This is a genomic window from Bacteroides sp. 519 (assembly GCF_010500955.1).
In the GTDB taxonomy this organism is placed as follows: Bacteria; Bacteroidota; Bacteroidia; order Bacteroidales; family Bacteroidaceae; genus Bacteroides.
This window is the reverse complement of record NZ_QVMJ01000018.1, coordinates 1-102,954: the sequence shown is the minus strand read 5'-3', so window position 1 is coordinate 102,954 and position 102,954 is coordinate 1. Positions and strand designations below refer to the sequence as shown.

Genomic DNA, 102,954 nt, shown 5'->3' with positions numbered 1-102,954 from the left:
TCAACGGCCTACGCAATGATGTTACATGAAAATGCGAGGCTGTAGGCCTCGAAGCGTATTTGTATGCAAGCTCCGAGGCTTACAGCCTCGCATTCCATGCGGTATTCTTCATCGTAGGCCGTTGACCTACGCTAGAAGCTATTAGGCCGTTGGCCTATTTTTGAGTTATTGTATGACAAAAGCGAAGCCTCCGTGTTCAGCACAAGGAAAAGCTCCGTGTTTCTGTGTCTCCGTGTTTTTATTAATGCAGGTATCATTTGGGCAACATTTCCTTTTGATGCTGCAATCTAAAAAAAGCCTTTTGACGTTCAATTTCGTTTCGAAGTTCCTCTTCTGATGGCATATAAAGCATATATTTTGATGCATAAAGTTGCTTATTTTCGTTCAGAATGGAATATCGCGCAATGTCTTCATCGGTTTCCGAGCAAAGAATAATGCCAATTGTGGGGTTGTCGTCTTTATCGCGTACTCGTTCGTCATACATTCTCACATACATATCCATTTGCCCTACATCCTGATGAGAGATTTTTGTTGTTTTAAGGTCAAGAAGAACAAAGCATTTTAAGCGATAATTATAGAACACAAGGTCAACAAAATAATCTCTTTTTTCGGTACGAATAAGTTGTTGGCGACTGACAAAGGAGAAACCTTTGCCTAGTTCGAGTAAAAATTTTTGCAGATTGCCAATGATAGCCATTTCGAGTTCGGACTCAGTGAAATCGGTATTCGGAGCAAGTCCGATAAACTCGGCCACAGTGGGATTTTTAATAAACTCTAGCTTGTCTTGCTCAAACGCTTTGGTTAAGGATTTCATCTCAGCCGCAACATTGTTTTTGTTTTGAGAAAGCAATAAGCGCTCATAATATTGGGAACTGATATTCCGGTCGAGGGTTCGGTAACTCCACATTTGCTCGGCAGCTTCTTTCAAATACCAGGCACGGGCTTCGGAGTTGGAGACTGTTAGTAAACGCTTATAATGTGACCAAGTCAATATTCTCCACGGTGTAGAGAATATTTCAGAAAAGGTTAAATAGAATAAGCGAAAATTATACAAACTGGGAACAGAAAACCCTTTTCCAAACTCCTTAGTTAACTCTTTCGACAATTCTTTGAGCAATTGTGTGCCATAGTCGGCTCGTTCTTTTCCCTGTTGTTCTTCATCAACAATTCGTTTTCCCATCTGCCAATAGGCTTCGACCATAGCAGAATTTATGGCCGAATATGCTTTTTGGCGTGCCTGAGTTACTATCTCCTTGATTTCGTGGATGAAATTGGAACTATGCATCAAAATATCAGTCTTTTTTTGTGGAGGGTTCATACTTATAAAAACTTTGTGTCAAAGATACTTATTTATTAAAACCTTGGCAACCCATAAATCAATTCTTTATCTACCTCACTCTGATTTTTCAGTATTTCAACAGCATCAGGGTATGGAAAAGGGTCGCCGGTTATTTCGTCTTTCCTTTCTGCCTGAATATTTTTCCAAGCATTAACTGCATCTATAATCCGGCTTACTACCCACTCTCCTTTGCATCCTTTTAAAATTTCCCACCCATATTGCTTTACAAAAATAAAGTTTTCTTCCTCGCTGTAATCTTCTTCCTCATAATCTTCTTCATAATCTTCTTCGTAGTCCTCTTTTTCGGAGATGCAATAAAGTTCTACATCTGCTGCAATCTTTTCCTGATGCTGTGGAGGGGTGTACGACAATAATTCCGAAAGTATTGGCAATGTATAGGGGGTATATTCAATGAAATTATGATAGGGTTTTATTAAACAAAAATATTCGGACGATAGTTTTCCTTGGCGTGCCAATGTGAGCAGAGCAATGGCGGTTAGCTCTATATTTTTAATAGTTCCTTTGGCTTGGTCGGTTTTAATTTGCCGACAAAGGAATGTAATTGCAACATCGCTCTTGCTGTATAATGCATCAGCAAAAAGAGAAATTAGTTTGTCTGTTTTTCTTTCTTTAATACCATCGCCAAAAGAACTGTGAAGGGATAAAGTGCAACGATGGTCAGAAAATACTTCCTGAGCCAGCGCCCAAGTATCGACAAGAGAAATGGCTCTGACAACAGCTTGCCTGCTGAAATATATTTCATTCTCAAGCCAGCACTCTATTTTATACCACAATGGGGCTCCGGTTAATTCGTCGTAATTGGTAGATACTTTTTTGCACAGCAACTCGTCACTTTGGTTTAAGAGACGTTTCAACGCAAATGTATTATCCGGAAGATGGTATTGCCGAAATGGGTATAATTCAATATTTTTCTCCATGCATTGACGCAAAATACGGATTTGCAATGGACTTAATTCTTCGTATTGGTAAGGAATTTGCCGATCGACGGGGAATTCATTCTGAATGGCACGAGTCAACTTAATGTTTGCTCCCAAAATCTTTCCACTCTGATTTTTGAGCTGTATCAAATCTTCTATTGAGGTTACCTGAGGTGCAGGAGGAGCTTCGGTGTCGGGTTGACTGAGCAAGGTTTCTGTATCGACAGCATACAGCCAAGCTTCGGCTGCCATATCCTGAATCTGATTCCACGAGAAAGCTATATAAGGATACTTCTGTTCGGCCAGATAGTAAAGCAATTGTAAAACATCGGCATCGGTTTCGTTAGAGAATGCCAAACAGATAGCCGAAGCACCTCTAACTAACAATGAGGGACTTTCGTACATCATTTTTTTTACTACCTCGATGTGTTCTGTCAATCTACGTTCGGCTGCAATAAATCCTTGGGCTATGATGGCAGCGGCTTGCCTTGTTGGGTTGCTGTATTCAAGATTTAGATAATCGGGCAATACACCTTTATACAAACAAAGCAGTCGTTCTACCTCTTCGTTTTCGGTTTCCAGGTAAAAGGTTTTCAGCTTATCGGCGTATTTTAGGATTTCGTAATGATACTCTCGTTGGCGAGTCATTACTAAATCGTTGGGTGTATTTATAAAATGACTTTCGCCCAAAGCTATTCTCGCTAAGAAATAAGATGCAGCTATGGGTTGTGTGTGTTCTACATTTATAATCATGTCGACCAGAAAAGGTATAGCCATACCCGAGGCTTCATATACCGACCCTTGATGCGTTGTGGCTGCATAAAGACCATAAGAAGCAAATTGATTGTCACCTTCGTTATCACTGGCAAGTCCCTCTATATAATAAGGAGTAAGTGTGGCAGGTCCATAGGCATCTTGTGCTTTTTCCCATGATTGGTTGTACAATCCGGGTGGTATATAGGGAGATTTGCCTACCAGAGGAGGACGCTCAACATTATCGTTGATTATTTCTTCTTCTAGTTCTTGCTCAATATCCCATTGGGGAAGGAGGTTTAAATTCATTGTATTAATTTTAGCTGTTATTGTGTTTATTCCTATTCATAAAAACAAAGATATAAGTTTGCAGCGTAAAACTATGCATCCAGATAACTAAAAAAAGTATGATTGAAAAATGTTTCCAATAGCCCGCTTCTTGTTTAGCTATTTTACAACTCCAAAAAACAACAAATTAGGAAAATCTTCCAACTTCACCCTCGTTATACGTGCTACAGAGCCGTTTTTATGGTGCATTTTCAAAATGCTGCATTTTGCACTTACGAAATGCTGCATTTCGTCGGATCAAAATGCTGCATTTCGAAAGTGTGAAATGCTGCATTTCGAAATCACGGTTTGCAGCATAACAAAATAGTAACTATTTACGAATGGATAAAAGTAAACAAAATGTGTTTAAGAACGGAGTTTATAGCAGTTGGCAATTATATTTTATTTAAGTTTGCAGGCAGAACATCTATAAATAAGGATACAATGGATAGGAAAGAACAGAACAATAAACTACTCTCATACAGTCTTATACGATTTGTTTCGCTACCTGCGGCAGTGATTACTACAGTTATTTTATTAATAATTTCACTATATTTAAGTGTACTCAGGGAAGATACAGCTTTTTGGATACTCTTGATTTTGACAGGCATAGAAACCATTGCTTGGCTAATATGGGGAGCAGGAACACTATGGAAAAGTAATAAACAGCAACGGCCACGGTTGATAATGATTAATGTATTGATAGTTGCATTATACATGGGATTCCTTAGTATGGGATATGAACTCATATTCGGATATAAACTTGATATGACGGAAAAGAGTCCCTGTGGTAACTATACGATAGAGGTTTATATTCCCAAAGTTCGTTTTACTATGCCCGGAGACGGTGGTCTCTACAGCAATCCTATAAGAGTAAAACTTAAAAACAATTGGGGATGGACAATAGATCAGACCCCAAGAGGACGTGAACCTATTTACAGGGATGCTGAGTTTAGATGGGATTATACTCAAAGGCTCTTTTGGTATACGAAGGTGGACTGTCTGGAGTTTTGAAGATTCCCTTATAGACAATTCAATATTTCATTAATCGTTTTTAGTTGAATAAAATTCTCATGTTCTCCAACATGTTCCTGCTGTTCGTGAGTCCAGGTAACATGATAGGGAATATAAGCTCCATTGCCTCCCAGCTCCAGAACAGGTATAATATCGGATTTCATGGAATTGCCCAACATTAAAAAGTTTTCGGGTCGACAGTCTAAATGTTTAAGCAATTTTTGATAGTCGTTTACCTTTTTGTCGCTCATAATCTCTATATGATGAAAATAGGGTTCCAATCTCGAATTCTTAAGCTTTCTTTCTTGGTCTAACAAATCTCCTTTGGTTGCTACAATAAGTTTATAATCTTTTAGTTGATTGAGCGTTTCTTCAACGCCAGGTAGTAATTCGATTGGCTTTTGTAATAACTCGCGACCCATCCGAATAATTTTATCAATAACATCGGCCGATACGGTTTTGTTGGAAATTCTGTTTGCAGTTTCAATCATGCACAACACAAATCCTTTAACTCCATATCCATAGAGAGGCAGATTCTTCATTTCAGTCTCAAAAAGTTCTTGCGAAACTGTATGTTGAGGATGATAGTTTTTGAGTAAGATACAAAACTGTTCTTCGGCTTCCTGAAAGTAAGGTTCGTTTACCCACAAAGTATCATCGGCATCAAATGCTATGGTTGTTATATTCTTATTCATTTTATTATATCTAATGAAAACTCGTCTGGTCGTATTTCACCACAGAGTTCACAGAGTTTTAAACTTCCATGCGGCATCGTATTTAGAACTCTGTGTAACTCTGTGAACTCTGTGGTGAAATCGTACAATTCCTTCATGAATAATTCAGGCTAGTACCTTCCATGCCCCAACTTCTCCAATGGGGCACGCCCGATATATTCGGGCGACATTGGGTAAGTGCCAGCAATTCATTATAAAGCTCCAACAGTTTCTTTAGGTTCTTGATGGGCTTTTGGGGCAGTTGTTGCATGAGGGCTTCGAGCATAACTACCAACGACTGGTTGTGCTTATGGCTTACACCAATCATATAAGTCGACATACAATCTGCAAGGCGTTTGAGAGGAAAGGCTTCCATGGCTTCTATTTTTCCTAAAGCGGTACCTAAACGAATGGGGTCGAGCCTGTTTGCTGCCATGTTTTCCGACCAGATGGCAAAGCCGTAATCTTGTACTGCTTTCACCTTGGCAAACAGGAAGCAAGCCAACGCCATGTAATGCATTTCGTGGAAGGGTCTTTTCAATTCGTGTACCAGACGGGCGGTGAGCAATGCCAAGGTTTGTTCGGGCACTTCGCACATATCGCAGTTGGCAAAGCAGAAGGTGATTCTACCCAGAAATAGGTCCGCATTGTTGGGACAGGCCAGGTAGGGAAATAGCATCCAGTCTTTATGGTCGCGGTCGTAAAAGAAGTGCGAAGCGGATATTTTATCGACTCCCCATAGATAGCGATAAAAGAGTTTATGGTCTTTGAGTTGGATTTGGGATTCAACATTCGTTATACGGAAATGCTTCCATTCGTATTGGCCATTGTATCCGGTGTTGATGTATTCTTCCCATTCAATTTCTCCGGTTATGTAGGCTTTCGGGATGGTGTGGTAGCCATACGGTTCAAGTTCCGGATGGTATTGTGCCGACCGTTTGGTAATGGCAGCAGTCATCCACCACGAAGGGTGTTCGATGGGCGATTCAATGGGTGCGTTTTTATCCAACAGGAAAATGAATAGGTGTTTCAACTCTCCGGTTAAGGATTGGCTGGCTTTTATAAGTGCTTCTTCCGGAAAGTCGGTAACACAGCGCTGAATGGCAAGTTGCATATCCATATCGCCCGGTTCTATACCCTGTTGCTGATAGGCGGCTATTCTATCAATCAGGGTTAATGGGTTAATCCACGCAGGAGTGTGCGTTGGGGTTGATAATAAAGGAAGGGCATCCTGATTCTTTATCTTCTCAATAGCTTCGATGGCGATTTGCCGGAATCCCGTATAGATAAATTCAACAGATAGGTCTTTCAGAGTAATCTGCCTTTTGGTGTAGTAGTTACTTTGTTCGCTTCTATCCTTATCTACTGTATCCATTTTATCCCGGAAGGTTTGCAACTTTTTGGTTTTCTCCGGGAATTTGTGGATCAGATACTGTGCGTAATCAGTCATGGTAATATAAGGGATACTATCCAGTATTGGCACTCCCCATTTGTACAGCCGACTATATACTTTCTTAAAGGCAGGTTCAAGTAATACAAGGTCTGCCTTGGTTACTTGGTTTCCCCAGACTACCAGATTATTCAGCAGGTGATCGAAGAAATAAGGTTCCGAAGAATCTACTGCTTGTGTAAGGAAGAATGCAAAGTCTTCGGTGGATTGAAGAGTGGGAATCCGGTTTTCTTCTCCGATAACGGAAGGCAGTTCTACCAACAACTCTTCAGCGCTGATGGGTGTTGGCGGTTCTATTTTATCCAGATAGTCGGCAAGCAGTGAGCGAGTGTTCATCAGTAAATTGTCGGCGTATGCTGCCAGCAAGGCTTTGCTCTCCGAACCGGGAGAGGCATATTGGGTAAACAATTCTGCTGCTTTTTTCTGAATGGCTTCGTCTTTGGAAAGGAATGCTGTACAGAGCATTGCAATGATTTCCGGGATGAAATCTTTCTTCCGCTTTAAAATCACCTCTACTACAGACAGCGTGGAGGTGAGGATTGCTTTAACTTCCGAGCCCAGAAGTAAAGGAAGATTGGACAGGAACTCCTCTGTACCAAACTGAGGGTGAACAGCCAACTTCTTGAGAAGTTTCACTGTGTGGGTAACAGGTTTAGACCAGATACAGGTGAGCGTTCCGAAGAGTTCGGTTTGCAATGCAAGCAGTTCGGCTTCAGTAGGCTGCATGGCTGCAAACAGATCTGTAAACCAACCGGTAAGCACTTTGTTGAAGTTGCGGTTTACAGCCAGCAGACTTTCTCGCAAAACCCGCATGCGATCCAGTCGGCCTTCGGCTGTATATTTAATAAAGGTATCGAACCAAAGGCATTTGCTTGGCGATTGATTCGCTTCTCCAATGGCTGTGTTATTGCTGTACCAAACTATATTGGATGGAAATTCAAACAGCCACCAGATATGCTTATCAAGAGTAATGGGATAGCTTTCAAGAATTTCGGGTGTCCAAATATCATTCTTTGTAAATATAACATCGGGGAGAATGGAAACAACCATTTCGGGTGTGAGCGTCAGATAGCCGGCGGCCTCCCATTTAACTAAGTATTCATACTCATGGTTGAAAGGGTATTCCGCAAAATCTTTCGGACAGAACCAGGGGAGTATCGCATCCAGTTCCTGCGGCGTGGGCATACCCCAGCGTAGGCTTTTCTTTGCCTCGGCGGGAGGCAAGCAAACAAACATTGCAATACGGTTGGTATATTTTTTTTCCCAGATGCCTTCTTCCTGTCCTTTCTCCCAAGTATCATGATAAGTATCGTATTTCCGGGTTTCAGGGGCAAGTGCTTTTCGTTCTTCGGGTGTCAGGCTTTTCAGAAAGGTAATTATGCCGGCTCTGTCGGCCTTTTCTATGTATGTCAGGAGTTTCTCTTTCATGGTGTTGGTTTCAACTTGGTTTGCGAGAACGAAGATACAATTATTTTTCAGAGGGCATGTTAAAAGTATCATAAGAAGTGCTGATACAATATCATTTCCGAGTATGGAAAGAGAAATTAACCGACAAGTTTTTTTAATACATTATTTATTGATACCTTTGTTAATACTTACAATAAAGAATATTCATAGAACCAAAATAATATATTCATGCGATACCTTGACCCTAAAGCCGACTTAACATTCAAGCATGTATTTGGCGAACATCCGGATCTGGTTATGAGTCTGCTCAACGCCCTTCTTCCACTAGAAGAAGACGAAGAGATAACCCACATTGAATACCTGCCCTTAGAAATGGTTCCGGATAATCCTTTGCGCAAAAACAGCATTGTAGATGTGCGTTGTAAAGACAAGTTGGGACGCCAATTTATCGTAGAAATGCAAATGATATGGTCGCCCGAGTTTAAACAACGTGTCTTGTTCAATGCCTCTAAAGCATACGTCCGTCAGTTAAACGCCGGCGAGCAGTACGAACTATTGCAACCGGTGTACTCGCTCAATTTAGTAAACGAAACCTTCGAACCTGGTTTAGAGGACTATTATCATTATTACAAATTGGTACATGTTGAGCACTCTGAAAAAGTAATTGATGGGCTTCATCTTATATTTGTAGAACTTCCTAAGTTTACCCCCAATACATACACTGCCAAGAAGATGCAAGTATTGTGGCTTCGGTACCTTACCGAAATCAGTCAAAATACACGCGAGGTTCCGCAAGAACTTTTGGATAATCCTCAAATTAAAAAAGCGGTTACTGCTTTGGAAGAGTCAGCCTTTACTGATGAGCAATTGTTGATGTACGAGAAATTCTGGGATACTATCAGTGTGGAAAAAACGCTTATAAGTAGTGCGGAGCGAAAAGGAAGAGAAGAAGGAAGAGAAGAAGGGAAAAAAGCCCAGAATATTGCCAATGCGCGTACAATGAAACAACTTGGTGTAACAATAGATATAATTTCGAAAACAACCGGATTGTCTGTTGATGAAATAGAGAATTTATGAAAGGATTTTAGTTCCGAAATGGTCATTTCGGAAATGATCGTTTCGGAATAATTAAACTGTAAGGATTGAAACAAGTCATAGTAGACTTAGTTGCAATGACGTTGTATGTTCTGTTTCTCGAACCGTATAGAATTGAAACAACATTCTATTTAATTTAAGAACAGGAGAAGAGCATATCTTAATCGAACTGTATAGAATTGAAACTGGCTTGCGCCTTGGTATGAGGCAAACGCCTTAATAGTACTGTATAGAAATGAAATTTTATAATAGAGAAAGTGAGATAGAAAAGCTGCAAAGCATTCAAAAACGCTCATTAGAAAATGCTCAGATGACAGTTGTAACCGGACGAAGGCGTATTGGCAAAACTCAGCTATTATTAAAGGCAACCGAAAACCAACCTACACTTTATTTCTTCGTTGCACGAAAAGCAGAAAACTTTCTTTGTCAAGACTTTGTACAAGAAGTAAAAGACAAATTAGGAATCCCTATTTTGGGCGAAGTAACCAAATTTAGCGAACTCTTTAAATTCTTGATGGAACTCTCCAAATCGCAAAGTTTCAACCTCATCATTGATGAGTTTCAGGAGTTTTACACCATTGCTCCATCCGTTTATAGCGACATACAACATCATTGGGATGTGAACAAAGACTTAAGTAAAATGAATCTGTTGTTAAGCGGTTCTGTCCATTCTTTGATGCATAAAATATTTCAAAATTCAAAGGAACCACTATTTGGACGCGCTACTGCATTACTAAAAGTAAAACCTTTCAATACTCCTGTGTTAAAAGAAATTCTTGCTGATCATCATCCAGAATACACTTCAGAAGATTTATTGGCTCTTTATGCCTTCACCGGTGGAGTAGCCAAATATGTTCAGCTACTAATAGATTCCGGCTCATATACTTTGGAAGCAATGTTGGATTATATAATCAGAGAAGATTCTACTTTTATTCCTGAAGGGAAAAACATGCTAATAGAAGAGTTTGGCAAAGAGTATGCAAACTACTTTACTATACTCTCTGCTATTGCCAGAGGCGAAAATACAAGAGCAAAAATAGAGGCTGTTGTAAACCGGGAAATTGGCGGTTATCTTACAAAATTGGAACATGATTATGGACTTATATCGAAAGTGATTCCTATTTATGCTAAAGTAGAAACAAAGAATGCACGTTATACATTAGATGATAATTTCCTTTCTTTCTGGTTTAGGTTTGTCTATAAATACAGTTACATGGTAGAAGTGGGAGGATATGGTCAATTGAGAGAGATTGTTGTACGTGATTATCCTACATTCAGCGGAAAGATATTAGAACGCTATTTTCGAACACAATACATGGAACAGCAGCGTTATACTCGTATTGGTGGCTACTGGGATAGGAAAGGAGAAACTGAAATAGACATGATTGCTGTCAATGAATTGGATAAAACGGCCCGGATTTGTGAGATAAAACGTAATGCTGGCAATATTAGTATGGATAAACTAAAAGAAAAAGGCAGTCAGTTTGTCAAGGCAACCGGAGAACTGAAGGATTACGAAATAGAGTATCAAGCGCTTTCAATGAAAGACATGTAATTATGAAAATAAACATCCGCCTCAAAGCCATAGGCAAGCGAAAGCCCATCCTCGAACTACATCCGAGAATCATCCCAGACAATCTTACTACTGTGGAAGACCTCATTGCTACCCTCGTTCTTGAAAATGTGCGAGAGTACAATGCTAAACCTGTAGATGCCCCTATGTTTCAATTTCTTACGGAAGAAGCCTATGCCGATGCTCTGCACATTGGAAAAGTATCATTCAACGACCGGAAAAACGAAAAGCAACAAGATGAGCAACAAGCCATCGACAATGCACTGCAAGCCTTCCGCGATGGTATCTACAGGGTATTGATCAATGAAACCGAGGTGCAACCGGGAGAGAAAATACAGCTTAACGAAGAAGATATACTTACTTTTATCCGCCTCACCATGTTGGCCGGAAGAAAATTCTAATCATCATATTACTACTATACAATGGATTACTCAAACATTATCGACGTCCTGAGAAACCTCAACGGACGCCCTGGCGCTATTGCCCAAGCCATTATTGCTTACAAAGAAAGTAAATACCCACACGCTAACCGAAGACTTGCCGAAGCAAAAGCATTGCTTGTTGCCGGTTCTCCCAAGACCACAAGCGAGGTCTACGAAAATGGTCCACGGCAAATGCTTCAAGCCATTCACGGCGAGGACATTGCCAACCTGGTGGGAAAAGCCGTTGCGCAATTAACCAACTATGTGCAATCGGATTCCAGCTATCGCCGCTCTTTCCGTACCCAAGACGTGGAACCTTATAAGGACAAAATTTACAATCTTATTCACGATAGCCTTTTCTTTTTATGGGATGGGTTCGACATCCTGAAAGACCTCCAAAAGAGTAAAAAAGATGATGATGACGATGATGATGACGATGACACCCTTCCCTGGAACATTTACGGTGATATTCTATCTGTCTACATTGATGAAGGCAGGCAAGATGTTATTGAAGCCATCAAAAACATCTGTCTGGGCGACAATAATACAAAACTGCTCAACGACCGCATCATACTTGGCATTGTTAAAAGCGAAAACAAGGAACTGCACCAACTGTTGGGCGATATGCTTCTTGCTGCCCGTTTGCAAGAGGGTTTGCGGCAATCCATCCTCGAAAATGCCGACCACGGACGAATCTCTTTTTTAATATATATATTGAAAATTGTAATCGACAACGACCTGTTACGCTACTCTTCTGCTGTGCGAGCGGTAGGTGTGTGGATGGGGTTGGCCGAAGAAGCAAGCGAAAAACGCATTGTAACCAAGCTTGCCAAACTTGGCTACAAATATCTTAATGACGAAAAAGCACGTCAGGAAGCTATTCAAAGCAGAGACGAACTCGACATATATACGGCTCTTTGGGCTGCCTCGGTGTTCGAAATGAACGATGTACTGCCCATGATCACCGAATTGATGAAAGGAGAGAAATACCAGAAACTTGTAGCTCTCTACTTTGCCAGCCAGTTAGAAAACGATCCTTTGCAGTTTGCCATCGCATCGCCCCATCTCGATGAAACAGATCCGGACTTGCTTAGCCTCATCCTCGAAAACTACACAGTTAATTATGGTTGGGCAAATAAGGCAAGCGACTTTAGCGAAAACTGCCGGGAAATTACTTATATATCGGATAAGAAGCTACGCGATAGCCACTTCAAGAAGCTGCTTGCCATACTCCCAACTATTCCCCAGAACGGCTACAGTTCCGAAGGAAAACCATTCTATTGGTGCAACCTCACCCTCGATTGCGAGGAAGTTTTCAATAAACTTCTTGCTTTGGTAGGATACGATTTCGACCCTCAGATGACTGCCGCACTTATTGATAACATGTCTTATTGCGACTCTACCAACCGGGTAAACTTTATCAAATACTTCAACAATCCGCAAACCGATTGGGAACGCCAATACCTCTTCGCTGCTCTTAACGACAAGAGTATGTCTGTACGTTGGCAAGCATTGACCAACATCAAAGAACTGACAATTAGCGAAGAAGAGTCCAAACTCATCATCAACCTATTATCGCTGAAAACAGGCGACCTGCGGCAGAATGCTGTCGAGATACTTCTTGCTATGCCCAACGAACGGCCCATTGAAGCTATCAAAACCTTGCTGGCCGACAAAGTGGAAAACAAACGCCTTGCAGGCCTTGATATGCTTGCACAACTTGTTAAGAAGAAAACCCTTACCACCAGCCAGATACCGGACTTTCTTGCTCTGATGCCTAAAGTTACCGACAAAGAGCAGTTGTTGATAGATGCCCTGATGGATGAGTCGCCCAAGTATAATCGCGAAAACGGTTTTGGTATGTACAACCCCGATTATACACCGGAGTTTGCCCCCATGCCTGTAAACGAAGCATATAGGTTGAAAACAATTTTCGATTTCGATCCCAAGCGTATTACCACCATCTTTGATGCCCTTTGCAATAAGATACACGAAAACCGCAACTACACCTACCGAGTGAATTCGTGGGATGACAGCGTTGAAGAAAACACCCTTGGTACCCAAAGATGGCCACGCGATCGATTTGATGCTATTGATGAAGAAGACAATAAAAACAGCCCCAACCCCAAACTCGATAAATATGTACTGCAAGATGTGTGGCGTGCATGGATCAAAGAAAACGAGGTAACCTTTGCCGAAATCTTCCTTTTCATGTTCCTTGAAGAAGTGAGCGGATACGACAATGTTTACTCGCCCGATTACCTGCAGTGGGCCAATGCACACATCACTACTCTCTTCAACGTGAAAGCAGGTGATAAACTTGTTAGATACTTTGCGAAAAAGAAATACGGCGAGCTGGCACTCAATATCATCGAACTATTACCACTCGAATATCCGGAAGAAGAACGATTCCAAGTTCTTGCAGGTGCATTGAACGATGTTATCGCACAAGTCCCCCAAGAAGATTGGACAAAATCTATCGACGACGAAAGCGAATCCTACCGTAGTGAGTCCTATACATTTACTGAAACCGACGAGGTAGATTTCCTCCTTACTCAGTTGGGTCATACCAAAAAGAGTGACGAGCATTTTGCCGGCTACCTGGCCATCTGTTACAAACTGGGTGCTTTGAAAGGGCTTTCCTATCATGGACTCGAAGAGGAAGATGTAGCCCGTGGTGTACAACTTGGTCTACTCAAAATCGACGCGCTGTACAAAACTTTCTTCCTGGCCAGTTCTCATCCTCTGTCGGGATATGTGGGTAAGATAACCTACCGCTCGTGCAAAGAGGCAGTTAAGAAATACCCTATGCTCCAAACCGTTGCCAACGAGGTAGCCGCCCGTGTTATCGAAATCGAGCTGAATCGTGGCGATACCAAAACCGAAGTAAGCGAACTTGCTGTCAGCCTTCGTTGGCATCAGGGGGCCGAAACCTTTGCTAAAATCCTTATCGCAATGGGCAAAGAAACCTTTGTTCGCGGGTATATTTATAGCAGCGATACTACCAAGAAAGCCGTACTCTCAAGCCTGCTGAAAGCCAGCCACCCCAAGGCCGACGATAATGCTGAAACGTTGCGCGCCGCCCTCAATGGCAAAATTGACGACAAACGTCTGCTCGAAGCCGCCATGTATGCCCCCGCCTGGCTTAACATAATAGGTAATTACCTTGGATGGCCGGGGCTGGAAAGTGCTGCCTGGTACTTCCATGCCCACATCAACGAATGCTTCTCGGCCGAAAAAGAAACCGAAGTGGCCCGCTACTCGCCCATCTCTGCCGAAGAGTTTAACAATGGAGCTTTTGACATCAATTGGTTCAAAGAGGCTTACAAAACCCTCGGTGCCGAACGCTTCGCCCTTCTCTACGATTGTACCAAATACCTTACTGAAGGGGCCAACCACCGTCGTGCCCAACTCTTTGCCGATGCCACTTTGGGCAAGCTTAAGCTGAAAGAACTGGAAAAAGAGATCAAGGACAAACGAAACAAAGACAAATTGTTGAGTTACTCCCTTATCCCTCTTTCCCGCAACAAGCAAAAAGATATACTGGCTCGTTACGAATTTATACAAGCTTTCTTGAAAGAAAGCAAAACATTCGGTACCCAACGTCGCGAAAGCGAAGCCAAAGCCTCTGCCATAGCATTAGACAATCTTGCCCGAAACGGTGGATACAGTGATGCCCTCCGTTTTGGTTGGAGCATGGAAATCTTGAAGATAGAGCAAATCGCCCCCTATTTCGAGCCACAAGAACGGGCAGGTTATGCCATCCACATCTCTATTGATGCCAACGGCATAGCCAAACTTGTTTGTGCGAAAGATGGTAAAACGTTAACCTCTGTTCCTGCCAAACTCAAAAAAGACGCTTATATCACTGAGTGCAAAAAAGTTGTTTCTTCCCTCAAAGCCCAGCAGAAACGTGCCAAAGCAAGTCTCGAACAGTCCATGGTAAAAGGCGACACGTTCGAGTTGAGCGAGTTGAAACAGTTGCTTAATCATCCTGTAATTGCGCCTCTGTTGCAAAAGCTACTCTTTGCTACAGGTAATCGTACCGGTGCTTTGTGCGAACTATTCGACCTCGACGACAATACCCAACTGACCATTGCCCACCCTTACGACCTCTACAAGGCCGATACTTGGTTAAGCAGTCAGCGTTACGCCTTCGAGCATAAACTTGTTCAGCCCTTTAAACAGATATTCAGGGAACTTTACCTGATTAACGAAGACGAACTGGCAGAGAAAACCATCTCACGTCGCTACGCCGGCCATCAAATCCAACCACAGAAAACTGTTGCCCTCCTCAAAGGTCGTGGCTGGACGGTAGACTACGATCAAGGGCTTCAACGCGTATACTATAAGGAAAATATTATTGCCACCATGTATGTAGTTGCCGATTGGTTCTCGCCTTCCGATACCGAAGCACCCACGCTGGAAACCGTGCAGTTCTTCGATCGTAAAACCCGTAACCCGCTACCGTTGGATGAAATTCCGCCCATCATCTTCTCCGAAGTAATGCGCGATGTAGACTTGGTAGTGAGTGTTGCCCATGTGGGTGGAGTAGATCCCGAAGCCAGTCACTCAACCATTGAGATGCGTGGAGTTATTGTGCGCGAATTGCTTGCTTTGCTGCGGATAGAAAACGCTACGGTGAACAATCGCTTTGTTAACATCCAAGGCTCGTTGGGCGAGTACACCGTGCATCTGGGTAGTGGGGTAGTGCACAAAATGGGCAAAGGAGCCATCAATATACTTGCTGTGCAAAGTCAGCACCGCGGTCGTATCTTCTTGCCCTTTGCAGATGAAGACCCACGCACAGCAGAAATTATGTCGAAGGTATTATTGCTGGCCGAGGATAAAAAGATTAAAGATCCGGCAATTCTGAGACAGATGTAAATACTATAAACGCAGAGCTTCGCTTAATACAGGCGAAGTTTCTGTGTGTTTTTTAACACCTAAAAGCACACCTAAAGCACACCCTAAAAGTATACCTAAAGTGCACCCTAAAGGTATACCTAAAAGGCAACCAAAGCCTTTATATATAAGAACGCGCAATAAACGAAAACAAAAACAAAAACTATGTAATAACTCTAGTGAGTTATTACCACACACCCTGATGAAATAAAAAAATCTCTGATGGAATAAAGTGACCTGTTTATCCCGGTAGGATGAAGCTTTTATCCCGGTAGGCGAAACCGTTTATCCCGGTAGGATGAAGCCTTTATCCCGGTAGGCAAAACCGCTTATCCCGGTAGGATGAAAATGATGCCATCATGTTTTTTCTCCCATTTATAATTCTTTAACGCTTTCTGTGAGGACATAAGTGCTCAAAAAGAGTCTTTATAGTAACAAACAATAAAAACCTTTTTCTAATGCATAAACAAATGAATAAAAAACTGATTTTAATTTTAATTTTATTTTCGATAGGTCTCTATATGCAGGCACAATCTACTTTGAATATTCGTTTAAGTGGAAATGCCTATGTAACATCGCACCGTGAGGGTGCTAACATCTCTAACAAGGGATTAGAGAAATGGGTAGACCCGGCCTCCATAGTTTCTTCTTACTTTTATTTACATGAAAAAAACGTGCCGAAACTTTCTCTCTTAGCCAAAGGTCACTCCCAGATTGAAGTAAGTTGTTTAAACCAAACTTTCAATCTGACTCTGGATTCCGATACTTACGTAACATTACCTGTGGGTGTGTTACAAATTGAATCTCCCGGCTATGTTCGCATAGACATTAAAGGTCTCACTAAAAAAGGTGAGACCTTTGGAGAGATTCAGGAAATTATTCTTGATGATGTAAAAGGAGACGCCAATTATGTAAAAGACTTCTCCGATTATTGGGGACGCCGTGGACCATCGGTGCATTTAGGCTATCCGGTACCCAACGATTGTGGAGATGTTGAATGGTTCTACAACGAAATTATGGTACCCCAAGATGGCGAAGTAATGCACAGTTATTACATGGCAGCCGGTTTTGGTGAAGGATATTTTGGTATGCAGTTTAACTCACCAACCGAACGGAGAATATTGTTTTCGGTATGGAGTCCTTTCGAAACACAAAATCCCAAAGATATTCCCGAAGAGTATCAGGTAAAAATGCTTCGTCGCGGCGAAGGTGTACATATTGGCGAGTTTGGTAATGAAGGGTCGGGCGGACAAAGTTATCTGCGCTACCCCTGGAAAGCCGGCAACACCTATAAGTTCCTGATGCAGGTTCATCCCGATGGTAAAGGTAACACCATATATACAGCTTATTTCTATGCCACCGATGAGGCTAGATGGAGATTGATTGCCAGCTTTATGCGTCCTAAAACGGATACATGGTATAAACGGCCGCACTCATTCCTCGAAAACTTTAGTCCTACCCAAGGGTATTTATCGCGCAAAGTTTGTTTCAATAATCAATGGATACGTACTTCGAAAGGAGAATGGATAAAATTAACCGAAGCTAAATTTACTCACGATGCAACAGCAAAAGCCAAAGTACGCCTCGACTATCAGGGAGGTGTAGAAGGCGATTGGTTCTATCTGATGATGGGCGGATTCTTTAATGAATCGGTTGAAATGGGTACCATGTTTCAACGCCCGGCTACAGGCAATCAACCTGTGATTGACTTTGAGGAATTGAAAGGAATGAAATGAGTGAGGTAGAGTGAGATAAAGGAGGTAAAGTGAGGTAGAGTAGAGAAAACTTTACCTCACTTTACCTCCTCTCTCCTTGTTTATTTCAAGAAATGGCTGTAATTTTATCACCGATATTATTTCTACTATTAATAAATAAAAATCTATGAAAAAAATCCTTTTATCGCTAGCAGTGATAGCAAGTTTCTGCATGTGTACCTCTGCCCCGGTGCAGCAGGCTACAGCAGGAGTGATTCCAACCCCAACGCCCCCACGTCCGGCTGGGCAGCAAGATGTTTTGTTGTTAAAAGCCGATCCGATTCCAACAGTCAGAGTAGCTTTTATTGGTGTAGGTATGCGTGGCCCAGGTGCTGTAGGCCGTATGGCTCGTATCGACGGTGTTGAGGTAGTTGCTATCTGCGACATTCGCGAAGAACGTGTAAAGAAAGCCAATGAGTTGTTGGCAAAATATGGAAAACCTGCTGCACAGGAATTCTATGGTGATGAAAACGTTTGGGAAAAAGTAACCGAATTACCTAACGTTGACCTTGTTTACATTGCTACCGATTGGAAAACTCATGCTAAGATGGGTGTAAAAGCCATGAAAGATGGCAAACATGTGGCTATTGAAGTTCCTGCAGCGCTTACTATGGAAGAAATCTGGGAGCTAATCAACACATCAGAACAAACCCGCAAACATTGTATGCAGTTAGAAAACTGTGTGTACGACTTCTTTGAACTAACAACCCTCAGCATGGCTCAACAAGGCGTACTGGGTGAAGTTATTCATGGCGAAGGTGCTTACATTCACGGTTTACAACCTTTCTGGAACGACTATTGGGACGACTGGCGTATGAAGATCAACAAAGACCACCGTGGTGATGTATATCCTACTCACGGACTTGGACCAGTTTGTCAGGCAATGAATATCCATAGAGGTGACAAAATGAACTACCTGGTATCTGTTGATACAAAAGCAATTGGTAACCCTGCTTTCATTAAAGAAACCAGAGGTGAAGATGTTACAGATTTCAGAAATGGTGACCATACTTCAACTCTTATCAGTACCGAGAAAGGTAAGTCTATTTTGATTGAGCACAACGTAACATCTCCACGTCCTTACAGCCGTATGTATCAGCTAACAGGTACTAAAGGATTTGCTAATAAGTATCCGGTTCAAGGATATGCTCTTGATGCTGGCGAAATTGATCCGGAAATAGCCAAGAACCACGAAAACCTCAATGCGCATCGTTTTGTTTCCGAAGATCTAAGAAAGGAACTGATGGAGAAATACCAACACTATATTGTTAACGATGAACTGATTGAAACAGCTAAGAAAGTTGGTGGTCATGGTGGTATGGACTTCATTATGGACTATCGTTTAATTTACTGTTTGCAAAATGGACTTCCATTAGATATGGACGTTTATGACCTTGCTGAATGGTGCTGTTTAATACCTCTAACAGAAAAATCGTTAGATAACAATTCTGCTCCGGTTGAAATTCCAGACTTTACAAGAGGAGCATGGAATAAGCTACCTAAGCTTGAATTTGCAAAATAAGGAGATAGAGTGAGGTAAAGGAGGTAAAGTGAGGTAAAGGAGGTAGAGTAGGTAAAAGGAGATAAAGTTAAAGTATAGACTTTAGTACCTTTACCACTCACTTTACCTCCTTTATTAACTTTACCTCCTTTACCTCACTCTACCTCCTTTACCTCACTCTACCTCACTTTACCTCACTCTACCTCACTTTACCTCCTCAAGTAGAACAATAATATCAATAATAATGAAAAAAATGTTTTTAATGCTGATGTCGTTTGTAGCAGTACTTCAACTCTACAGTCAGCAAACAGTTATCAGAATCGGCACCAACGAAACAGATTTAATACTGTGTACAGCCCCAACAGGCAGATTATACCAATCGTACTTAGGGCCCAGATTGGTAGTAAACAGTGATGCCGAAAACCTTTCTTATTTTGTATCCGGCCCCGCTGCCGATGCACCTGTAACTCCCCGCGGATGGGAAGTTTATCCGGCCTCTGGCGCCGAAGATTATTTCGAGCCGGCTTTTGCTATTCAGCACAATGATGGGAACATGACTTCTATTTTCCGCTATGTATCCCACAATCAAACAAAAAAAGACGGTAATGTAACCGAAACAGTTATCCATTTAAAAGATGATGTATATCCTGTTGAAGTTAGCCTTTACTACCTTGCCTATGCAAAAGAAAATATTATAAAAACATGGACCGAAATTAAGCATACCGAAAAGAAACCAGTTACAATAAGCCGGTATGCATCGAACATGATTTATTTTGAAAGTCCTGCTTATTATCTAACAGAGTTCAGTGGCGACTGGGCAAGCGAAGTAAGAATGAGCAACCAGCAACTGCAATTCGGTAAGAAAGTTTTGGAAACCAAATTGGGTTCGCGTGCAGCAATGCATTGTTACCCTTTCTTTGAACTGGGATTAGGACAGGAAGTGTCCGAAAATCAAGGAGATGTAGTTCTGGGTACCATTGCATGGACAGGCAATTTTCAATTTACCTTCGAGATAGATAATGTTGGAAACCTGCGTGTAATCTCCGGAATGAATCCTTATGCCTCTAATTACGAACTAAAACCCAACGAACTCTTTACAACTCCCGAGTTTATTTTCACCATGAGCGACCAAGGTACAGGTAAAGCCAGCCGCAACCTGCACAAATGGGCACGCAAATACCAATTGAAAGATGGTGAAAAAGACAGATATGTACTGTTAAATAACTGGGAAGCAACCTATTTCAACTTCGACGAGGCCCGTTTAGAAGTATTGATGAACGAAGCCAAAGAACTGGGTGTTGATCTTTTCTTGCTCGATGATGGCTGGTTTGGTAACAAACATCCACGTGTAGGCGCACATGCCGGATTAGGTGATTGGGAAGTAATGCGCAGCAAATTGCCTAATGGCATTCCTCATCTGGTAGAAACAGCAAAGAAAGCCGGCATTAAATTTGGAATCTGGATTGAGCCCGAAATGGTAAATCCTAAAAGCGAATTGTACGAAAAGCATCCCGATTGGGTAATTCAGCTGCCTAACCGCAAGCCTTACTACTATCGTAGTCAGTTAGTGCTGGATTTGGCTAATCCTAAAGTTCAGGATTTTGTGTTTGGTGTTGTAGATAAGATAATGAAAGAGAATCCCGAAATAGCTTTCTTTAAATGGGATTGTAACTCAATGATAACAAATATCTATTCTCCATACCTCAAAGAAAAACAAAACCAGCTTTACATAGACCATGTACGTGGTGTTACCAATGTATTTAAAAGAGTTAGAGATGCTTATCCGGATGTAGAGTTCATGCTTTGTGCCGGTGGTGGCGGTCGTTGCGATTACGAAGCCTTGAAATACTTCTCCGAATTTTGGTGTAGCGACAATACCGATCCGGTTGAACGGTTATACATTCAGTGGGGATTCTCGCAGATTTTCCCTGCCAAAGCAATGGCTGCCCATGTAACCAGCTGGAACAGAAGTGCCAGTATCAAGTTCCGTGCCGATGTTGCCATGATGTGCAAATTTGGTTTCGATATCTCTTTTGCCGATCTTAACGAGAAAGAACAAGAGTTCTGTAAACTGGCTGTTAAGAACTACAACAGATTGAAAAAAGTAATTCTTGATGGCGATCAGTACAGATTGGTTTCTCCTTACGATACCAACCATACGGCTGTAATGTACATGAACGAAGAAAAGAGTAAAGCCGTTCTCTTTACTTACGATATATTCCCACGTTTCAGCGAAAAGGTATTCCCGGTTAAATTGCAGAACCTTGATCCTAACCGTCGATACAAAGTAGAGGAAATCAACTTGATGCCGGGTGCAAAATCGCGCTTAAAAGCAAACGGTAAAACCTATACCGGCGATTATTTAATGAAAATAGGTATTGAAGCATTTACGGGTGGTAAAATGAATAGCCGGATGATAGAGATTACGGCAGAATAAAGATAACTCAACCTGCATTATTCATACTCAAGTATAAAAGGAGTTAAAGCTGAGATACTTTAAAGCATCTAAAGCTTTAACTCCTTCCTTTCTGCACCAAATTGCAACTATTCTACACCAAATTGCAATCTACCTTACCCAAATTATAACTCTTTTCAACAAACGCAAATCCCTTTCTTCTGTCTTTGTGATAGTTTTGCTAATGGAATATAAGTGAAAAAATCAATCTTTAATTCTATTACATCAATAACACATAATCACTATGATTAGAAGAAAAAAAGTAAAGACCTGGCCACTGCCGTTGTTAATAGTAGGCCTCTGCTTTATGTCCTGTAGGCAGGTACAACAGAATACAGACTGCACAACTCATGCATTAGACATTGCATCTTATCAGTTGAAACAATCTGCCCGTATGCTGAACGACAGTATGTTGTTGCCCCGTTCCACATGGACATACCATGACGAGGCTTTTCTTGTTCACCAATTGGGTCACGATGTTGTAGTTTCAGACGATCCGTTGGAAGTTCATTCAAAAAAAGCCTTAAGTGGTCAACAAAGAAATTGTCCGATTTCCGACTGGACTTCCGGCTTCTTCCCTGGCAGCTTATGGTATGCCTACGAATTAACCGGCGATGAGGAGCTGAAACAGCAGGCTGTTCGATACACAAATATTTTGTATCCCATTCATACCATGCCAGGCACACATGATTTAGGATTTATGATTAATTGTAGCTATGGCAATGCCCTTCGTTTGGCGCATAACGATACCATCGCCACTGTAATTGTTGAAACGGCAGATGCTTTGTGCAACCGTTTTAATCCGGCTATTGGTTGTATCCGTTCATGGGATTTTGGCACGTGGAACTTTCCGGTTATCATTGATAACATGATGAATCTGGATTTATTATTCTCTGCCAGCAAAATAACAGGTAACAACAAATACTATAACATTGCTGTTACCCATGCACAGACTACAATGAAACATCATTTCCGTCCGGATTACACTTCGTATCATCTTGTTAGCTACAACGAGGATGGAACGGTAGAGAAGAAAGAAACGCATCAGGGCCGCAACGATGAGTCGGCCTGGTCGCGCGGTCAGGCTTGGGCAGTTTATGGATACACTTCTTGTTATCGCGAAACCAAGGATACCGTATTCTTAAACCAAGCCATCCACATTGCTGATATGATTATGGAGCGGGTAAAAACCAATGATAGCATTCCTTACTGGGATTATGATGCTCCTGTAGAAATAGATACCCCGCGCGATGCCTCGGCTGCCAGTATTACAGCCTCGGCGTTAATAGAATTAAGCACACTTGTATCCGGTGGAGAAAAATATCTCAATTATGCAGAGGCGATTTTGAAGAATCTGTCTTCTCCGGAGTATCTGGCAAAGAAAGGAGAAAATTATGGGTTTATATTGAAACATTCTACGGGATCGTTACCTCATAATTCGGAAGTGGATACACCTATCAATTATGCAGATTACTATTATTTAGAAGGGTTACAAAGGTTGAAAATGCAAGATTAGTTTTCTTAAGTCTACCCCGGGTGAGCGAAGCAAAGCTTAACCGGGGTAGTTCTGTAAAATAGGTTAAATCCTTCCAACTTCTTCTCTTAATTCAAAAATAATCTCATATTTGCATCATCTAACAATTCTGTTAAACAAAGCAGAAGCTTTTATTGTTATCTACAATCATACGGAAAACAAGATGCAAATAAAAGAAACCGAAAACGAAAAACTCATCCTTGAAGCTGCTGAGGCCGAATTTTTGGAAAAAGGATACGCCAAATCCCGAACAACCGAAATAGCCAAACGTGCCGGCCTGACCCATGCCATGCTCCATTATTACTTCCGCACGAAAGAGAATCTGTTTGAAGTAGTATTTCAACGGAAAGCCAAGTTGATGTCGGAGATTCTTCTTCTCAGCTTTAAAAAGGATCTTCCCTTTCTGGATAAAATCAGAAATGGTATCGAAGACCATTTCGATCTTATTGCTGCCAATGAAAAACTTCCCAGCTTTATATTCAACGAAGTGCGCCACGACGATAACTTACGACGCATATTTGTAGGTATTGTTAAAGAAAGAGCTAGCCTGCTTCTGGCCAATATAAAACAAGATATGGAAACAGAGGTAGCCAGAGGAACAATACACTATATGAATCCTTACGATCTGCTTTATAATATTATTTCTTTAAATGCTTTTGTATTTATGAGTGCACAGGTAATGTGCGATATCATGGATTACAACGAAGAGCAAAAGCAGAAGTTCCTGGAACACCGCAAGCAAATGAATGTTGAAACAGTACTGAATCAACTACGGATATAATTTTTTTAATCGGTAGTTAACAAAATTGTTAACCGTGTTGTTATACACACCAAAACGAAATACAACAATGAAACATCGAATACTCTTGTTAGCAGTAACAATTACCTTGTTCACCACCGGATATGCCCAGCTAAGCATTGAAGATTGCTATACAAAGGCAGCATCGAACTATCCGCTGATTAAACAATATGGGCTGATAGAGAAATCCGAAGGCTACAACCTTTCCAACATCAGCAAAGGATACCTGCCCCAGATACAAGTTTCGGTAAAAGCAACCTACCAGTCGCAAGTAACCAAGATACCTGTTGACATGCCCGGAATAGAAGCCCTGAAAAAAGACCAGTACAGCGCCGCCATAGATTTAAACCAAAGTATATGGGATGGAGGCAATATGAAAGCACAGAAAGAAAACATCCGTACCCAAGCCGAAGTAAACCGGAAACACCTCGATGTTACTCTTTATGCTATCCGCGAGCGGGTGAACCAACTCTTCTTTGGCATACTGCTCTTCGACGAAATGCTGAAGCAAAACGCTCTTTATCAGGAAGAACTGAAACGAAACTTCACCCAAACATCAGCATATATGCGAAACGGATTGGCAAATCAGGCAGACCTTGATGCAATTCAAGTTGAGCAAATAAAAGCAACTCAACACGAAACAGAGTTGTTCCATACCCGCACAGCGTATGCCGAAATACTTTCGGCCTTTATTGGAGAAAGGATGAATGAGTGCACTTTAATAAAACCCAAGATTAGCGACTCGTATAAACTAACCAATTACAGACCCGAATTATTGCTGTACGATGCCCAACTGAGAAATGTAGATGCACAAAGAAAAGAAATCAACGCTGCACTGATGCCCCGGTTCAACCTTTTTGCTACAGGTGGTTACGGTAGACCCGGCCTTAATATGCTCGAAAGTAAATTCTCGGCTTATTATATAGTAGGGGTTGCTGTAAATTGGAATTTCTCTAATCTCTATACACGTAAAAACAAGCTGAAAACAATCGAAGTAAATAAGGGCATGATAGAGGCTCAACACGAAACATTTCTTTTCAATAACAATCTTGACATAACACAAAGCAACAACGAAATCCGGAAAATCAGTGAGTTATTAAGTTCTGATAATGACATAATCCGGTTGCGGGGCTCAGTAAAACGGTCGGCCCAAATTAAAGTTGACAATGGAACACTATCGGTGCTCGATCTGATGAAAGAAGTAAATGCCGAACAACAAGCCATTCAGAATAAAATTATTCATGAAATAGAATTTTTACAGGCTGTTTATAACTTGAAATACATAACTAATAACTAAGGAGTAAGGATATGAAAACATTTAAATACCTCGTTGTAGCAACCTTTGTTTTAAGTGTGAGCGGCTGCAACAACAAAGGATTAAAATATGACGCATCTGGTATTTTTGAAGTAACCGAAGTGGTAATCTCTGCTCAGGGCAACGGAGAGATAAAAGAATTCCGAATAAACGAGGGAGATGTACTGGAAGCAAATCAACAAGTGGGATGCATTGATACAATTCAGCTTTACCTTAAAAAGAATCAGCTCGAAGCTAATATAGCAAGCATAAGAAACAAAAAATCGACTCCCTCTGTACAGATTGCAGCCATTGAGCAACAAATAAAAACACAGAAAAATGAACAGAAACGTTATAGAGACCTTGTTGTATTGAATGCTGCCAACCAAAAACAACTTGATGACATAAATGCTCAGATTAGTTTGTTGGAGCGCCAACTCGCTGCTCAATACGAAACCATTAACAATGCCAACAACAGCCTTACAGACCAAGGTGCTTCATTGAATGCTCAAATTGCTCAACTGGACGACCAGATTAACAAATCTATCATCACAAGCCCCATTAAAGGAACCGTACTTGCCAAATATGCCGAACAGGGAGAGCTGGCTGCACAAGGAAAAGCCCTCTTTAAAATTGCCGATGTAGAAACAATGTATCTGAGAGTTTATGTAACTGCCAGCCAGCTAACTGCAATAAAAAATGGTCAGGAGGTGAAAGTGTATTCGGATATGGGAGACTCGGACTATACCGAGCATAGCGGAAAAATAACATGGATATCCGATAAAGCCGAGTTTACCCCAAAAACCATACAAACCCGAGACGAAAGGGCAAACCTTGTATATGCAGTGAAAATTCAGGTAAAGAATAACGGCTATATCAAGAAGGGTATGTATGGAGAAGTTAAGTTCTAATTTTCAATCTTCAACTAAAAATGGTTTCAGTCCGGAATATAACCAAGAAATACAAAGACATCACCGCATTAGATAATATCAGCTTCGAAGCCGGTTCTGGTGAAATATTTGGTATAATCGGTCCTGATGGGGCGGGTAAAACAACCTTGTTCCGTATCCTTACCACTTTGTTGTTGCCCGATAACGGAAAAGCAATTGTAGATGGAAACGATGTGGTAAAAGATTATAAAGCCATACGGCAGAAGATAGGTTATATGCCCGGAAAATTCTCTTTGTATCAGGATTTAAGTGTGGAAGAGAATCTTGAATTCTTTGCTACCATATTCAATACCACTGTAGAAGAGAACTACCATCTTATTGAAGATATTTACAAACAGATAGAACCTTTCAAAAAGCGTAGAGCGGGAAACCTATCGGGAGGTATGAAACAAAAACTCGCCCTGTGTTGTGCCTTGATACATAAACCGGTTGTTCTCTTTCTTGATGAGCCCACCACAGGCGTCGACCCCGTATCCAGAAAGGAATTCTGGGAAATGCTCAATAACCTGAAAAGGCAGCATATATCCATACTTGTATCCACCCCCTATATGGACGAAGCATCTCTTTGCGACCGTATAGCATTTATACTAAACGGAAAATTCCTTGATATTGATACACCTGCCAATATAGAAGCCAAATTTAACGATATACTATGGGCGGTAGAAGCCGACAATATGTACCAGCTACTCCTTGATTTGCGTAAGAACAAACACATAAAGAGTTGCTTTACGTTTGGCGAGAATCATCATATTATCATAGATGCTGTATTAACCGCCAAAGAACTTGAATCGTATTTATGGGGTAGGGGGCATACAAACATTGTTATAAAACCTATTAAGCCCACAATTGAAGATTGTTTCATGCAAATAGTTGAAAATGAAAACAGGTGATATTGTAATACAGGCAAAAGAGCTGACTAAGAAATTCGGAAACTTCACTGCTGTTGATCATATAAGCTTTGAAGTAAACAAAGGCGAGATATTTGGCTTTCTGGGAGCCAACGGAGCTGGTAAAACCACTGCCATGCGTATGCTTTGCGGATTGAGTTTTCCTACCTCCGGTAGTGGTACGGTAGCGGGGTTTGATATTAACAAGCAGCAGGAGAAAATAAAAGCAAACATTGGTTATATGAGTCAGAAATTCTCTCTTTATGAAGACCTTAAGGTATGGGAGAACATACGCCTTTTTGGAGGAATATATGGCATGAAGGAGAAAGAGATAGCTACTAAAACCGATCGCATATTGGAACATCTGGGATTTATGAAAGAAAAGAATTCTTTGGTGCGGGATATTCCTTTGGGATGGAAACAGAAGCTGGCTTTCTCAGTCTCTGTTTTCCACACTCCTAAAATTGTATTCCTCGATGAACCCACCGGAGGGGTCGATCCTGTAACCCGTCGCCAGTTCTGGGAGATGATTTACGAAGCGGTAAACGATGGTATCACCGTTTTTGTAACCACCCACTATATGGATGAGGCCGAATACTGTGACCGTGTTTCTATTATGGTTGATGGCAGGATTGAAGCACTGGATTCGCCAAAGAAATTGAAAGAACAAACAAACTCGCAAACCATGGATGAGGTGTTCCGGAAGTTTGCAAGAAAAGCTTCAAGAGGAGAAAGTTGAATAAGATGAAACAATTCATTGCATTTATAAAAAAAGAGTTTTACCATATATTCAGAGATGTGCGTACCATGCTCATCCTCTTGGGTATGCCCATTGCACAGATCATCATATTTGGCTTTGCCATCACCACCGAGGTAACAAATATTCGGATTGCTGTTTATGATTTATCTAAAGATGTATCAACCCGGCAAATCATACAGAAACTTGAGGCAAACAAATATTTTACCTTAGCTATGTACCTCAATAATCCCGAAGAGATTAACAAAGTTATGGAAGAAGGTAAGGTAAATATGGTATTGGTGTTCGACAGCGATTTTCATACCAATATGTTGCACACAGGCGAAGCTTCGGTACAGGTGATTGTAGATGCAACCGACCCCAATCAAGCTTCAACAATAACAAACTATGTTACTAATCTTTTAACACAATACCAACAGGAAACATCGACACAACGGGCCGCAGCATTCAGAATCAACCCACAGATAAGAATGCTCTATAACCCGCAGATGGAAGGTGCTTACAACTTTGTACCCGGTGTTATGGGAATGATACTGATGCTTATATGTGCCATGATGACATCTATTGCCATTGTTAGAGAAAAGGAGAGGGGAAGCATGGAAATTCTTCTTGCTTCACCCATAAAACCAATCTTTATCATTGTATCGAAAGCAGTACCCTATTTTGTGCTTTCAATAATAAATCTTTCTACAATCCTGATGTTATCCGTTTTTGTATTAAAGGTTCCCATTTCCGGGAGTTTGTTGCTTATTATATCAGCATCACTTTTATTTATTCTTGTAGCTTTGCTCTTCGGGTTGTTAATATCAAATGTGGTACAAACGCAGGTAGCTGCCATGCTGATATCCGGTATGGGACTAATGCTGCCCACCATGTTACTGTCGGGCATGATGTTTCCGGTTGAAAGCATGCCTCCCCTTTTGCAATGGATAGCTTCGGTTATGCCTGCACGGTGGTACATTCAGGCAATAAAGAAATTGATGATTCAGGGAGTAGACGGCATATATGTAATTAAAGAATTTACCATTATGCTGATCATGATTTTATTCTTATTGGTAGTGAGTATTAGAACATTTAAGATGAGGAAGTAAGAATGCTGAAGTTTTTATTAGAGAAAGAGTTTAAACAGATATTCAGGAATCCTTTTATTCCTCGGGTAATTCTTTTTATGCCGGTAATGATATTGCTCATTATGCCTTGGGCTGCCAATCAGGAGATAAAGAATATTCAGTTATCAGTTATTGATAACGACCATAGTTCGTACTCCGAACGGTTAATAAACAAGGTGATAGCTTCCGGCTACTTTATTCTTAAAGATGTTTCCGGCTCAAACGATGAAGCAATGAAAAGCATTGAATCCGGCGAAGCCGATATCATACTCGAAATCCGTCCGGAGTTTGAGAAAGAACTTATTAAGAACGGAATAACCGAAGTTATGATTTCGGCCAATGCGGTGAATGGCACCAAGGCCGGTTTAGGATCATCTTATCTGGTAGCAATTCTGAATGATTTTTCGGCTGATATAACATCAGAATGCGGACTTAATGCCGGCAGAAAGATAACATCGGCCATAAATGTAGTTCCGCACAACAAGTATAATGTGTACATGGATTATAAAGTATTTATGATTCCGGCACTGGTTGTAATGCTTCTCACTTTACTTGGCGGATTTCTACCTGCATTAAATATTGTTGGAGAGAAAGAAAGCGGTACAATTGAGCAAATAAACGTAACCCCGGTAAACAGATTAATATTCATTTTGGGTAAACTCATTCCCTACTGGGTGATTGGTTTTGTAGTACTTACCGTTTGTTTTATATTGGCTGCACTGGTTTACAGACTTCTGCCGGTTGGCAATTTGTTAATTGTGTATCTGTATGCCAGCATCTATATATTGGTTGTTTCCGGTTTGGGACTTGTAATCTCTAACTATTCGGATACCATGCAACAGGCCATGTTTGTTATGTTCTTCTTCATCCTGATTCTGGTATTGCTAAGCGGCTTGTTTACCCCTATAAACAGTATGCCCGAATGGGCTCAGCTGATTACTAAAATAAATCCGCTGAGCTATTTCATACAGGTTATGCGTTCTGTTTACCTCAAGGGTAGTGGCATGATGGAGTTGTTACCACAGCTCTTCGCACTGTGCGGATTTGCTGTGGTATTTAATGTGTGGGCAATTGTGAGTTATAGGAAACAAAATTAGGAATCTTATTTCTTCAACGCAGCAATGCTTTCTTTCAGTGAATTAATAATACTTTCTGCATCAGCCTGTTTCTTGCGTTCCAGTTCCAACACCTGTGCGGGAGCATTATTCACAAACTTTTCGTTGCTAAGTTTCTTCATTACTCCTGCTAGGAATCCTTCTTTGTGTTTCAGTTCGGCTTCCATGCGGGCAATTTCGGCTTCAACATCAATCATATTACCCAGTGGTACAGCAAACTCGGTGGTGCCAATCATAAAGGTAGAAGCACCTTCGGGTTTAGTGTTTACTACTGTTATAGCAGATAGGTTACACATCTTCATGATTACAGCATTAACTTCGGCAGCTGGATTTTCGCCGATAACCTGTAGTTCAAGTGTATCTTTCTGTGCAATGTTCTTTTGCAATCGGATAGTACGTATATGACTGATAACCTCTTTTGCAATATCAAATGTTTCTACAAACGATTTATCTACATACGTATCCATGCTCATTGGGATAACCATAAGGCTTTCTCCGTTATCTCTTGGATACATTTGTTGCCAAATCTCTTCGGTAATAAACGGCATGAACGGATGCAACAGTGTCAGCAGGTTTTCCAGATAACCAATAGTGGCATCGTATATGGTTTGGTTTATTGGTTGTCCGTAAGCAGGCTTAATCATTTCCAGGTACCAGGAAGAAAAATCATCCCAGAACAATTTGTAAACAGCCATTAGTGCATCGCTTATACGATATTTGCTGAACAAATCGGCAACCTCAATAGCAGTGCGGTTTTGTACCGACTCGAACCAATGTGTTGCTAGTTTTGCAGCTTCCGGAATTTCAATGTTGCTGTCAACAGTCCATCCTTTAATCAGGCGGAAAGCATTCCATATTTTAGTGGCAAAGTTACGTCCCTGTTCGCAAAGTGCTTCGTCGAAGAGAATATCATTTCCGGCGGGAGCCGATAACATCATTCCCATACGTACACCATCGGCACCATACTTATCAATCAGTTCCAATGGGTCGGGCGAGTTACCTAGCGATTTAGACATTTTACGTCCTTGCTTATCGCGTACAATACCTGTGAAGTACACATTGCGGAAAGGCATATCACCTTCATACTCGTATCCGGCCATAATCATACGGGCTACCCAGAAGAAGATAATATCCGGTCCGGTTACCAGGTCGCTGGTTGGATAGTAATACTTCATTTCTTCATTTCCCGGGTCAAGAATTCCGTTGAACAAAGAAATAGGCCACAGCCAAGACGAGAACCAGGTATCCAAACAGTCTTCATCCTGACGAAGATCGTTCAGTGTTAATTCCGGATTTCCTGTTTTTTCTTTAGCCAGCTCCAGCGCTTCCTGTTCGTTCATGGCAATTACATAACCTCCTTCGGGCAGATACCAGGCTGGTATACGGTGTCCCCACCATAGTTGGCGACTGATGTTCCAGTCTCTGATGTTCTCCATCCAGTGGCGGTATGTGTTTTTATATTTGGGAGGATAAAACTTCAGTTCATCATCCATTACAGGCTTCAAAGCTATTTCGGCAAGGTGTTCCATTTTCAGGAACCACTGCATAGATAGTTTGGGCTCAATTACCACATTGGTACGTTCGGAGTAACCTACTTTGTTGGTGTACGATTCTTCTTTTTCGAGCAAACCGGCAGCTGCCAGATCTTTTACAATCTGTTTACGAACGTCAAAGCGATCCATACCAACATAAAGTTCTCCTTCTTCGGCGATGGTTCCGTTATCGTTGAAGATATCAATAATGGGCAGATTGTATTTCTCGCCCAACATATAGTCGTTAACATCGTGTGCAGGAGTAACCTTTAAGCATCCTGTACCAAATTCTACATCAACATAATCGTCTTCGATTACAGGGATAACCCGATTTACCAAAGGAACAATTACTTTCTTTCCTTTCAGGTGTGCATTCTTTGGATCGTTAGGGTTAATACACATAGCTGTATCGCCCATAATGGTTTCGGGGCGGGTGGTTGCAACAATTGCATAACCATCTTCGCCTTCAATCATATACCGAAGGTAATAGAGCTTTCCGTGTTCTTCCTTATAAATAACTTCTTCGTCGGAAACGGCGGTAAGCGCCTGAGGATCCCAGTTTACCATACGTACACCGCGGTAAATCAGTCCTTTATTGTGTAAATCAACAAACACCTTTAATACGCTTTCACTTCGTGTTTCGTCCATGGTGAAGGCTGTGCGATCCCAGTCGCACGAAGCACCTAACCGGCGAAGTTGTTTCAGGATAATTCCGCCATGCTCGTGTGTCCATTCCCAGGCATGTTTCAGGAACTCTTCACGTGTAAGGTCGGTTTTCTTGATTCCCTGAGCGGCCAGTTTATTAACAACTTTGGCTTCGGTTGCTATAGAAGCATGGTCGGTACCCGGTACCCAGCAGGCATTTTTGCCTTCCATACGGGCGCGGCGTATCAGAATATCCTGAATGGTGTTGTTAAGCATGTGTCCCATGTGCAACACACCGGTGACGTTAGGGGGCGGAATGACGATAGTGTATGGCTCACGACTATCGGGTTTTGAACTGAACAAATTATGCTCCATCCAATATTGGTACCATTTGCTCTCTACATCAGCGGGGCTGTACTTACTTGCTAATTCCATGATTCTATAACTTAATTTGAGATTAAGGGTACAAAATTAATAAATATATTAAACCCTAACTTATTTTTTCAATTAGTATCTACTTAATTTATTTACTTTTGTAGTCAAAATACAAAAAAATGAAGAAAAAGTACTTTCTAATTATACGATACTCAATCTTAATCATCTTATTGTTTGTAATACAAATAACCAAAATAACGCCTTCGTGGGGCGAAGTATATTCCCGCTCTTTGTATCCGGCTATTGCAAAAACACTATCGGGCTTTTCCGGTTTATTTCCTTTTTCGGTAGGCGACCTTTTTATTCTGTTGGCAATTATCGGACTTTTTGTTGGACTTATATACGCCCGCTTTCATAAAATTAAGTTTAAAAAGAGACTCTTAGGTGGAGTTGAATACCTGCTTTGGATATATGTGTGGTTCTATCTGGCTTGGGGCCTCAACTATGGACAGCCTAATTTTTATCAACGTACCGGTATTGAATATGTAGCCTATAATAAGGAAAACTTCCGGGAGTTTCTTGATGCGTATGTTACTTCTTTAAATAAATCGTATGTGCCCATCTCTAAGATAGATAAAGAGATTACCGGACAGATTATAAATAATGAATATAAGAAGGAGGGTTTAAATCCAGGTATTCATACTTTGCAAGGAAATCCACGGGCAAAAACAATGCTGTTCTCTTCTTTATTTTCTAAAATGGCTATACTGGGTTATATGGGCCCCTTCTTTTGCGAATTCAATTTAAACCGCGAGCTTCCTGTATCGCAATACGCCAGTAGTTATGCACACGAGCTATCTCACTTTTTGGGCATAACAAACGAGGCAGAGGCCAGCTTTTATGCATACCTTATTTGTTCACGGTCTGACGAACCCACTATACGCTTCTGTGGTTACCTTTCGGTCATGAACTATGTATTAAACAATGCAAGTGCTTTGCTTACCGAAGATGAGTTCCGGGAAGTTTATTTAAAGATTAAACCGGAAATAATGGAACTGGCCAAAACAAACAGAAAATACTGGCAAGATAAATATAGCAAAACAATAGGAGAAGTACAAGATTGGATTTACGACCTCTACCTGAAAGGGAACAATATTCCAAGCGGAAGAAAGAATTATTCGGAAGTAGTAGGGTTGATGGTATCTTGGTATTACTCATAACTCAAAACTCAAAATGCATACAAAACAAGAAAAGATGGAAGCTTTTGCACGCTTCCTGGATGTATTAGACGAACTGCGTGAAAAATGTCCGTGGGACAAGAAACAAACCAACGAAAGTCTGCGGCCTAACACTATAGAAGAGGTGTACGAGCTATCGGATGCTATCCTTAAAAAAGACGATAAAGAGATTTGCAAGGAACTGGGCGATGTACTGTTGCATGTAGCTTTCTATGCAAAAATTGGCGATGAAAAAGAAGCCTTTGATATAAAAGATGTATGCGATCGTCTTTGTGATAAGCTGATATTCCGTCACCCACATGTGTTTGGAAACGAAACTGCCGAAACAGCCAGTCAGGTATCCGAGAATTGGGAACAATTAAAGTTGAAAGAAAAAGATGGTAATAAAACCGTGTTGAGTGGTGTACCTGCTTCTTTACCTTCGTTAATTAAATCGTATCGAATTCAGGATAAAGCCCGTAATGTGGGTTTCGACTGGGAACAGAAAGAAGATGTATGGGGAAAAGTTAAAGAAGAGTTCGAAGAGTTGCAGGTAGAAATTGCCAATATGGACAAAGATAAAGCCGAAGCCGAATTCGGCGACCTGTTCTTTAGCTTGATTAATGCCGCACGCCTTTATAAAATAAATCCAGATAACGCACTGGAACGTACCAACCAAAAGTTTATCAGCCGATTTAACTATCTTGAACAACAAACCATTAAACAAGGCCGAAGCTTAAAAGATATGAGCCTTGAAGAAATGGATAGGATATGGGAAGAGGCGAAGGGATTGGAAAGGGAGGTAGAGTGAGGTAGAGGAGGTAAAGGAGTTAAGTAGGCGATGCCGCATGGATTCCCCTCCTTGGCTAAGGAGGGGTGGCCTTTAGGCCGGGGTGGTTGGACTACCAAGCATAGTGTATAAAACAGTGTTGTATGTACACCAACCACCCCGCCCGTTGGGCACCCCTCCTTAGCCAAGGAGGGGAATCCATGCGGCATAATATCAAATTAAAATCCTCAATTGCGAAACCATCCTGAAATTTATCCCCTCCCAGAAGTTTAAAACTCGAAATTTGCCAGCACACCAGCACAAAAGCTACTTACGCGCCTGATTAGCAATCAATTAAAGCGTGCTGGCAAAGTGTGCTGGCAAATATCATTACAGCATTGCCAGCACGCGAGATGTGCATGAAACAACTAGTTTCATTTCGGTTTTGTACAGTGAAACAAGTTGTTTCCTATATAGAAAACAAGTCGTTTCCTACATAGAAAACAAGTGGTTTCCTATATAGGAAACTAGTAGTTTCCTACCGTGAAACCGTTGGTTTCCTACTGTGAAACTGTTGGCTTTCTACCGAGATGTCGTTGGCTTTCTTTATAGAAGCAAAAATGCTATAGTATATTTCTTTGCCACTCCCTGAATGTGATGCCGGTTTGTTTCTTGAATGTTCGGCTAAAGGATGAAGAATGAGAGAACCCTGATTGGGTAGCAATATACTCTTGTGTATAATGAGGGTTCTGTTGAAGAAGGTTTTTAGCATATTCAATGCGTAACCCATTAATGTATTCCGAAAAATTACAATTGAATTCATCATGTATGAGGCGCGATATGTACGTGCGGTTAGAATGAATCATTTGTGCCACATCGTCCAGGTGGAGGTCTTTATTAAGAAACACTTGTTCATCTTCCATTAAACAAATAAAGTCGGACTTAATTTTACTGGTAAAGCCTATAGGTTCCTGTTCTTGTTCAGGAACAACATTTTCCGAAAGTGCCAAGTCGCTAACAAAACTATCGGCAGTATAATTCGACAGGTTTACATGGTAGCAAATGTAATAGAGAACAACTCCAATAAGCGTCATGATTACAGAAACCCATATATCATATTCAACATATAAGGTGTATCCAAAGCCGGCAGTTGCAACAAGTAAAACCAAAAACAAAATAAGCCCTCGCAATACTGCCCGGCTATGCTCTATACTTTTACCTTCTAAATTAGAAAAGAAACCTTCTAACTGCTTTTGATATGTATAGAGGCGCCTGATAATATAAATAAGTACAAATGTAGTTTGCAAAAGCAACGATATACTATATGTATATTCATTGCAGAATTTCCGGATATAGGTATATGGAGGCGGGAGATTTAAGGCTTCTTCGCTGTGATTTTCGAGCATATTTCTGATAAATGCAATGGATTGTTCTTCACCAATCGACCAATAAGCAATGGCTGTTACACCTCCCAACAGAACCGGAGGAATAAATAACAAGACGGTTCCCCATGTAGAAGTTTTTCGGGTGTCGCCCGTTAAAACCTTGAAATATAAAAATATAACCGGAACAAAAGAGAGGGTCGAAAAACAATCTAAAATATCTAATTTGTAATACAGGCTGTAGTTTTGACTGTAATTCCAGTAAAAAGCCGATACACTTGTTGTAATAGTAATCAGCCCCATGGCCACTGCCCATATATGTTGCGAACGAGAATTTCTTTTCCAATTTAAAAGAAAGAAAATAGCCCAGAATAAAGAAACAAATGCAGGTATGAATATTGTGTAATTTTTTATCATTAGTCGTTGCGTTGGAGCTGCAAATTTAATTGTTTTTCTAATAGTATTTTAGTATTTCTTAATGAATAATGTAATTGTGCTGTTTTTTACATAAACATACCATTTTTATACTCGTAATTGTGAATTTGCTAAATGTTTTTACGAATTGCAATATATTCATCTCCTTGTTCTGAACCTTGTTGCATGGGGCGTTGTTAATTTTGCTGGTTGAAACAGAATTATAAACACTTGTGTAAAAATCAGAATATTAAAACATGAATTTATGAATCAATTAAAGAACCTATTACTGCTAAGCTGTTTGTTGGTGGTTGCAGCATGTAGTAACAACAATGGGGTCGAGGTGGATGCCCCGGCACCAATAACCGCCCTTACTGTGCGAAGCAGTGGAGTATCGTTTACTACCGGTGGAACCCTGTCGGTACGTTTATCGCAAAATTACAACAAAGAACTGGTGTTCAATATCGCTGCCGATGGCACTGCTACTCTTGACGATGCATCGCCTGTATTAACCCTGAACAATACCGATGCTGCCAGCCTGAATGGTTGGGTGTACGGAAAGATAGACGGTGAGTACTTTTCTTACAATGGCAATATAACTGCCGCCAAGGCCGATGCCGACAACTGGACCATAAGCTGCACACTTGCACACATGGAAGCTAAACTTAAACTAACAGTGCAAACTGCTGATGGCAGTGATTTACCTGCCGATGTTACCTGTAGTATTGTAGCACCCGGGCTCAAGCGCCTTATTGAGTACGAATGGATAGATAATGCATTAGGTATTTATACCGGCAGTGATCCCGATATTACCGGCATCAATGTAGCCCACAATGCCGAAGAACTTATTTATCCGGCAACACTTGCTGCCGACGAAGAGTTTTTTACAATCATCCTTACACAAGAGGGTGGAAAGTATAATAATAAAGAATATAAAATACTTGTACCAACCGGAGGATTCATGTTCGAAGCCGGCAATCTGTACAACCTCACTGCCAAGCTTAACGATATAGCTCAGGCATCGGCCATTACATTAAGTAGTATCAACGAAAAAACAATTCAATATGAAGAAATTTTTAAATAACATAACACTGCTTGTAGTAGGCGCATGCCTGTTTGCGTGTGACGCTAACGAGGCAGTGGAAAACAAAACCCCAATAACCATTGGCGCCATTGGCGTGGCAGGTACAACACAGGTACGTGCCGCCGATAACACTTTCTTTCAGGAGGGTGATGTACTTAACGTTAACGAATACAAATTTGCCTACAATGCTGTAAACGGACAATGGACTCCGGTGGGTGGCATATTATATCAGGAAGATTGGACACCACAGGATATTGCACTGTCGTTCGGGTCGGAAACCCTTGTAGCCAACCAAACAACAGCCGAGGCTTTACACGGTGCCGACTATATAAAAGGTGCTGGTATGCTAACCGGCAATGTAATCAGTTCCGATGGAAACCTTACACATGCATATACACGCATTGATATTCGTTTAACAAAAACCGGCGAATGGAGTAGCGCACAAGAGTTTTTGGCTTATGTAGAATCGGTAAAGTATGATACCGGAGCTGATGAAGTATCATTCTATGTTCGTCCCGAATCGGGTAATGTTATAGTGGCTTCGGCCGTTATGCCTTTCGAATTCGATACAAATCCGGTTGCTTTCGAAGCAACTATTGCAACCGCATCCGGCCGTGAACTAGCTTTAAAGAGTACAGTTTCGGGGGATGATTTTGCTGGTAAATGTATTACGATCAGTGCTAATCTGGAACAACGTGCACCTCTATCTGATATAGTTATTGATGTTAACGATTGGTATGATGTAGGTTCTATCGATGATCTGGCTGCCAATGAAGTAGACAAATCAGTAGAGCATGCATTGGCTTTTGTTGAATGGGCAAATACATCCAGCGAATGGAATGCCGGGTTTACATTGGAATACGATATTGACCTTAGTGATGTGGCTTGGGAAGAAATAGCTTTGGCACAGGGACGTTTCTATGGTGTTTTAGATGGTAATGGGCATTCAATAACAGGATTGAAAGCTGGTAACACAACAACTACCCAAATAGCACTTTGTAAATATTTGTATGGAGCGGTGAAAAACTTGACATTTATTGATGCTGAAATAACAGGAACATCATATGTTGGTGTAATTACTGCCAGTAATAGTGGTACAATAGAAAACTGTATAGTAAGTAATAGTAATATTACAGGAACAGGTTCGACTATAGGTGCTATTGCAGCAAGTGGTTCAGGTACAATAATAAATTGTACAGTAGAAAATTGTTTTGTTGAAGGAGTAGTTCAAAGAATAGGTGGAGTCGTTGGACTAAATACCGGTAAAATAATAAACAGTAAAGTAAATAATGTAACAGTTGATGGCACAACTGGATTCTATGTTGGTGGTATTGCAGGTGATAATTATGGTTTAATTATAAATTCACACGTTGATGGTGGTGAAATCAAATCTACATCATATCTGTTAGGTGGTATTGCAGGAGCTGAAGGTAGTGTCATTGCATGTAGTGTAAATAATGTCACCCTTTCTGCTGATAATGAATTAGGTGGTATTTCCAATTGTGGTTCGGTAATAGCATCATTGATTACAAATTCAACTATTAATACTACTAGGTATAGCTTGGGCGGAATCATAGGAAGAAGTTATGGTGTTGCTTACAAACTACAAGGTAACATTGCAATGTTTACTTCTGTTACAAATGGAAGAACCCCAGTTGGCGGAGTAGTTGGAGAAACAAAAGACGATGACCCAACCCTAATAAAAGACAACTATTGGTATTCAACACCATTCCCTGACGGGACAAATGCTTTAGGTGATATATCTTATAGTAATATTACTGATGCTAATCACGGTTGTACCTCTTTCACCGACCTTTCAACAGTAGTTGAAGAAGCCGTATCGGCCATGAACACCGCCATTGCCGACTATAACGCTGATGCAGATGATGATAAAAAGTGTAACTACCAATGGCAATACACTGCCCAAAACGGTTTTGAACTGGTAGCCACTAACTAATAAATGTATAAACAAAGAAACGATATATGAAAATAAACAACTCTTTACGCAATTCGTTGCTATTGGTAGCCGGTCTATGGCTATCGGCAACATCTTGCCAGAACGATAATACCACCATCACCAACCGTGTACCACTTAATGTGGGTACGGCGGATATTACCCGTGCAGCAGATACTACATGGGATAAAAACGATGCCATTGGTATCTTTACCTTGACTCCCGGTACAAATAATGTAACCGATGCTCAGGCTAACCGTAAATATGTAGCTCAGGCAGGTGGGGCCAATGCCTCATTCAGCCCTTCTGCCGAAAACCAAACAGCCTATTATCCCACCAATGGCGATGCTGTAGAGGTACTGGCCTATTATCCTTACAATGGACAACAGGCAATGGACAATGGGCAGTTGCCGGTAGATGTTAGTAATCAGTCGGCGTTGGCAGCTATCGACCTTATGACTTCGGCACGGGTAGAAGGTGATAACGATAATCCGGATGTGGCACTGAGCTTTGAACATCGCCTCAGTAAAATGGAAGTAAGTCTTTCGGCAGCTTCGGGTACAGAGATCAACTGGACATCGGCTACACTTACATTGCGTGGCACAGCTACCAAAGCAACTTACAATTTGTATACACAAACGCTTAGCGGTGCACAATCGGTAGCCGATATTGCAGTTCCTTTGCGTAGTACCGCAACCGGCATGCAAGGTACAGCTATTGTATTGCCTACAGCCAAAGGAGCTTCGCTGCAACTGGTTGTAGTGGCTGGCGGTCACGAATATATTGCAACTCCTTCTGATGAAGCTTATTTTGGTGAAGGCGAAGTAACAAGTTTCCGGGTAACTCTGCGTCGTGAAGTGTCTGGCCCAACAGCTGCCGAAGTTTCGGCCACCATCCGTCCATGGGGTGAAGGACACGAAGAAGACTTAGAAGCCATCAACTTTATTGTTCCAACCGATCCAACAACCGGTGCACCCGAAGTAGAATCGTTCACACTTTACAAAAACTATGGTACCGACACACAAGAAGCAGTAGATTATACCTACAACGCCGATGTACAAAAGTGGGACGCTACCCCTGCACCGTACTATCTGGAAGATATAAAGGAAGACGATACATTTATGGCTATCCATACCCCTGGAAACGATCAGGCCGACCAAGTTACAGGTGTAAAAGATATGCTACAATCGCAACCTGTAAACATAACCGATGGTAGAATAGTACTTGCATTTGAACATCTCAATGCCCGGCTGACAGTGAAGTTAGCACGTGGTGCAGGTATGGACGAATACGTCGATCTCAATACGGCTACAATTAAACTGTTAGGACACACCTTTGAAGGCACTCCCCAAACTCTATTTGTAGAGCCTGCTACTATTGGTGAAATTAACATAGCCATTGCCGATACCAACTTCACGATAGAAGATGCCAAAATAACACTGAAAGCTGGTACCGATAATATCGTGACCATTATCTTGAAGGTACAATCGGATAAGGCAATGGCAGCTGTTGAAGCTACAGTAAAACCCTGGCAAACGGGAGTTGAAGAAGACTTGGAAGCCATCAACTTCATTGTTCCAACCGATCCAACAACCGGTGCACCCGAAGTAGAAAACTTTGTACTTTACAAAAACAAAGGAACTGCAAACGAAACATCGGCTACATATACCTACAACAGTAATACCCAGAAATGGGATGCCAATCCGGCTCCTTTTTATGTAGACGATATTACAGCCGATGATACGTTTATGGCCATCCACACCCCGGAAGCAGACCCTATAACCGGTATAGCCGATGTGTTGGAAACAGCCGAACCAGTAAAACTAACAAACGGGGTTATTAACCTGGCATTTATCCACGCCAACAGCCAGTTAGTATTTAACTTGATAGCCGGTACAGGTTTCACTGCCGATCTGACTACTGCCAAGGTTGCATTGCATGGTTTCGGTACCACTGCCTATACAGCCACCGGCAATTCTATATTTATTGTAGAAAAAGGAACGTTGGCCACCACCGGAACATACAAAGTAGTAATAACCCTCGAAGGCAAAACCTACGAATGCGATTTCTCGGCCAAGCTTGCCGGTAAAGAGCTAGTAGCCAATACATCGTATATTTTCAATGTAACGTTGAATCCCACCGCAGTAAGCGTAGGCGAAGTAGTAGTTAGCGATTGGTTAACAGGTGATTCAAACTCGGGCTCAACCCAAGCCAACAACATCACTCAAGGCTCTTTCAGCTTTCCCAAAGGTAAACCGGGAGCAGGCGAAATCGTTATTTCTACAGGCACCAAAGGCCAGGCCGGTTATTACGAAACCATTTATGTATGGGATGGAGCCGATGATACGGATTTTGTATTGAAAACCGGATCGCAAGATATTCTGTGGGATAAGCTCGACACAAGTGTGAAACACAGCTTTACACTGACATTTACATCGGATGCAGCAACTCCTGAGAAAGATATCATATCGCAAACCATTACCGATGTAGTTTGGGGAAGCAAACTAAACTTTACCGATTTAAAACGTAAAAACAGTTTGTTTGTTGTTGAGTTGAAAGCCGGCGAAGGGTATACCGATGCCAATTTAACCTGGGATAAAGTAACACTTACCTGTAACTTAGACAACAGCACTGGTACTGAATTTGGCATTGCCGAGGGTAAGGCAGTGGTGAAACCACAAAACATAACCACTACGCATCAGTTAAATCTGGCTGTTGGATTGAATAATTACACCCTGAACCTGAATGAAAAGTTCAGCAAATTCGAAGCCAACAAGAGTTATACATTAACCGTTTTTGTACATAAAGACAAAATCGTAGTCGACTCTGTTAGTGTAGAAGACTGGGAAGGCATAGCAGCTGATGGGGATATAGAGTATTAATTAACAGAACAAATTGATGAAAAAAATATATATACTGTTTTTGACTTTGTTCGTTTGTTGCGCTACGTTTGCTCAACTCAGCGGAGTGGGCATTCGTAGCAACCTTTTAACCTGGGCTGTAGGTAGCCCGGGTATTGGTGTTGACCTGAAGTGGAACAAACGTTATTTGGCAGCTGTTGATGGTAACTTCGGCGATTGGAAAATAGGAAAAGACGAAAGGCGTTTCCGCCACTCCAGTGTTGGTATGGAAGTCCGTCGTTATTTTTCGGATGGTACCCCTTGTGGTGTTAATCCCAATGGTGACCCTTACCGTGGAATGTATATTGGAATTGATGGTCGCTACCACGATGTAAATAACACCTGGTTTGGCAACAACAAAGAAGGTCGTTATATTACGGCTGGGTTGGTATTGGGATATACCTTCCGCATGATACACAGTGGTTGGAGTGTTGATGCCGGCATTGGTGCCGGTTACCAGCACCAGGACTATACCCGTTTCGAGTGGTATCCTCCTGTGGGTATGAATCGTAAAATAGGAGAGAAAACTAAAAACACCTTTGGCTTAACCCACCTCAGTGTGTCTCTTACGTACACATTTAATCTGAAAAAGCAATGAATCATTACACTATACGAAACGCGTTTTTATTGCTGCTGTTAGGCGTGATGCTAACGCAATGTCAGAAACATGAGTATTACGAAGTTCCGGCCACCGATCATCCAGGACAGTTGTTGGTGAAACCCGATGGTTTGCCCACTGGTGGAAGCTACACACTTATAAACTCGAAAGGCGAAACCGTAGGGCAGATTACTCCCGGTGTAGCAATCGATCTGGAAGAAGGCGACTATAAAGTAATCAGTGTAATACCTGCTGCAAATGTAGAGGTAGCTGGTACTACTGTTTCGTTGCCTACCACGGCTTCGGGCGAGGTGGATATGGCTCCCGATTTTCAAAGTTCTGTATTATATGTACATATAGAAAGAGATGAAGTAACAATGAGTAGCCCCGATTTGCAGAATATGACCCGTGAACTGGTAATCAAACCAGCTATCAGCGGACTTCCCAACAACGAGATAGCTAATATGAAGCTCACTTTATATGGTGTTGCAAATACCGCCAATGTTGAAAAAGGCTTTGGTGGGCAGGTATGGGGCGCATCTGCTACGCGCAATGCCAATGCTTTATTTACAACATCTGTAATCGATGAATTTGGTTCGGATAGTAATTTCAGGTTACGGTTGTTAGGTCTGGACTCATCTGCTAAAACCTCAGTTGGCGCACAAATTGTTTTGAAGAACGGAAAAACATTGGAGCTACCACCCATAAATGTTTCCTGGGATTCATTCAATATGGGTAACCCGTTAGATCCGGCACATTATCAGTTAGGAATGAAAATTGATGCCGTAACCGGAACTGTTACTGCAACAATTATTCCTTGGAAACCTGGTTATGAGGAGGAGTTAGAGGGGAATTAAAAAGACACACAAGAGGATCCTCATTCGCCACGAAGTGGCAGTTTAGTTCAGCCCCCAGGCAACGCCCAGTCATCAAGTTAAGAAATCCCGAAGGGATTGAATTTGAATAACCCCCAGTGAAGGGCGAAGCCCGACTGGGGGGATGCGTATCCCTATAACTCACAACGCCGAAGGTGTTGAACCCNGGGTTCAGACTGTGTATGTATTGACTTGCCCCCAGTCGGGCTTCGCCCTTCACTGGGGGTTATTCAAATTGAATCCCAAGGGATTCACCATGCGGATAGCTGGGCTAAATCGAACGCACTTTCAGCGCTTAACTTACAAACTCTGCGGCTCATCCGGGTTTTGGCTTAGTACATTTCTTTGCCACTCCCTGAAAGTTATCCCCTCGCATTGGCGAAAGGCACGGCTAAAGGCAGTTCCATGTGAGAAACCACACATTTCGGAAAGAGCTTCGATGGTAAGTGATGGGTTCTTTTGTACTTGCTCTTTGGCGTAGCCAATGCGTTTGTGATTTATAAATGTCCAGAAGTTACAGTTATATTCGTTTTTTATAATACGAGAAATATAGGTTCGGTTTGTACAAACCAAAGAAGCCACATCGTCAACCCTTAGATTTTTCTGCAGGAATATTCTATCTTCATCAATAACCTGATTAAACTTATTCAGAAGTCTATGATTGCCGCCATCGTTATCTGGTTCCGGCACTTCTTCGTCTTCCGTATTGATTAGTTCCAAAGCAAAATTTTGGGCAGTATAGTGTGCCTGAGAAACGTGGTAACAAATATAATATAGAATAACTCCAGTAGTAGTCAAAGCAACAGATACCCAAATATCATATTGAATAAAAAGCAGATAGCCCGACACACCGATACCCAATGTGAGTATTAATAATGCTATCAACCCCCATAACACAGCCCAATGGTGCTCCATTGATTTATCGTCTATATTCGAAAAGAAATCATCCAACTGTTTGCGATAGAATAATAAACGATGAGTGGCGTAAATAATCACAATCGTTACTTGTGCAAGCAACGATGAGGTGTAGCCATATGCGTTTGCTATCTTGTATATTTGAGTACATACTTTGGAGTTATCGTATACAATATATTCTTGGTTTTCTATTAAACTTTTCATAAAACTGGTAGCTTGTTCATTGCCCATCTGTAAGTAAACAATGCTCACAATTATTCCAGCTAAAATGGGTGGTGATAACAACAGTAGTGCCATTTTCGAACCCATCTTACTCTTATCGCCTGTTACTTCTCTGAAATATAAAAATATAACCGGAACAAAAGAAAGCGTAGTTAGACTATCGATAATATCTAACTTATAATAAAGGCTGTAGTCTTTGTTATCCTGCCAATAATATGCAGCTATACCCATAGAAATAGTAATAAGCCCCATAGCTACTGTCCAGATGTGTTGCGAACGTGAATATCTTTTCCAGTTCAGGAGAAAGAAAACCATCCAAAACATCGAAACAAAAAAAGGTATAAATATTGTACTGGTTTTAAACATGTTTTTAATGCTAATTCAGGTGTAAAATTACTCTTTTTTTGTTTGTGTTTCTTATAAGCAGGCTCATTTAGCATGCGTTTTGTTTGTTTGTTATCTATTTTGTTAATCTGTTAAGTTCATGTGGGCTGTTTTTAGTGCTATTGTTTGTCTGTTATTTGTTTTCTTAATCTGTTAAGCTTTCTCCAATTTATCTCTTCTACCTTTGCACAAATATCTATGAATTAATTTGAAACCTAACCTATTTTGACTTTGTTCGTTTGTGACGCTGCGTTTACTCAATTCGGCGGAGTTGAGTATTCGTAGCAATCTTTTTTAGATGCTGTAACACATATATGTAACATATATAAATGTTTGTGTAACAAAATACAGATTAGGATGGAGTTAAATGAATACATTTGTAATGTGGAAATGCTTGAGTAAAAACTAATAATTATAAAAACATCAATCATGAAAAAAATCACATTACTGATTTGCAGTATTTGTTTGCTTATGGGTTGCTCGCAACAGAGCACTAATCTCTCTACTTTCAAAAATACGGGAAACCCTTTGATTAAAGATAAGTTTACAGCCGATCCGGCACCATTGGTATACAATGGAAAACTTTACTTGTATGTAGGACACGATGAATATTACGAAGGACAAGATGCCGCTTCTGGTGGAAAAGAATTTAATATAACAGAATGGCTGTGTTATTCTACCGATGATATGCAGACATGGACAGATCATGGTTCCGTACTAAGACCAACCGACTTTGCATGGGGGATAGGCGAGGCTTGGGCATCGCAGGTTATTGAAAGAAACGGAAAATTCTATTATTATACCACCGTTCAGGCGGGCGAACCTTATAACAGTAAAGTTGTTGGTGTAGCCGTAGGAGATAGCCCAACGGGACCTTTCAAAGATGCCATCGGAAAACCGCTTATTACCGACGATATGACCTCGAATGGCCCTCGTGGTTGGTGGAACGATATTGACCCAACCGCTTTTATTGACGATAACGGCGAGGCATGGCTTTGTTGGGGTAACGGAACCTGTTTTCTTGCCAAGTTGAAACCAAACCTGATTGAAATTGATGGGCAGATTGAAGAGGTGGATGTGCCTAACTTTACAGAAGGTCCGTGGTTGCATAAACGTGGCAACATTTATTATCTGACTTATGCCTCGATGGGAGAAGGTCGGGAAACCATTTCGTATGCTACGGCTTCGTCAATGAAAGGCCCATGGACACCACATGGTGAACTTACCGGAATGGCAGAAAACAGCTTTACTATTCATCCGGGAATTATAGAGTTCAAAGACCAATGGTATCTTTTCTATCATAATGCCGTGCTTACTTTAGATGGACATGCCGGAGCAATCGGACGCCGCAGTGTTTGTGTAGATAAGTTGTATTACAATCCTGATGGAACAATGAAATATGTAGAACAAACCCCAAAAGGTATATAGTTTATACTTAGCACCTATCAATAAATGTCAAAAAATGCAGTCCGTAACCATTTAATCGCAAAAAGTGCTTTAAACAAAGTAAAATAATGGAATCGTAACAATTTTTGTCTTTTAATTATCAGAAACAAGCCTTATTTTTAGTGTATCAAACATTCATATTTTACTAACCCAAACTATAATTAAGGCTATGATGAAGAATAAAATTGGAGAACGGGCAGGAGAATTATGGCATCTCCTTGCAAACAGAGGAAAATTAGACCTTCGGGGAATAGGTGAAGCAACCCATTACGGACAGGATGTCATCTTCCTGGCATTAGGATGGTTGCTACGGGAAAACAAAATCCGGATTTCCAGTGTCAACGGAAGAATGTTTTATGAATTAGAAGAGAGCGCGAAAGCGCGAAGGCACGAAGGCGTGAAGGTGTAAAGGCGCGAAAGCGCGAAGGCGTAAAAGCATGAAGGCATGAAGGCGCGAAAGAAAAAGGCGCGAAAGGTTAACATTTCCTTTCGCGCCTTCATCCTTTTACGCCTTCGCGCTTTTACGCTTTCGCGCTTTTATTTCTTTCTTGGTACAGCAGTAAAGATAGCTACACGGTTCCAAGCATCGCTTGTAAACGGTTGAACTTTGTCACCGCTACCTTCGGTAGTAATACGTGAAGCATCAATTTTGTATTTGCTTACCAATATTTTCTTAACAGCTTCAGCACGTTGTTCCGAAATGCGTTGGTTTGTAGCAGCGCTACCAGTTGATTTGTCTGCATATCCGGTAATACGAACATCCATGTTCGGATTTTCCTGGAAGTATTTAGCAGCATTGTAGATGTTAATTTCTTGATTATCCTGCAATTGTGAGCTACCAATTTTGAATACTACAACAGCGTTCATTACTACTTCTTCATCAACAGTTTTTTCTACAACTACATCTGGTTTGCTTGCCAGTTTGTTTTTCAGGTCAGCAATTTCAGAGTTCTTTTCGCTGATTGTTGCATTGCGGTCGTTAACAAGTGATTGTTGTGATCTTACTTCGTTAACTAAGCGGTTAATTTCGTTAGGATCAATAGCTTCAACAGTATCAAAGCTGCTTCTTCCTAATTTAAATGTGATACCAGCCAAAACATTTAGTGTACCATCGTATTTTCTTCCTCTGGTTATTCCACTAAATTCGTCCGACATCAAATTACCTACTGCTTCCAGGTTTAGGTTAATGCGGTTGCTAACGCGGAAATCGAACATTAATCCTGCTCTTGGCACAATGCTGTTTGTTCTGCTCATGTTCATGTCTTCATTTTTGAAACCATGTACGTAACCAGCACCAAGCAAAGCATATAAGTTGAACGCTTTTTCGTGTGTATATGGAGTGAAAACGTTCATCAGGTTCAGCATACCGTCAAAGTTTACCTGTAGGTACTCTCTTTTATAAGTATCTTTTAATGCTGCACTGTAGTTGTTCGATCTCCATCCGCCAACTTGTAAACGGGCTCCTACTGCTGGAGAAAAATGTTTTCCTAACGAAAGGGCAACATGAGGAGCAATAAAGTCGGTAAGACTTGTTTTTTTGTGGTCTTCGCTAAAAGTTAAAGAACCACCACCCTGCAACTGAATAAACCAGTTATGTTTAAATGAATTCTGGATTAATGCTTTTCCTTCGGTAGGAGTTTCCTGCCCAAAAGCACTAGTAGCCATTAATAATGCAAATCCTAATAGGAAATTCTTTTTCATAATCAAAGTTTTAAATAAAAAAATATGTAATAAATGAAAAGTTTAAATGCATGGAGTAAATGATGAGGAATCATTGCAATAGTAGACACTAATAGTAGATACTAATGGTTTTATAGTCATAATTTTAATCTTAATAGGTTTGGTTAAATGCTTAGATACTAACATCTTAGTATCAATTAAATCTTAAATCTGTATCTTCAATAATCTTAATATGCTTATGAGGTTTTATTCTCTCTTTTAACCTCAATTCTTAATATTTCGCGACAAATATAAATCCTTTTTTCTATAAACAGAAACTAAAATCTGTTTTTTTAATGATTATTTCAAAAAACTGTTAACGAAAAAGCCTTATGTATAGGCGTAAAAACGCAGAGACACAGGTAGTTAATAGCTACTCTGTGCCTCTGCAATAAAATTGCTATTTGTTAATAGCCATGTCTGTTTAGAATCTATATTTCACTCCGAATTCTACAGTGAAAGGACGAATGTATGTTCCTGAAAGAATAGCCCCTTCCATATTTTGGGCTTCCTCTTTTGTGTATAAGTCGGCACCCGAAATAGTTCCCTGAGCACCACGTTGGTTCAACAAGTTTACAGCAGAAGCGGTTATTTCCAGGTTCTTGTTTACATTGTAATTCAGTCCGGCAAATGTTTCCCAACGTCCTTTGAAGTATAATGAGTTGGTAAGGTTAGCATATTCCTTGCTGAAATAGCGGGCACTGGCCCATATGCGTAGCTTATTCCATTGGTAACTAGGGTCAATTTCTATGAGCATTTTTGAAACACCTGTCACTGTGTTATCATTAAAGTTGTAATTAACCTGCGGTTGTCCCGAACCAAAATCAACAGTTCCCGAATAGTTTTTGTACTTGGGTGCCTGCAATGTAAACAGCAAATGAAGATTGAAGTTCTTGAATGGGGTTGCCATAACATCGGTAGTCCAGCCAATGGTTTCAATATCGTAAGATACGTTTTTGCGTACAACATCATTCACATTATTAGGATTGGTAAAGTTCACTGTCGAACGGTATTCGTCCCGTTTAATGTAGGTTGCTTTCGAAACCACACTAACCAAAGGGTGATTGTAGAACACTCCGAAGCCTGCTCCCGGTATTTTCGATTTTTTCAGGTTCGGGTTGTTCCCTGCCGAATAATTTTCAAGATGTCCTGCCTGCTCATTGTAGGTTGCCTCGGCTAACAAACCAAAGCTTTTAGTCATTTTGTAAACTCCGCTTATCATGAAAGCTTTGTTAAACCAGTCTTTGGTGATGTCTGTTTTCTTGTTGTCAAGATAGGCAATGTCATTCTTAATATCGTTATTGTTGATATAGTCTCCCCGCAGGCTTTGATATTCTAACCGGATACCTGCGTTGAGGGTAACAACGTCCGACACATCCCATTGGTCGGTAGCAAAAAGTGCAGTTTTGTTTTCTGTACCATTGTGGTACTCCATAATTCCGTAAACCTCACTGCCATTTACGCGTTTGGGGTTAACTTCGACTGTTTGTTTGTAAATCACTCCTTCGGTGGTGAACCGGTCAATGTCATATATCCACTGGTTAAGTCCTACTTTCCAATCGTGCCGACCCGACTTTTTACCCAGTTCAAACAAACTAGTAAGCGATTTTATAGGTGTCTTTCTGGAGGCCAACGCCATTACTCCTTGCAGGTTGGCGGTATGGCTGTTACCATTTTCGTCGGTATAGGTTTCTTCCTGAATACCAGTCATAAACGGAATGTATAATCCCGACTTAGCCGAGTGTAATCGTACAATGTAATTAAAATTGAGTCCGTTGTCGAATTTGTTTTTCCCAATAAAATCCAGTGTATGAGAGCGTGAACCGTAGTCTTTCAACGCGTCGCGTTCTACGATATTTCCAGTGTTGGCATCTCTGACATTAAATTTCTGGCCAACAATGTAATTATCACTACCAATCTTGAATCCATCAAGTTCCGACACGGAACCATCCAGATGATATTGGTACGGTGCATATTGCTGCATGGTCATTGATTTGGAATCGGCAAACTTATAGAAAGCAGATATACTTCCATTACCTTTGCCAAAGGTATAATCCTTGGTCAACGCCACTTTATAGAGTTGTGTTTGGTCGTTTACATACCTGTCTATGTTATTCTTGTTAACCTTATAGGTGCCTGGGTCGAAGTTTACAAATGCACCAACCGAATATTTGAAGCCATTTCCAAAAGAACCGCTAATATTTCCGGTACTGTTCAGCAACCCGAAGTGATTGGAGTTTAAGGATATATTTCCCTGAAACTTATCCGTTCCCAGGTTATCATATGTACCTACCGAAAAACCTACATCACCAATGTTGATAGCCGTTTGGCCCAGATCGAGCAGCTTCACCCCATTGGTCATGCCATCCATACGCCAGGATTTAAATGGCATTTCGGGCCAGAAGAAATACACAACAGGCAGGTCGTTTTCAAGAACAGTTGTTCCGCCTACACTGGCGGGAAGTCCGATATTAACATTACGCGGACCTGCATTTGCCGATGCAGCGTTAAGCATCACATTCCGGTCGCTACCCTGTTCGGTTGCAGACACTTTTAGAGAGTCGCTTTTAGCTTTGCTCTGTGCATTTGTGTTGATACATAGGGTTGTAAACGCAAGCAGTAATCCTATATTTTTTAATGTTTTTCTCATGGCTTGTCTGATTTTTGAATTTTATTTATTTCCGTATTTCTCTGTGCGTGCATCTTTTATCACACCTTTCCAGTTTAACCCGAATGCGAAGTCGTATACATTTCCTTCTGTATCCTTGTGGCAATCCATGTCAAAAGGTACATCTTCAAACTGCTTTTCTACAGTCGACATATTGGCAGGCATTTGCATAGGTAATAATCCCGATGGTTCGTATTTACCCGATATGATATCCAAAACAGCTTGTTCTTTTACCGAGAACCGAACCAGGATAGCATCAACCTTATCCTCAAATTCATTGAAAACCATTCCGCGGGATAGATTAGCAACCACTATCACAGGTTTATCGCCCATCATTTCTTTTGTATTCAGTACCATTTGCAGATCCATTGTATTCGATGCGGTAACAGTTTTTCCTTTGTACGAACGGTTTGTTATTGTTGGGGCTACAACAGGATCGCCTGCGGCAATGCTATGTGTGCGTGCATCTTCGGCAGTATATGTACCATATTGTAAAGTGATAGGAACATATCCGTTACCGCCTGCTTTATAGTCGTTTTTATCATATCCACCGCCATCGTTATTGCTATAAGGGCCCGAAATGAATACAATGGCAAAGTCTGCTTTTGATGGATCGTCTGTTATATTGTAATACTTCTGCAGAAGATCTGTATTTACAGGCATTTGCAGACTTTGTTTTGACCAGTTACCCCACCAATCTTTTACCGAAGGCGAATAAATTTCGGGAATATAAACTGTTTTCTTGTCTGTGATAGGTAGAATATTTCCTTTATTTTTAAGCATTACAATCGATTTGAGTTGAGCATCATAACCAGCTTGCATAAATTCGGGATTACCAACTATCCGGGCACTTTCCTGAGTATCGAGATACGGATTTTCGAATAAACCAAGGCGGAAAATGTTTTTCAGTAAGCGTACGGCCGACTGTTCAAATCTGTTTCGCATATATTTCCTGCCATGTTGTTTTACACCTATATTATAGGCTTCGATAACCGGCCCCATTTCATTGTTACCACCAAACTGATCCATACCTGCCATAAGGGCTATGTAATGTCTTTCGGCAACCGTTTTTGTTTCTACTCCCCAAGGTTTTCCAAGAAAGTCACCAGGACTTTTACCTTCATCTGCTGTTATCATCCAGTCGGTGCAAACAACACCATCGTAGTTATATTTCTCTCTTAGTAAATCTGTAATAATGTATTTACTAAATCCGTTCGCCAAATTTGTACCATCTTTTGCCTGATTATAAGATATGGTATAATAAGGCATTACGGCCGATGCCATCTTTGTTTTTCCATCCAGTTTAAATGCTCCTTCGGTAAAAGGTTTCAGGTGCGTTTCAAAGTTATTACCAGGATATACAGCAAACTTACCAAATGCCCAATGTCCATCACGACCACCTTCTTCGGGTCCACCGCTTGGCCAGTGTTTTACCATTGCATTTACACTTTTGTATCCCCATCCGTCGGCAATTTCATCTTTCCCGGTCGAAGTTTGAAAACCGTCGATATATGCACGTGCCATATCGGTTGCAAGTGCCGGACTTTCGCCAAATGTCATACTGGCACGATACCAGCGTGGTTCGGTGGCGAGGTCTATCTGTGGCGAAAGGGCTGTGCCTATACCCAAAGCACGATATTCCTGCGCTGCAATATGCCCGAAATTCTTTACCACGTCGGGGTCAAAAGTAGCTGCCATTCCCAAACCATCCGGCCAAACAGATATTTCACCACCTGCTCCCGCATTAAATTCGGCAACAGTAGAACCAGTTACCTGCCCGGAGTGGCGAGGGTCGGAACTGTTGTTGGCAGGAACACCCAATCCAATTCCTTCTACATAAGCCTGCATCTCGTTGTTCCATTTTGCAGCAATTTCGGGGCTTTGAACTCCTACCAGTAGTACATGGCGAAGATTATCGTCTTTCAGGAATTGCTTTTGAGCATCCGACAGATCCCACGGATTTGCACCACTTTGCGAAAAAGGCTTTCCGTTGTAAGTACCTGCTGCAAATCCAAAATCATTGGCAGGAACCGATTGATGTCCACTATACAACATCAGGCCGGCAATTTGTTCCACACTCATTTTCGAGGCTAAGTCTTTGGCGCGTTCGTCAACCGACAGGCGCCAGTCTTCGTATTTATCAAGCTTGCCATTCTTATTCAGATCTTTAAACTTAAGTCCGTCTACGGTAAGTATTTTTACACCCGATTGCATAGAATATCCTAATGCTGGTCCATTGTTATTGTTAACGATCTGGTAATTTCCCGATCCTTGCGAATAACCATTCACTGCTAACAGTGCGATTCCTATTGATAAAAAAACTTTTTTCATGGGTTCTATTTTTTAATTAATCTGCGTTAACATGACGCAAATATACGTAGTGAATTTAGTCGGATGCAAATTTTCTGCGTTAAAAATACACAGATATGTTTTCAAACATAAATCTGCGTTATTAAAACGCAGATTTATTCCGGATCCAATTTGATTTTCTTATTATGTTACTTGAAAATATACAGATTTTCATGTAAGTTTGTAGGCACTAAAAAACATATACCTACGTTATTATACAATGACAAGCATAAATTTATTTCACCCCTACACAGCAGACAATATACATCCGGGATTTTCGGTAGATTGTGTAGTATTCAGTTTTTATAAAAAGAAGCTGAGAGTGCTTTTAAATCAGTTTGATATAAGCAAATACTGGCAATTGCCAGGAGGGTTTATGATGAAGAATGAGAGTTCGGATGAAGCTGCCGCACGTATTTTGACTAATCGTACAGGGCTAAGTAACATTTATCTTAAGCAGTTTTACTTGTTCAGCAACCCACAACGAACAAAGATAGAGCAAAATGTAGAGTATCTGGATAAAGGACGGGAACCCGATGATGCCGGAAAATGGTTTTTACAACGGTTTGTAAGTTTGGGGTATTATGCTTTTGTTAAATATGAGGAAGTCAACCTGTCATTCGTAAAAGAGGATGTAACCAAATGGTTCGACATTGATCATCTGCCCGAACTGTATTCCGATCACGAGAATATCATTAAAACTTCTCTGGAAATAATACGTGCTATGCTTCCTGTAGTTCCGGTTGCCTACGAATTATTACCGGAAAAGTTTACAATGAGCGAAATGAGAAAAATATATGAAGTTTTTCTAGGTAAAACTTTGGACCGGCGCAATTTTCAACGGAAAATTCTATCAACAGGAATGTTGGTACAATTGGATGAGCCAGGGAATTCCAGTCCATATAATCCGTCGGTATTGTATTCGTTTGATAAGGATAGAAAGGATTTGGTTATGCCATTTTTTTAGAGTAGTCCATTACTCGTCAAGAAATTCTTCCCCAGTAAATGTATTGAGCCAGCCCTTTCTGCCATCGGGGAGCATAAAGCGAGCAAATACAGCATACACTTTCAGTTTGCGGTATCGTACATCGGTGTGAAGAGGAAACAGCCCCACCAAGCCATCTTTATCTAAATACATTCTGCGATCTCCATCCGGATAGTAATTAAAAATATCATCCAAATTGGCACATGGCTCTATATTGTCAAAAACAGGTGGTAATACCTGTTCCAAAGTGAGCGCGCTTTTGTACCCATATATGGCCAATCCATATTTTCCGTCTTTCTTAAACAGAAAATCTGCATGCTGAAAATGATTCAGGTCGGCTTGCCTATGCCAGTATGTATTCTTATTCCGAAAATATAGGGAATCAATATGAGGATTCCAAATACGAATATCGCCTGAATTCCCATTCGTGTTACGAATGTAATAGAAATCATCTTTTTTCTCTATAACGTAAGATGTGGCCGATGGGGGTATAACATCGTGTATATTGAGGTTGTCTAAGTGTTCGGGGTCTTTTCTTTGCCAGCAATCCTTGTTTTTTGCATAACGTACTTCCTCTCCCAATATACTAAACAATTTGTTATCAGCTATTCCTGTAATATGGTCATGCTGTATATATACAGTTCTCAGTTTTTTTATAGGCATTGGCTCCAGACTCAGTCCGAAGATAATGGGTTTGTTTTTCTTTTGTGTTACAAAGTTTCGATTTGCATAAACAATGGTGTCATATCTTTCTTCTGGTAGCACATTTACTCCAAGTCTGTTATACATAGCATATCCGTCGTCTTCTTTTTTAATCTGGTATTTTAATAAATGTTGGAAATTTTGTCCTCCAAAAAGATTAATCAGTTCCGATAATTCTTTTGTCGTTAATTTGCATGCTTTATTGTATGCTATAATTTCAGAAATTTTCCGGTCATGATAAGGATTGGTAATAACAAATCCTTTCTCCAAAGGAATTATGTACTGCGGCTCTTCGTTTAATAGTTTTATAACGTATTTGTTTGCCGTTTTTATATAACAAAACTCCAAGAGTTGCATCTTTCCTTGGCTCAACTTCCATTTCCGGGCACTACTATCATAGGAATAATGATAAATGATGAAATGATCTTTGTTGAATTTGGATAGTTCTATCCGTTCTTCTTTCTCTTCTAAGTGTATTGTATATCTTCTTTTTTCGAACAGTTGTTCAAATGTCTCGGGTTCGATTGTGACTATATTGTCAAGTGAAATCAACTCATTGTCCAAGTCAATAAAATCGATTCTTTTGGTTTCAATTACAGTTTGTCCCAACACTGTATTGTTGAAGATAATGAGACATATCAGAAAAGTTATGACCTTCAGGCTTATAATGAAAGTGTTGTTTTTTGAAGTCATTCCTCTTTCGCTTTTATATAATGTTTCTGGTTTCCTGTTCCCCGACTAACAATAATGCCCTTTTTAACGAAAAACGTTAAATCTTTTGTGGCCTTCCATTTCAGTCGTCCGGTTAATCTGGTGTAATTGGCAACGCTAATAAAATTATTCTTATCCAGATAATTCATTAACATCTGTTCCAGTTCTTCCATATTATAATTAGTAGATTGTTGAAAACCTATGGATGGAACACGTTGCAACTCACCGTTTAATGCTTTCTTAAAATTGTTTGATGGGCGGAAGTTGACATTATTAAATCGAATTGATGGGGCACGAATATCCGTTTTCTTTTCTACCAATCGGCCTTTTATTTTTCCCGTGAAATAACCAAACTCTCCTAATTCTACCCGGTAGCCCCGGTTTATCCAAGTGGTTGTTGTATCAAAGAGTGCTAAAAGTACTCCCTGAATATCAGCCTGACTAAAGCCAGTATGTTGAGCGGCTATTTTTACCACATCGTCGGCCGGAAGGGTGCCCACAGTAACCATTTGTGGGTAAAATACTTCTTTCTCACCTTCTTTGGTTGTAAGAGACGGTTTCTTTTTTAAATCATAGTAAGCCATAATCGTATAATTTATCAAGTGTATTGAGTATATATGAATCCCCCTATGGGGATTAAGAGTTGTGTCATTATGTTATTTTCTATTGATATGAATGCCCTACGGGCAACTGCACAGTCATGTTCGGAAGATTTTTTTCATTGTTTACAATCCGCGTTCTACGGGCTGTAAGCCCGACTTAATTCAGCCCTAGGCATCGCCGGCGATGCCGGCAACTGCATGCAATATGGACTGCAGCTAATGCCCAGAGGGCATTCATATCAATAGAAAAACAAAACAAATAAACATAAATCCCCATAGGGGATTCATTAACAATGGATTAGACAAAACTAATTATGAATATCCACTTACTGTAGAAATTAACTTCAAATACTGTAGAAATTAACTTCAAATTGTGCTGTATTTAACTTTTAAATGTGCTGTATCTTTATTGGTTGGTTATAAACAGCCAATCAGTTTTTTATAAACAACCTAATAGCTTTCTATAAACAGCCAATTGGCTGTTTATAGAAAGCCCATCTGGAAACAACAGTAAAGATAGTTATTTTGTGCGTAATTCGAAGTTAATTTATGGGGTTTGGCTACTTATTTTCTTAGCAACAAGTATATCCGGGAATTTCCATCCTTGCATCAGCAAACGAAGCACCTTCAAGACCCTCTAATGATGCTCCTTCCTTAAGTGCATTATTCAGGGCGTTGAATTCTGCACTGCTGATTCCTATTGATTTGAGTAATTCAATATCGCGCGAGTTTCCTTCTTTAAATATAGTTTCACCCAGCGATAAAGCTTCTCTGTAAAAGAATTCATTATTTAAAGGTACAATATGTTGGTTTTCTCCATCGTTAATAATAGCTTGGTTGGAAAAAGAGCACCTGTTCAATATTCGTTTTATAAGTACTTGTCCAAAAGCATGTTGTATAAATAGATATGCTTTGGCGGCATCAAGTGGAGATAGCCCGTATTCAATCAAAGCTGCTTCTTCGTCCTGTGCAAGTGCAATAATTCGTGCCATTCGTTTGATATCAGGTTTGCTTTGTGCAATATACAATACTCTGGCCGAATAGAAATCGTCTCCGGGGCAGTAATTGTAACTTAGTGCTCTTTCCTGCATCTCTTTCCACACATAATTATCATACAACACTTCGCATACACTGGTTTGTTGCTGATGTTGCGCATAATAGAACCGGAACCAATGAATACCTACTGGAAATTGATATTCGGCAAGGTCTTCTTCAAATTGGTGGAGCCATTCATCGTGGAAATTTTCGGGTAGTTTACCTCTGATACCAAGATGATTGCGTACAACTTCGTAGCTCTGTCCGCCAATCATTTTTTCTTCGCGTATAATCTGATCATCGAATTCGTTGGTAAAGAAGGCACCCAGAATAGGATGGAAACAGTTATTTATAAAGTTCTTCCAAGCATTTTCCATTGCCTCCTCGGGGGTATTGCCAAATCCGGCAACAGACTCTACAATATGTTTGGCAAGCCCAATAGAAAAGGTAACATCCATTTGTACCATCAGCATGGAAGAGGTTCGATCGAAAAATTCCAGTGTGGCTTCTATATATTGTTGTGGAAAGAAAAGTGTGTTTTCTGTAATTTGGCAATCAATGTGGTGATTCCTGAACGCTTTTTCTAATAGCTCAAGATAAAGTACTTTGTATTTCATAATTATTATTATTGGTAAGAATGCGGTAAAGATACGCATTCTTCATAAATTGGGTTTATTGAAAATATTCTTATTTCTATAATAATATTTGCTATTATTTTATTAATATTGTAAATATTATCTTTTTTGTTTTGGTTTATTACCCCCAACCAAAGCAATAACAAAACTTAAATATTATGGTAGGAGAATCACAAAACAACTCAGCCACTTCAAGTTATAATACAGGCAGTATTGAAAACGGTGGCTTACAAACCGGAATTGTTACCAAACTTGAAGGAGATCCCGATAAAGAATTTAAAATAGAAGTAAAAATATCCGATTCATCAGGTCAGGAAAAAAAACTCTGGGCACGCCTTGCCAATTTCTGGGGAAATAACTCCTACGGCTCGTTTTTTATACCAGAAAAAGATGACGAAGTTGTTCTCGGATTTTTCAATAATGACCCTGCACGTCCTGTTATTTTAGGGACACTATACAGCAGTTCAATGCCTCCCTCAAATGAACTGAAAGAGGGAAATGCCATTCAGTCCATTACTACCAAATCTAAAATGAAACTTGAGTTTGATGATGAAAAAAAAGTCATCACTATCGAAATTCCCGGAAAAAACATTATCAAAATCAGCGACGAAGACAAAGGAATTTCTTTGGTTGATCAGAATAAAAACAAAATAGAATTAAACGATAAAGGAATCACCATCGAATCTTCTAAAGCAATCACCCTGAAAGCCCAAACTGATATAAAAATCGAAGCAGGATCAGCTATTGAAACCAAAGCAAAGGCAGACCTCAAGTTACAGGGAATGAATATAGAAGGCAAAGCCCAAGCCACTCTAAGAATGGCTGGTACTGCCAGCGCCGAATTCTCTGCATCAGGAAACACAGTAGTAAAAGGTGCAATAGTGAAGATAAACTAATTTTTAATTCATAAATAAAGAATCTATGCCTCCAGCAGCAAGAATAACAGATTTACATACATGTCCCATGCAAACTCCAGCTTTTCCTTCGCCCATTCCTCATGTAGGTGGACCGATAATCGGCCCTGGAGTTCCTACTGTATTAATAGGTAAACTCCCTGCCGCCGTAATGGGCGACAATTGTGTATGTACTGGTCCTCCAGATTCTATCATCATGGGATCTGCAACAGTGATGATAGGTGGAAAGCCTGCCGCCCGAATGGGTGATCCAACCGCCCATGGTGGTAATATCGCTATTGGATGCCCCACTGTAATAATAGGTGGGTGAATAGTTTATTCTACCAACGCTGTTTTTGCTTTTGCTTCTATCCTTACAAAGATTGTAGCAAAAGCAGCAAAGGTACAAAGCAGAAACGCGATTCCCACTGTAACAACCGATCCGTTGCTCATTGCATTGGATAGTATAGAACAAATAAAAGCAACCAAAAGCTGAATAGAACCGAACAGTGCCGAGGCTGTGCCGCTATTTTCGGTAAAAGGAGTAATAGCTAGCTCTGTAGTAGTAGGAAACAATATACCGATGGGGAATATATAGAAGAACAAAACGCCCAACATGATGTATATATTGACATTTATATACATTAATGCAAGCAACACAATGCTGACAGCGAACATAAAAGTAACTGTTAGTTTTACCAGTTTGTTTACCGGAATATATTTTTGCAGATGCGTAGTTAAGTAAGATGCCAGCATCAAACCAAAAGCATTTGTAGCGAAGATAATGCTGAATGCGTTAGCAGATAATCCTCCTTTTTCCATCACAAGAAACGGTCCGTTAGCTACATACACCATGAGGGCACCATTGGCTATACCGGCAATAAGAGAATAAATAAAGAATTTCTTGACCTTAAGGATACTCCAATAATCGGCAAATACATTTGTTTTAGTGTTTGGGGTTACAATACCTGGTTTATGTGTTTCGGGCAAACCAAACCAAGTAAATATAAACATGGCAATGCCTAGAATTAAGATTGCACCAAACAATGCTTTCCAGGTAAATACGCTAAGTATTCCGTTGCCTATAACCGGAGCAATAATAGGAGCAATACCCATAATAAGCGCCAGGATAGAGAATATTTTCAGTGTACTGGATTTATCAAAATAATCGGTTACCACAGCACGCGAAATAACCACACCACCGCAACCACCTATTGCTTGTATAAAGCGGGCTATCCAAAGTTGTTCTACCGTTTTTACATACATACAAGCAACAGTAGCAACAATAAATATAGCCAACGATGCAAGAATCGGTTTTTTTCGTCCCATCTTATCGGCCAAAGGCCCCCAGAAAAGCTGTCCCAGCGCAAAGCCGGCTAAAAAGGTTGATAATGAAATTTGAACATTAGCAATGGAAGTATTTAATGCTTCGGATATCAAAATAAAACCGGGCACATACAGGTCTATACTTAATGGTTCTAAGGCGGTTAAAAGTGAGAGGATTAATATAACTATCCACTGAGTAAGAGTAAATTGTTTCATTCGCTTATTTTTTTTGACTGCAAAAGTAGAAAGTATATGCCTTACGTGGCTTGCAGTTATGGTGCTTTCACTTGGACAAATCGTCTGTTTTTGCTTTAAATTCGCTTGGAGTCATTCCTGTTTGCAGTTTAAAGAAGCGTGTAAAATAAGCTGGTTCGCTAAAACCCAGGTCGAAAGAAATTTCTTTCAGGCTTTTGGTGCCCAGGCGTATCTCTTTCTTCATTTCAAGTACCAGTCTCTCATGCAGGTACTGTTTAATGGTTTTTCCAGTGGCTTTGGCAAATATTTCATTCACCTTTTTATTCGATAATCCCATTCTGGCAGCATAAAAATCGGTATCCCGTTCGGTTATAAAAGAAGAGTCGGCCAATCGTAGTAGCTCTACAATGGTTCTGTCGGGCATGTTTTCCGATCGTTTATCATTGGCAAAGAGTGCAGTTAAATGAAAGAGAAAAGCTTCCATATAGCTTTTCATTAATTTCACCCGGTTTTGATTTTCGCATTCCCCGGCAATAAGTACCATTAGTTTGTTGAGGGTTTCTTTTGTGTCGGCATCGGGAATAATGAATACATTAGAGTAATACCCGTTTAGATAGTCCGATTGTAGATGTTGGTTTATATCAAAGAAACTCTCATTGTCAACGGCAAACAAGTATCCTTCTTTGTCTCGGATATCGAGCATCACGATTTGTCCCGGGTAAACGATAACAATCTCATCATCAGATATTTTATGGTCTTCAAAATCTAACGATAAAGAATTTTTGTTGCCAACCTGAGTAAACCAGATAATTTGATGGAAGTTATAACGCACGTAATTATTGAATACTGCATCTGCGGCATTCTGTAGTTTGTAGACTTCGATAAAACGATTGTCGTTCAACTCATTAAGTAATGTATGCGAGAGAGTTTTCATATTATATGGCAAATATATCTATTAAATATTTCATATAAAAACGCTACAAAAGTTTGGATTATAAAAAAGAAGTATCACATTTGTAAAATCAAACAGAACTGTTATGTTGAAAAAAATAAAAAGCGCAAATCGTTTAAACGAACTGTTATTTTTGGGTGGATTATCTCTTTTTTGTTTTGCTTTAACAATATTGAGATATAGTTACTCGGACACAAAAGCATTCTTATTCTTAAATTGGAATTTGTTTTTAGCATTTGTACCTTGGTTATTAACCACTTGGTTGATAATACACCCCAAAATTCAACAAAACAAAATAATTATTGGCTTAGTTATTTGTGTTTGGTTGCTGTTTTTTCCCAATGCCCCTTATATTCTTACGGATTTGTTTCATTTAAGACTTAAACTATCAATGCCAATTTGGTTTGATTTGGTTTTAATACTCTCGTTTGCGTGGACAGGCATACTTTTTGGATTCTTCAGCTTATGGGATATTGAGCGTATTCTTTCAAAGTATCTGAAACAGAAATATGTTACTATAGTTTCAATATCACTATTGTTTTTGAGCAGCTTTGGTGTTTATTTAGGGCGATACCTTCGTTGGAACAGTTGGGATATTATCCAGAATCCATTTGGTTTAGCACTCGACATTAGCGATAGATTTCTTAACCCTTTTGTTCATTCAAGAACTTGGGGTATGACTATTTTTATGGGATTGCTTTTATGTATTCTCTATTTTTCGTTTAAATTTATAAAAAAGCGAGAATGATGCCAGCACCTGCATTATTCTTTTGTTGATAGTGAATTCACTTAAATACACTACAAAAGTTTGGATTATAAAAAGAATGTTCTACATTTGTAGAATTAAATATCTAGTTGTAGAATTATGAAGCTATCAAAAACCGAAGAACAGCTAATGGAATATATCTGGAGTAGCGGGAAAGTTTTTATGAAAGATATAATCGAGTATTATCCTGATCCTAAACCGGCAGCATCTACCATAGCAACTTTATTAAAACGTATGCAGGATAAAGGGTACATTGGCTATGAAACTTATGGAAATTCAAGGCAGTATTATCCAATAATCAGAAAAGAAGATTATTTTTCGAAGCACGTAAGTAATATAATCAAAGACTTTTTTGGAGATTCGGCATTGCAATTTGCCTCCTTTTTTACCAGAACAAGCAATATGTCTGCTTCCGAACTGGAAAATTTAAAAGAAATAATCGATCAGGAAATAAAGAAAAAGAAATGATGATTTTTTATCTAATAAAAATGACTCTTTGTGCTTTATTGCTTATAACGATTTATTTTTTGTTTCTGGAAAAAGAAAAAATGCACCGTTATAAGAGATTTTATTTGATAGGAAGTCTTTTTCTTTCTTTACTTATTCCCTTCATTAGTTTGGAGTTCACTTCTATTCCATTTCCTGTTTGGGACCAATATATACCTGCAATTGAAATGGAGATTAATGAAGAAACTCTTTCGGGGGCAGAAGTAAATGTTTCGACTCATGTATTTGAAGAAAAAAAGTCGTCCGTTACAATTAAGGAGTCTATTTTTTATGTGTACATTTTTATAGCTATTGTTTTGTTCTTGAGATATTTCTACAATATTATTCAACTACTGTTGTTGGTTAGCAAGAATGAAGTAATCCGATACAAGCATGCAAAACTGGTTTTGATGAACAATAAACATCTCACATTCAGTTTCTGGAAGTATATATTTATCCAGAAAGATCAGTTTTACAATAAAGAAACGAAACCGGAAATTCTTTCGCACGAACTGGCACATGTTTATCAAAAACACACGCTCGATATATTATTGATAGAGCTACTTACCATTGTATTTTGGTTTAATCCGGTTATATACATATATAAAAGGTGTATTCAATTAAATCATGAGTTTTTGGCAGATGAACAGGTGATAATGCAAACAAATGCAACAGATTACCAACTCATGCTTTTAAACGAAATAAAGAAAAATAATAATTTGAAGCTGGCCAGCTATTTCAATTATTTAGTAACTAAAAAACGATTTATTATGATGACAAAAAGAACATCTTTAAAAACAACTTTGTGTAAAGGGAGCATAGGATTGCTGGCTATGTTACTTGTGTTTGGCTTTTTTTCTGTAAAAATAGAAGCACAAGAGGTAAAAGTAGAAGAAACAGTTACTCATTCGGAGGATGTATACATTGTTCCCGGAAGTGGGGTAACCCCGGAGGAAATAAACACTTACAAAGCAACAATAGATAAATATTTAGAGGGTGTGGACGGGAATCATATTATTTGGAAGTCGAAAGATGTATCGGAGGAAGATTGGAAAGCATTGTATCCCATCTTTTTGCGAATGACGAAGGAACAACAGCAGCAGATTGGGGAGATTTTCATCTATTTTATAGGTCCTTTAAATTATATGAGAACCGGTTGCCCCAACAAGGATGAATGGAATGCTGCTAAAAGTAATAAAAATAAAAGAATATGGCTGGATGGCAAGGAGGTTACAGCTGAAGAACTCAATTCTTATGACCGCCATAATATTGCTTGTTTTATACGAGATTATGAGAATAAAGAATATTCGTATCTGTGGACAAAAAAAGGGATAGAAGACTACCGGAACAAATATAAAACCGGGATATTATTATCCGAATTACTACAAATAAAACCACAGATATGGTTTACAAGAAGCTTAAAGAGTTAAGTTCAAAATAGTATAGGGCCTCCCCGGGTGAGCAAAGCGAAGTGTAACCTGGGGAGGTGCATTAATTATGAAACGCCAGTGGAATACGGTACCTTTGGCAACAACTCCTTCCATTCTTTTTGTTGTAGTTGTTATTGTAGTTGAAGCAATAAATCCCCCTCTTGAAACAATATTTCCCCCTTAATATGGAAGAGGATATTTATTTTCGCATCATTAATAAACAATTAACAACAAAGAATTACTATGAGGTACCTTTTTTCTATTTTCGCTCTTTTTACTTTTGCTCTTCCAATGTATAGCCAAATAATTGAGGAGGCTTTTAAGGAAGCTGCCGAAATTGAGAGGCAAATTAAAAGAACATCGTTTCCGGCAACTGTATATTCTATTACAGATTATGGTGTACAATCGGGCAATGAAGAACCTTGCCATGAAATCATCAACAAAGTAATTACACTTTGCAGTTTGAATGGGGGAGGAACAGTTCTTGTTCCGAAGGGAACATTCCTTACCGGACCAATTACATTGAAGAGCAATGTAAACCTGCACATTGAAGAGGGAGCTACGTTGAAGTTCAGCACAGACCAGAGTCTTTATTTTCCGGCTGTTATTACCCGCTGGGAAGGTATTGACTGTTACAACGCCCGTCCGCTGATTTATGCATATGGCGAAACCAACATAGCTCTTACCGGAAAAGGTACTATTGATGGACAGGGCTCCACGGAGGCTTGGTGGCCTATGTCGGGGGCTGCCAGATATGGTTGGGCCGAAGGAATGGTTTCCCAAAGAAACGGTGCTCGCGAAAGGTTACTGATGTATAACGAAGCCAATGTGCCTATCTATAAACGTATAATGACTCCCGAGGATGGTATGCGTCCGCAGATGGTAAACTTTTACTATTGTAATACGGTTTTAATTGAGGATGTTACACTGTTGAATGCTCCTTTTTGGGTGATTCATCCATTGTTGTGCGAAGATCTGGTAGTAAAGGGCGTACAAATATTCAACCGGGGTCCTAATGGCGACGGATGTGATCCGGAATCCTGTAAAAATGTACTGATAGAGGATTGTATGTTCGATACTGGTGACGATTGTATTGCTATTAAATCAGGACGTAACAACGATGGTCGTAAATGGAATATTCCCAGTGAAAACATTATTGTACGCAACTGCCTGATGAAAAATGGTCACGGTGGGGTGGTTATCGGTAGTGAAATTTCGGGTGGCTGCCGCAACGTATATGTAGAGAATTGCCAAATGGATAGTCCGGATCTGGACCGCGTTATCCGTATTAAAACCAGCACCTGCCGCGGCGGATTGGTTGAGAATGTATTTGTACGCAATGTTACTGTTGGGCAATGCCGTGAAGCCGTGCTGCGCATCAATCTTCAATATGAGAACAGGGAAAACTGCCGCCGCGATTTTGTTCCGATGGTGCGTAACGTTCATCTTAAAAACGTGACGAGCGAAAAGAGTAAATATGGAGTACTGATTATTGGGTTAGACGATTCGGAAAGTGTTTACAATATTAGTGTAGAAGATTCCCGTTTCAATAATGTAACCGAAAACGGGAATAGTATTACAGGACAAACAAAGGATGTTACTTTTAAGGATTTATATATTAATGGGAAAAAGGTGAAAGGTAAAAAGTAGTTGATGGATACCCCGGGTGAATAAAATAAAGCATAACCCGGGGTTACTTTTTTGAATACTAGCGTTTCCTTATCGGATCATCATACTGCAGTTGCAACTTCAGCATCTCTTTCTTCAACTTCTTAGTGATTTTCTCCGTTCCTTTCTTTCCAAAAATGTTGTTCATTTCCGTTGGGTCTTTTTCCAGATCGTATAGTTCCCAACTATCAATGTCGTTGTAAAAGTGGATAAGTTTGTACCGATCAGTACGTACACCGTAATGTCTTCTTACAGCATGTTCGGCAGGGAATTCGTAGAAATGGTAATACAGTGAGTTACGCCATCCGGATACTTTTTTACCTTGCAGCAATGGTAAGAAAGAAACTCCGTGCATATCTGTTGGAACAGGAACTCCGGCCAGGTCAAGTATAGTTGGTCCGTAATCTATGTTTTGTACCATATTATCAATATCGCCCTTCTTACCACCTGGTAAACGAACCAATAATGGAGTACGGAAAGATTCTTCGTACATAAAACGTTTATCGAACCAACCATGTTCGCCCATATAGAAACCCTGATCGGATGTGTAAACAATCATAGTATTCTCCAACAAATCGTTTTCTTCCAGGTATTTGAGTACACGGCCTACATTGCGGTCAACCGAGTGGATAACGCGCATATAATCGTGCATGTACTGTTGATATTTCCATTCGGCAAGGGCATTACCAGTAAGCTTATCTTCTTTAAACTTTTTTATGATGGGTTCGTAATGCTTATCCCATGCAGCTTTTTGTTCCGGGGTCATCCGGTTGTAAAGCGAACGGCCGCTTTTTTCTAACCAAGGAGTAGCTGTGTGGATTTCGTTTTCTTTATCGGCCATTTTAAGGTCGTACACCAAATCCATGTCTTTAATAATGCTCATTTCCTGTAACGATGCGGCCATTCTTCCTTCGTACTTATCATAAAAGTTCTCGGGGAGAGGGTAAACAACATCTTCGTATAGGTCAAGATCGCAAAGATCGGGCATCCATGTGCGGTGTGGTGCTTTGTGATGTATAAATAAACAGAATGGTTTATCCTTATCACGTTTCTCATCCATCCAGTCGATTGCAAGGTCTGTAATGATATTAGTTGCATATCCGTTCCGATTCAGTTTTTCGCCATTGCAAATAAAATCCGGATTATAGTAATTGCCCTGTCCAATTAATATATCCCAGTAATTAAAACCTGTAGGTTCTGATACCAGATGCCATTTACCAATCATTGCCGTTTGATATCCGGCATTTTGCAGTAGTTTGGGGAATGTTTGTTGGCTACCATCGAAAGTTGTAGTGTTGTCGGTAAATCCATTGGCATGACTGTGTTTACCTGTTAGCATACATGCCCGGCTGGGACCGCTAAGAGAGTTGGCAACAAAGCTGTTTGTAAAACGCACACCTTCGCCAGCCAGCCTGTCGATGTTTGGAGTTACAGCATAACGTTGGTCGTATGCACTGATGGTTTGGTACGAGTGGTCGTCGCACATAATGTACACCACATTCATGGGTTTATCGCCCTTCTTACTTTCTGGCCCTTCTGTAAATGAGGACAGCGACGCAATGGTCGCCGCCCCGGTAAGGGAATAAAATAATAGAGATTTAGACATAAGTTATGAGTTTTAGTCAATAAAGTTGGTAAAGTTAATAAAGTCAATAAAGTCAATAGAGTTAATAAAGTTGGTAAAGTTAATAAAGTTAGGTAGAGTTGGTAAAAAAGGTTGTAGTAAAACCCTTGAAAACTATATATCTTTACTACACCTTCTTTACCTCCTTTACCTCCTTTTACCTCACTCTACCTCCTTTTATCTCACTGATATTACCATCCCGGATTCTGTACCCACAGTTTTTGGGTCAATGAAATCATATCTTTATGGATTGGTAATAAATAATCCCGATTGGTTTTAAATTGCCATCCATCTGGATAGTTTTTATTATTGAACGGAATAATATATCGTTTTGCATCACCCGGTTTTCCTGTTAAGAATAGATTGTTATCAGATTCTTTATCAAAAATGAGGCTGCTTCCATAGCTCTGTTCCAGATTACTACCTACAAACAAAGCACCAGTAGGAGTTTTGCCTACAATCAGCTCATCGGCTGCTGCCCAACGCAGAATATCGGTAAGACGGGTTCCTTCGCATGCCTTTTCGATGCGGCGTTCGCGGCGAACAACTTGTATGTACTTATCCAGATTCTTAAATGGGTAATCATCGGAAGTATTATATTCACGATCGAAGTCAACTTCGGGCATATCTACACGGCTACGCAAGGGCTGCAAAGCTGCCGCAATTTTATCGGCATTGGCACTACCGTTAAGCTCGGCCAATGCTTCGGCGTAGTTAAGCAGGATGTCTGCGTAACGGAACTGAATGGCTGGGGCCTGACTTTTGTGTTCACCGTCAATAGTGGCTTCGTATGTAGTATTGAATTCTACATACTTTAGTAAAGAATATCCGGTAGTGTTTTGATCGTAACTGTTTCCGTTTAATGGAGGTAAATCGTAAACATAGGCATTATTAGGACGCAGCACCTGTCCTGGTGTACATACAGTTTGCGAAAGACGAGGGTCGCGTAACTCTGGCATTAGCTCATCGCCATATACTTTTTGTGCTTCATTGTATGCTTCACCAACAAACGGTTTTCCGTCGCGGGTAAGATAATCGTTGACAAGAGAAGCCGATACTCCGGTAAGTCCGCCTCCTTTGTTCAAGTAGCGGGTAACAGAATGGCCAATATTATCGGAAGCATCATACTTTTTCCACCAAAGTACTTCTTTATTGGCTGATAGATCGAGTGTAATAAACAGATCTCTGTAAGCTGTCAGCGGGTTACCGGTTGATATGCCCCAAACGTTTCTGTCCATAACTTCTTTAGCTGCATCGGCTGCCTGTTGAAGATAATTATTTATCTTTTCGTCGGTGATGGTTTTATCGTAAAACTCATCATTTTTAGCTTTATGATACTTTTCCCAAGTACCTTCGAACAGGGCAACTTCGCTTTTCAAGGCACGAGCCACATCTTTATGCACACGCATTTTAGCACTGTTGCTCTCGGCATTTAAGTATAGAATTGCTTTGTCTAAATCGGCCAGAATACTATCTGCAATAAGTGTGCGCTTATCACGTGGGCGTTCCATTTGTTCCTGAACGGGGTCGAGCACTTCGTTTACCCAAGTTAGTTCACCATAATTAATAAACATACGATAGTAGTACCATGCACGAAAGTAATACGCTTCGCCTTTGCAATTAGTTAGTTCAGGGCCACTTTCTGTACAATTGTTCCAGTTGTTAATCAGGAAATTAAGATTACGGATTTGCTTGTAATTATCTAAGGTAGTAGCACTACTCAAAGGTAATTCGCCGGCTAAACGGGTATTTACCGAGTTTACTATCAGGTTATCGCTATTGTTATCTCCAAAAGCAATTCCGGAAGCAGCACCCACATTGTCGGATTGTGTTCGTAATCCATCCTGATAGAACTGATTAAGATATTTGGAAATCTCGGAAGTTGTGCCAAATGCTGTAGCCGTAGAAAGCTGTCCTTCGGGCATCTTATCCAAATCGAAACAACCACTTAGAATAAGAGAAACGGCTATACTGAGAATTATATTTCTTTTTTTCATTTTACTGATTCATTTATAGGTTAACGATTAATCCTATTGAGAAAACTTTATTCATTGGGTAGTTTTTACCCCCTTCTGTTTGATAATCGGTTTTTGTATAAATAGCTTCGGGGTCGAACATTCCTGCCAGTTTAGTAAAGGTGAGCAGGTTCTCGCCAGAGAAGAATACTTGTGTTTTATTCAATCCTACTTTTCTTACCCAGTTTTGGGGCAGGTCGTAGCTTATGGTTAAGTTCTTCAAACGAAGGTAAGCTGCATTTTGCAGATAACGATCGCAAGTTTGTGATGTTTTATTGCGATGTTGGGCAATAACACCTGCACCGGCTGTATATGGTTTGGGATAATAAGCCCCTTTGTTATCTTCGCGCCAGTAATCAAGATGTTCTTTGAATACAGTAACCTGTGCATAAGGGCCCGATCCCCAGAAATAAACAGCACCACCAGGATTCCAATCGCGTTTACCAATTCCTTGAAACATCACACTCAATGATACCCCTTTCCAGCTGATTGATCCATTGAACGAATATTCATAACGTGGAGATGTGTTACCTATAATTGTCATATCACCCATGTTTTTAATGTTCTTATCGCCATCGTTTATGGCATTATCACCATTCAAATCACGGTATTTAACATCACCGGGTGTCCATTTTTGTCCGGTAAGGAACGACAGGTTGTATTTAGCATTGTAGGCATCAGCTTCTTCTTGTGTTTGTATCAAACCATCGGCACGGTAACCCCATATTTCGCCTACCTTCTTACCTACATACCATGTACCTCCGGGATTTGATTCGGTTGGGTTTTCATATTTTGTAACTGTTGAAGTAGCATCTGATATAGAGCCTCCTACAGAGTATTGAATATCTTTACCAATTTTGCCACGATAACTCAAAGCAAGTTCCCATCCGCGGTTGCGCATACAAGCGTTGTTAACTTTAGGCACATCTGCTCCAAATATATCGGCTAGTTTAGCACTAGGACCTAACATGTCTTTGGTATCGCGCTGAAATAGACCGAATGTACCTGTTAGCGAATTGCCAAACAAACCAAAATCAATACCAATTTCTTTGCTTTCTACTTTCTCCCAGGTTACATTGGGGTCTACCACACCAGGTGCTTTGATATACATATCGCGACCATCCTTGAAATAGTAGTTTCCAAGCGATTGAACCCCCATTGTTGAGGCAAACGTATATAAACCGGCACCACTTTGATTACCAAGTAATCCCCACGAACCGCGCAGTTTCAAACTTGAAATAACATCGGCTGTTTTTTCCATAAATGCTTCGCGGGCAATGTTCCAACCTACTGAAACCGAAGGAAAGAAACCCCAACGATTTTTGGATGTAAATCGGGATGAACCGTCGTAACGTCCGTTAGCTTCAAGCAGATACCGTCCCTTGTAATCGTAATTGATACGACCGAAGAAACCGCGTGTAGCCCATCCGTTACGGGTGTCGGTAATCTTTTTATCGCCTGTGCTTAGCCCCAATCCCGGATTGGTTGTCGAAATAAGGTTGGTTACATTGTTATGCAGATAGCTGTAATGGTAATCTTCTTCCTGATAACCGCCCATTAGTGTGAAGTTATGGTCGTTGGCCAACGTAAACAAATAGTTGGTATATAGGTTAATTGACTGGTAACGTGTTTGATACATTGAACGGGTAAAGGCTCCGTTTGCTGCCACTCCCAGTTCACTGCGTGTTCCTTTATGAAGTGTTTCATTATCTAAACCAGGTATCATAGGAGCCACATTGAGCGCCTCGTACTCTTGATTACCCTGTCGGTAGGTGTAATCCAGAAAAATGCGCCAGTCTTTGATGGGCTGTGCCTCGAAGCCTCCGGTAAGGGTAAGGCGGTCGTTCAGCGTTTTGGTATAGGTTCCGCTTTGCAGATAAGGGATCATGGTTAGTTCGGTAAAATGACCATTGGGATCAATGTGATTTACCGTAGGGCGGAAACGTGCCAATGAATGATAAAAACCTTCGGACAGCCCTCCATTACCAAAAGGAGTATTGTTTTCGGAGTGCATGAATTTGGTGTTTACTTTAAGCTTCAACCAGTCGGTAACCTGCGAAGTCATGTTTGCATTGAAGTTAAAGCGTTTGTAATCAATGTCGGCATAACGCAAGATACCTTCTTCGGAGTACATACCTCCCGAAACGTAATACTGTGCCTTTTTAGTTCCACCACTAACACTTAGGTTATGATCTTGTTTGAATGCAAAGTCTTTATAATGCAGGTCGAAATAATCAACGTTTCCTACCCCTTTGGCTGTGTTTTCGAAAGCACCATTCAAATTATTTTGAGTGCCCCACTCGCTCCATGGGTCTATTCCGGCGGGGTTATTAACATATTGTTTCAGCGTTGCCAGTTTTTCATCACTGTATTGTTTGGTAACGCCTGCATTGGCACATGCGTCATTAAAATAAGTAGCAAAGTCGTAAGCATTGGCCATATCGGGCAATACAGTGGGTGCACTCCATCCTACTGTTCCCTGATAGCTTACACGCATTTTTCCCTCTTCTCCTTTTTTAGTTGTTACCAGAATTACCCCATAAGCAGCACGTGCTCCATAAATAGCGGCGGCAGCAGCATCTTTCAGTACAGAGATGTTTTCAATGTCATTCGGGTTTACATCCGAGAGATTCATTTCCACACCATCTACCAATACATACGGATTGGCATTGTTGTCAAGATTTCCTTGTCCGCGAAGGGTAATGGATGATTCGGCACCGGGGCGTCCGGTATTAGAGTTAGTAATAGTCAATCCGGGCACTAATCCCTGAAGACTTTGGGTGGCATTTGCTACAGGTCGGCGGCTTAGCTCTTCACCATTCACAGATGATACCGAACCGGTAAGATTTACTTTCTTTTGTACTCCATAGCCTACCACAACAACTTCATCAATCAATTCAGTGTCTTCTTGTAGTGTAATTGTAATGTGTGTTCTGCCGCTAACCTTAATTTTTTGTGTTGTATATCCAACATAAGATATACTTAACTCGGCATTAGATGGTACATTGGTTAATGAGAAATTCCCATCAAAGTCGGTTATTGTACCATTAGATGTTCCTTCTACCAAAACGCTGGCACCAATAACAGATTCTTCCGATCTGTCTATTACCTTACCCGTTATAGATAAGGTTTGTGCCATAGCAGTTGATGAGAATAGAAACATAATCGTAATTGCCAATCCTTGCAGGACATTGAGCAGTGTTTTTCTTTGTTTCATGATTCTTGATTTAAAAGTTAATAAAAGGTTTGCATGTAACTTCCGGGTTTCGGAAATCACATGTCAAAAGTAGGATGGAAAGGGCTTTGGGGGCTTCTTTATTTGTCTATTTTGTGTCTTGGATTGTCTAAAAGAGAACTTTTGAGCAACAAATTATAATTGTATGTTCCTATATCTTTATTATCTTTGTACTAAGATTAAAACAAACAATTATGCAGAAAACAATTTCATCCTCAAAAAGTAAACAACGAATGAAAGTTGAGATGTCATCTACCCAATATAAAAGATACTTGGCTTTTTTGGAAGCCGAAAAGGTGGTGACAAACATTAAAAAAAGTCTCCGTGAGTTGCAGGATGCAAAAAAGGGAAAGATAACTTTGCAATCGGCTTACGATTTGGCAAACGAATTATAAGAAGCGATGCAAATACAAGTTTCTACAGAATTTGTGCGAGCACTGAAATCGCTTAATAAAAAATATCCTTCGCTTAAAGCAGATTATTTGCGCCTTTTGGCAGACTTAAATGAGAATCCCTTATTAGGAGATGAATTGTTTTCAGGTTGCAGAAAAGTGCGTATGGCAATAAAAAGTAAAAGGAAGGGTAAAAGTGGAGGAGCACGTGTTATTCTTTATTTAGAGATTGAAGAGGATACAATAACGCTACTCTATATATATGATAAATCAGACATAGAAAATGTAAGCACTGAATTTATTCGGTATTTACTTAGTACCTGGAATACTGAAAAAGAAAAAACAGATAGTGACGAAGAACCATAGCATATTATTTCCTCCTGTACTCCGAAGGGCTATCTCCCATTGCCCCTTTAAACATAGTGCTGAAATTACGCTGATGCAAAAATCCGGTTTGTTCCGATATCTCACGGATAGTCATTTCGGTATCTTTAAGTAGTTGTGCTGCCCGTTCTATACGCCGTTTGTTAATATACTCACTTACCCCAATACCAATAATTGTTTTCATTTTATTATAAAGAGAAGCACGGCCCATGTGCATGAGTTGTGCTACCATGTTTACATCCAAAGCTGTATTACTTAGATTCTCATCTATAATCTTATTCAGATGGATGATAAACTGTTCGTTGTGTGGATTGTCGGTTTTTGTTTTTTGTTCGTTTCCTGTAATATCGGCTGCGCCGGAGCGTTGTCGCACAATATTCCTACTATTAAGGATGTTGTTTATTTGCAGCATTAACAAATCCATATCAAAAGGTTTAGGAATATACGCATCAGCACCGGTTTTGTATCCTGTTTCGGCAGAAGATTCCTCAACCTGTGAAGTAAGCAGGATTACAGGAATATAATTAAGATCGGGGTTTTGCTTGATCTTCCGGCATAGTTCGAAACCATTCATCCGGGGCATAACAATGTCACTGATAACCAGCTGCGGGAGATGTGATACAATGGTTGGAATAGCTTCCAGCCCATCCTGCGCTTTATATATGGTTTTAAAAAGTGGTTGCAGGCTTTCTGCCAGATAATCACGTAAGTCCGGATCGTCTTCAACAATGATTACCGAATGGAATTGTGCCTCAACAGCTACTCCCTCTACATTCGAAACAACGGTTGTGGGTAGCATTTCGTTCAGATAAGCTTTTTGTGGTAAAACCACTTCGGTAGCATTTTGCTGATACGGTAGCGTAAAATAAAATGTGGCACCTTTATCTTTGTTGTTCATGGCACCAATTTTACCTCCATGCATTTCTACCAATTGTTTGGCGTACGAAAGCCCGATACCTGTTCCCTGTATGGTATGATGTCCCTGCTGAAAGCGGGTAAACAGTTCGTCGATCTTTTCGTTGGCTATGCCAATACCCTCATCTCTTACTTCTACATATACAAAACTTCCGTTTTCTTGTAACTTGGTAGATACAATCACTGTAGAGTTTGGATAGCTGAATTTGTAGGCATTCATCAACAGGTTGCTGACGATAATTTCACATTGTGCAGTGTCGAATGAAACAGTTTCTATTTGCGGATCAGGAGTATAAATGAGTTTAATATCTCTCATTTCGAACTCACCCATAAAATCATCGACAATGGATTGTAACCATTGGTTGAAATGGGTAGGGGTGAGGTGCATGGTGTTTTGTCCCACTTCCATTTTGCGCATATTCAATATCATGTTGATGATGTTTCGCATCTGGCGTGCCTGCTTGAATGTATTTTGTAGTCGTCCCCGTATGGTGTATGGTATTTGCTTGTTCGCCATCAGCTGTTTCAATGGTGTGTAGAGCAGTGTTAAGGGAGTACGCAGTTCATGATTGATATTAATTAATGCCTGCACTTTTTCTTTGTAGATTTGACGTTCTCTTTCTATCAGCCTTTGTTGCATACGTTTCTCGCGCCAGTACAGCGCATACGCTATAACCGATAATACAATAACCGACATCAGAATAATAAACCAGGGACGTTGCCACCACGGAGGTAGTACGGTGAGACTAAGCAAATCGAACCACGGTCCCCACAAACCATCGGATTGTGTGCATTGTGCTTTTATTTGGTATTCGCCCGGTGGCAGGGTTTGTATCATCAGATAGGGTTTTGACGATTGGGTGAAATCACTGTTCAATCCTTCAATCCAATATCTGTAAATTCGTTTGCGAAAGATGTCGGCTCCGTCTAATTTGCTTCGCACTACAAGAGAGGTAAAGTTGGATGCTGTTTTCAGTTGTGGTATTTCGTTGTTACGGTTGGCCAGCATGTTCATTCCATTTAGTTGGATTTCGAGCAAACTCAGGTTAGGCTCTGTTGTTTCGTAACGTTGATTAAGTGGCTTGTTAACCCGTACCAACCCCATGGCTCCACCCATATACACATTGTCATCCCGACTAATTAATACAGGTTTCGGTAGGAAGTCGTTGGGTAATACACCATCTGTTTCACTGAAAATAATGAACCGCTTCTCTTCTACAAAGTATGCATATAATGCCCCGGGTGTTCCCATCCACATTATTCCTTTATGATCCATAACCAGCGAGGTAACAATGTCGTTTGCATCGGGAAGTGTTATTTTATTTGTTTCGGCTGTTTTTATGTCAATGGTGCTTAGTCCGTTTCGGCTGGCAATCCATAATTTGCCGGTTTTACTTATGTAGGCCGATAATATCTGTCGTTGTTTTTGTATGCTAACAGGTTTGTATGTGTTTTCTTTCCTGTCGTAAAAGAAAATATTGGCCTGATTATGAAAATACGGGTTCGATTCGTATTCACCTATATAATACCATTGTCCTCCAAAGTTACCAGCCGGAGTTTGTATTTGGGTAAACTGCTTGTTTGTTCGCGAATAGCGGTAATAGTATCCACCCAGTATTTCGATATCCCCATCCGAATTAATATACAGGTTGGTTGGTCCGGATTGTTTAATTCGTTCATTCGTTTCTTTATTATCAATTATAAAATCGCGGCATTCGCCTGTTTTCTTGTTGAAAAGATAAAAACCTTTGGTGTAGTTGGAGGCCAGTAACTCGGTATCCGAGAATTCGCAGATAGCAACAACCTTGTCGCCAAAGGTAGACGGATAATGTGTAAACTTATCGGTTTTGGGGTCGAGGCTGTTAATGCCACCACCATCTGTACTAATCCAGATAATACCATCTTTATCTTCGAGCAGGAAAAGCGGACATTTTTCGGAAAGCCCTGTGGGGTCGTTCTTTGGCGATTTGGTATAAGTGGTTATAAAGTTTTCTTTCATACCCAAAACACCTTCGCGCACCATTCCTATCCACATATTATTTGCTCCGTTTTGCAAAAAAGTTACTGAGTTAGCCGGGAAATTGGGATTGACCTCGTTCGACAGAACTGTTATTTCACGGTTCTGAGGATTGATGATGTTGATTCCACCTCCATCCGTTGCCAACCAAATTTGTCCGTTACGTTCTTCAATGTCTAATACAACATCATTGCTGAGGCCGGAATTTCGGGTGGTAAAGCTATCCAGTAATTTTCCTTCAGGCGAATAGCAACTTACACCTTTGCCGTATTCGGATATCCATATACAGTTTTGGGAATCAAAATAGAAATCAAAAATATTTCTTTTATCAGCCAGTGGGCTTTCTTTTACCTGGCCCGTAACTTTATCAATCAATATAAGCTGTCCGCCCGATTGCCCCAGATAATACTGATTGTTGTATTCGTGCATTTTCAGGATGATTGTTTTCTTTCCGTTATTTTGTAATGGGATAGAGGCTTGCTGTTGCAGGTCTTTGTAAACCAGCAATGTATCTGTAATGGGAAAGATGATATTTTTTTTGTTGGAGAAAACAGTATATGTTTGAATGGGTTTCCCTTCATTTAACAACACTTCGAATGTGTCTGTTTCCGGATTATATCTGCTCACTCCCTCATTTGTGCATACCCAAATGTTTTCGTTACTATCTCCTTCAATGGCATTTATATATAAGGAGTGTATGGGGCCGAAACCTGGTTGATGGTATTTCTTTAGTTTTTCTCCATCGAACCGGTAAGTGCCATACGTGGTACCTATCCATAATAATCCGTTGTTATCATCGTGAACACATGTTACCGACGAGGGCAACCCATCTTTTACAGATATCTGCTTAAAATAATAGTAGCCTGTTTGATTGCTTCGGGCAGGTAGGGCTAATAGCAACAACAGCGTGAAGAGGAAATGAAAGTGTGTTTTCGGCATTAGTTAGTAAATACTGGATTGACTGCAAATATACAAATCCTTTCGACTTTAATGTTGTATGATGATTATAAATATTTATTCTGATTGTGCCACGCCGTTGGCACAGCTGTGTCAACGGCGTGGCAGTGTCTAAGGTATATGCATAGAACAGTATTTCTATCCCAACACCACCTCTACCATATTTACACTTCCTTGCGGTTGCAACGGAATAACATTACCCACTATTGCTTCGGCATTCAATGTAATACTTTTTATCCCTTTCATTACCCTGGTATTATTTACCTGAATATGATATGTTGCTCCACGGAATTTACGGGTAACAGTAAACTCATTCCAATCGGCAGGGATACAAGGATTGATTTCCAGTCCGTTATAGGTTGGCTTAATACCAAGTATAAACTGGGTAATGGTATAATAATTCCATGCTGCCGTACCAGTAAGCCATGAGTTTTTAGCTTCTCCCGGTTTAAATGCATCTTTGCCGGCAATCATTTGCGAATAAACATATGGTTCCACTTTATGCAGTTCGGAATGCTCTTCGGTATAGGACGGGCATATTTTACGGAAGTAATCCCACGCATAATCGCCACGGCCAAGAATGGTTTCGGCAATAATTATCCATGGGTTGTTGTGGCAGAATATACCGGCATTTTCTTTATAACCTTTTGGGTATGTAGATATTTCGCCGTACTCAACTACATACTCGGTAAAGGCTGGATTGTTCAGTACAATACCGTGTGGAGTATCCAGATGTTGTTTTACAGAGTTAAGTGCTTTCTCAACCAGCCCTTCTCCCAAACCAACTTCTGCCATGGCACACCAGCCTTGCGACTCGATAAATATTTTGCCTTCCTTGTTTTCGTTGCTTCCTACTTTGTTACCAAAGAAGTCGTACGCACGCAGATACCATTCGCCATCCCAACCGTGTTTGCGAACAGCTTCAATCATACTGTCGATAAACTTTTGTGCACGTTGAGCCTCTTCTATCCTACCGGTATGTTGGCAAAGTTCTACATAATCACGACCGGAAACAATAAACAATCCAGCAATCATTAACGATTCGGCTTTAGAGCCTTCCGATTTATTTTCGGTGGTTTGGAACGATTCGTTCGGATCCCACGAAAAACAATTCAGGTTGAGGCAGTCGTTCCAGTCGGCCCGGCCGATTAACGGCAACATGTGCGGACCAAGGTTGTTGATTACATGATCGAAAGATACAGTAAGGTGATGGAAAAGTGATTCTTCGCTTCCCGGCTGATTGTCGAAAGGTACGGGTTCGTCGAGGATGGAGAAATCACCGGTTTCCTTCAGGTAGGCAACGGTTCCGAAGATGAGCCACATGGGGTCGTCATTGAAACCACCGCCAATATCATTGTTACCGCGCTTGGTAAGTGGCTGGTATTGATGATAGCATCCACCGTCGGGGAACTGTGTAGATGCAATGTCGATAATACGTTGACGGGCGCGGGTGGGTATTTGATGTACAAAGCCTACCAAATCCTGGTTGGAGTCGCGGAATCCCATTCCCCGGCCAATGCCCGACTCAAAAAAGGAGGCTGAACGAGAGAAGTTGAAGGTAACCATACACTGGTATTGGTTCCAGATGTTTACCATCCGGTTGAGTTTTGCTTCGCTACTTTTCAGTGTATACACATTCAATAAATCATCCCAGTATTTTCTTAACTCGTTAAAGGCAGTATTCACCTTTTCGGGGGTATCAAACTTTGCAATAGTTTGCCGGGCTTGTGTTTTGTTGATAACCCCTTTCGATTCCCATTTGTCTTCCTGGTTTTCGTATTCTACATATCCCAGCATAAACACCAATTCTTTGCTTTCGCCGGGTTGCAGTTCTATTTCGAGGTAGTGCGAGGCAATGGGCGACCATCCGTGAGCAACAGACATTGTGGGTTTGCCTGCCATTACTGCCTGTGGATCGCGAAACTCATTATACAATCCGATGAATGACTCACGGTCTGTATCGTATCCCTGAATGGGTTGGTTTACACTATAGTAGGCGTAATGATTGCGTCGTTCTTTATATTCTGTTTTATGGTAAAGTACCGATCCGTCAATCTCTACTTCGCCGGTAGAGAAGTTGCGCTGGAAGTTTTCCATATCGGTTGCGGCATTCCACAGGCACCATTCGGCAAACGAGAACAGTTTCAGTTTACGTGGCTCGCCGGTTTTATTGGTGAGTTTTACTTTCTGTACTTCGGCCCATGTGCTGAGTGGTACAAAGAAAAGTACTTCGGCTTCTATTCCATCTTTCTCGCCTGTGATGGTAGTATAGCTCATTCCGTGACGACATTCGTATTTGTCGAGTGGCGTTTTACAGGGTTTCCAACCGGGCGACCATACAGTACCGTTATCGTTGATATAGAAATATCGTCCACCATTATCCATCGGTACATTGTTGTAACGGTAGCGGGTAATGCGGCGGAATTTAGCATCTTTATAGAAAGAATATCCACCGGCAGTGTTTGATATCAGGGAGAAAAAGTCTTCATTGCCCAGGTAGTTTATCCATGGCCACGGGGTTTGCGGGTTTGTGATGACGTACTCGCGACGTTCATCGTCGAAATAACCAAACTTCATAAGGTACTAGTTTTTATTAAATTGAAAATTGAGAATTGAAAATTGATTCGCACAAATCGTATTCAACTCTTCTCTTTTTGATTGAGAGTGCAAATGTAGTTTTTAAATCAAAATAAATGGCATTAATTTATTAGATATTGATTATTTAAAAACCTTCAGAATCACACAATGTAGGGGCATCCTATATTTCCCCTATATTTGCCCTGATGATGGCTCGAAATGTATTATTCCATGCGGTACACATCAGGGCACCCACAAGGGGATGCCCCTACATTGTATATCTTTTCCTTACTAAACCAGAACTTTAATCAACTGTTTCAACTATTACTTATAAGATTTAAAACCAATTGGTTTACGCGGTTTATCCTCTAGTTTCTTTTGGGCTTGTAGTTCGGCCAAAGTCTGATTAATGAGTTCTAATTGCACTCGAGTATCTTCGTTTATATCATTATAATCAGCAAAAGACTCTTCAATATAGGCTTTGAGTTCTGCTATTTGGTTTTCTAATTGACCTACTCTGTCAACTGGTTTAGCTATTAAATGTCTAACTGCGACAAAAGCACGCATTATATTAATATTTACTTGTATAGCTATATCTGAATTTAATATTCCAGAAAGCATTGCTAAACCCTGTTCAGTAAAGGCAAAGGGGAGTTTACGAGTACCACCCCAACTTGATATCACAAATTGTGATTTCAAGATTTCCCACTCCTCCAAACTCAATTGAAACATAAAGTCAGAAGGAAATCTTTTCAGATTACGTTTGACGGCTTGATTCAAAATACGTGTTTCAACTTGATACAAGGTGGCCAAATCAAAATCCAACATTATCCTTTGTCCTCTAATCTCATATATCTTACTTTGTATAAGTTCTATCTGTTCCATTATTCGTGTTATTAAACAAGATGCAAATATAATCACAAATAATTTTCAATTCTCAACTTTCAACCTCAATTTAATCAAAACTCCCAACTCAGCGACAGCCCCATATTCCTTGTTCCCGGAATATTGAAGTAATCCAGACCGTAGCCATTGGATGAACCAGTAAGATTTGTTTCCGGATCTACTCCCTTATATTTACTGTACAACAGAATATTTCCTGCAAACACAGACAGTTTCAGCTGCGAACGGGTTCCAAGCAAACGCATAGGTATACGGTAACCCAATGAAACCTCGCGTAATTTGAGGTAGCCGGCATCTTCTATACCCTCCTCGGCTGTGTTATATGCTTGCATTACATACCTTGTACCGTTCCACATTTTGCCACCCTTCTTATAATCGAGTAATACAGAAAGTGAGAAGTTGCGGTAGTTTAACGAATTCATGAAACTTAACTGCCAGTCTGGATTGGGGTTACCCAGCACTTTTTGTTCATCACTACTATAGAGTACGCCCAGTGGCTGACCTTCGATGGCATACGAACCTGCAACACCTTCTATTCCGGCAAGCATTAGTTTTCTACCACCTAAATCGGTTACGCGGCTGCGCTCGCGCGAGAAGATGAACCGTGTATACCATGAGAAATTACGGTTCTCAATAAGGTGTGCTCCCAATTCAACTTCAAGTCCATGACGTTTAAATGTTCCACAATTCTCCAACTGAACAGAAGAAGCAGAAAGTTGGGTTGGCAACAACTGATTGGTACCCTTCTTCCAATAAAGAGAAGCTGCCAAGGTTAACCGGTTTCTCCATACTGCTAACTGGGTTCCCACTTCGTAGTGCATTATTGTTTCGGGTTTCAACTTATCTAAAATTACTTCACGCCCTTCGAAATGACTCGAAGCATCGTTAAGGTTGTAGATTGCAGAGTTAAAGTACACCGGATCCAGATACAACGGGGTTTCCTTATCTGCACGCGATACGTTAGCAAAAAGCTTAATCTGGTTAAACCAGTTACTACGGAATAATTCGAGCAAATTAAAGTACAGACCTGCCGAGGGTGAGAGCAATGTTTTATCGGAAACCGAACTCCACTCTCCTCGCATAGCTGCTTCAAGACTAAGTAAGTTTTGGTATTGTAATGCGGCCCTTCCAAATATTGCATTAGAGTGACGCTTGAATACCTGGTTGTAAGGAACAATCTCGGTTGCATTAGAGAGGTTGTAATGTCCCGGTTGCAACAATTCATAACCATCTAAACGATCGATGGTTCGTTTCGAGTTGTTATACTCGTGTCCTGCCAAGGCATTCAGTTCAATATCATTCCAGTCTTTGTTAAACTTTACTGATAGGCGTGATTGCAGGAACTTGAACTCTTCGTCTCTTTCCATAATATGCCCCGTTGGATTGTAAGCCGAACCGATATTCAGTGCTGTTCTGGCCTCGGACGATAGATAATCTCCATTTAACTGATAATCAAAAGAAAGATTATTGAGTAACTTATACGTCAGTTTGGCATTACCTGTAAAGCGGCTTGCTTCGTCTTTAAACGGATTGTTGTCTATTGTCCATTGTGGATCATCGACTGCTGCAGAAGGGCTTAGCAATATACTTTGCATAATGTTAGACATATTGTATCCACGTTGCAAACGGTTGCCTTGCGTATTCTTATAATTTAGGTCGATGGTATAATCGAACTTACTGTTTACTTTGCCGCCAACTTTCAATCCCAGGTTATTTTCGTTGAATTTTGATTTCGGGATAAATCCGTTTTGGGTATTGTTGCCCAGTTTTAATGTATAATACAATTTCTGGCGTTGCTCGGATACTGTAAGAAAGTTCTTGAAGGAATATCCCGTTTTAAAGATATCGTAACGGTCGTCCGACTGGTTCTCCAGTTTGGGCAAGCGGTTGGTGTTTTCTATTTGGAAAGCAGAGGTCCAGTTTACCGAAAGTGCTTTGTATAGCGGTTTCTTTGTGGTTACAACCAATACACCATTGGCAGCCCTGGAACCGTATATAGCTGTTGAAGATGCATCTTTTAACACGGTAATGCTTTCAATATCACTGGTGTTCATTTGCGACAGATCACTATACTCTACAGGTAGACCATCAACTACGATCAGCGGAGTACTGTTATCCATAATAGAGCTGCCACCACGTATCCGTATTCTGGCAGGATCGCCCGGCTCGCCGGCCGTTTGCGATATTTGCAAACCAGCAACCCTTCCCTGTAAGCTATGTCCTACCGAACCTGTGGGCAGATTGCTCGACGATACACTGGAAACCGCACTGGCTGTATATTCTTTACGCATTACACCATAGCCAACTACTACAACTTCGTCGAGTGTAGCAGCATCTTCTGTTAGCTTAATATCCGATGTGTTTTGTGAATTGGTAGTTCTTACCTCATCGTCAACAGCAAGGAACGAAGTATATTGTGTCAGCAAATTATATTGTAATCCCAGATTGGTAATCTGTTCTACCTGCCTTTCACTCAGAGAATGCTTTCCATAAATATCGTACCATCCGTTTACATTACCTTCGTAATACTGGGCATAGTCATCATAATAGCGTATCTGGTTACGTGCCCATAAGTAACGCAAAGCCTGATTGTGTTGAATGCGAGCATCAGATATCTTAAACTTTTGCTGATAAGTTGAATTACCCGAGATTCCTTCTACCGTAATGGTTCCTTTGGCTGCACCTTTGTACTTTCCATAAATCAGTATGGGGCGTTGGGCAAACACATCGGGAATGGCTACAGGTTCTACATCGTACACATCGAAATCGCCCCAATCAACAGAGATGTTAGTAAGCACAGGCTGAGTGATGTCGTTTATAGCCTGCTGCCCTACCTCTTTGGCCTGGGTTTTATTGGTTATGATATAAGGATTACCCATTCCGGCATGCGCCAATCCTTCTATTAAATAACGGTTAACGTTTGCTCCTATCCCAAAAGGAAACAGGTTTGCATCGTTAAGATGGCTACGTATATAATTAAAGAGTTCTTTTTCAACGCTAACATATCCATCGGTTATTATAAGGAATGTACGCGAAAATCCCTCGGTTCCTTTGAACTCCATTGCGTTCTTTACTGCACCATACATTTCGGTTCCGCCATTTCCCTGCTGTTTATCGATTATAGCCAATGCCTTTTCAATATTTTTTTCTGTTGCAGGAACCGATTCTTTGTAAAGCATGGCATTGCTCGATTCGAACAACATTACATTAAACCGGTCTATCGGACGAAGCGATGCCACCAGTGTACGAATCAGCTTTTTCGATACATCAAGCGGAAAGCCATACATGGAACCGGATACATCAATAATAAATACATATTCGCGTGGGGGAATCTGATCCAAGGTTGGTTGCTTGGGTGGCTGCACCATGAGCAGGAAGAAGTTTTCGTCGCCGTGTTCGTAACGCAGCAATCCCGATTCTACGTTTCCTCCCTGTAGTTCGTATTGCAGAACATAATCGCGGTTGCCCTCGTTGTCTTTAGGGTTCGACAAAGATATTACAGCCTGATCGGGCGACTTAGATTCTATAGTAAGGTTGTGAGATATACTACTAACCTTGCGGATAGGCATACCTGCCTGAATAATGGTATTGATTGAGAACTCCGGTTGCTCTTCTTTTAGATACTGCGCTGTTGATTGTTTTACCCATTCTTCGCCGGATGTAGAGTAACGCGGACCTACTACGGTTGGGTAAACAAATTCGTAGGTTCCTTTTTCATTTTCCAGCAGTTCGGTGTATCGCATTTCTACTGTAATGGTATCGCCCGGCAGAATATTTGCTACATTCATCTGAAACACATTCGGCCGGTGTTGCTCAAGCAGAGTAGTTGATTTACCTTCTTGTTTGGCTTGTTCGTATTCTTGCCGTGCCTGCTCTTTTTTCTTAATCTTTGCTTCAATGCGCCTGTTGCCAACAGTCATAGCCATGCCATATACTGCGGCTCTGGTTGAACCGGGGAATACATAAATGGCTTCGAGCGTGTTAGGCCCATCATTAATATAGATCTGGTTTACTTTTACATCGGCAATAACCCCTGCTATGTTTACTGTTACATCGGTTTTCTTCAAGGGCATACTTGCATCTTTCGATTCACTAAATACCTGAAAGTAAGGAGACTCCGATTTACTTAATGTATTATTGGGCAAACGTTTCACTGGTTTGGAATTGTCCTCGGTTACTACCATTTCGGTAGTGTTCATCCCTATATACGAGATGCGTAGTTTACTGCCCAAGGGGGCCTCAATTTCATAATAACCATCAAGATTGGTTATAGTGGCATTAGTACCACCTACCTGTTGCACGCTAACGCCAATTATAGGTTCACCATCGTTGTCTTTTATAACACCCGAAACCAAACGAATATCCTGTGCATAAGTTGTTACAGTAATAAAAAGCAATAGAAGAATGTATATTATTCTGTATTTCATAGTGGGTTATATTTTACGTTGTTCAACAATATTTTATGATTTTAAATTTAGAACTTTGAACCGCAGAGTTACGCTAGTTACGCAGAGTTTTTATTACGATGCCGCAGGAAAACTTAAAACTCTGCGTTAATCTGCGTAACTCTGCGGTTCAAAAAGAAAAAACTCAGTGCTTCTGTATTCTAATTATTACTCAATTATAAACTCCAATGCGGGGACGTCCATTGCTACATGTTCGGCTGTTTTTACGCGGATATTCTTTACATACAAACGTGTTCCAACCGGAAGGGTATCTATCCATTCGCGCTGCGATTTGGACAATCTGGACGAAGTAGATGTTATGCCGCTTATCAGGTCGTCGTTGTCGGAAAGTGTAAACGAAACAATGCGGTAGCTGCATTTAACACCTTCGGAGAACCAAAGCTCTAGTCGACTGCCCTGTACCAGTTCTTGCTTGCTGATTTTACCCTCTTTTACACCACGTACTGTTGCATACGGTTTATTCAATTCCATCACAGCAAAGCGTTTCTGTTTAAAATCCTTCAGTGAGCCATCTTTATGCAATACCCGTATACTTAAAAGGGCTGTTCCGGCTTTCTGCGGACGGATAATGTAGTTTACTCCTTCTACCTTAATTACCTCACCATTATTTATCGACAGTTCTATTGTAGCATGTTCGTTTTCATCATCGTAAATAACAATGGGGTTATCGGCGAGGGCATAAAGCACATCCAATTCCACATCTTCAATCAACGACTCGCGCGAGGGCAGCAACGATAGTATGCCCGCAGCACATCCGGGTTGCCCCTGATCGAAAGACATTACCACTTCGTAGGTAGCCGTTTTGTCGCAAACAAAGTCGAAACGCTGCAAATCTGTCGAGGTTTGCGCATCATAGGTACTGCCTACCAGTTTATCTTTCAGATAGAGGTTAAGGATGATGTTTCCTTCCGATTCTATTGAGTTGCATACATTGAAGCGGTATGTGTTGTTTCTGCTAAGTAAAATGGGGTATCGCGCTACCGGAATTGCCTTTCCACGCTCAACGCCATCGAACTTTACCTTAAATTCGCGCAGATACACCGCTTCGGAACCACTTTCTAAAGCAGCCTTTTCCACCAGTGTGTTGTCGCACTGTGCACTTATCCGGAGCGGACAGAGCCAGAGGACTATCAGGCATAGTAAACTGAATTGTTTCATAATTTTAAGTTTTTAAGTGAGGTAGAGGAGGTCTCACTTTACCTCCTTCTCTCCTTTACCTCCTCTATTCCTACTGAAATCTTCACATTATAATTGTCACCCTCCATTTGAAACCATTGGTGGGCTAATGAATAATGCCATGTGTTACGGCCTTCTTTTCCCGAATATCCTATACGCTGCCCGTAGTGAATGGATTTAGGCGCAAACCCTTCGGTTACCTGAGGTTGTTGTTTTCCAATCTCCACAAAATCCGAATCACCGGCATAGAAGCTGTAATCGTTGGGAAACACCCCTTGCATAGCTACAAAAAAGCCATCGTGAGGTATCGGTATCCTGTACTCGGATAAATCCACATCAAACCAGCCATTGGTGTCTTCGGGCGGCTGGGCTACCAGTATCTCGGGCAAGAGATCTTCTCCGGGCGAACGTTTCAATGTATCGACTCCAAATACACGAACCCTGAATGGGGCTTCCACATTTCCTTTGTCGGACAGGTAGTAACTTACTTTCTGGATGTATCCGTTTACGTTTTTCTTGTTATCAACATACAAGGCTATTTGCTGGCTATGTGTGTCGAGGTATATGGATCCGGCAGTAAACCAATGCCGGTTTCCCAGGGTCTTTTTCTTCTTTTTTAGCTTGGCAGCTTCTACAGTAACTGCAGTTATACCTACCGATTTTTCTTTCAATACAATCATAACTTCCGGCTCGTTAATTAGTGAACGGGCAATAAATGTGCGTCGTTCGTATCCCATACACGAGGCTGTAAGACTGTCGGACAGCTCCATTTCGGTAATCGTAAATTCAAAAAAGCCTTTATGATCGGCAACTACTCCTTTCGATTTTCCTTTTACCTGCAATGTTGCGTACGAAATGGGTTCTTCTGTTTCTTCATCGCATATCGTTCCGCGTATGGTATGGTTTTTAATAACCACAGTTCTTTTAGGAAACAGAATCAACTGTCCGGCATGAACGGTATAGCCAATTTTATAAGATGCAAATATTTTATTGAGTACACTTATCAAAGCCTGATTCTGTATTTCGATGGATACAGGAGTACAATCTGCCAACAAATCACTTGAATACGAAACATTTACTCCTGCGCTTGTTGCTATCTTTTCGATGGCTTTTTCCATAGGAACAGCTTTCAATGTTATGCTGATACGTTTCTCCAGAACCGTATTTTGTGCCGTAACGGAAAGTGTTCCTATGCAAAGGGTCAATATGATAATCAGTATTCTCAAACCGTTTTTCTTAATTAGACAGGGGCCAAATAATCCTCCCCTAAAAATGAACGAAATATTTTTGTTTTGAACACCGCAAAGATACAACGCTCAAAATTGGGAGTGTCCAGAAATGGAAAGAAACGTCTAGAAATTGCGGATTAAATTTATAAAAGAAGTTAATAAATCGTGCAATTGTTATGTTGAAGCCACGGATTGCTATATAGCTTTGCCGTTGAATGCTATATAGCTCTGAGGGTCAATGCTATATAGCTCGAGAGGTCAATGCTATATAGCTTCGATACTTTGGTCTATATAGCGCGAAAGTGCTTTCATCATCATCAACAGCAGCAGTTTCTTTTTCTTTTTCTTTTTCTGCTGTTGTTTTCTTTTCTTTTCTCTTCTCTTCTTTTCTTTTGTTGCAACGGAAATTCAACGGGCGTTGGATTTTTGTTCTCTGTATTTGTTGGTATTTATTGAAGTGTAAGCCCTATGTTGAACGAAATATAATTCCTGTTACTTTGTTTATTTCATAAGGAATACCTAATAAAGTATTGATGTAGGTAAAGTAGGAACCATAATATTCATCATCATTCTCGTTCTGTATGTTTTGAAGGATAATGATATTACCGAAATTATACAGCACCCGTACCTTGTTTTGCTGCTGCGAATAGTCATTCAGGCTGATTCCTCCAAATAAAGCTTTCTGACGGGTTTTGGAAAGGTTTATTCCATAGGTTTCATTAAACTTGGGGAGCGACATTATTTTATCAACCTTGTAGGAGTCTACTCCTCCTGTAGTAAAGCCGTACTCCTCCAGTACAGATTCCAGTATATACTTTTCTTTAAAAGGGCCGTTGTAGATGGACTGCCACATGTTATACTGTGCCTGCCAAACATCTACATTTTCATTTTTGTCGTCCCAATCCAAAACCGTCATGGTATAATGAATAATTGTATCTTGTGTAAGTATGCAGTAGCCATAAACTATCGGCATAGGCCGATGAGCACCCATCTCATTTTTTTGGAAACGGGTATAGCATAACACATCGCCCCGGCTATTTACTGCTACAGGATTCATTTCGGATTTTATAAAGGATGGTCCGGTGGCAAAGAGGGATGTGGCAATAAGTATGTTTAGAATGATTGAAGTTATAATGGTTTTCATTTTGGAAGATTATGAAGGGGATAATAAAGGTAATAAAGATTATAAAGGTAATAAAGATTATAAAGTAGATAAAGGTAATAAAGAAATGAAATTATGAGAATCTATTGATTACCTTTATCTACTTTACAATCTCTAATTTGTTGTTGAGTCCTTAATGCCACCGGATGAGAAAGTAATCTGGTTGCAATTTCCTTATCAAAAAGTAAGTGCGGAGAGTAATTTCCCATAAAGAACTCTTCCATATATTGTTTCTCTACCTCTTGTAGCTGCATGAGAGAAGATAAATAATCAATTACAGTGTGGTTGATTTCGTCTTTGGGGTACTTGCCTGCATTGATATGCAACATAGGGAACAACTGCGTTTTAATATCTTGAAAAGGCATATCCAAAATGTGGCTAATATCCTGCTCCAGTGTCTTAGGATTCTCTGTATTACCCAAAGTGTTGTAAAACACAATACTTCTTCTTAGAAGATCACGCTCTTCCGAAGTTGATAGTATTCCGGATTTAGCAAGGCTATATATATCATAAATATCTCTTGGTTTGCACCTTTCATAGAATGCCTTTATTTTGCCTGCAAACAATTCAATAATAGCTACGTGAGCTACTGAAAGAGAGGAATCTTTCATCGAAAAAGGATATATTATATTGGTTTCTACAGCATCAAAAATATGGCAACGGTTGTGGTAATTAATATCGAGTTTTATTTTGTCACGACTACCAGTTGTAGTTGTATAAAGCAAGGAAAGAGAATCTAAAGCAAAAGAATTCCGAATAGATTTGGTGTAACCATTTTCCAAACAGTAAGAGTCCAAAGCACGATTTATACTCTCTCGTTGCTCAATCATTTCCTCTTTAGAAAGATTTATTGCAAAATTGAGATCCAAATCAACTGACAAACGAGGTAATTCATCGAATGCCACCAAATTGATTGCAGTTCCTCCTTTTAGCAATAGCTTACCTTTGAAATCGGGAAGAGTATTCAGATCATTTAAAATAAAAGACAAACGCAAAATTTTTTCCACATTGTTTATTGTGTAGTTGTTTTCACGAGCCACTTTTTCGATATCTACCTTAGTATATTCAAATTTCATAATAAATATCTTTTTGAATCTGTTTCATTACATTTTCAGGAACACAAAGATTCCATTCCTTTGAAAAGGAGTCACAGTGATATGGGTTGATCAGATAACTGATATTTTTTCCTATACCAGTTTTACAAGTCATGAAGAATGACTCTGAAAGTTGTAATGGCTCTTTGAAAATAGATAAGATATAACCTGCCCTTTGATACAAACTTTTGCTATTATAAAGCTTTAGGCAATGGAGCATATCCTCTTCCTGAATGTTTGATGACGCAATTTCGGAAATGGCATATAACAATTCTTCCAGCCCACCTGCAAGATTTATATTATAAAGACAGTCTATAATTGTTTGACTTAAAGAAGTTACCCGGATAGGATAAGGATTATCTTTATCAACAATAACAGGATTATACAAAAACTTGACAGGTTTGTAGATGTATGATTCGTTTTGATAACTGAAAGTACGAAAATTAGAGGAGCTATGTACATATAACCAGTTAAATTCCTGTGTCTGCAACATATAATATTCTAAAGCAGCATGATACACCAGATAGCCTTCATCAACCGCATTACAGGCAATCCGGAACTTATCTTGAAGATCAGATGGTAAATAAACCCCTTTACGGATATTAGCCAATATATATGTTTGATTTGTATTCATACTTAATATATGCAAATATAGTAATAATATGATGATTGCGTATAATTCTAAGTAATTTATACAAGACACTCACTAAAATATACAAATATTAGAAAAAGAAACTTTATAATCTCTATAACCTTTATAATCTTTATCTACTTTCTAATCAGATACCCCCTCTCACTCCATTCTGCTTTAATACCCAATGAAATTTCAATTACCTCGATAATTTCTTCCAGGGTTAATTGCTCGTAAGTGGCATTCAGTTGAAGGTTAGCAACAGAAGCATCTGCCTCAACCGGAGTATGATACACATTTTCGAGTAACTGTGCAACTTCTGTTACTGGGGTATGTTTAAATACCAATACTTTGGTTTTCCATGCCATTGTGTTGGGATCAGGGTCGGTATTCTTTGCCAGTTTCTTTTCTTCGGTAATGCATACGCCTTGTTCGCCGGGGCGCAGTTCCAGGTGTTCGGTTTCGCCTTCGGCCGAAAAGTTTATCACTCCGGTAGATACAGTAACCACAACTTCGCTTTCATCTTTTATTGCTCTAACAGCAAAAGATGTGCCCACTACGCGGGTCAGGGTGTTGTTGGCGTGTATTATAAAAGGTTTATCGGCATTGGGAGCTATATCGAAAAAAGCCTCACCATCCAGGTGTACCTCGCGGGTATTACCAGTAAATGCTTCGGGATATTGCAAAAACGAAGAAGCATTAAGCCATACCTTACTGCCATCGGGCAAAGTATATTCAACAATTCCGGTATCTGATTGTAAAGTAAGTAAATCCGTAACGGGAGTTGTTGGGGAAGAGTCGACATTCCAAAAGGTAATTATGCCTATTGCAATAAGTATAACGGCTGCTGCGCTACTAAACCACAGTATAAGTTTCCGCAACTGGGGTTTACTTTTTGCATCAATCCGGCGGCCGACTGTTTGCAATGCCTGCTCAATATCCGGATTAAAGTTTTCGGATGGTGTTTCTTGCCATATTCTTGTGAGTTCATCCATCAATTCCGGATGCTGCGAACTCCAGTTGTGGAGTTGGGCTTTTTCATCATCGTTACATTCTCCGGCGAGATAACGGGCTATGAGTTCGTATGGAATATTATTCATAAAGAATTGGTTTATATTGATTGGACAATGCTCGGATTCAATACCCCTAAAAAAAGAGATAGAAAAATAAAACAAGTAATATTCTCTGGAACCTGGGCATTAAATATTCCCGTAGTTTACGTAGGGCGATGCCCATTTGATTCTCAACTGTTTTCTCGGATATATTCAGGTAAGTGGCTATTTCATCGTAAGTGAGTCCTTCCTGTTTGCAAAGAACAAAGATTTCACGACATTTATCGGGTAAGGTATTTACTCCTTGTTGTATCAGGATAGAGATTTCTTCGGATGATATTTTCTGGTCTGCCTCCTCATTGTTCATCAACTCTGTGTATTCGTTTAAATAACGTAACTCTGTTTGTTGTTTATTTATAGTATTCAGGGTGTAGTTGCGAGTTGATGTATAGAGATAAGCTTTAACTGAGGTTTCTATCTGCAATAAAGGAGCCTTCTCCCAAAGATTAACAAACATGTCCTGAACACTTTCTTCGGCATCTTTCTGTGATTGGCAGATGATTAGAGAAAAGCGACATAAGGAAGTATAGTATTTACGAAACAGGGCATCGAAGGCGTTTCTGTCTCGTTGCTTTATGCGGTTAAAAAGGGTAAACTCTTCCAAGTTATTAAATTGAGAATTGAGAATTGAAAATTGAGAATCCTAATACCGTATGGTAATTTTCAATTCTCAATTTTCAATTTTCAATTAATTACGAGCACAAGTCCAATACAAACCTTGTACCCTTTTTATATTCAGTATCTACTTTCAATGTTCCATTTAGTTTATATGCCATCAGCTGACAAATTGGGAGCAACCAATCGAATTGTGGAGCATCAGGATCTTCACCAAAAGGCTTGAAGAGTTCTTCCTGTTTTTCCGGATCGATAGTGGCACCTGTATCGGTAATGATAAACTGTCCGGTGCGAGCATTTCTTTTTTTGAATTCGAGAGATATTTTACCGCTTTCAGTATAAAAGGCAGCACGTTCTAATAAATAAGACAATACCTGATCAAGGGCTTCGGCATTGGTTTTTACATTAACACGTGGCACAGCAACAGCATCTTCTATACCAACCCGAAAACCGGATTTTGCTTTGATCATTATGTTTTCGCAAAGCAACTTAATATCCACATTGCTTATAGGGTACGATTCTTCGCGGGTTTCTTCTAAAGATATATAGGTTTGCATATCGGCAATCCTCTTTCGCAATGAAACTATATTATCTTCAAGAACTGTTGCCGACGAAGAACGGGCGATTGCACTTTCCATATTATCCAGCGAAGGTGTAATCTGTGTATTGATGTTGCTGATAAAGTGCGACTTCTGCGCATTACTTTCGTTGGCAATCTTTAAACTGTTTTTTAGTTTACGGATTTGATAGATATTCCTTAAAACAAAAATAAGGAAGAATACCAAAGCAGCTATTAAAATAACAATCACCGTCCACAAACCAATAGTAATTATTTTATTGTTGCTGATTGTTTTCTCTTTTTCCTGCAAGTCCTGTTGAAGTGTTTGGTGATTCTGCTGCAAAGTTTCCAATTCGCGTGCTGCTCTTACCATTTTAATAGAGTCTTGCCAAGTGGTGTACTGCTCCTGAACTGTTTTGGTTAATGGAGTTATCTTATTGCGTTCGGCATAGCCAAGCATGTTCTTATAACAATCCTCGCGTGTATCTTCGGTACTGTTAGTTACGCATCTCCGAAGCAATTCTTTGTAACGTTCAAGGCTTTTGCCGGGCATGTCGAATTTACTGTAATATTCGGCCTCGCTTAGCAGCATTTCGTCTCTACGCGATTCATCTTTTAATTGACTCATGCAATACTGTAACGCTCCCAAGTTGTGCTTGCTGCTTTCCGGTTTCCCTTCACGGGTGTATAAACGTAAGCGAGAGTTGGCAACCATAAAACGGAACTCAAAATTAGCTTTGCCGGCTTTCTTTTCACTTTCGTTTATCAGTTGGTCCATCTGGTAACAAATACTAGCGGCTTCTTTGAATCTTTTTTGTTGCAAAAAAGCTTCGTTTACTTGTACCGCTTTTTCCATTGCTGCCTGATAATTCTTCTCCTGACTTTTTTGTTGAAATTCTGCACGAAGATTATCTGCTTCTGCTTCGGTTAGGTTAGGTGATGGCGCAATCTGTGCCTGCACCATAGCATAAACAAATATAGTTAGTAAAATTAAAACTAGTTTTTTCATTTGTTTGTTATTTGGTTAATATACATTGTGAATGCTTTTTTTTCGACACGAATTACACGGAGGATTACACGGATTTCAATACACGCATACAATACAAATAATAAATCCGTGTTTTTAAAATCCGCGTAATCCGCGCCGTCTGTGTCTAATAAATTATCTGAATCCGATAATTTCCCGTACTTCTTTAAGTGTCTTTGCTGCACTTTCGCGTGCCTTCTCTGCTCCCTGCAATGCTATTTTATCCAGCAGTGCGGTATTGCTCATATACTCTTCAATCCTTTCGCGGATAGGTGCATTGAAAGCAACAACATCTTCGGCAAGCTGTTTCTTAAGATCACCGTATCGGATGGAACAATCGTTCCATTTTTCGTTGAAGTAATCGTAAGTTTCTTTGGTTGATACGATATCGAGGAATGTAAACAGGTTTTCAATAACTTCGGGCTTTTCGCTGTTTGGTTCTGTTGGGCCCGAGTCGGTTACAGCCTTCATTACTTTCTTGCGGATGCTCTTTTCATCTTCGTTCAGATAGATGCAATTGCCATCCGATTTACCCATTTTACCAGATCCATCCAGTCCGGGTATTTTTACTGCTTTGCTAGTGAATGAGAAAGAAGCCGGTTCGGGAAACATCTCTACCTCGTACATATTATTAAAACGACGGGCAAAGTGACGGGCCATTTCCATGTTCTGCTCCTGATCTTTTCCAACAGGAACTTTCACTGCTTTATGAATAAGGATATCGGCAGCCATCAATGTTGGATAGGTAAGTAGTCCGGCATTTACATTATTGGGTTGCTGACGTGCTTTTTCTTTAAAAGTAGTAGTGCGTTCCAACTCGCCAAGGTATGCATTCATATTTAAATAGAGGTATAATTCCAAAACCTCTTTTACATCACTTTGAATATATATAGTGGCCTTTTCGGGATCAATTCCACAAGCAAGATATTCTGCCAAAATAGTTCTTGCGCTTCTAACAATATCCTCTGGCTTTGGGCGTGTAGTCAGGGAGTGCCAGTCTGCAATGAAAAAATAACAATTAAATTCATTTTGCATCTGTATGAAGCTTTTCACTGCTCCAAAATAATTCCCTAAGTGCAGATTACCCGTGGGCCGAATACCGCTAACAACTGTTTCCATAAAATATTACTTTAAATTTCAGGCAAATTTAATCAAAAAGATTGGAAATTCTAAAATTGAATTTACATTAATATGAATTCGATATAAGAATTTAAACTATATGAATTCTCTTAATTCTTTTATTATCGCATCTTTTTCTTTTTTTCGGGATTTAGCTTGGAATGATATCACCCGGATACTCCCATCCTTCTATTCTTGAATAATTAAACCTAATTCTTTGATATATTCAAAAATAAGTCGTTACTTTGCACAAATTTTAAGCCGGCATGAACCAGCAGACAATAAAAAGAAACAAAAGATACAGCTATTACGACAAAATGCGTTAATCCTTTTCCAAAGGATAACGCTTTTTTTTTGTCTGGCAAACATAAAAACAACCATATATTGATCATGAAGAAGAATTTAAAGAAAGTTTTGGTTCTAGGTTCAGGAGCCTTAAAAATCGGTCAGGCCGGAGAGTTTGACTATTCGGGTTCACAAGCACTAAAAGCTTTGAAAGAAGAAGGTATCTACTCGGTATTGGTTAATCCCAATATTGCTACTATCCAAACATCGGAAGGCATAGCCGACACTGTGTATTTTCTGCCTGTAACAACTTATTTTGTTGAAGAAATCATCAAAAAAGAAAAACCTGATGGTATTTTACTTGCCTTTGGTGGACAAACCGCTCTTAACTGCGGAACAGAACTTTACCTAAGCGGAACACTTCAGAAATATGGTGTAGAAGTTCTGGGTACTTCGGTAGAAGCAATCATGAATACAGAAGACCGTGACCTGTTTGTGAAGAAGCTTACCGAAATAGGAATTAAAACTCCTGTAAGCCAAGCAGTAAACACAATGGAAGATGCATTGAAGGCTGCTGAGGAAATTGGTTTCCCCATCATGACACGCTCGGCATACGTGCTTGGCGGATTGGGAAGCGGTATCTGCAAAAACAGAGAAGAATTTATTCCGCTGGCAGAGAGTGCCTTTACCTTTGCACCTCAGATATTGGTTGAAGAATCACTGAAAGGCTGGAAAGAGATTGAGTTTGAAGTAATCCGCGACGCTAACGACCATTGTTTTACAGTGGCAAGCATGGAAAACTTCGACCCGTTGGGTATTCATACAGGAGAGTCAATTGTAGTTGCTCCAACCTGTTCGTTAGAACCTGATGAGGTTAAAATGTTACAGGACATTGCCACTAAGTGTGTGCGTCACCTTGATATTGTGGGCGAGTGTAATATTCAATATGCTTATGACTCTGTTACCAGAGATTACCGCGTAATCGAAATCAATGCCCGCTTAAGCCGTTCGTCGGCTCTGGCATCGAAAGCTACCGGATACCCACTGGCATTTGTTGCTGCAAAACTGGCTTTAGGATACACACTGGATCAGATTGGCGAAATGGGAACTCCAAACTCTGCTTATGTTGCTCCTGAACTAGATTACCTGATTTGTAAGATTCCCCGTTGGGACCTTACCAAGTTTGCCGGTGTATCGCGCGAAATTGGTTCGAGCATGAAATCAGTAGGCGAAATCATGTCTATCGGTCGCAGCTTTGAAGAAATTATCCAGAAAGGTTTGCGTATGATTGGCCAGGGAATGCACGGATTTGTTGGTAACGATGATCTTGAATTCGAAGACCTTGATCGCGAACTGGAATACCCTACCGATCTTCGTGTATTTGCAATAGCTTCGGCCATGGAGAAAGGATATACCATTGAGCGTATTCACGACCTGACAAAGATCTCTGTTTGGTTCCTTGAAAAACTTAAAAACATTGTTGATTATAAAATAAAACTTTCGGCTTATAACTCATTGGAAGAAATTCCGGCAGAGGTATTGCGCCAGGCTAAAGTTTTTGGTTTCTCCGATTTCCAGATTGCCCGTTTTGTATTGAAACCCGAGGGTAATATGGAAAAAGAAAATCTGGCAGTACGTGCCCGTCGTAAAGAATTGGGTATTCTTCCTTCGGTTAAGCGCATCAACACTGTTGCCTCGGAAGATCCGGAACTTACTAACTACTTGTACTTAACTTATGCTACACAGGGTTATGATGTAAACTACTATATCAACGAAAAATCGGTTGTAGTTCTTGGTTCGGGTGCTTACCGCATTGGTAGCTCGGTAGAGTTCGACTGGTGTTCGGTTAATGCAGTTCAAACAGCACGTAAACTGGGTTATAAATCAATCATGATTAATTATAATCCGGAAACCGTATCTACGGACTACGATATGTGCGACCGTTTGTACTTTGATGAACTTTCGTTTGAGCGTGTACTGGATGTTATTGATCTTGAACAACCCCGCGGTGTTATAGTATCTATGGGTGGACAGATTCCTAACAACCTGGCAATGAAACTTCACAGGCAGTCGGTGCCAATTCTGGGTACTTCGCCTGTATCGATCGACCGTGCTGAAAACCGTAACAAGTTCTCGGCCATGCTCGACCAACTGGAAATTGACCAACCTGCATGGCAGGAACTTACTAATATGGATGATATAAAAGCTTTCATCGACAAAGTTGGTTATCCGGTACTGGTGCGTCCGTCGTATGTACTGTCAGGTGCCGCAATGAATGTTTGCTATGACGATGAAGAGTTGGTTAACTTCCTTACTATGGCTGCCAACATATCGAAAGAGTATCCTGTGGTAGTATCTCAATTCCTTGAAAATACCAAAGAGATTGAGTTCGACGCAGTAGCACAAAATGGTGAAGTAGTAGAATATGCCATCAGCGAGCATATTGAATTTGCTGGTGTTCACTCGGGCGATGCTACACTGGTATTCCCTGCTCAGAAGATTTATTTCGCCACTGCACGCCGCATCAAGAAGATCTCTCGTCAGATTGCGAAAGAGTTAAATATTTCAGGACCATTCAATATCCAGTTCCTTGCACGTAACAACGAGGTGAAGGTAATTGAGTGTAACCTTCGTGCTTCGCGCAGCTTCCCGTTTGTATCGAAAGTGTTGAAACGCAACTTTATTGAAACTGCTACCCGGATTATGTTGGATGCTCCATACAGCCGTCCGGATAAATCGGCCTTCGATATTGACAGAATTGGGGTAAAAGCTTCTCAGTTCTCGTTCTCACGTCTGCAAAAAGCCGACCCTATTCTGGGTGTTGACATGTCGTCGACTGGTGAAGTTGGTTGTGTAGGTGATGATTTCCCCGAAGCATTGTTAACTGCAATGATTGCAACCGGATTTGTGATTCCTAAGAAAGGCGTTATGCTGTCGTCGGGTGCTATGAAATCGAAAGTAGATTTGCTGGATGCAAGCCGTATGCTACATGCCAAAGGTTACGACATATATGCAACTGCCGGAACTGCCGCATTCTTGAATGCACATGGTGTACACGCAACTGCTGTTTACTGGCCGGATGAAAAATCCGATGCAGAAAACAATGTAATGCGTATGATTGCAGAACACAAGTTCGACCTGATTGTGAATATTCCGAAGAACCATACCAAACGCGAGTTAACCAACGGATACAAAATACGTCGCGGTGCGATAGATCATAATATTCCATTGATAACCAACGCCCGTTTGGCTAGTGCATTTATCGAATCATTCTGCGAGTTAAAGCTTGAAGATATTGCGATAAAGAGCTGGCAGGAATATAAATAAATTAAAAATGGAGAATGGAGAATTGAAAATTACCATGCGGCGGCATTGTAATTTTTGACTTTCCATTTTCCATTCCTGCTTTCCTAATCACATATTATTCACTTATTGATACCCTTTTTATCAGAAAACAGGCACGCTAAATATTGCTCCCTATCCATTTGTTGACTATTGTACTTTTATATCTCTACCCTATTATATAGTTGTAATGCTGATAGAATGGCTTCACACTATGATAAATACGAAACAGAAATTACCGAATTGATTGAATAGGACAACAACTTTAAGTGCAGTTCTTTATTGGTTGAAATAAGTTTGTAGAAAACCAAGGTATACTTGTTAGTAATCTAGTTAAATCTTTATATTTGTATAAAATTAGTTACCTAATATAAAGATGAAAAACAAATGATGAAATTTCCCAATTACCGGCAATTAGATGCCATGGACTGCGGCCCCACATGTTTGCGAATGCTCGCTAAATATTATGGCCGCAGCTATAGTATCCAGTATTTGCGGGAGAAAAGTTTTATAACCCGTGAAGGAGTATCCATGTTGGGTATCAGCGATGCTGCCGAGATGATAGGATTCCGTACCAGCGGTGTTAAAATAACATTCAATCAACTTGTTGAAGAAAAACCTCTACCCTGTATTCTTCACTGGAACATGAATCATTTTGTGGTTTGTTACAGTATAAAGAAGAAAAAAGGTGATTACGAAATTAAAATATCCGATCCGGCAGGCGAGAAGTACACACTAAATAAAGCCCAGTTCCTTAAATGCTGGATCAGCACCCGGACGGGTGGAGAAGATACCGGAACTGCCTTACTATTGGAACCCACTCCCGAATTTTATTCGCACGACGATGGACTGGAGAATTCTGCTAAAAGCATAACATACTTCCTGCGTTATCTTCGTCCCTACAGGTCGCAGATTATACAGCTTATTATCGGTTTATTTGTAGGAAGCATCCTATCACTCATCTTTCCTTTTCTTACACAAGCCGTTGTTGACCAAGGTATAGCTAATAATGAGTTAGGTTTTATAACCTTGGTATTAATAGCCCAACTTTTTCTGTTTATCACCCAATTAGCCGTAGAGTTTATCCGCAACTGGATTACTTTGCATGTTAACAGCCGAATCAGCATCTCGCTGATATCCGATTTCCTCTCCAAACTAATGAAATTGCCGGTTCGTTTCTTCGATACAAAAAATGTAGGAGATATTATGCAGAGAATCGGCGATAACGATCGTATAAAGTCGTTCCTGACAGGTTCTACCCTGATGACATTATTCTCGTTTGTAAACTTCATCATCTTTGCCATCATCTTGGCTTATTACAATGTTACCATATTGGGTGTGTTTTTGCTAGGCAACGTCCTGTATATTGCATGGATATTACTCTTCCTGCGTTATCGTCGTAAACTGGATATGGCCCGGTTTTCGCAAGCTGCGGCCGAACAAAGTAACCTGGTGCAGATAGTAACCGGCATGCAGGAAATAAAACTCAATAATTGCGAAAAGCAACAACGCTGGAAATGGGAGCGGATACAAGTAAAACTCTTTAAAATAAGCATCAAAGGTTTAGCATTAGGTCAATACCAGCAAATGGGATCGGTGTTTTTTAACCAAACTACTTCCCTGTTTATCTCTTTTATAGCCGCCCGATCGGTAATAGAAGGAAACATGACCTTGGGTATGATGATGTCTGTAAGTTACATCATTGGGCAACTATCCGGCCCCATTGGTCAGGTTATTGGTTTTGTGCAGGCAGCACAAGATGCCAAAATAAGTTTGGAACGTTTAAACGAAATTCATAACAAAGAAGACGAAGAAGAAACCATAGACTCTAAAATAAATGCGATACCCGATGATAAAACCATCTTTTTGGAAGATGTTTATTTTAGTTACGACGGGGCCGAAAGAGATTATGTGTTAAACGGCATCAACTTAACGATACCCGGAAATAAAATAACCGCCATAGTAGGAGCCAGTGGTAGCGGAAAAACCACACTGATAAAACTACTTCTTGGATTCTATGGTCCTAACAAAGGCAAAATACGTGTAAAAGATATACCGATTGATGATATTAACCCTCATTTATGGCGGCAAAAATCGGGTGCGGTAATGCAGGATGGTTTTATTTTTTCTGATAGTATAGCCAATAACATAGCAGTGGGCGAGGATATTGTTGATAAAGAACGTTTACTGCATGCTGTTGAAGTTGCTAACATTAAAGAGTTTATAGAGTCTCTGCCGTTAAAGTACAATACCAAAATAGGGATGGAAGGAAACGGTATCAGTCAGGGGCAACGGCAGCGCATGCTTATAGCCCGTGCCGTATATAAAAACCCGGATTTTTTATTCTTCGATGAGGCTACCAATGCACTCGATGCTCAAAACGAACGGATAATACTCGATAACCTGGACAGTTTCTATAAAGGCAAAACAGTGGTTATTGTAGCTCACCGTTTAAGCACCGTACAAAATGCACATAAAATTATAGTCATGGATAAAGGGCAAATTGTTGAAGAAGGAACCCACCGGGAACTAACAAATAAAAAAGGAGCTTATTATACATTGGTAAAGAACCAACTGGAACTGGGGAGTTAGTTTGCTTTATGATAAATTTAGAACATGTTCTAAATAATATTTTATGAATATGAATATGATGCAACAAAAAGATAAAGATATAAATAAGATAGAACTTCGCAGCGAGGAGTTTCAGGAAATATTGGGTAGTGTACCCTCGTGGATACTAAGGATGGGCATAACAATCATAGGTATTTTTGTTTTGGTTATACTTATAGGAAGCGCTGTGTTTAAATATCCCGACATAATATCTACATCGATGACCCTTACCAGTACCACTCCTGCCACTTCGTTGATAGCCCGCTCTTCGGGAAAAATCCAAAAGCTGGATGTTGTTGATAAGCAGGAGGTAAAGCCCGGCGATTATCTGGCTGTTATTGAAAATCCGGCCGCACGAGAAGATATCCAAAAACTGAAACAATACATTGAAGTGTTCAGTGAAAACATAGATACCACCATTGTATTACCCTCCAAAGACCTTAAACTGGGTTCTATGCAATCTCTTTACTCTAGTTTTTATATCACTCTTTTTGATTACCGCGAGTTTAAGCGTTTAAAATATTACGATCAGAAGATTGATTTTATGCAAGCTAAAATCAGTCAGTATCAAGGATACTATGAAAATATAGTAGGACAAAAAAAGATTGTCGACGAGCAGTTTCAGTTAAACAGTAATCAATATAAGCGCGACTCTATTTTGATGGAACGCGGGGTAATATCGCCCGAGTCGTTCGAAACCACCCGCAATCAATACTTGCAGGGTTCACTTTCGCTCGAAAACATTCAAGCCACCATTCAGAATACCGAATTGCAAATAACCCAGATGAAAGAAAGCCTGTTAGATACCGAGTACCAGTATCACGACAGGAAGAACCAGTTAGAAACACAACTGAAAACCTACATAGCCCAACTCTTAATGGAAATACAAAGTTGGGAATTGAATTACGCCCTTATTGCCCCAATAGCCGGAAGTGTTACTTTTACCAATTACTGGACCGAGAACCAAAATGTAACAGCCGGTGATATTGTTTTTACAATAGTTCCCGGCGATAATAAAGAGATTATAGGTAAAGCCGAAATGCCTTTAGACCGTTCGGGCAAGGTAAAGGTAGGACAAAAAGTAAATATCCGTTTTGTTAATTTTCCCGATAACGAATATGGTATTATCAAAGGCAAACTCAAGAACATATCTATGGTGCCGGTTAAAAACAGTCAGGGAATTGATTGTTATACTATAGAAATAGAATTGCCCAATGGATTGGTTACTACTTACAAAAAAGAACTCCCTTACTTACCAGGTATGCAGGCGCAAGCAGATATTATCACAGAAGATATATCTTTACTGGGACGCTTCTTTATGCCTGTCAGGAAGATTTGGACAGAGAGAGTGAGGTGAATTCAGCCCACAGGAAGTTTATGCCCAAAAAACTGTCATAAGTATCATAACTGCAATAACATACTAATAGCCAGTTGTTTAACTTATGATGTTTCGTCGAAAAGTAAAACATAAGTACCATTCGAAGGTAAGCGTCTCCGCTTTGTCGCCTATATTGTCTTTTCCTTGTTCTGTATCTTTGCATTTAATTTTTATATAATATTTTATGCAAGCCTCAGAACTATAT

The 102,954-nt window shown here is 40.3% G+C and carries 68 protein-coding genes and 1 pseudogene; 37 read left to right on the top strand and 32 right to left on the bottom strand.

The annotated features are described in order from the left end of the window. Positions 1–253: 253 nt before the first annotated feature. A complete protein-coding gene (locus D0T85_RS15175) occupies positions 254–1,318 on the bottom strand; it encodes a YhcG family protein (protein WP_239060737.1) in 1,065 nt (354 codons plus the stop codon). A gap of 35 nt (positions 1,319–1,353) precedes the next feature. After that, positions 1,354–3,339 (bottom strand): hypothetical protein, encoded by a 1,986-nt coding sequence (locus tag D0T85_RS15170; protein ID WP_163214374.1) that lies wholly within the window; start codon positions 3,337–3,339, stop codon positions 1,354–1,356. A 462-nt stretch (positions 3,340–3,801) separates the two neighbouring features. Between D0T85_RS15170 and D0T85_RS15165 the strand changes: the two genes are divergently transcribed. After that, positions 3,802–4,371: a hypothetical protein gene (locus tag D0T85_RS15165; protein WP_203558494.1), complete on the top strand. Its 570-nt coding sequence runs from the start codon at positions 3,802–3,804 to the stop codon at positions 4,369–4,371. Positions 4,372–4,379: 8 nt separating this feature from the next. Here D0T85_RS15165 and D0T85_RS15160 read toward each other — a convergent pair whose 3' ends face one another. Further along, on the bottom strand, positions 4,380–5,066 hold the full coding sequence (locus tag D0T85_RS15160) for an HAD family hydrolase (protein ID WP_163214372.1): 687 nt from the start codon (positions 5,064–5,066) through the stop codon (positions 4,380–4,382). 133 nt (positions 5,067–5,199) lie between these two features. Continuing rightward, positions 5,200–7,962 (bottom strand): DUF6493 family protein, encoded by a 2,763-nt coding sequence (locus D0T85_RS15155; protein WP_163214371.1) that lies wholly within the window; start codon positions 7,960–7,962, stop codon positions 5,200–5,202. A 207-nt stretch (positions 7,963–8,169) separates the two neighbouring features. Here D0T85_RS15155 and D0T85_RS15150 point away from each other — a divergent pair, with 207 nt between their 5' ends. The 15 genes and pseudogenes from D0T85_RS15150 to D0T85_RS15080 all read left to right on the top strand — a co-directional run bounded on the left by D0T85_RS15150 (position 8,170) and on the right by D0T85_RS15080 (position 30,073). Further along, on the top strand, positions 8,170–9,018 hold the full coding sequence (locus D0T85_RS15150; protein WP_163214370.1) for an Rpn family recombination-promoting nuclease/putative transposase: 849 nt from the start codon (positions 8,170–8,172) through the stop codon (positions 9,016–9,018). Positions 9,019–9,271: 253 nt separating this feature from the next. Then, the gene (locus D0T85_RS15145; protein WP_163214369.1) at positions 9,272–10,591 is read left to right on the top strand and encodes an ATP-binding protein; all 1,320 of its coding nucleotides are present in this window, start codon (positions 9,272–9,274) and stop codon (positions 10,589–10,591) included. A gap of 2 nt (positions 10,592–10,593) precedes the next feature. Further along, complete coding sequence (locus tag D0T85_RS15140) at positions 10,594–11,010, top strand: hypothetical protein (RefSeq protein ID WP_163214368.1); 417 nt, start codon at positions 10,594–10,596, stop codon at positions 11,008–11,010. Between the two features lie 21 nt (positions 11,011–11,031). Next, positions 11,032–15,918 carry a DUF4132 domain-containing protein gene (locus D0T85_RS15135; protein ID WP_163214367.1) on the top strand — a complete coding sequence of 1,629 codons (4,887 nt, stop codon included), beginning with the start codon at positions 11,032–11,034 and terminating at the stop codon, positions 15,916–15,918. 488 nt (positions 15,919–16,406) lie between these two features. After that, on the top strand, positions 16,407–17,672 hold the full coding sequence (locus D0T85_RS15130; RefSeq protein ID WP_163214366.1) for a DUF3472 domain-containing protein: 1,266 nt from the start codon (positions 16,407–16,409) through the stop codon (positions 17,670–17,672). A gap of 145 nt (positions 17,673–17,817) precedes the next feature. Continuing rightward, positions 17,818–19,212, top strand: a complete 1,395-nt coding sequence (locus tag D0T85_RS15125) for a Gfo/Idh/MocA family oxidoreductase (RefSeq protein WP_163214365.1) — start codon at positions 17,818–17,820, stop codon at positions 19,210–19,212. 223 nt (positions 19,213–19,435) lie between these two features. Next, entirely contained in the window at positions 19,436–21,628 is a 2,193-nt protein-coding gene (locus D0T85_RS15120) for an alpha-galactosidase (protein ID WP_163214364.1), read from the top strand. A gap of 262 nt (positions 21,629–21,890) precedes the next feature. Then, positions 21,891–23,162, top strand: coding sequence for a DUF4995 domain-containing protein (locus tag D0T85_RS15115; RefSeq protein WP_255495702.1), 1,272 nt, complete (start codon positions 21,891–21,893; stop codon positions 23,160–23,162). Between the two features lie 109 nt (positions 23,163–23,271). Beyond that, a complete protein-coding gene (locus D0T85_RS15110; protein WP_163214363.1) occupies positions 23,272–23,961 on the top strand; it encodes a TetR/AcrR family transcriptional regulator in 690 nt (229 codons plus the stop codon). 67 nt (positions 23,962–24,028) lie between these two features. Then, positions 24,029–25,276, top strand: coding sequence for a TolC family protein (locus D0T85_RS15105; RefSeq protein ID WP_163214362.1), 1,248 nt, complete (start codon positions 24,029–24,031; stop codon positions 25,274–25,276). An 11-nt stretch (positions 25,277–25,287) separates the two neighbouring features. Next, positions 25,288–26,184, top strand: a complete 897-nt coding sequence (locus D0T85_RS15100; protein ID WP_163214361.1) for an HlyD family secretion protein — start codon at positions 25,288–25,290, stop codon at positions 26,182–26,184. A 20-nt stretch (positions 26,185–26,204) separates the two neighbouring features. Further along, entirely contained in the window at positions 26,205–27,113 is a 909-nt protein-coding gene (locus D0T85_RS15095; RefSeq protein WP_163214360.1) for an ABC transporter ATP-binding protein, read from the top strand. Between the two features lie 16 nt (positions 27,114–27,129). Continuing rightward, a pseudogene (locus tag D0T85_RS15090) lies at positions 27,130–27,849 on the top strand (ABC transporter ATP-binding protein); the annotation flags it as partial. A 5-nt stretch (positions 27,850–27,854) separates the two neighbouring features. Next, complete coding sequence (locus tag D0T85_RS15085; protein WP_163214358.1) at positions 27,855–28,958, top strand: ABC transporter permease; 1,104 nt, start codon at positions 27,855–27,857, stop codon at positions 28,956–28,958. 2 nt (positions 28,959–28,960) lie between these two features. After that, on the top strand, positions 28,961–30,073 hold the full coding sequence (locus D0T85_RS15080) for an ABC transporter permease (RefSeq protein WP_163214357.1): 1,113 nt from the start codon (positions 28,961–28,963) through the stop codon (positions 30,071–30,073). Positions 30,074–30,078: 5 nt separating this feature from the next. Here D0T85_RS15080 and D0T85_RS15075 read toward each other — a convergent pair whose 3' ends face one another. Continuing rightward, positions 30,079–32,703 carry a valine--tRNA ligase gene (locus D0T85_RS15075; RefSeq protein WP_163214356.1) on the bottom strand — a complete coding sequence of 875 codons (2,625 nt, stop codon included), beginning with the start codon at positions 32,701–32,703 and terminating at the stop codon, positions 30,079–30,081. Positions 32,704–32,822: 119 nt separating this feature from the next. Here D0T85_RS15075 and D0T85_RS15070 point away from each other — a divergent pair, with 119 nt between their 5' ends. Further along, a complete protein-coding gene (locus D0T85_RS15070; protein ID WP_163214355.1) occupies positions 32,823–33,863 on the top strand; it encodes a DUF3810 domain-containing protein in 1,041 nt (346 codons plus the stop codon). Positions 33,864–33,876: 13 nt separating this feature from the next. After that, complete coding sequence (gene mazG, locus D0T85_RS15065) at positions 33,877–34,671, top strand: nucleoside triphosphate pyrophosphohydrolase (protein ID WP_163214354.1); 795 nt, start codon at positions 33,877–33,879, stop codon at positions 34,669–34,671. Between the two features lie 581 nt (positions 34,672–35,252). Here mazG and D0T85_RS15060 read toward each other — a convergent pair. After that, on the bottom strand, positions 35,253–36,428 hold the full coding sequence (locus D0T85_RS15060; protein WP_163214353.1) for an AraC family transcriptional regulator: 1,176 nt from the start codon (positions 36,426–36,428) through the stop codon (positions 35,253–35,255). Positions 36,429–36,690: 262 nt separating this feature from the next. Between D0T85_RS15060 and D0T85_RS15055 the strand changes: the two genes are divergently transcribed. Genes D0T85_RS15055 through D0T85_RS15035 form a run of 5 tightly spaced genes read left to right on the top strand, consistent with a single transcriptional unit; the run spans position 36,691 to position 43,818 of the window. Beyond that, positions 36,691–37,509: a fimbrillin family protein gene (locus tag D0T85_RS15055; protein ID WP_163214352.1), complete on the top strand. Its 819-nt coding sequence runs from the start codon at positions 36,691–36,693 to the stop codon at positions 37,507–37,509. Continuing rightward, a complete protein-coding gene (locus tag D0T85_RS15050; RefSeq protein ID WP_163214351.1) occupies positions 37,490–39,466 on the top strand; it encodes a hypothetical protein in 1,977 nt (658 codons plus the stop codon). The genes D0T85_RS15055 and D0T85_RS15050 overlap by 20 nt, the downstream gene beginning before the upstream one ends. Before the next feature lie 26 nt (positions 39,467–39,492). Then, positions 39,493–42,345 carry a fimbrillin family protein gene (locus D0T85_RS15045; protein WP_163214350.1) on the top strand — a complete coding sequence of 951 codons (2,853 nt, stop codon included), beginning with the start codon at positions 39,493–39,495 and terminating at the stop codon, positions 42,343–42,345. Between the two features lie 16 nt (positions 42,346–42,361). After that, positions 42,362–42,961: a DUF3575 domain-containing protein gene (locus D0T85_RS15040; RefSeq protein WP_163214349.1), complete on the top strand. Its 600-nt coding sequence runs from the start codon at positions 42,362–42,364 to the stop codon at positions 42,959–42,961. Further along, positions 42,958–43,818, top strand: a complete 861-nt coding sequence (locus D0T85_RS15035) for a hypothetical protein (RefSeq protein ID WP_163214348.1) — start codon at positions 42,958–42,960, stop codon at positions 43,816–43,818. Before D0T85_RS15040 ends, D0T85_RS15035 begins: the two co-directional genes overlap by 4 nt. Positions 43,819–44,136: 318 nt before the next feature. Here D0T85_RS15035 and D0T85_RS15030 read toward each other — a convergent pair whose 3' ends face one another. Continuing rightward, positions 44,137–45,339: an AraC family transcriptional regulator gene (locus D0T85_RS15030; RefSeq protein ID WP_163214347.1), complete on the bottom strand. Its 1,203-nt coding sequence runs from the start codon at positions 45,337–45,339 to the stop codon at positions 44,137–44,139. 447 nt (positions 45,340–45,786) lie between these two features. Between D0T85_RS15030 and D0T85_RS15025 the strand changes: the two genes are divergently transcribed. Both D0T85_RS15025 and D0T85_RS15020 read left to right on the top strand, forming a co-directional pair. Continuing rightward, positions 45,787–46,785: a glycoside hydrolase family 43 protein gene (locus D0T85_RS15025; RefSeq protein ID WP_163214346.1), complete on the top strand. Its 999-nt coding sequence runs from the start codon at positions 45,787–45,789 to the stop codon at positions 46,783–46,785. 187 nt (positions 46,786–46,972) lie between these two features. After that, the gene (locus D0T85_RS15020; RefSeq protein ID WP_163214345.1) at positions 46,973–47,212 is read left to right on the top strand and encodes a winged helix-turn-helix domain-containing protein; all 240 of its coding nucleotides are present in this window, start codon (positions 46,973–46,975) and stop codon (positions 47,210–47,212) included. A gap of 128 nt (positions 47,213–47,340) precedes the next feature. Here D0T85_RS15020 and D0T85_RS15015 read toward each other — a convergent pair whose 3' ends face one another. The 3 genes from D0T85_RS15015 to D0T85_RS15005 all read right to left on the bottom strand — a co-directional run bounded on the left by D0T85_RS15015 (position 47,341) and on the right by D0T85_RS15005 (position 53,521). Further along, on the bottom strand, positions 47,341–48,504 hold the full coding sequence (locus D0T85_RS15015) for an OmpA family protein (RefSeq protein WP_163214344.1): 1,164 nt from the start codon (positions 48,502–48,504) through the stop codon (positions 47,341–47,343). Between the two features lie 442 nt (positions 48,505–48,946). After that, complete coding sequence (locus tag D0T85_RS15010; RefSeq protein ID WP_163214343.1) at positions 48,947–51,172, bottom strand: TonB-dependent receptor domain-containing protein; 2,226 nt, start codon at positions 51,170–51,172, stop codon at positions 48,947–48,949. Positions 51,173–51,193: 21 nt separating this feature from the next. Next, entirely contained in the window at positions 51,194–53,521 is a 2,328-nt protein-coding gene (locus D0T85_RS15005) for a glycoside hydrolase family 3 N-terminal domain-containing protein (protein ID WP_163214342.1), read from the bottom strand. Between the two features lie 238 nt (positions 53,522–53,759). On the opposite strand from D0T85_RS15005, the gene D0T85_RS15000 reads away from it, so the two are divergent. After that, the gene (locus tag D0T85_RS15000; RefSeq protein WP_163214341.1) at positions 53,760–54,506 is read left to right on the top strand and encodes an NUDIX domain-containing protein; all 747 of its coding nucleotides are present in this window, start codon (positions 53,760–53,762) and stop codon (positions 54,504–54,506) included. A 9-nt stretch (positions 54,507–54,515) separates the two neighbouring features. Here D0T85_RS15000 and D0T85_RS14995 read toward each other — a convergent pair whose 3' ends face one another. From D0T85_RS14995 to D0T85_RS14985, 3 genes are all read right to left on the bottom strand, one after another. Further along, complete coding sequence (locus D0T85_RS14995) at positions 54,516–55,919, bottom strand: hypothetical protein (protein WP_163214340.1); 1,404 nt, start codon at positions 55,917–55,919, stop codon at positions 54,516–54,518. Continuing rightward, positions 55,916–56,521: an HU family DNA-binding protein gene (locus D0T85_RS14990; RefSeq protein ID WP_163214339.1), complete on the bottom strand. Its 606-nt coding sequence runs from the start codon at positions 56,519–56,521 to the stop codon at positions 55,916–55,918. Before D0T85_RS14990 ends, D0T85_RS14995 begins: the two co-directional genes overlap by 4 nt. 590 nt (positions 56,522–57,111) lie before the next feature. After that, positions 57,112–58,191 carry a DUF6348 family protein gene (locus D0T85_RS14985; RefSeq protein ID WP_163214338.1) on the bottom strand — a complete coding sequence of 360 codons (1,080 nt, stop codon included), beginning with the start codon at positions 58,189–58,191 and terminating at the stop codon, positions 57,112–57,114. A 176-nt stretch (positions 58,192–58,367) separates the two neighbouring features. On the opposite strand from D0T85_RS14985, the gene D0T85_RS14980 reads away from it, so the two are divergent. Both D0T85_RS14980 and D0T85_RS14975 read left to right on the top strand, forming a co-directional pair. Further along, on the top strand, positions 58,368–59,105 hold the full coding sequence (locus tag D0T85_RS14980) for a phage baseplate assembly protein V (protein ID WP_163214337.1): 738 nt from the start codon (positions 58,368–58,370) through the stop codon (positions 59,103–59,105). A 25-nt stretch (positions 59,106–59,130) separates the two neighbouring features. Further along, complete coding sequence (locus D0T85_RS14975; RefSeq protein WP_163214336.1) at positions 59,131–59,433, top strand: PAAR domain-containing protein; 303 nt, start codon at positions 59,131–59,133, stop codon at positions 59,431–59,433. Positions 59,434–59,438: 5 nt separating this feature from the next. Here the strand turns inward: D0T85_RS14975 and D0T85_RS14970 are convergent, their stop codons facing one another. Both D0T85_RS14970 and D0T85_RS14965 read right to left on the bottom strand, forming a co-directional pair. Next, complete coding sequence (locus D0T85_RS14970; protein ID WP_163214335.1) at positions 59,439–60,644, bottom strand: multidrug effflux MFS transporter; 1,206 nt, start codon at positions 60,642–60,644, stop codon at positions 59,439–59,441. Positions 60,645–60,711: 67 nt separating this feature from the next. After that, entirely contained in the window at positions 60,712–61,557 is an 846-nt protein-coding gene (locus D0T85_RS14965; RefSeq protein ID WP_163214334.1) for an AraC family transcriptional regulator, read from the bottom strand. 103 nt (positions 61,558–61,660) lie between these two features. Here D0T85_RS14965 and D0T85_RS14960 point away from each other — a divergent pair, with 103 nt between their 5' ends. From D0T85_RS14960 to D0T85_RS14945, 4 genes are all read left to right on the top strand, one after another. After that, positions 61,661–62,323, top strand: coding sequence for a DUF1361 domain-containing protein (locus tag D0T85_RS14960; protein ID WP_163214333.1), 663 nt, complete (start codon positions 61,661–61,663; stop codon positions 62,321–62,323). A gap of 117 nt (positions 62,324–62,440) precedes the next feature. After that, on the top strand, positions 62,441–62,809 hold the full coding sequence (locus D0T85_RS14955) for a BlaI/MecI/CopY family transcriptional regulator (RefSeq protein ID WP_163214332.1): 369 nt from the start codon (positions 62,441–62,443) through the stop codon (positions 62,807–62,809). Further along, positions 62,806–64,257, top strand: a complete 1,452-nt coding sequence (locus tag D0T85_RS14950; protein WP_163214331.1) for a M56 family metallopeptidase — start codon at positions 62,806–62,808, stop codon at positions 64,255–64,257. Before D0T85_RS14955 ends, D0T85_RS14950 begins: the two co-directional genes overlap by 4 nt. Before the next feature lie 291 nt (positions 64,258–64,548). Then, positions 64,549–65,907: a glycoside hydrolase family 28 protein gene (locus D0T85_RS14945; protein WP_239060741.1), complete on the top strand. Its 1,359-nt coding sequence runs from the start codon at positions 64,549–64,551 to the stop codon at positions 65,905–65,907. 58 nt (positions 65,908–65,965) lie between these two features. Here D0T85_RS14945 and D0T85_RS14940 read toward each other — a convergent pair whose 3' ends face one another. The 3 genes from D0T85_RS14940 to D0T85_RS14930 form a co-directional block, all read right to left on the bottom strand. Then, positions 65,966–67,531 (bottom strand): sulfatase, encoded by a 1,566-nt coding sequence (locus D0T85_RS14940; RefSeq protein ID WP_163214329.1) that lies wholly within the window; start codon positions 67,529–67,531, stop codon positions 65,966–65,968. A 209-nt stretch (positions 67,532–67,740) separates the two neighbouring features. Then, complete coding sequence (locus D0T85_RS14935; protein WP_163214328.1) at positions 67,741–69,546, bottom strand: RagB/SusD family nutrient uptake outer membrane protein; 1,806 nt, start codon at positions 69,544–69,546, stop codon at positions 67,741–67,743. Between the two features lie 13 nt (positions 69,547–69,559). Beyond that, on the bottom strand, positions 69,560–72,781 hold the full coding sequence (locus D0T85_RS14930) for a TonB-dependent receptor (RefSeq protein WP_163214327.1): 3,222 nt from the start codon (positions 72,779–72,781) through the stop codon (positions 69,560–69,562). 212 nt (positions 72,782–72,993) lie between these two features. On the opposite strand from D0T85_RS14930, the gene D0T85_RS14925 reads away from it, so the two are divergent. Then, positions 72,994–73,194, top strand: coding sequence for a hypothetical protein (locus D0T85_RS14925; RefSeq protein WP_163214326.1), 201 nt, complete (start codon positions 72,994–72,996; stop codon positions 73,192–73,194). A gap of 6 nt (positions 73,195–73,200) precedes the next feature. Further along, positions 73,201–73,557, top strand: coding sequence for a hypothetical protein (locus tag D0T85_RS14920; protein WP_163214325.1), 357 nt, complete (start codon positions 73,201–73,203; stop codon positions 73,555–73,557). A 4-nt stretch (positions 73,558–73,561) separates the two neighbouring features. Here the strand turns inward: D0T85_RS14920 and D0T85_RS14915 are convergent, their stop codons facing one another. From D0T85_RS14915 to trpS, 14 genes are all read right to left on the bottom strand, one after another. Further along, positions 73,562–77,446, bottom strand: coding sequence for a hybrid sensor histidine kinase/response regulator transcription factor (locus D0T85_RS14915; protein ID WP_163214324.1), 3,885 nt, complete (start codon positions 77,444–77,446; stop codon positions 73,562–73,564). A gap of 156 nt (positions 77,447–77,602) precedes the next feature. Further along, positions 77,603–80,041 (bottom strand): GH36-type glycosyl hydrolase domain-containing protein, encoded by a 2,439-nt coding sequence (locus D0T85_RS14910; RefSeq protein ID WP_163214323.1) that lies wholly within the window; start codon positions 80,039–80,041, stop codon positions 77,603–77,605. Positions 80,042–80,365: 324 nt separating this feature from the next. Beyond that, positions 80,366–80,926, bottom strand: coding sequence for an ORF6N domain-containing protein (locus D0T85_RS14905; RefSeq protein WP_163214322.1), 561 nt, complete (start codon positions 80,924–80,926; stop codon positions 80,366–80,368). A 74-nt stretch (positions 80,927–81,000) separates the two neighbouring features. Then, a complete protein-coding gene (locus D0T85_RS14900; protein WP_163214321.1) occupies positions 81,001–85,371 on the bottom strand; it encodes a VIT domain-containing protein in 4,371 nt (1,456 codons plus the stop codon). A gap of 186 nt (positions 85,372–85,557) precedes the next feature. Further along, entirely contained in the window at positions 85,558–86,568 is a 1,011-nt protein-coding gene (locus D0T85_RS14895; protein WP_163214320.1) for a GldM family protein, read from the bottom strand. A gap of 38 nt (positions 86,569–86,606) precedes the next feature. Beyond that, entirely contained in the window at positions 86,607–87,812 is a 1,206-nt protein-coding gene (locus D0T85_RS14890) for a carboxypeptidase-like regulatory domain-containing protein (RefSeq protein WP_163214319.1), read from the bottom strand. A gap of 244 nt (positions 87,813–88,056) precedes the next feature. Next, the gene (locus D0T85_RS14885; RefSeq protein WP_163214318.1) at positions 88,057–88,227 is read right to left on the bottom strand and encodes a hypothetical protein; all 171 of its coding nucleotides are present in this window, start codon (positions 88,225–88,227) and stop codon (positions 88,057–88,059) included. A gap of 54 nt (positions 88,228–88,281) precedes the next feature. Continuing rightward, positions 88,282–88,959, bottom strand: coding sequence for a hypothetical protein (locus D0T85_RS14880; protein ID WP_163214317.1), 678 nt, complete (start codon positions 88,957–88,959; stop codon positions 88,282–88,284). A 101-nt stretch (positions 88,960–89,060) separates the two neighbouring features. After that, a complete protein-coding gene (locus D0T85_RS14875; protein ID WP_163214316.1) occupies positions 89,061–90,053 on the bottom strand; it encodes a nucleotidyl transferase AbiEii/AbiGii toxin family protein in 993 nt (330 codons plus the stop codon). Beyond that, the gene (locus D0T85_RS14870; RefSeq protein ID WP_239060736.1) at positions 90,043–90,705 is read right to left on the bottom strand and encodes a hypothetical protein; all 663 of its coding nucleotides are present in this window, start codon (positions 90,703–90,705) and stop codon (positions 90,043–90,045) included. The genes D0T85_RS14875 and D0T85_RS14870 overlap by 11 nt, the downstream gene beginning before the upstream one ends. Positions 90,706–90,839: 134 nt before the next feature. Further along, positions 90,840–91,802: a FecR family protein gene (locus D0T85_RS14865; protein ID WP_163214315.1), complete on the bottom strand. Its 963-nt coding sequence runs from the start codon at positions 91,800–91,802 to the stop codon at positions 90,840–90,842. Between the two features lie 46 nt (positions 91,803–91,848). Next, positions 91,849–92,418 (bottom strand): RNA polymerase sigma-70 factor, encoded by a 570-nt coding sequence (locus D0T85_RS14860; protein ID WP_163214314.1) that lies wholly within the window; start codon positions 92,416–92,418, stop codon positions 91,849–91,851. 88 nt (positions 92,419–92,506) lie between these two features. Beyond that, complete coding sequence (locus D0T85_RS14855) at positions 92,507–93,997, bottom strand: HAMP domain-containing sensor histidine kinase (protein WP_163214313.1); 1,491 nt, start codon at positions 93,995–93,997, stop codon at positions 92,507–92,509. Between the two features lie 153 nt (positions 93,998–94,150). Further along, on the bottom strand, positions 94,151–95,134 hold the full coding sequence (gene trpS, locus D0T85_RS14850; RefSeq protein ID WP_163214312.1) for a tryptophan--tRNA ligase: 984 nt from the start codon (positions 95,132–95,134) through the stop codon (positions 94,151–94,153). 390 nt (positions 95,135–95,524) lie between these two features. Here trpS and carB point away from each other — a divergent pair, with 390 nt between their 5' ends. From carB to D0T85_RS14835, 3 genes are all read left to right on the top strand, one after another. Beyond that, the gene (gene carB / locus D0T85_RS14845) at positions 95,525–98,746 is read left to right on the top strand and encodes a carbamoyl-phosphate synthase (glutamine-hydrolyzing) large subunit (RefSeq protein WP_163214311.1); all 3,222 of its coding nucleotides are present in this window, start codon (positions 95,525–95,527) and stop codon (positions 98,744–98,746) included. A gap of 402 nt (positions 98,747–99,148) precedes the next feature. After that, positions 99,149–101,353 carry a peptidase domain-containing ABC transporter gene (locus tag D0T85_RS14840; protein ID WP_163214310.1) on the top strand — a complete coding sequence of 735 codons (2,205 nt, stop codon included), beginning with the start codon at positions 99,149–99,151 and terminating at the stop codon, positions 101,351–101,353. A 43-nt stretch (positions 101,354–101,396) separates the two neighbouring features. Then, positions 101,397–102,728 (top strand): HlyD family secretion protein, encoded by a 1,332-nt coding sequence (locus D0T85_RS14835; RefSeq protein ID WP_239060735.1) that lies wholly within the window; start codon positions 101,397–101,399, stop codon positions 102,726–102,728. Positions 102,729–102,954 lie beyond the last annotated feature (226 nt).

Coding starts and splice junctions, on each gene's coding strand:
- D0T85_RS15015 (WP_163214344.1), bottom strand. CDS start 48,504: ATGAAAAAGAATTTCCTATTAGGATTTGCATTATTAATGGCTACTAGT.
- mazG (WP_163214354.1), top strand. CDS start 33,877: ATGCATACAAAACAAGAAAAGATGGAAGCTTTTGCACGCTTCCTGGAT.
- D0T85_RS15160 (WP_163214372.1), bottom strand. CDS start 5,066: ATGAATAAGAATATAACAACCATAGCATTTGATGCCGATGATACTTTG.
- D0T85_RS14965 (WP_163214334.1), bottom strand. CDS start 61,557: ATGAAAACTCTCTCGCATACATTACTTAATGAGTTGAACGACAATCGT.
- D0T85_RS15030 (WP_163214347.1), bottom strand. CDS start 45,339: ATGTTTAAAACCAGTACAATATTTATACCTTTTTTTGTTTCGATGTTT.
- D0T85_RS15100 (WP_163214361.1), top strand. CDS start 25,288: ATGAAAACATTTAAATACCTCGTTGTAGCAACCTTTGTTTTAAGTGTG.
- D0T85_RS15125 (WP_163214365.1), top strand. CDS start 17,818: ATGAAAAAAATCCTTTTATCGCTAGCAGTGATAGCAAGTTTCTGCATG.
- D0T85_RS14840 (WP_163214310.1), top strand. CDS start 99,149: ATGATGAAATTTCCCAATTACCGGCAATTAGATGCCATGGACTGCGGC.
- D0T85_RS15165 (WP_203558494.1), top strand. CDS start 3,802: ATGGATAGGAAAGAACAGAACAATAAACTACTCTCATACAGTCTTATA.
- D0T85_RS15085 (WP_163214358.1), top strand. CDS start 27,855: ATGAAACAATTCATTGCATTTATAAAAAAAGAGTTTTACCATATATTC.
- D0T85_RS14975 (WP_163214336.1), top strand. CDS start 59,131: ATGCCTCCAGCAGCAAGAATAACAGATTTACATACATGTCCCATGCAA.
- D0T85_RS14970 (WP_163214335.1), bottom strand. CDS start 60,644: ATGAAACAATTTACTCTTACTCAGTGGATAGTTATATTAATCCTCTCA.
- D0T85_RS14895 (WP_163214320.1), bottom strand. CDS start 86,568: ATGAAACAATTCAGTTTACTATGCCTGATAGTCCTCTGGCTCTGTCCG.
- D0T85_RS14950 (WP_163214331.1), top strand. CDS start 62,806: ATGATGATTTTTTATCTAATAAAAATGACTCTTTGTGCTTTATTGCTT.
- D0T85_RS14875 (WP_163214316.1), bottom strand. CDS start 90,053: ATGAAATTTGAATATACTAAGGTAGATATCGAAAAAGTGGCTCGTGAA.
- D0T85_RS14865 (WP_163214315.1), bottom strand. CDS start 91,802: ATGAATAATATTCCATACGAACTCATAGCCCGTTATCTCGCCGGAGAA.
- D0T85_RS15150 (WP_163214370.1), top strand. CDS start 8,170: ATGCGATACCTTGACCCTAAAGCCGACTTAACATTCAAGCATGTATTT.
- D0T85_RS14910 (WP_163214323.1), bottom strand. CDS start 80,041: ATGAAGTTTGGTTATTTCGACGATGAACGTCGCGAGTACGTCATCACA.
- D0T85_RS14960 (WP_163214333.1), top strand. CDS start 61,661: ATGTTGAAAAAAATAAAAAGCGCAAATCGTTTAAACGAACTGTTATTT.
- D0T85_RS15130 (WP_163214366.1), top strand. CDS start 16,407: ATGAATAAAAAACTGATTTTAATTTTAATTTTATTTTCGATAGGTCTC.
- D0T85_RS15005 (WP_163214342.1), bottom strand. CDS start 53,521: ATGAAAAAAGTTTTTTTATCAATAGGAATCGCACTGTTAGCAGTGAAT.
- D0T85_RS14870 (WP_239060736.1), bottom strand. CDS start 90,705: ATGAATACAAATCAAACATATATATTGGCTAATATCCGTAAAGGGGTT.
- D0T85_RS14955 (WP_163214332.1), top strand. CDS start 62,441: ATGAAGCTATCAAAAACCGAAGAACAGCTAATGGAATATATCTGGAGT.
- D0T85_RS15000 (WP_163214341.1), top strand. CDS start 53,760: ATGACAAGCATAAATTTATTTCACCCCTACACAGCAGACAATATACAT.
- D0T85_RS15170 (WP_163214374.1), bottom strand. CDS start 3,339: ATGAATTTAAACCTCCTTCCCCAATGGGATATTGAGCAAGAACTAGAA.
- D0T85_RS15060 (WP_163214353.1), bottom strand. CDS start 36,428: ATGATAAAAAATTACACAATATTCATACCTGCATTTGTTTCTTTATTC.
- D0T85_RS15040 (WP_163214349.1), top strand. CDS start 42,362: ATGAAAAAAATATATATACTGTTTTTGACTTTGTTCGTTTGTTGCGCT.
- D0T85_RS14900 (WP_163214321.1), bottom strand. CDS start 85,371: ATGAAATACAGAATAATATACATTCTTCTATTGCTTTTTATTACTGTA.
- D0T85_RS15155 (WP_163214371.1), bottom strand. CDS start 7,962: ATGAAAGAGAAACTCCTGACATACATAGAAAAGGCCGACAGAGCCGGC.
- D0T85_RS15055 (WP_163214352.1), top strand. CDS start 36,691: ATGAATCAATTAAAGAACCTATTACTGCTAAGCTGTTTGTTGGTGGTT.
- carB (WP_163214311.1), top strand. CDS start 95,525: ATGAAGAAGAATTTAAAGAAAGTTTTGGTTCTAGGTTCAGGAGCCTTA.
- D0T85_RS15020 (WP_163214345.1), top strand. CDS start 46,973: ATGATGAAGAATAAAATTGGAGAACGGGCAGGAGAATTATGGCATCTC.
- trpS (WP_163214312.1), bottom strand. CDS start 95,134: ATGGAAACAGTTGTTAGCGGTATTCGGCCCACGGGTAATCTGCACTTA.
- D0T85_RS15175 (WP_239060737.1), bottom strand. CDS start 1,318: ATGAACCCTCCACAAAAAAAGACTGATATTTTGATGCATAGTTCCAAT.
- D0T85_RS14925 (WP_163214326.1), top strand. CDS start 72,994: ATGCAGAAAACAATTTCATCCTCAAAAAGTAAACAACGAATGAAAGTT.
- D0T85_RS15105 (WP_163214362.1), top strand. CDS start 24,029: ATGAAACATCGAATACTCTTGTTAGCAGTAACAATTACCTTGTTCACC.
- D0T85_RS14835 (WP_239060735.1), top strand. CDS start 101,397: ATGAATATGAATATGATGCAACAAAAAGATAAAGATATAAATAAGATA.
- D0T85_RS15140 (WP_163214368.1), top strand. CDS start 10,594: ATGAAAATAAACATCCGCCTCAAAGCCATAGGCAAGCGAAAGCCCATC.
- D0T85_RS14980 (WP_163214337.1), top strand. CDS start 58,368: ATGGTAGGAGAATCACAAAACAACTCAGCCACTTCAAGTTATAATACA.
- D0T85_RS14945 (WP_239060741.1), top strand. CDS start 64,549: ATGTATAGCCAAATAATTGAGGAGGCTTTTAAGGAAGCTGCCGAAATT.
- D0T85_RS14930 (WP_163214327.1), bottom strand. CDS start 72,781: ATGAAACAAAGAAAAACACTGCTCAATGTCCTGCAAGGATTGGCAATT.
- D0T85_RS15095 (WP_163214360.1), top strand. CDS start 26,205: ATGGTTTCAGTCCGGAATATAACCAAGAAATACAAAGACATCACCGCA.
- D0T85_RS14995 (WP_163214340.1), bottom strand. CDS start 55,919: ATGACTTCAAAAAACAACACTTTCATTATAAGCCTGAAGGTCATAACT.
- D0T85_RS14935 (WP_163214328.1), bottom strand. CDS start 69,546: ATGAAAAAAAGAAATATAATTCTCAGTATAGCCGTTTCTCTTATTCTA.
- D0T85_RS15115 (WP_255495702.1), top strand. CDS start 21,891: ATGATTAGAAGAAAAAAAGTAAAGACCTGGCCACTGCCGTTGTTAATA.
- D0T85_RS15045 (WP_163214350.1), top strand. CDS start 39,493: ATGAAAATAAACAACTCTTTACGCAATTCGTTGCTATTGGTAGCCGGT.
- D0T85_RS14990 (WP_163214339.1), bottom strand. CDS start 56,521: ATGGCTTACTATGATTTAAAAAAGAAACCGTCTCTTACAACCAAAGAA.
- D0T85_RS15135 (WP_163214367.1), top strand. CDS start 11,032: ATGGATTACTCAAACATTATCGACGTCCTGAGAAACCTCAACGGACGC.
- D0T85_RS15120 (WP_163214364.1), top strand. CDS start 19,436: ATGAAAAAAATGTTTTTAATGCTGATGTCGTTTGTAGCAGTACTTCAA.
- D0T85_RS14985 (WP_163214338.1), bottom strand. CDS start 58,191: ATGAAATACAAAGTACTTTATCTTGAGCTATTAGAAAAAGCGTTCAGG.
- D0T85_RS15080 (WP_163214357.1), top strand. CDS start 28,961: ATGCTGAAGTTTTTATTAGAGAAAGAGTTTAAACAGATATTCAGGAAT.
- D0T85_RS15070 (WP_163214355.1), top strand. CDS start 32,823: ATGAAGAAAAAGTACTTTCTAATTATACGATACTCAATCTTAATCATC.
- D0T85_RS15050 (WP_163214351.1), top strand. CDS start 37,490: ATGAAGAAATTTTTAAATAACATAACACTGCTTGTAGTAGGCGCATGC.
- D0T85_RS14915 (WP_163214324.1), bottom strand. CDS start 77,446: ATGCCGAAAACACACTTTCATTTCCTCTTCACGCTGTTGTTGCTATTA.
- D0T85_RS14855 (WP_163214313.1), bottom strand. CDS start 93,997: ATGAAAAAACTAGTTTTAATTTTACTAACTATATTTGTTTATGCTATG.
- D0T85_RS15075 (WP_163214356.1), bottom strand. CDS start 32,703: ATGGAATTAGCAAGTAAGTACAGCCCCGCTGATGTAGAGAGCAAATGG.
- D0T85_RS14880 (WP_163214317.1), bottom strand. CDS start 88,959: ATGAAAACCATTATAACTTCAATCATTCTAAACATACTTATTGCCACA.
- D0T85_RS15035 (WP_163214348.1), top strand. CDS start 42,958: ATGAATCATTACACTATACGAAACGCGTTTTTATTGCTGCTGTTAGGC.
- D0T85_RS15145 (WP_163214369.1), top strand. CDS start 9,272: ATGAAATTTTATAATAGAGAAAGTGAGATAGAAAAGCTGCAAAGCATT.
- D0T85_RS15010 (WP_163214343.1), bottom strand. CDS start 51,172: ATGAGAAAAACATTAAAAAATATAGGATTACTGCTTGCGTTTACAACC.
- D0T85_RS15025 (WP_163214346.1), top strand. CDS start 45,787: ATGAAAAAAATCACATTACTGATTTGCAGTATTTGTTTGCTTATGGGT.
- D0T85_RS14940 (WP_163214329.1), bottom strand. CDS start 67,531: ATGTCTAAATCTCTATTATTTTATTCCCTTACCGGGGCGGCGACCATT.
- D0T85_RS14905 (WP_163214322.1), bottom strand. CDS start 80,926: ATGGAACAGATAGAACTTATACAAAGTAAGATATATGAGATTAGAGGA.
- D0T85_RS14920 (WP_163214325.1), top strand. CDS start 73,201: ATGCAAATACAAGTTTCTACAGAATTTGTGCGAGCACTGAAATCGCTT.